At 72.4% G+C, this 93167-nt stretch carries 89 protein-coding genes and 8 pseudogenes (1 of these 97 cut by a window edge); 54 read left to right on the top strand and 43 right to left on the bottom strand.

Translation table 11 applies throughout. The annotated features are described in order from the left end of the window. The 4 genes and pseudogenes from ACWCQS_RS13915 to ACWCQS_RS13930 all read left to right on the top strand — a co-directional run. A protein-coding gene (locus ACWCQS_RS13915) for a hypothetical protein (protein WP_451004644.1) crosses the window boundary here: on the top strand, positions 1-102 show its end. Its footprint begins 1449 nt before the window's first position; 102 of the gene's 1551 nt are visible here — the last part of the coding sequence; the start codon falls outside the window, past its left edge; it ends in the stop codon at positions 100-102. Between the two features lie 20 nt (positions 103-122). Next, positions 123-1091: pseudogene (locus ACWCQS_RS13920) on the top strand (LacI family DNA-binding transcriptional regulator); the annotation flags it as partial. A 96-nt stretch (positions 1092-1187) separates the two neighbouring features. Continuing rightward, positions 1188-1757 carry a TetR/AcrR family transcriptional regulator gene (locus tag ACWCQS_RS13925; RefSeq protein ID WP_451004733.1) on the top strand — a complete coding sequence of 190 codons (570 nt, stop codon included), beginning with the start codon at positions 1188-1190 and terminating at the stop codon, positions 1755-1757. A 24-nt stretch (positions 1758-1781) separates the two neighbouring features. Continuing rightward, positions 1782-2948, top strand: a complete 1167-nt coding sequence (locus ACWCQS_RS13930) for a GDSL-type esterase/lipase family protein (RefSeq protein WP_451004645.1) — start codon at positions 1782-1784, stop codon at positions 2946-2948. Between the two features lie 15 nt (positions 2949-2963). Here the strand turns inward: ACWCQS_RS13930 and ACWCQS_RS13935 are convergent, their stop codons facing one another. After that, on the bottom strand, positions 2964-3743 hold the full coding sequence (locus ACWCQS_RS13935) for a class F sortase (protein WP_451004646.1): 780 nt from the start codon (positions 3741-3743) through the stop codon (positions 2964-2966). Positions 3744-3946: 203 nt separating this feature from the next. Then, entirely contained in the window at positions 3947-4240 is a 294-nt protein-coding gene (locus tag ACWCQS_RS13940; RefSeq protein WP_451004647.1) for a hypothetical protein, read from the bottom strand. On the opposite strand from ACWCQS_RS13940, the gene ACWCQS_RS13945 reads away from it, so the two are divergent. Both ACWCQS_RS13945 and ACWCQS_RS13950 read left to right on the top strand, forming a co-directional pair. After that, a complete protein-coding gene (locus ACWCQS_RS13945) occupies positions 4235-4600 on the top strand; it encodes a hypothetical protein (RefSeq protein WP_451004648.1) in 366 nt (121 codons plus the stop codon). The genes ACWCQS_RS13940 and ACWCQS_RS13945 overlap by 6 nt on opposite strands. Before the next feature lie 882 nt (positions 4601-5482). Further along, positions 5483-6361, top strand: coding sequence for an SCO6745 family protein (locus tag ACWCQS_RS13950; protein WP_451004649.1), 879 nt, complete (start codon positions 5483-5485; stop codon positions 6359-6361). 538 nt (positions 6362-6899) lie between these two features. Here the strand turns inward: ACWCQS_RS13950 and ACWCQS_RS13955 are convergent. Continuing rightward, entirely contained in the window at positions 6900-8111 is a 1212-nt protein-coding gene (locus ACWCQS_RS13955; protein WP_451004650.1) for a cytochrome P450, read from the bottom strand. Then, positions 8108-8802: pseudogene (locus ACWCQS_RS13960) on the bottom strand (tRNA-dependent cyclodipeptide synthase). The gene ACWCQS_RS13955 and the pseudogene ACWCQS_RS13960 overlap by 4 nt, the downstream one beginning before the upstream one ends. Before the next feature lie 208 nt (positions 8803-9010). Here ACWCQS_RS13960 and ACWCQS_RS13965 point away from each other — a divergent pair. From ACWCQS_RS13965 to ACWCQS_RS13980, 4 genes are all read left to right on the top strand, one after another. Continuing rightward, positions 9011-9892, top strand: a complete 882-nt coding sequence (locus tag ACWCQS_RS13965) for a fructosamine kinase family protein (protein ID WP_451004651.1) — start codon at positions 9011-9013, stop codon at positions 9890-9892. Between the two features lie 179 nt (positions 9893-10071). Further along, a complete protein-coding gene (gene tgmA / locus ACWCQS_RS13970) occupies positions 10072-10263 on the top strand; it encodes a putative ATP-grasp-modified RiPP (RefSeq protein ID WP_020938095.1) in 192 nt (63 codons plus the stop codon). A 16-nt stretch (positions 10264-10279) separates the two neighbouring features. After that, the gene (gene tgmB, locus ACWCQS_RS13975) at positions 10280-11263 is read left to right on the top strand and encodes an ATP-grasp ribosomal peptide maturase (RefSeq protein WP_451004652.1); all 984 of its coding nucleotides are present in this window, start codon (positions 10280-10282) and stop codon (positions 11261-11263) included. Positions 11264-11298: 35 nt separating this feature from the next. Next, positions 11299-12201, top strand: a complete 903-nt coding sequence (locus ACWCQS_RS13980) for a Gfo/Idh/MocA family protein (protein ID WP_451004653.1) — start codon at positions 11299-11301, stop codon at positions 12199-12201. A 126-nt stretch (positions 12202-12327) separates the two neighbouring features. Here the strand turns inward: ACWCQS_RS13980 and ACWCQS_RS13985 are convergent, their stop codons facing one another. Beyond that, positions 12328-13236, bottom strand: coding sequence for a GNAT family N-acetyltransferase (locus ACWCQS_RS13985; RefSeq protein WP_451004654.1), 909 nt, complete (start codon positions 13234-13236; stop codon positions 12328-12330). A gap of 254 nt (positions 13237-13490) precedes the next feature. Between ACWCQS_RS13985 and ACWCQS_RS13990 the strand changes: the two genes are divergently transcribed. Continuing rightward, positions 13491-14597: a PP2C family protein-serine/threonine phosphatase gene (locus ACWCQS_RS13990; protein ID WP_451004655.1), complete on the top strand. Its 1107-nt coding sequence runs from the start codon at positions 13491-13493 to the stop codon at positions 14595-14597. 27 nt (positions 14598-14624) lie between these two features. Here the strand turns inward: ACWCQS_RS13990 and ACWCQS_RS13995 are convergent, their stop codons facing one another. Together ACWCQS_RS13995 and ACWCQS_RS14000 are read right to left on the bottom strand one after the other, a co-directional pair. Next, complete coding sequence (locus ACWCQS_RS13995) at positions 14625-15065, bottom strand: Lrp/AsnC family transcriptional regulator (protein ID WP_388629410.1); 441 nt, start codon at positions 15063-15065, stop codon at positions 14625-14627. A 38-nt stretch (positions 15066-15103) separates the two neighbouring features. Further along, complete coding sequence (locus ACWCQS_RS14000) at positions 15104-16453, bottom strand: transaminase (RefSeq protein WP_451004656.1); 1350 nt, start codon at positions 16451-16453, stop codon at positions 15104-15106. Positions 16454-16742: 289 nt separating this feature from the next. On the opposite strand from ACWCQS_RS14000, the gene ACWCQS_RS14005 reads away from it, so the two are divergent. After that, positions 16743-17210 carry a hypothetical protein gene (locus ACWCQS_RS14005; protein ID WP_451004657.1) on the top strand — a complete coding sequence of 156 codons (468 nt, stop codon included), beginning with the start codon at positions 16743-16745 and terminating at the stop codon, positions 17208-17210. 4 nt (positions 17211-17214) lie between these two features. Here ACWCQS_RS14005 and ACWCQS_RS14010 read toward each other — a convergent pair whose 3' ends face one another. Beyond that, positions 17215-17406 (bottom strand): hypothetical protein, encoded by a 192-nt coding sequence (locus ACWCQS_RS14010; RefSeq protein ID WP_451004658.1) that lies wholly within the window; start codon positions 17404-17406, stop codon positions 17215-17217. A gap of 280 nt (positions 17407-17686) precedes the next feature. Between ACWCQS_RS14010 and ACWCQS_RS14015 the strand changes: the two genes are divergently transcribed. Next, on the top strand, positions 17687-19021 hold the full coding sequence (locus ACWCQS_RS14015; protein WP_451004659.1) for a serine hydrolase domain-containing protein: 1335 nt from the start codon (positions 17687-17689) through the stop codon (positions 19019-19021). A gap of 32 nt (positions 19022-19053) precedes the next feature. Here ACWCQS_RS14015 and ACWCQS_RS14020 read toward each other — a convergent pair. Next, positions 19054-20613 (bottom strand): annotated as a pseudogene (locus tag ACWCQS_RS14020) (helix-turn-helix domain-containing protein). Between the two features lie 472 nt (positions 20614-21085). Between ACWCQS_RS14020 and ACWCQS_RS14025 the strand changes: the two are divergent. The 3 genes from ACWCQS_RS14025 (at position 21086) to ACWCQS_RS14035 (ending at position 23931) form a co-directional block, all read left to right on the top strand. Beyond that, the gene (locus tag ACWCQS_RS14025) at positions 21086-21706 is read left to right on the top strand and encodes an L-threonylcarbamoyladenylate synthase (protein ID WP_451004660.1); all 621 of its coding nucleotides are present in this window, start codon (positions 21086-21088) and stop codon (positions 21704-21706) included. A gap of 117 nt (positions 21707-21823) precedes the next feature. Beyond that, positions 21824-22579 (top strand): dienelactone hydrolase family protein, encoded by a 756-nt coding sequence (locus ACWCQS_RS14030; RefSeq protein ID WP_451004661.1) that lies wholly within the window; start codon positions 21824-21826, stop codon positions 22577-22579. Positions 22580-22731: 152 nt separating this feature from the next. Beyond that, on the top strand, positions 22732-23931 hold the full coding sequence (locus ACWCQS_RS14035; RefSeq protein ID WP_451004662.1) for a glycoside hydrolase family 64 protein: 1200 nt from the start codon (positions 22732-22734) through the stop codon (positions 23929-23931). A gap of 68 nt (positions 23932-23999) precedes the next feature. Here the strand turns inward: ACWCQS_RS14035 and ACWCQS_RS14040 are convergent. The 3 genes and pseudogenes from ACWCQS_RS14040 to ACWCQS_RS14050 all read right to left on the bottom strand — a co-directional run. Further along, positions 24000-24785: pseudogene (locus ACWCQS_RS14040) on the bottom strand (putative Ig domain-containing protein); the annotation flags it as partial. A gap of 81 nt (positions 24786-24866) precedes the next feature. Further along, entirely contained in the window at positions 24867-26954 is a 2088-nt protein-coding gene (locus tag ACWCQS_RS14045) for a prolyl oligopeptidase family serine peptidase (protein ID WP_451004663.1), read from the bottom strand. An 84-nt stretch (positions 26955-27038) separates the two neighbouring features. Continuing rightward, a complete protein-coding gene (locus ACWCQS_RS14050; RefSeq protein WP_451004664.1) occupies positions 27039-27326 on the bottom strand; it encodes a DUF1905 domain-containing protein in 288 nt (95 codons plus the stop codon). 200 nt (positions 27327-27526) lie between these two features. Here ACWCQS_RS14050 and ACWCQS_RS14055 point away from each other — a divergent pair, with 200 nt between their 5' ends. Continuing rightward, positions 27527-28555 carry an LLM class flavin-dependent oxidoreductase gene (locus ACWCQS_RS14055; RefSeq protein WP_451004734.1) on the top strand — a complete coding sequence of 343 codons (1029 nt, stop codon included), beginning with the start codon at positions 27527-27529 and terminating at the stop codon, positions 28553-28555. Between the two features lie 109 nt (positions 28556-28664). On the opposite strand, the gene ACWCQS_RS14060 is transcribed toward ACWCQS_RS14055, so the two are convergent. Then, positions 28665-29639, bottom strand: a complete 975-nt coding sequence (locus tag ACWCQS_RS14060) for a TauD/TfdA dioxygenase family protein (RefSeq protein WP_451004665.1) — start codon at positions 29637-29639, stop codon at positions 28665-28667. A gap of 136 nt (positions 29640-29775) precedes the next feature. On the opposite strand from ACWCQS_RS14060, the pseudogene ACWCQS_RS14065 reads away from it, so the two are divergent. Further along, a pseudogene (locus ACWCQS_RS14065) lies at positions 29776-29994 on the top strand (glycoside hydrolase family 32 protein); the annotation flags it as partial. A 10-nt stretch (positions 29995-30004) separates the two neighbouring features. On the opposite strand, the pseudogene ACWCQS_RS14070 reads toward ACWCQS_RS14065, so the two are convergent. After that, positions 30005-30204, bottom strand: a pseudogene (locus tag ACWCQS_RS14070) (transcriptional regulator); the annotation flags it as partial. Between the two features lie 55 nt (positions 30205-30259). Here ACWCQS_RS14070 and ACWCQS_RS14075 point away from each other — a divergent pair. Continuing rightward, positions 30260-31090, top strand: a complete 831-nt coding sequence (locus ACWCQS_RS14075) for an aldo/keto reductase (RefSeq protein WP_451004666.1) — start codon at positions 30260-30262, stop codon at positions 31088-31090. A gap of 13 nt (positions 31091-31103) precedes the next feature. Here the strand turns inward: ACWCQS_RS14075 and ACWCQS_RS14080 are convergent, their stop codons facing one another. Continuing rightward, positions 31104-31979 carry a helix-turn-helix domain-containing protein gene (locus tag ACWCQS_RS14080; RefSeq protein WP_451004667.1) on the bottom strand — a complete coding sequence of 292 codons (876 nt, stop codon included), beginning with the start codon at positions 31977-31979 and terminating at the stop codon, positions 31104-31106. Between the two features lie 161 nt (positions 31980-32140). On the opposite strand from ACWCQS_RS14080, the gene ACWCQS_RS14085 reads away from it, so the two are divergent. From ACWCQS_RS14085 to ACWCQS_RS14100, 4 genes are all read left to right on the top strand, one after another. Then, positions 32141-33004 carry an oxidoreductase gene (locus tag ACWCQS_RS14085; protein ID WP_451004668.1) on the top strand — a complete coding sequence of 288 codons (864 nt, stop codon included), beginning with the start codon at positions 32141-32143 and terminating at the stop codon, positions 33002-33004. Positions 33005-33062: 58 nt separating this feature from the next. Beyond that, positions 33063-33671, top strand: a complete 609-nt coding sequence (locus ACWCQS_RS14090; RefSeq protein ID WP_388629365.1) for a DNA polymerase ligase N-terminal domain-containing protein — start codon at positions 33063-33065, stop codon at positions 33669-33671. A gap of 6 nt (positions 33672-33677) precedes the next feature. Continuing rightward, the gene (ligD, locus tag ACWCQS_RS14095) at positions 33678-34688 is read left to right on the top strand and encodes a non-homologous end-joining DNA ligase (protein ID WP_451004669.1); all 1011 of its coding nucleotides are present in this window, start codon (positions 33678-33680) and stop codon (positions 34686-34688) included. A 107-nt stretch (positions 34689-34795) separates the two neighbouring features. Next, entirely contained in the window at positions 34796-35230 is a 435-nt protein-coding gene (locus ACWCQS_RS14100; protein WP_451004670.1) for a cupin domain-containing protein, read from the top strand. A gap of 96 nt (positions 35231-35326) precedes the next feature. On the opposite strand, the pseudogene ACWCQS_RS14105 reads toward ACWCQS_RS14100, so the two are convergent. From ACWCQS_RS14105 to ACWCQS_RS14120, 4 genes and pseudogenes are all read right to left on the bottom strand, one after another. Further along, a pseudogene (locus ACWCQS_RS14105) lies at positions 35327-35461 on the bottom strand (PAS domain-containing protein); the annotation flags it as partial. Positions 35462-35538: 77 nt separating this feature from the next. Continuing rightward, positions 35539-36006, bottom strand: coding sequence for a peroxiredoxin (locus ACWCQS_RS14110; protein WP_451004671.1), 468 nt, complete (start codon positions 36004-36006; stop codon positions 35539-35541). Beyond that, positions 36003-36383, bottom strand: a complete 381-nt coding sequence (locus ACWCQS_RS14115; RefSeq protein ID WP_451004672.1) for a DoxX family protein — start codon at positions 36381-36383, stop codon at positions 36003-36005. The genes ACWCQS_RS14110 and ACWCQS_RS14115 overlap by 4 nt, the downstream gene beginning before the upstream one ends. An 81-nt stretch (positions 36384-36464) precedes the next feature. Further along, positions 36465-36989: a MarR family winged helix-turn-helix transcriptional regulator gene (locus tag ACWCQS_RS14120; protein WP_451004735.1), complete on the bottom strand. Its 525-nt coding sequence runs from the start codon at positions 36987-36989 to the stop codon at positions 36465-36467. Between the two features lie 173 nt (positions 36990-37162). Here ACWCQS_RS14120 and ACWCQS_RS14125 point away from each other — a divergent pair, with 173 nt between their 5' ends. The 3 genes from ACWCQS_RS14125 (at position 37163) to ACWCQS_RS14135 (ending at position 39311) form a co-directional block, all read left to right on the top strand. Further along, positions 37163-37450, top strand: coding sequence for a putative quinol monooxygenase (locus ACWCQS_RS14125; protein WP_451004673.1), 288 nt, complete (start codon positions 37163-37165; stop codon positions 37448-37450). 231 nt (positions 37451-37681) lie between these two features. Continuing rightward, the gene (locus ACWCQS_RS14130) at positions 37682-38320 is read left to right on the top strand and encodes a hypothetical protein (protein ID WP_451004674.1); all 639 of its coding nucleotides are present in this window, start codon (positions 37682-37684) and stop codon (positions 38318-38320) included. Between the two features lie 187 nt (positions 38321-38507). After that, positions 38508-39311: an XRE family transcriptional regulator gene (locus tag ACWCQS_RS14135; RefSeq protein WP_451004675.1), complete on the top strand. Its 804-nt coding sequence runs from the start codon at positions 38508-38510 to the stop codon at positions 39309-39311. Between the two features lie 215 nt (positions 39312-39526). Here ACWCQS_RS14135 and ACWCQS_RS14140 read toward each other — a convergent pair. The 3 genes and pseudogenes from ACWCQS_RS14140 to ACWCQS_RS14150 all read right to left on the bottom strand — a co-directional run. Beyond that, positions 39527-39781, bottom strand: a pseudogene (locus ACWCQS_RS14140) (PIG-L family deacetylase); the annotation flags it as partial. A gap of 127 nt (positions 39782-39908) precedes the next feature. Then, entirely contained in the window at positions 39909-40085 is a 177-nt protein-coding gene (locus tag ACWCQS_RS14145; protein WP_451004676.1) for a hypothetical protein, read from the bottom strand. Between the two features lie 53 nt (positions 40086-40138). After that, positions 40139-40996 (bottom strand): LysR family transcriptional regulator, encoded by an 858-nt coding sequence (locus tag ACWCQS_RS14150; protein ID WP_451004677.1) that lies wholly within the window; start codon positions 40994-40996, stop codon positions 40139-40141. A gap of 163 nt (positions 40997-41159) precedes the next feature. Between ACWCQS_RS14150 and ACWCQS_RS14155 the strand changes: the two genes are divergently transcribed. The 3 genes from ACWCQS_RS14155 to ACWCQS_RS14165 all read left to right on the top strand — a co-directional run bounded on the left by ACWCQS_RS14155 (position 41160) and on the right by ACWCQS_RS14165 (position 44150). Next, positions 41160-41972 carry an EamA family transporter gene (locus ACWCQS_RS14155; protein ID WP_451004736.1) on the top strand — a complete coding sequence of 271 codons (813 nt, stop codon included), beginning with the start codon at positions 41160-41162 and terminating at the stop codon, positions 41970-41972. Positions 41973-42176: 204 nt separating this feature from the next. Next, positions 42177-42935, top strand: a complete 759-nt coding sequence (locus ACWCQS_RS14160; protein ID WP_451004678.1) for an IclR family transcriptional regulator — start codon at positions 42177-42179, stop codon at positions 42933-42935. Between the two features lie 96 nt (positions 42936-43031). After that, positions 43032-44150 (top strand): PP2C family protein-serine/threonine phosphatase, encoded by a 1119-nt coding sequence (locus ACWCQS_RS14165; RefSeq protein ID WP_451004679.1) that lies wholly within the window; start codon positions 43032-43034, stop codon positions 44148-44150. 31 nt (positions 44151-44181) lie between these two features. On the opposite strand, the gene ACWCQS_RS14170 is transcribed toward ACWCQS_RS14165, so the two are convergent. Then, complete coding sequence (locus tag ACWCQS_RS14170) at positions 44182-44607, bottom strand: ATP-binding protein (protein WP_451004680.1); 426 nt, start codon at positions 44605-44607, stop codon at positions 44182-44184. 176 nt (positions 44608-44783) lie between these two features. Here ACWCQS_RS14170 and ACWCQS_RS14175 point away from each other — a divergent pair, with 176 nt between their 5' ends. From ACWCQS_RS14175 to ACWCQS_RS14185, 3 genes are all read left to right on the top strand, one after another. Beyond that, positions 44784-45551, top strand: a complete 768-nt coding sequence (locus ACWCQS_RS14175; RefSeq protein ID WP_451004681.1) for an IclR family transcriptional regulator — start codon at positions 44784-44786, stop codon at positions 45549-45551. 44 nt (positions 45552-45595) lie between these two features. Then, positions 45596-47110, top strand: a complete 1515-nt coding sequence (gene glpK, locus ACWCQS_RS14180) for a glycerol kinase GlpK (RefSeq protein ID WP_451004682.1) — start codon at positions 45596-45598, stop codon at positions 47108-47110. A 116-nt stretch (positions 47111-47226) separates the two neighbouring features. Beyond that, positions 47227-47712, top strand: coding sequence for a zinc-binding dehydrogenase (locus tag ACWCQS_RS14185; RefSeq protein WP_451004683.1), 486 nt, complete (start codon positions 47227-47229; stop codon positions 47710-47712). Between the two features lie 10 nt (positions 47713-47722). Here the strand turns inward: ACWCQS_RS14185 and ACWCQS_RS14190 are convergent, their stop codons facing one another. Next, positions 47723-48373 (bottom strand): TetR/AcrR family transcriptional regulator, encoded by a 651-nt coding sequence (locus ACWCQS_RS14190; RefSeq protein WP_451004684.1) that lies wholly within the window; start codon positions 48371-48373, stop codon positions 47723-47725. Between the two features lie 544 nt (positions 48374-48917). On the opposite strand from ACWCQS_RS14190, the gene ACWCQS_RS14195 reads away from it, so the two are divergent. From ACWCQS_RS14195 to hemC, 3 genes are all read left to right on the top strand, one after another. Beyond that, on the top strand, positions 48918-49898 hold the full coding sequence (locus ACWCQS_RS14195) for an ATP-dependent DNA ligase (RefSeq protein WP_451004737.1): 981 nt from the start codon (positions 48918-48920) through the stop codon (positions 49896-49898). A 119-nt stretch (positions 49899-50017) separates the two neighbouring features. Further along, on the top strand, positions 50018-50692 hold the full coding sequence (locus ACWCQS_RS14200) for an N-acetyltransferase family protein (protein ID WP_451004685.1): 675 nt from the start codon (positions 50018-50020) through the stop codon (positions 50690-50692). A 140-nt stretch (positions 50693-50832) separates the two neighbouring features. Further along, a complete protein-coding gene (hemC, locus tag ACWCQS_RS14205; protein ID WP_451004686.1) occupies positions 50833-51768 on the top strand; it encodes a hydroxymethylbilane synthase in 936 nt (311 codons plus the stop codon). A 31-nt stretch (positions 51769-51799) separates the two neighbouring features. Here the strand turns inward: hemC and ACWCQS_RS14210 are convergent, their stop codons facing one another. The 4 genes from ACWCQS_RS14210 to ACWCQS_RS14225 form a co-directional block, all read right to left on the bottom strand. Then, a complete protein-coding gene (locus tag ACWCQS_RS14210) occupies positions 51800-52327 on the bottom strand; it encodes a hypothetical protein (protein ID WP_451004687.1) in 528 nt (175 codons plus the stop codon). Positions 52328-52517: 190 nt separating this feature from the next. After that, positions 52518-53378 (bottom strand): ABC transporter permease, encoded by an 861-nt coding sequence (locus ACWCQS_RS14215; RefSeq protein ID WP_451004688.1) that lies wholly within the window; start codon positions 53376-53378, stop codon positions 52518-52520. Beyond that, positions 53338-54258 carry an ATP-binding cassette domain-containing protein gene (locus ACWCQS_RS14220; RefSeq protein ID WP_451004738.1) on the bottom strand — a complete coding sequence of 307 codons (921 nt, stop codon included), beginning with the start codon at positions 54256-54258 and terminating at the stop codon, positions 53338-53340. Before ACWCQS_RS14220 ends, ACWCQS_RS14215 begins: the two co-directional genes overlap by 41 nt. A gap of 614 nt (positions 54259-54872) precedes the next feature. Further along, positions 54873-55358, bottom strand: coding sequence for a MarR family winged helix-turn-helix transcriptional regulator (locus ACWCQS_RS14225; RefSeq protein WP_451004689.1), 486 nt, complete (start codon positions 55356-55358; stop codon positions 54873-54875). A 249-nt stretch (positions 55359-55607) separates the two neighbouring features. On the opposite strand from ACWCQS_RS14225, the gene ACWCQS_RS14230 reads away from it, so the two are divergent. Further along, the gene (locus ACWCQS_RS14230) at positions 55608-56399 is read left to right on the top strand and encodes an RNA polymerase sigma factor SigF (protein WP_451004690.1); all 792 of its coding nucleotides are present in this window, start codon (positions 55608-55610) and stop codon (positions 56397-56399) included. Positions 56400-56441: 42 nt separating this feature from the next. Here the strand turns inward: ACWCQS_RS14230 and ACWCQS_RS14235 are convergent, their stop codons facing one another. After that, a complete protein-coding gene (locus ACWCQS_RS14235) occupies positions 56442-56756 on the bottom strand; it encodes an ANTAR domain-containing protein (protein WP_450987539.1) in 315 nt (104 codons plus the stop codon). 128 nt (positions 56757-56884) lie between these two features. Here ACWCQS_RS14235 and ACWCQS_RS14240 point away from each other — a divergent pair, with 128 nt between their 5' ends. After that, on the top strand, positions 56885-57694 hold the full coding sequence (locus tag ACWCQS_RS14240) for a VOC family protein (RefSeq protein ID WP_451004691.1): 810 nt from the start codon (positions 56885-56887) through the stop codon (positions 57692-57694). Between the two features lie 13 nt (positions 57695-57707). On the opposite strand, the gene glgX is transcribed toward ACWCQS_RS14240, so the two are convergent. Beyond that, positions 57708-59852: a glycogen debranching protein GlgX gene (gene glgX / locus ACWCQS_RS14245; RefSeq protein WP_451004692.1), complete on the bottom strand. Its 2145-nt coding sequence runs from the start codon at positions 59850-59852 to the stop codon at positions 57708-57710. Continuing rightward, complete coding sequence (locus ACWCQS_RS14250) at positions 59849-60403, bottom strand: pep a2 (protein ID WP_451004693.1); 555 nt, start codon at positions 60401-60403, stop codon at positions 59849-59851. The genes glgX and ACWCQS_RS14250 overlap by 4 nt, the downstream gene beginning before the upstream one ends. Before the next feature lie 324 nt (positions 60404-60727). On the opposite strand from ACWCQS_RS14250, the gene ACWCQS_RS14255 reads away from it, so the two are divergent. The 6 genes from ACWCQS_RS14255 (at position 60728) to ACWCQS_RS14280 (ending at position 69625) form a co-directional block, all read left to right on the top strand. Beyond that, positions 60728-61027, top strand: coding sequence for a DUF5133 domain-containing protein (locus ACWCQS_RS14255; protein WP_153541355.1), 300 nt, complete (start codon positions 60728-60730; stop codon positions 61025-61027). A gap of 107 nt (positions 61028-61134) precedes the next feature. Then, complete coding sequence (locus tag ACWCQS_RS14260; protein WP_451004694.1) at positions 61135-63126, top strand: alpha-1,4-glucan--maltose-1-phosphate maltosyltransferase; 1992 nt, start codon at positions 61135-61137, stop codon at positions 63124-63126. After that, positions 63123-64841, top strand: coding sequence for a maltose alpha-D-glucosyltransferase (gene treS / locus ACWCQS_RS14265; RefSeq protein WP_451004695.1), 1719 nt, complete (start codon positions 63123-63125; stop codon positions 64839-64841). The genes ACWCQS_RS14260 and treS overlap by 4 nt, the downstream gene beginning before the upstream one ends. A 31-nt stretch (positions 64842-64872) precedes the next feature. Beyond that, positions 64873-66237: a maltokinase N-terminal cap-like domain-containing protein gene (locus ACWCQS_RS14270; RefSeq protein ID WP_451004696.1), complete on the top strand. Its 1365-nt coding sequence runs from the start codon at positions 64873-64875 to the stop codon at positions 66235-66237. 4 nt (positions 66238-66241) lie between these two features. Beyond that, the gene (gene glgB, locus ACWCQS_RS14275; protein ID WP_451004697.1) at positions 66242-68443 is read left to right on the top strand and encodes a 1,4-alpha-glucan branching enzyme; all 2202 of its coding nucleotides are present in this window, start codon (positions 66242-66244) and stop codon (positions 68441-68443) included. 93 nt (positions 68444-68536) lie between these two features. Continuing rightward, a complete protein-coding gene (locus tag ACWCQS_RS14280; RefSeq protein ID WP_451004698.1) occupies positions 68537-69625 on the top strand; it encodes a glutamate--cysteine ligase 2 in 1089 nt (362 codons plus the stop codon). 10 nt (positions 69626-69635) lie between these two features. Here the strand turns inward: ACWCQS_RS14280 and ACWCQS_RS14285 are convergent, their stop codons facing one another. Beyond that, positions 69636-69869, bottom strand: coding sequence for a DUF6480 family protein (locus ACWCQS_RS14285; protein ID WP_388634417.1), 234 nt, complete (start codon positions 69867-69869; stop codon positions 69636-69638). Positions 69870-70017: 148 nt separating this feature from the next. Here ACWCQS_RS14285 and ACWCQS_RS14290 point away from each other — a divergent pair, with 148 nt between their 5' ends. The 4 genes from ACWCQS_RS14290 (at position 70018) to ACWCQS_RS14305 (ending at position 76434) form a co-directional block, all read left to right on the top strand. Beyond that, positions 70018-71916 (top strand): AMP-dependent synthetase/ligase, encoded by a 1899-nt coding sequence (locus tag ACWCQS_RS14290; protein ID WP_451004699.1) that lies wholly within the window; start codon positions 70018-70020, stop codon positions 71914-71916. 163 nt (positions 71917-72079) lie between these two features. After that, positions 72080-72514, top strand: a complete 435-nt coding sequence (locus ACWCQS_RS14295; RefSeq protein ID WP_451004700.1) for an ATP-binding protein — start codon at positions 72080-72082, stop codon at positions 72512-72514. 201 nt (positions 72515-72715) lie between these two features. After that, on the top strand, positions 72716-74092 hold the full coding sequence (locus tag ACWCQS_RS14300; protein WP_451004701.1) for an NAD(P)/FAD-dependent oxidoreductase: 1377 nt from the start codon (positions 72716-72718) through the stop codon (positions 74090-74092). Positions 74093-74211: 119 nt separating this feature from the next. Continuing rightward, on the top strand, positions 74212-76434 hold the full coding sequence (locus ACWCQS_RS14305; protein WP_451004739.1) for an FUSC family protein: 2223 nt from the start codon (positions 74212-74214) through the stop codon (positions 76432-76434). 18 nt (positions 76435-76452) lie between these two features. On the opposite strand, the gene ACWCQS_RS14310 is transcribed toward ACWCQS_RS14305, so the two are convergent. Together ACWCQS_RS14310 and ACWCQS_RS14315 are read right to left on the bottom strand one after the other, a co-directional pair. Beyond that, positions 76453-77307 carry a SigB/SigF/SigG family RNA polymerase sigma factor gene (locus ACWCQS_RS14310; RefSeq protein WP_451004702.1) on the bottom strand — a complete coding sequence of 285 codons (855 nt, stop codon included), beginning with the start codon at positions 77305-77307 and terminating at the stop codon, positions 76453-76455. 233 nt (positions 77308-77540) lie between these two features. Then, a complete protein-coding gene (locus ACWCQS_RS14315; protein WP_451004703.1) occupies positions 77541-77975 on the bottom strand; it encodes an ATP-binding protein in 435 nt (144 codons plus the stop codon). 135 nt (positions 77976-78110) lie between these two features. Here ACWCQS_RS14315 and ACWCQS_RS14320 point away from each other — a divergent pair, with 135 nt between their 5' ends. Both ACWCQS_RS14320 and ACWCQS_RS14325 read left to right on the top strand, forming a co-directional pair. Then, a complete protein-coding gene (locus ACWCQS_RS14320; protein WP_451004704.1) occupies positions 78111-78353 on the top strand; it encodes a hypothetical protein in 243 nt (80 codons plus the stop codon). 281 nt (positions 78354-78634) lie between these two features. Beyond that, on the top strand, positions 78635-79093 hold the full coding sequence (locus tag ACWCQS_RS14325) for a cyclic nucleotide-binding domain-containing protein (RefSeq protein WP_451004705.1): 459 nt from the start codon (positions 78635-78637) through the stop codon (positions 79091-79093). 1 nt (position 79094) lies between these two features. On the opposite strand, the gene ACWCQS_RS14330 is transcribed toward ACWCQS_RS14325, so the two are convergent. Then, positions 79095-80396: an MFS transporter gene (locus ACWCQS_RS14330; protein ID WP_451004706.1), complete on the bottom strand. Its 1302-nt coding sequence runs from the start codon at positions 80394-80396 to the stop codon at positions 79095-79097. Between the two features lie 109 nt (positions 80397-80505). Beyond that, the gene (locus ACWCQS_RS14335) at positions 80506-81123 is read right to left on the bottom strand and encodes a LysE/ArgO family amino acid transporter (protein WP_451004707.1); all 618 of its coding nucleotides are present in this window, start codon (positions 81121-81123) and stop codon (positions 80506-80508) included. Positions 81124-81189: 66 nt separating this feature from the next. Between ACWCQS_RS14335 and ACWCQS_RS14340 the strand changes: the two genes are divergently transcribed. Together ACWCQS_RS14340 and ACWCQS_RS14345 are read left to right on the top strand one after the other, a co-directional pair. Next, positions 81190-82077 carry a LysR family transcriptional regulator ArgP gene (locus ACWCQS_RS14340; RefSeq protein ID WP_451004708.1) on the top strand — a complete coding sequence of 296 codons (888 nt, stop codon included), beginning with the start codon at positions 81190-81192 and terminating at the stop codon, positions 82075-82077. 364 nt (positions 82078-82441) lie between these two features. Next, on the top strand, positions 82442-82693 hold the full coding sequence (locus ACWCQS_RS14345) for a WhiB family transcriptional regulator (RefSeq protein WP_451004709.1): 252 nt from the start codon (positions 82442-82444) through the stop codon (positions 82691-82693). Between the two features lie 23 nt (positions 82694-82716). Here the strand turns inward: ACWCQS_RS14345 and ACWCQS_RS14350 are convergent, their stop codons facing one another. From ACWCQS_RS14350 to ACWCQS_RS14370, 5 genes are all read right to left on the bottom strand, one after another. Then, positions 82717-83166, bottom strand: coding sequence for a DUF6098 family protein (locus ACWCQS_RS14350; RefSeq protein ID WP_451004710.1), 450 nt, complete (start codon positions 83164-83166; stop codon positions 82717-82719). 68 nt (positions 83167-83234) lie between these two features. Then, a complete protein-coding gene (locus ACWCQS_RS14355) occupies positions 83235-85070 on the bottom strand; it encodes a sensor histidine kinase (protein WP_451004740.1) in 1836 nt (611 codons plus the stop codon). 613 nt (positions 85071-85683) lie between these two features. Further along, on the bottom strand, positions 85684-86388 hold the full coding sequence (locus ACWCQS_RS14360) for a response regulator transcription factor (protein ID WP_451004711.1): 705 nt from the start codon (positions 86386-86388) through the stop codon (positions 85684-85686). Between the two features lie 11 nt (positions 86389-86399). Continuing rightward, positions 86400-87149, bottom strand: a complete 750-nt coding sequence (locus ACWCQS_RS14365; protein ID WP_451004712.1) for a L,D-transpeptidase family protein — start codon at positions 87147-87149, stop codon at positions 86400-86402. A 42-nt stretch (positions 87150-87191) separates the two neighbouring features. After that, positions 87192-88601, bottom strand: coding sequence for a M1 family metallopeptidase (locus tag ACWCQS_RS14370; protein ID WP_451004713.1), 1410 nt, complete (start codon positions 88599-88601; stop codon positions 87192-87194). A gap of 159 nt (positions 88602-88760) precedes the next feature. On the opposite strand from ACWCQS_RS14370, the gene ACWCQS_RS14375 reads away from it, so the two are divergent. Further along, positions 88761-89108, top strand: coding sequence for a DUF488 domain-containing protein (locus ACWCQS_RS14375; RefSeq protein WP_451004714.1), 348 nt, complete (start codon positions 88761-88763; stop codon positions 89106-89108). Positions 89109-89110: 2 nt separating this feature from the next. On the opposite strand, the gene ACWCQS_RS14380 is transcribed toward ACWCQS_RS14375, so the two are convergent. Together ACWCQS_RS14380 and ACWCQS_RS14385 are read right to left on the bottom strand one after the other, a co-directional pair. Continuing rightward, on the bottom strand, positions 89111-90784 hold the full coding sequence (locus tag ACWCQS_RS14380) for an FAD-binding dehydrogenase (protein WP_451004715.1): 1674 nt from the start codon (positions 90782-90784) through the stop codon (positions 89111-89113). 58 nt (positions 90785-90842) lie between these two features. Continuing rightward, positions 90843-91487 carry a TetR/AcrR family transcriptional regulator gene (locus ACWCQS_RS14385; RefSeq protein ID WP_451004716.1) on the bottom strand — a complete coding sequence of 215 codons (645 nt, stop codon included), beginning with the start codon at positions 91485-91487 and terminating at the stop codon, positions 90843-90845. 135 nt (positions 91488-91622) lie between these two features. On the opposite strand from ACWCQS_RS14385, the gene ACWCQS_RS14390 reads away from it, so the two are divergent. Both ACWCQS_RS14390 and ACWCQS_RS14395 read left to right on the top strand, forming a co-directional pair. Beyond that, positions 91623-92252 (top strand): alpha-ketoglutarate-dependent dioxygenase AlkB, encoded by a 630-nt coding sequence (locus ACWCQS_RS14390; RefSeq protein WP_451004717.1) that lies wholly within the window; start codon positions 91623-91625, stop codon positions 92250-92252. Positions 92253-92330: 78 nt separating this feature from the next. Then, a complete protein-coding gene (locus tag ACWCQS_RS14395) occupies positions 92331-93077 on the top strand; it encodes an MBL fold metallo-hydrolase (RefSeq protein WP_451004718.1) in 747 nt (248 codons plus the stop codon). The last annotated feature ends 90 nt before the right edge of the window (positions 93078-93167 follow it).

The following is a 93167-nucleotide window of genomic DNA, read 5'->3' on the forward strand; positions in this document are numbered from 1 at the left end:
GGCCGGCACCTGGCGGTCGAGGTGCCCGCCCATGGCGCCGCGCTCTATCGTCTCGCGGTGGACGGCGTACGTCCCCCTTCGGAGGACACCGGGCAGGAGTGAACGTGGCGACGATCCAGGACGTGGCGAAGGCGGCGGGCGTGTCGGCGATGACCGTCTCCAACGTCATCAACGACCACCCCCACGTCCGCCCCGCCACCCGCGAGCGCGTCCTCGCTGCGATGGCCCGGCTCGACTACCGGGTCAACGTGGCGGCCCGCAACCTCCGCAAGGGCCGCACCGGCACCATCGGCCTCGCGGTCCCCGAGGTGAACCGCCCGTACTACGGCCGGCTGGCCGAGGCCGTCATCGGCGTGGCGGGCCGGCACGGGCTGCACGTGAGCATCGAGCAGACCGGGGCCCGCCGGGAGAACGAGCTGGCGGCGCTGTCCCAGTCCCGCAACCGGCTCTACGACGGACTGATCCTCAGCACCGTCGGCATGGGCCCGGCCGACATCGAGGCGCTCAGGGTGGACCACCCGGTGGTGATCCTCGGCGAGCGGATCTTCCGCGGGCCCGTGGACCATGTAGCCATGCCCAACGTCGAGGCGTCGGCGGCCGCAACCGGACATCTGATCGAGCGGGGCTGCCGGCGCGTGGCCGTCGTATGCGGGGAACTGCGCGACGAGGTCGACGTGTCGAGCCTGCGGCACACCGGCTACCGGCAGGCGCTGGCCGCCGCCGGTCTGCCCGAGGACCCGGAGCTGGTGCGGAGCGTGCCCGCGCTCACCATGGAGGCGGGGGCCCGCCAGGCGCGGGCGATGGTGGCGGGCGGGCTGGACTTCGACGGCGTGTTCTGTGTGACGGACACCGTGGCGATGGGCGTGCTGCGCGGTCTCGCGGACGCGGGGGTACGCGTGCCGCAGCAGGTCAAGGTGATCGGGTTCGACAACGTCGACGAGAGCGCGTTCCTCGTCCCGTCGCTGTCCACGGTGGATCCGGATCACGACCTGATGGCGGAGCGGGCCGTCGCCCTGCTCGTCGCGCGGCTGGGCAGTGCGGGTCCGCCGATGGACCCGGAGGAGTTCGTCGGCCCCTTCTCCCTGGTGATCCGCGAGTCGACGGGCGACCGATCCCTTAATTGCCCCTCCATTTGCCTAAAGCTTTTAGGAAACTCCATAATCGCTTATGGCAGAGGAGGGAAGATTATGGTGCGCGCAGGCTTGACCACCGAGCGCCTGGTCCGTGCGGGCGCGGAACTCGCCGACGAGGTCGGCTTCGACCAGGTGACCGTGTCGGCGCTGGCCCGGCGGTTCGACGTCAAGGTCGCGAGTCTGTACTCGCACCTGAAGAACTCCCAGGACCTGAAGACGCGGATCACGCTGCTCGCCCTGGAGGAGCTGGCCGACCGCGCCGCCGACGCGCTCGCCGGCCGGTCCGGCAAGGACGCCCTCGCCGCCTTCGCCGATGTCTACCGCGACTACGCCCGCCGGCACCCCGGCCGCTACGCGGCGGCCCGGCACCCGCTGGACCCCGAGACGGCTGCCGCGAGCGCCGGCCCCCGGCACGCGCAGCTGACCCGGGCGATCCTGCGCGGCTACGACCTCGCCGAGCCGGACCAGACCCACGCGGTCCGCCTGCTCGGCAGTGTCTTCCACGGCTACGTCAGCCTGGAGACGGCCGGCGGATTCAGCCACAGCGCTCCCGACTCCCAGGAGTCCTGGACCCGGATCCTGGACGCCCTCGATTCCCTGCTGCGCAACTGGCCCACCCCCTGACCCCTGGAAACGCAGGCCGACACCATGCACACCACCCCGCTCACCCCCGACCTCGTGCGCGGCGCCCTCGAACTGGAACACACCGCCCAGGGACTGCTGCCGCACCGGCTGCCGGCCCGCGCCCGGGCCCAGTGCGCCGACCCCCAGCTGGCCATGACGGAGTCCCAGCCCTCCGGTGTACGGCTGGTATTCCGCACCCGCGCGACCACCGTCGAGCTGGACACCCTGCCGACCAAGCGGGTCTACGTCGGCGCACCGCCGCGCCCGGACGGCGTGTACGACCTGCTCGTCGACGGACGTCCGGCCGGCAGCGGCCGAGTCGCCGGCGGCCACACGCTCACCATCGACATGACCACTGGTACGGCCGAGCACCGGCGGGGCCCGGTCGGCACCGTCCGCTTCTCCGGGCTGCCGGAAACCCTCAAGGTCGTGGAGATCTGGCTGCCGCACAACGAGAGGACCGAACTCGTCGCCCTGCGCACCGACGCGCCCGTGGAAGCCGTACCGCACCAGGGCCGCAAGGTGTGGCTGCACCACGGCAGTTCCATCAGCCACGGCTCGGAAGCCGCGAGCCCGACGACCACCTGGCCGGCGCTCGCCGCGTCCCTCGGCGGGGCGGAGCTGATCAATCTGGGGCTGGGCGGCAGCGCCCTGCTCGACCCGTTCACCGCTCGGGCACTGCGCGACACCCCGGCCGACCTGATCAGCGTCAAAGTCGGCATCAACGTGGTCAACACCGATCTGATGCGGCTGCGCGCGTTCGGGCCCGCCGTCCACGGTTTCCTCGACACCGTCCGCGACGGGCACCCCGACACACCGCTGCTCGTCGTCTCACCGATCCTGTGCCCCATTCATGAGGACACGCCGGGCCCCAGCCTCCCGGACTTCTCCGCGCTGAGCGAGGGCCGGCTGCGGTTCCGGGCCGCCGGGGACCCGGCGGAGAAGGCGGGCGGAAAACTCACCCTGGAAGTCATCCGGGAGGAGCTGGCCCGGATCGTGCGCGAGCGCTCGGCCGAGGACCCGCGGCTGCACTACCTCGACGGCCGTGAGCTGTACGGCGAGGCCGACTTCGGCGAACTGCCGCTGCCCGACGGCCTGCACCCGGACGCCGCCGCGCATCGCCGGATGGGCGAGCGGTTCGCGGCGCTGGCGTTCGGGCCGGGCGGACCCTTCGCGGACGGCGTCTCCTGACCCGTACGGGCCGGCTCACACCAGGTGGGCGAAGACCACGAGGTTGTCGGTGTAGTCCTTGGCCTTGTGGTCGTACGCCCCCGCGCAGGTGATCAGCCGCACCTCGGGACGCCGGGCGTCGGCGTAGACCCGCTTGCTGGGGAAGTCGTCCTTGGCGAACGTCTCCTGGTCGTCCACGACGAATTCGGCGTCGCGTCCGTCGGCGCGCTCCACGGTGAAGTGGTCGCCGCGCCTCAGCTGGTCCAGGCGGGCGAAGACGGCCGCGGAGGTCTTCGTGTCGACGTGCCCGGCGATGATCGCGGTGCCCCTCTCACCGGGCGAGGCGCCCTTGGCGTACCAGCCGACGAGGTTGGTGTCGGCTGCCGGTGGCGGATTGAGCTGCCCCGAGGCGCCGAGGGTCAGGGTGGTGAAGGGGGCGTTGACAGAGATCTTCGGGATGAGCAGACGGGTCGGTGCGGACCTGGGCAGCTCCGGGCCGGCGTGCGGCGGGTCGCCCTGCTGCGGGTCGGCCTGTTGCGGGTCGGTCTGTTGCGGGTCGGTCTGTTGCGGGTCGGTCTGTTGCGGGTCGGTCTGTTGCGGGTCGGTCTGTTGCGGGTCGGCCGGGGCGGCGGCGCTCGCGCCCGCGCCATGGGACGCCTGCGGTGAGCCGTCGGAGGTGTGGTGACCGCCGAACACGCTGACGGCGAGGAAGACGATCGCCACGCCCATCAGCGTCAGCCGCCGCCCGCCATGGCCGGAACTCCGCCCGCCCGCCTGCGGTCCCGCGGGGGTCGGGGAGGAGGGATCTGCTGCCATCGGACACCACCTCACTCGGGCACGGCAGCACGGGGATCTGGACAAGGGCGCCAAAGCGTTTCCCGGCGCGGAGGAGGGACGTACAGGGGGGCCTGCACCGGGGGACGGTGTGCGCACAGACTTGGGGGAAGCCCTGCGGGTGCGGGCCGCCGACGCGGTGGGCTCGCCGGCGGCGGCCGCAGCCTTTGCGTGGAGTCGTTCCGTCAGGACGCCTGCTGGCCGCCCTTCTTGCGGCGCAGCAGGTACATACCGCCTGCGCCGGCGGCCAGTACGGCCAGGCCGCCCGCGGTGACGCCGGGAGTGGCGAGCGCGCCGCCGCCGGTGTGCATGCCACCGCGCGGCCCGCCGCCGTCACGACCGCCGTAGCCGCCGCCGTCACCACCGCCGCCCCAGCCGCCGTCACCGCCACCGCCGTCACGACCGCCGCCGTCCCCGCCGCCGTAGCCGCCGCCGTCCCCGCCGCCGTCGCGACCCGAACCCCAGTCGTCGCCGTGCACCGCGGCGAGCGCACCGCCACCGGTGTGGACACCGCCGTGCGGCTCGTGGTGTCCGCGGCCGTCGTCGTGGCCGCCCCGGCCGTGGTCGTCGTCGGAACCGCGGCCGTGGTCGTCGCCGCGCCCATGGTCGTCATCGCTCCCATGGTCGTCGCCGCGGCCGTGGTCCTCGCCCCGACCATGGTCGTCATCGTCGCCGTGGTCGTCGCCGTGGTCGTCACCCCGCACAGCGGCCAGCGCTCCGCCACCTGTGTGGATCCCGCCGCGCGGCTCGTCGTGTCCGCGTCCCTTGTCGTCGTTGTCGCCGTGATCATTGTCGCGGCCGTGGTCGTCGTCGGAACCGCGGCCGTGGTCGTCCTCTGATCCGCGGCCTTGGTCGTCGTCGGAACCGCGGCCGTGGTCCTGGCTGTAGGAGGAGTCGTCGCGGCCTCCGTCGTCACCCGCGGGAACGGCGAAGGCGGCACTGGGCGCGCCGAAGGTCAGTGCGGCGGTAGTTGCCGCCGTGGCCAGAAGCATGCGGGCAGAACGCATATCGATGTCCTTCCGTCGTGACCGGGCAGCGGATCCCTCATCAGCTGGATGGACCCGGCCTCGACATGAACCACCGTCAGCGAACGCGCAACCTCCCACCATCCGGGCGACCCAGCCGGGTCACCGCGCCACCCGTCTGTCCCAGTGCTCCCGCGCCCGCGCCCCTCCGTCCGGGCGAATCACCCGGCGTGTCGCGCGGCACTCACCGGCGCCCGCAGCACGCCCCGGACCCCGGGCACCGAAGGTCGTTCCGTCGACCGTGCCGTACGACCGGAAGAACCGGGGAGCCGCCCCCGAGGGCAACATCAGCCACACGGCCGAGAGATCGGTCGCCGGATCACCCGTACGGACGTCCCCGAAGCCGGCCGCGTGGGCACGAGCCGGCCGCCGGGAAGGTCGGCCGGATCACCGCATCGGGCCGGGTCACCGAACACCCGGGCAGCGGGCCGAGCGGCATCGCGCGCGGACCCGACGGCCTGATCTGGTACGCCGACAGCTCCGGCCGGATCGGGAGGATCATCGCGCAGGGCACGATCACCACCTTCCGGGTGCCGGACGGCGCCGCCAAGGTGCCCCACTGGCCGTGTCCGGCCTCTGCCCGGGGTGAGATCCGGCCGGACCGAACGCGGGAGGCCCCGCCCCTCTTGTTATGACCGGCGTCATAACACAGTCTGGTGCCGACAGCACAACAGGTCGACGCGGTGGGAGGAAGCGGTGGCGGACGCGATGGCGCGGGCCCTGTGGGAGCGGTACGAACCGGTGCACGATCTCGTGTACTTCGCACCGGAGGCGCACCGCGCGGCGGAGGCGCTCGGGATGCGCGGATTCTGGATGGGGTACTTCGCGCTGCGGGCCGCGCCGCTGGGTGCGGTCCCGCCGTCCGTCGTGACGAGTTGTTTCTACGTCTTCCATCCCGCCCGGGTGGCCCGGGCCCTGCCGGACGCCTGGACGTACGCGACTCCCGCCGATGTGCTGGCCGCCCGTCAGGACGCCCTGCACGCGGCGATGACCGGTCTGTTCGGAGCGGACACCGTCGGCTCCGCCGAGTTCACCGAGGCTGCCGACCTCGCCTGGGAGGCCGCCGCGGCGGCGGACACCACGGGGCGGGTGCTGGCCGCGGCCAACCAGGCCCTGGACCGCCCGGAGCGCCCCACCGCGCGGCTGTGGCAGGGCCTGACCACCCTGCGGGAGCACCGGGGTGACGGGCATGTCGCGGTGCTGGTGAGCCAGGGACTCGGGCCGGTCGAGGCCATGGTGCTCAAGGCGGCCGCCGGCGAATCCGACGGGGCCTTTCTGCGGGAGACGCGCAAGTGGGCGCAGGCGGACTGGGATGCGGCCGGGGCACGCCTGCGGGAGCAGGGCCTGCTCGAAGCCGACGGGTCGCTCACTCCGGCCGGCGCGGCCGTGCGGGCGGAGGTGGAGGCGCTGACGGACGCGGCGGCCGAAGGCCCCTGGACCGCCCTCGGCACCGACCGCACCACACGCCTGGCCGACCTGCTGGATCCGCTGGCCCATGTCGTCGAGACCTCGGGCCTGCTGCCGCCGACCAACCCGGTGGGCCTGACCCGGGGCACCCCACAGGCCGCCCACTGACCAAGCCCCGGGCCGCCCCCCGGGAACGCCCAAGAAGCGCGCACCCGCTCACCCTCCGGTCGAGCCTGTCCGCGATGCCCCAGGGCGGAACCCCATCAAGTCGTCGACCGCGCCCTGGCCGGTCCGAGGTTGCGCCTTGGGCTGTCGCCTGCGGGGCCGGCCCGAGGTCGGGCGGTGATCGCTGGGGTGGCCCCAGGCGCAATTCCCGGAGACCACCGCCCACCCTCCCCAACCGGACCCGCCCCGTGACACCCGGGCCCCAGCCCCACACGGCCGACGCCCACACTCCACCCAACCGCCAGGCGTCACACCCGGAGCCCGCCCCCAACAACCACCGCCCGCCCTCCAGCCCAGCCCGCCGGATACCAGGTCCGGGGCCGGCCTCGCAGACCGCCGCCCGCCCTCCGGCCGGTCGAGGCCGCCGGAAACCAGTCCCAGGGCCAACCCCCACAGACCGCCATCCGCTCTCCGGTGGACCCCCGGCGCCCCCGCCCGGCCGCCGGGTCGGGGGCGTCGTACGGACGGCCGGGGGCGTGGGTTACCAGGTCACCGGTAGTCGCTCGGGGATGCGCTTCATGAAGCCCGTGCGCCAGACCAGTTGGGCGGGTGGTACGGCGAGCGCGAGCTCCGGCAGGCGGTCGAGGAGGACCTCCAGGGCGATCCGGGCGTGGGCGCGGCCGAGTACGGTAGCGGGACAGTAGTGGGCGCCGCCGCCGAAGGAGAGGTGGTCGGCGATGTTGTCGCGGTGGACGTCGAAGCGGTGCGGGTCGGGGAACTTCTCCGGATCGAGGTTGGCGCCCTCCACCAGCACCAGGACGAGTTCGCCCTCGCGTATGCAGACGTCGCCCAGCCGGACGTCCTCCAGGGCGAGGCGGGGCAGGGCGTCCCCGATGGAGAGGTTGATCCGCAGCAACTCCTCCACGCCGGGGCCGATCAGGTCCGGGCGGTCCCTGAGGAGGTCGCGGGCGATGGGGTGGGTGAGCAGGTGGACCAGGGCCATCGCGAGGAAGCCGGAGGTGGAGATGACGCCTGCGCCGAACATGGTGACGCCCACGGTGGCCAGCATCTCGTCGGTGAGGTGGGCGTAGTCGGGGTCGTCGCGCAGAGCCGCGAGTTCGCCCATCAGACCGTTGGTCGCCGGGTCGTCGAGCAGGGCCGTCATCCGGGCGATGTCCCGGTCCCAGTTGATCTCCGCGCCGGTGATCGGGCACGGCGAGTTCATGAAGGCGATGTCGAGGCTGCGCAGAAAAGCCGGCGCCTCGCTCTGCGGGATGCCGAGGACGCGGCAGTGCATGCCCGCCGAGTACGGCTCGCAGAACCCCCCGCGCAGGTCGGCCGTCGGGCCGTCGGCCAGCAGCCGGTCCACCAGCCGGTGCGCCTCCCCGCGCAGCCACTCCATCAGGCCCGGTGACTTCGGGTTGAGTGCCTTCAGCACGGCCCGGCGCAGCCCGGCGCCGGTGATGTTGCCCATGTTGTTCACGACCTCGGGCGGGATCGTGAGCGCGTACTGCCGGGGTACCCCGGGGGCGGAGGTGTCCTTGAGGGAGAACCGGTCGTCCTTCAGGACCTGGGCGCACAGGTCGTACGACGACACCAGCCAGGCCTCGTCGCCGGCGATGGTCCGCACGCGCCGTACGGGGGTGGTGGCGCGCAGGTGCTCCACCTCGGCGGGCACCTGGGTGCCGTCCCAGGAGAACGGGAAGTCGAGCAGGGGCGGCTGGTCGGCGCGGGCGCCGGGGGCGGTGGTCATGCGGCGGTTCCTTCGAGGGCGGCGGCGGGGGTGACGATGGCGTGGCCCTGGTTGCGGGAGGCGCGCAGACCGGCGCCACGGGAGTACAACAGCTCGGCCATCGGCAGCAGTTGGTGGTAGCAGTTGAGCGAGGAGGGCACCTTGAGGATCGCGGGCGTGTCCAGGAACAGCGGCGCCTCGGCGCACACGTACTCCAGACACACGGCCCGCTGCCGCTCGGTCGGCGTCTCGCCACGCGCACTGAGGAAACGCGATTCACCAGGGCATCGCAGACGGCCCGGAAGGCCCCGTCGGAGGCCAGGCGCGCCTGGAGCTGCCGATGGATGTCCCGGTAGGCGGGGTTGGTACGGAACTCGGACATCGGGTGCCAGTCCATCCGCAGACCCTCCGGATCGGCCGCCGACACCGCGTCACGGACCTTGGCGCGCACCCCGCGCAGGTTCTTCACCGCCTTGCGCCGGGCCTCGTCCGGTGGATAGCCGGACGCCTCGTACATCTCGGCCACGTACAGGTCGGTGTAGACGAAGTCGACCCTGTCGAAGTGGTCCAGTCCCCAGCGGGCGAGGTCGCGCAGGCGGCGGGCGGAGAAATAGCTGTTGCCCGGCGACACGCCGATCACGGCGTGTGCGCCCTCGCCCAGGATGACCTCGCAGTGAGAGGTGTACGGCTGGACTTCGAAGACGTCGGCCATCAGCACGGATGCTGTGGTCAAGGGGAAAGCCTCCGCCGCGCGCTAGTCCCGGCGGGGCCCAGTGCCCCTGGTGTGGCGACGCGGCGCCCTCACGCTAGCGGTACGGAATCAGCACGGGTAGTTACCGCCCGGGTTTGGCCGAAAACAGTCGTAGCAATGGTCGAAGTCACCTGCGGCAAGCCTCTCTTGCGGGCCCTACGCTGGGACTGTGGGCAACCGAGACGAGGATCCTGAGGATCCGGGACAGGTGGCGTCCCGGCTCACCGGACGGCCGGTCACCGGCGCACGGGCGGTCTCCGGGTCGCCGGCCCAGGTGACGCTGGACGGCGGCACGACGGTGATGGTCAAGCGCGGTGAGGCGCCCGGGGCCGTGCGCGCGGAGGTGGCGGGGCTGCGCTGGCTGGCCGAGGCGCACGCCGTCCGGGTGCCGGCCGTGCTCGGTCACGACCGACGCTGGATGGTGACGGAGCGGGTGCCGACCGGGCGGCCCGACCCCGAGGCGGCGCATCGTTTCGGCCAGGCCCTGGCCGCCCTGCACGCCGCGGGCGCTGCGGATTTCGGAGCTCCGCCGCCCGGCGGCCCCGAGGACGCGTTCATCGGCCTCGCCCCCATGCGCAACGCGCCGGGCGACGACTGGCCCGGCTGGTACGCCGAGCACCGTGTACTGCCGTATGTGCGCGGCGCGGTCGACCGCGGCACGCTCCGCCCGGGCGAGGCGGCCGTGTTCGAGCGGGTCTGCACGCGCCTGCCGGATCTGGCCGGGCCGGCCGAGCCGCCCGCGCGCCTGCACGGCGACCTGTGGAACGGGAACGTGCTGTGGGGCGCCGACGGCGAGGTCCGGCTCATCGACCCGGCCGCGCACGGCGGACACCGGGAGACGGACCTCGCGATGCTCCAGCTCTTCGGCTGCCCCCATCTGGACCGGGTGCTCGCGGGGTACGAGGAAGCGGCACCGCTCGCGCCCGGTCGGCGCGACCGAGTGGGCGTACATCAGCTGTTCCCGCTGCTCGTCCACGCCGTGCTGTTCGGACGCGGATATGCGGAACGGGCTTTGACGGTGGCACAGCACGCACTGTCGCTCGCGGAGTGAGCGCTGCCTTTCCCTGCGGAAGCGCAACGTCCTGGGCTCCACCGGCGTCATCGGCCATGCAGGCATGCCGTTCTGCGGTGCCCGTCGGCACCCCCTCCGACCCATGGTTACTCAGCGTGAGGAAACCAATCACCCGTTCGATTCGTATAAGGACGTGAAAGCCGAAACAGGGAGAGACCATGCAACCGTTCACGCTCAACTACGCGCGCCCCGCTGTGCAGTTGGACGTCACCACTCCGTATGCGTATGACTCCGGACTGCAGTTGAACGTCCTCCCGGACGGGCGGATCGCCGCCACCGACCACGCGACCCTGAGAGCACTGGGGACCACGACCTCGACGGCCGGTTCCAAGACGCACTTCGACGACTGAACGCGGGCCTTGGAAGATGACCGTGCTCATCCTGACCAGTGAAGAGGACGTGACGGCGGACATGGTGGTCCTCCGGCTGGGCGAGGCCGGTGTGCCCGTCGTCCGGCTCGACCCCGCCGATCTGACCAACGGGGTGGCGCTGTCGGGCGAGTACGTGCGGGGCGCCTGCCGTGGACATCTGTCCGTCGGCGGGCGACTGGTGAGCATGGGCGGCCTGCGCTCCGTCTGGGTGCGCAGGCCCGGCGACGCCGCCGCCCGCGCCGCCCAGCCGTCCGCCTGGCTGACGGAGGAGTCGTCGCAGGCGCTGTACGGCATGCTGCGCACGACCGACGCGCGCTGGATGAACCATCCGGACGCGGCCCGCCGCGCCCGCCACAAGCCCTGGCAGCTGCATCTCGCCCAGGGCAGCGGCCTCGCGGTGCCGGCCACGCTGATCACCACGTTCCCGCAGGCCGCCCGGGAGTTCGCGGAGCGCTTCCCGGATCTGGTGGTCAAACCGGTGTCCGGCGCGCATCCACAGGAGCCGCCGCGTGCGGTGCCGACCAGCCGCGTCGCACCGGACACCGACTTCTCGGCGGTGGCCTTCGGTCCGACGCTGCTGCAGCGCCGGATCCCCAAACGGGCCGACATCCGGCTCACCGTCGTCGGCGACACGCTGCTGGCCGCGCGCAAACCCGCCGACCCGGACGCCCACCCGGACGACGTGGACGTCCGTTTCGCCCAGTCGGTCTCTCCCTGGCTGCCTGCGGACGTGCCCCCGCGGGTCGCCGAGGGCGTACGGCGGTACATGAGGGGCGCGGAACTGGCTTACGGCGCATTCGACTTCGCCGAGGACGCCGACGGGATCTGGTGGTTCCTGGAGTGCAACCAGTCGGGTCAGTTCGGTTTCGTCGAGATGGACACAGGTCAGCCCATCGCCGCCACGATCGCCAAGTGGCTTGCCGCGGAGGGGGATCCGGGCGGCAGGTGTGCGGAGGTCAACCGGAGCGCAGGCTCTTGAGGGTGCGGGGATCGGCTCGGAGAAGGGAACGACACATGCGTATCGGACTGCTGGGGACGGGCCCGTGGGCCCAGGCGGCGTACGCCCCCGCCCTCGCCGGTCACCCCGGCGTGGAGTTCGCCGGGGTGTGGGGCCGCCGTCCGGAGGCCGCCACGTCGCTGGCCGAGCAGTACGACGTCCCCGCGTACGACGACGTGGACGCGCTGCTGGCCGGCGTGGACGCCGTCGCCGTGGCCCTGCCGCCGTCCGTGCAGGCCGAGTTGGCGGTGCGCGCGGCGCGGGCGGGCCGTCATCTGCTGCTGGACAAGCCGCTCGCGGTGTCGGTGGCCGAGGGGCGGGCCGTCGTGGCCGCGGTGGAGCGGGCCGGGGTGGCCTCGGTGGTGTTCTTCACCGCGCGCTTCCAGAAGGAGCCGGACGCCTGGATCGAGGAACAGGCGGCCGTGGCGGGCTGGTTCACGGCCCGCGCGCAGTGGCTGGGGGCCGTCTTCACCTCCGACAGCCCGTTCGCGGCCTCGCCGTGGCGGCGGGAGAAGGGCGCGCTGTGGGACGTCGGCCCGCACGCCCTGTCGGTGCTGCTGCCGGTCCTCGGCGACGTACGGCAGGTCGTGGCGGCGGCGCACGGTCCGGCGGACACCGTGCATCTGGTCCTCGACCATGCCACCGGCGCGTCGAGCACGCTCACGCTGAGCCTGACCGCGCCGCCGGCGGCGGCCGGGGCCGATGTGGAACTGCGGGGCGAGGCGGGCGTGACGCTGATGCCGGGGAGTTCCGAAGGAGCGGTCCCGGCGCTCTCCCGCGCCACCGACGCCCTGCTCACGGCCGCCCGCACGGGCCGCCCCCATGCGTGCGACGCCGCCTTCGGCCTCCGCGTCACCGAGATCCTGGCGACAGCGCAGGCCCACCTGACGGACGGCAGCGACCCGGGCCCGACCGACTGACCGGTGACCGGGGCCGGCGGACGCGCGCCGCCGGCCGCCGATGCCGGTGCTCGGGGTTTGAGCCGAACCGCTCCGGCTCACCCCGAGCCCGGAACCTGCAGCAGATCACCGCTGACGGCCCGCTTGTCACCCGGCGCCGACGACGCCGTCGGCCCAGAAGTTCATGCGCTCCCGTACGACGGGATAGCCGGCCCTGGTGAAGTGTGCGGCCATGGGGAAGTTGGTCCGGTCGGTGGCGGCGGCGATGAAGTCGGCGCCCTGGGCTGCCAGGAAGTGGGTGCATTCGGTGAGCAGGTCGTAGGCGTAGCCGTGGCCCCGTTGTTCCGGCACGACGCCGATGAAGCCGACGCAGGGTCCGGACGGATTGCGCGCGGGGATGTGGATGCCGGCGGGCTCGCCCTCGGGGGTGCGGGCGATCTGCCACCAGGCACGCGGGGACGGAAACCAGTGGAAGAGGTCCAGTTCCTGCCGTGCGGCCAGGTCCGGCCCGCCCTGTGCGACGGCCCGGCGGGCGTGGGCGTCCAGGGTGACCGAGTGGATGCGGCGCAGCAGGTCGTGGAACACGGCGTCGTCCGGTTCGGCGGCGAAGACGAGGCGGCCGGGCCGCTCGGGCAGGCCCCGGTCCGGGGTCCAGCGGTACAGGAAGCGCTCCACCAGTGGTGTATAGCCGGCCGCGCGTGCGGCGGCGGCCCGGATGTCGACGGCTGCCCGCAGTCCCGGGTCGTCACGCCAGCCGGAGGGCAGGTCGAGTTCGAGTTCGTCGGTCTGCCAGGGCGCCGTCCGCAGGAGTTCGGCTCCGGCCTCCTCCTCGCCCTCGGCCACGTCGAACCAGTTGATCAGGAGCGGCTCGGGATCCTCGGGGCGGCCCCACCAGGCGGCCCGGGCCACGGTGCGGCCGTCGCGCACGGCGATGCGCTGCCAGTCGGGGCGGTAGCGGGTGCTGCGGTGCTTGTCGCGGAACGCCAGCGGGTCGGGCATGGTGTCGAAAAGGTGCGCGGTGCTCTCGTCGAGCGCGCGGATGACCAGGGTGGTCATGGATTCCTCCGGGATGCTTGCCACGGTGCGGCGGCGGGAACGCGCTCCCGGTCAGGCGTGGCACACCCGGGTGACGGGGAGGTGGGAGCGCAGAATGACAGTGGCCATGACGCTCGCCTCCTTCCGTCCGTCTCGGGCGTGCCCGCACAGGCTATGCGGGCCGCGCACGGGGCGTCCATCCCTTATCGCCGACCGCACGGGGGGCGAGGGGTCAGCGGGAGGCCCGGGTGCGGAGGGCGGCGTAGCTTGGGGATGTGAAGTCGGTGCGCGGCGGGTCGTCGCATCGGGACCGGGAGGATCGCGGCTGGTTGCGGGGCGCGCCGCCGCCGTGGTGGGTACGGGTGCTGCCCGTGCTGCTGCTCGCGGCCGTCACGGCGGCCACGCTGATCACTCCGGCGGCGCGGGACGCCGGTTTCCTGCTCGGGGCGATTCCGCCGCTGGCGGTCCTGTCGTACGGCCCGCTGGCCACCGCGGTCCTCGGTCTCGGGGTGGTCGCGGTGCTGAACGTGCCGGCCACGCATCTGAACCGCCCCGGCAACACCGATCTGCTCAGCATCGTGTTCGTGGCCGCGCTGAGTGTGTTCGTGTCCTATGTGCGCAGTCGGCGGGACGCCCAGCTGGACACGGAGCGGGCGATCGGCGAGGCCGTGCAGCGGGCCGTGATGCCGCTGCTGCCGGAGCGGGTCGGGAACGTGGGCTGCGCGGGCTTCTACCGGGCCGCGCAGGACGGGACGCTGGTGGGCGGGGACTTCTTCGACGTACGGGACGGGCCGTACGGTGTGCGCGCGGTGATGGGGGATGTGCAGGGGCACGGGCTGGCGGCGGTCGCGACGGTGGTGTCGCTGCTGGGCGCGTTCCGGGAGGCGGTGCTGGACGAGCCGGGCCTGGAGTCGGTCGCCGCGCGGATGGACCGCAGGCTGGCGGTGGACTCGGCGGGCGTGCGGCACGCGGAGCTGTTCGCCACCGGGGTGCTGCTGGAGTTCTCCCCCGACGGGGGTGCGGTGCGGGTGGTGACCTGCGGTCATCCGGTGCCCGTGCTGCTGCACGGGGAGGAGGCACTGGAGGTGACGGTCGTGCCGGGGCCGCCGCTGGGGATCGGGCTGGTCGGCGCCGACCCGCCGAAGGAGTGCACCATGGCGCTCGGGCCGGGCGACCGGCTCTTCCTGGCCTCCGACGGAGTGTGGGAGGCGCGGGACGCCGACGGCGGCTTCTATCCGCTGCCCGCGCGGCTGACCGCCCTGAGCGGCACGGCGTCCGCCGAGCTGCCGGGGGCGCTGTGGACGGAACTCCTGCGACACGGTTACGAGGTCCGGGACGACGTCACCATGCTGGTGCTGGCGCCCGTACCACCGCCCGGCTGACCGCCGTGCCGGTCGACCCGCGTCCCATCAGCCCACGTCCCACAGGAAGCGGTGGGTGTGGATGCCGAAGTACGGGAAGGACTGGATCTCCCGGACGCCTTCCAGGAGCCGTACCACGTCGTTGACGAAGTCCAGCAGGGCCTTCGGGCCGGGCGCGACCACCTCGGCGAACAGATCGAATCCGCCCGAGGTCAGCACCGAGTAGACGACCTCCGGGCGTTCGGCGAGGGCGTCGGCGACGGCGCGGGGGTCGCCGTCGACGCCGATGCCGAGCAGGGCCATGGCCTGGCCGCCCATGGCCATCGGGTCGGTGACCCCGACCACCTGGACGGCCTTGGAGTCCAGCAGGCGCTGCAGCCGCTGCCGCGCCGCCGAGGCGGACAGGCCGACCTTCGGGCCGAGGTCGGCGTAGGCGATACGGCCGTCGGTCTGCAGCTCGCGCAGGATGGCCCGGTCGATCTCGTCCACGCGTGTCCTTTCGTGTCTGATGCCGTCGCCCCGGTGTGTCAGCCGACCAGCTCGGCGAGGGCGGCGGCGAAGACCTCGGTGTGGGTGTCGACGTCCTGCTCGGTGGTGTCCGGGCACATGAGCGCCATGTTGTGGAACGGGGTCAGCAGGATGCCCCGGTTGGCGAGGTAGAGGTGCAGGAAGTCCTCCAGCTCGGGGTCGGAGACGGCCGCGGACTCGGTGCCGGTGCGCGGCGCCGGGCTGGTGAAACGGTACTCGGTGCGGGCGCCGAGCCGGCTCACGGACCACGGCAGCCGGTGCGCCTCGATGCCCGCCCGGACGCCCGCCTCGAAGCGCTCGGAGAGCTTGCCCATCCGGGCGAACGCCTCGTCGGTGAGGACGTGTTCGAGGGTGGCCCGCATCGCGGCGACCGACAGCGCGTTGCCGGCGAGGGTGCCGCCGACGCCGCCCATGTCGACCAGGTCCAGGTCGGTGCGGGCCAGCAGCCGCTCGGCGAGTTCGGCGGACAGCCCGTAGGCACCGGCCGGGATGCCGCCGCCGATGGCCTTGCCGATGGTCAGCAGGTCGGGCTCCAGGTCCCAGGCAGCCGTGCAACCGCCGGGTCCTGCGGAGAAGGTGTGGGTCTCGTCGTTGATGAGCAGGCTGCCGTACCGCCTGGTCAGCTCGCGGACGCCGGCGAGATAGGCGGGCTCCGGCAGGACGATGCCGATGTTGGTGAGGGCGGGCTCCATCAGGACGGCGGCGACGTCACCGTGGGCCAGTTCGCGCTCCAGGCCGGCGAGGTCGTTGAACTCGGCCACCCGGCTGGTCAGGGTCACATCGCACGGCGCACCGACGTTGCCGGGGCGGGCGGTGCCCGTTCCGTCCGGGCCGACGACGATCAGCGACTCGTCGACGCTGCCGTGGTAGCAGTAGCTGTTCACGAGGATCTTCGGGCGCCCGGTGACGGCCCGGGCGAGCCGGATCGCCCAGCGGTTGGCGTCGGTCGCGGTGAGCGAGAAGCTCCAGCGCGCCAGGCCGAACCGGCGGGTCAGCTCGGCGCCGACCCACTCCGCGTCCTGCGTCGGCAGCATCGCCGTGGCCCCGCCCAGCTCGGCGAACCGGCGCTGCACGGCCTCCGTGACCGGTGCGGGCGAGTGGCCGGCCATCGCACCGGTGTCGCCGAGGCAGAAGTCGATGTACTCGTGCCCGTCCACATCGGTGACCCGGGCCCCGCGCGCACCGGCCAGATAGCGGGGAAAGGCACCGGCCGTCTTGTTCATCCAGGTCATCGGCACCCGGCCGAAGAGGTGGTCGGCCCCCGCATAGGCCGCGCGGGAGCGGGGGCCCAGGCGCTCGGCCTCGGCGCACTCGCGGGCCAGGAGGGTGTGCAGACGCGTGCGGTCCATGGAGTACCTCGCTGGAGACGGTGACGGATACCGTGACTCTACGACTGAAACAGCCACAGTCTCAACAGTTGACGACCGAATCGATCGCCAGCACGCTCGAATCGAGTGCAGATTCCGCGGTGAGACCCCCGCCCGGGTGACGCACCCCCTCTCCCGGCTGACGAACCCGCAGCCGGACTTCGAACGTCCCGGCTCAAACGCCAGGGTTCGCCACCCCTTCCGTCACGTAGAAATATCTACGAGCATGCATATGCCGAGGGCAGGCGGACGAGGACACCCGGAGCGATGCATGACGAACACGATGTGGATGCGAGGCGTGGAGTGGCTGGCCGCGGCGTCGGTGGACCCGCGCTCGTGCAAATGGGAGTGGGATCACGGCGAGGGCATCGCGCTTCTGGAAGCCGGACGCTTCTGGGACGTGCTGAGCGTCCCCGAGCGGCTGGGCCTGCTCACCCTCGACCTGCTGTGGCGGCCGGGGCTGCCCGCGCCGGGGCCGACACTGGTCGACACGGCGGCGGGCCGGGTCGGGTTCTTCCTGCCGCCGGACCCCTCCGGGGGCTGGGTGGGAGCCGGTCTGCGGTACGCGACCAAGGGGGCCTGGGTCGCCGTGCCGCCGCCGTACCGGCCCGCGCGTTTCCTGGAGTGGCTCGTGCCGCCGGACGGCTCCGGCGCGCTCCATTTCCCGGGTGCCCTGGAGGGGGCGCTGCGGCAGGCCAACGGCACCCTGGCCGTCCTCGCGCCGCTGTGCGGCCGGTGACGGTTCAGGCGCGCTCGGGCGCGGGCCGGGCACCCGAGCCGGCCCGAGGGAGGGCGGCCGCCAGCGCGTCCGGTTCCGCGGGCACGGTGCGGCCCTGCGCCCGCCACTCGGCGACGAGACCGGCGTAGATCGGCTCCCGGGCCCGGTCCGTCTGCGCCGGCCGGCCCGCCCTGCGCATCCGGTCGATCCGGTCCATCCAATCCAAACGGTGCGCCGGGTCCAAGCGGTTCATGCCGGGGCAACGCCCGTGGCCCGTCACCGGTACGGCCCACCCGGCAGGCTCACCGGGTCGGGTGAGGCCATCGCCCGAACGAGGCCTTCCGCCCGTCGGACAAGCATCCCGCCGACAGGCGACGGGCGGGGTGGCCGCCCGCTCGCCCGACGGGCGCGGCTGGGGGTGCCCTCCTATGCTGGGCGTCAGGGCTCCGGCGTCCCGCTCATCGCACGCTCGCCTCTCATGTGCTTGGAGTCAGTCCATGTCGCATACGTCCGCACGCCTGCTGAGGAAGGCCGCGGTCGCCGTCGCGGTGGGGACTCTGATGGCACCGGTATCCGCCGGGCCCGCCTGGGCGTCCCCGGCCGCCGTGCCGGCCGCCCTCGGCGCCGACACGCCCGGCCCGAGTTCCTCGGGAGCGCCCGTACGTGACCTCACCCCGGGCGTGGTACGCCAACTGGACGCCGCCGTGCGCAAGGTGATGCACGAGGCGAGCGTTCCCGGCGTGACCGTCGGCATCTGGACGCCGGGACGGCCGAGTTACGTCCGCTCCTTCGGGGTCGCCGACAAGAGCAACGGCCGGAAGATGACTCCGGACCTGTACATGCGCATCGGCAGCGAGACCAAGACGTTCACGGTGACCGCGCTGCTGCAGCTGGTGGACCAGAAGAAGGTGGGCCTGGACGACCCGATCGGCAAGTACATCGGCGGCGTACCCAATGAGAACAGGATCACGCTGCGTCAGCTCGCCGACATGCGCAGCGGACTGTTCAACTACTCCAAGGACCCGGGCTTCGACAAGGCGCTCACCTCGGACCCGCAACGGCCCTTCACCCCCGAGCAGTTGCTCGCCTACTCCTTCAAGCATCCGGTGATGTTCCAGCCGGGGGAGAAGTTCTCCTACAGCAACACCAACCTCATCCTGCTGGGGCTGGTGGTGGAGAAGGAGAGCGGGCAGCACCTCGGCGACTACATCAAGCAGCACGTCCTCGATCCGGCCGGCATGAAGCACACGCTCTTCCCCACCGGCAACGAGTTCCCCGCCCCGCATCCGCAGGGGTACACCGTGCAGACGCCGAACGGCAAGGAAGCGGACGCGACCGACTGGAATCCGTCCTGGGGCTGGGCGGCCGGCGCGATGATCTCCGATCTGCGGGATCTGCACACCTGGGCGCGCACGGTCGCCACGGGCCGGTTCCCGGACGGTGGGCGGATGGTGAGCGCCGCCGTCCAGAAGCAGCGGCTGATCACCCCGGGAACCGGCATGATCAAGGGTGCCGGATACGGTCTGGGCATCTTCGACGTCCAGGGCTGGATCGGCCACAACGGCTCCCTGCCGGGTTACCAGACGCTGACCGTCTACCTGCCCGAGACGAGGACGACGCTCGTCGTGCTGCTCAACACGGACACCGACTACCGCTCACGGGAACCCAGTACCGCGCTGGGCGAGGCGATCACGAAGATCATCTCGCCGGCCCACGTGTACAACCTCCCCGTCACGCGGACCGGACGAGGCACGCGGGGCCGCGACCGGTCCCCCGTTCCGGTCGTGCCCCGCGGACTGCCGAAGGTACGTGCACTGCCGGACGCGGGGTAGTGCACGCGTGCCCGGCAGGGTCCGCACGGGACTCACCACTGCACAGCCGCGTCCGGTTGGTCCGGGTTCGCCGCGCCGGGGCCGGCGGTCACGCCGAGGTCGGGCACGGGCAGTTCGCCGGTGACGAGGTGGGCGAGGACGACCTCGTACAGGTCGGTGCCGCCGGCCGTCAGCCGCCGCTCCAGGACGGCTTCGGCGGCCCGGACGTGTTCGCGCACGGTCTGGGCGTGTACGCCGAGGGCCTGGGCGGCGCGTTCGGCGTGCGCGTCGGCGCCGGTCCAGGCGCACAGGGTGCCACGCAGATCCCGGCCGTCCTAGTCGAGGCGGCCGAGCAGCCCCTCCGCCCAGGAGCGCAGCGCGCTGGTCCCGAGCAGCTCGGTGAGCCGGGTCCGGACCGGCGGTCCGGCCGCACCGCCGGACAGGTCGTACGGGCCGTGTGCGGCCTCGGTGTTGAGGGCGGCGTGGGCGACGGCGCGGACGGGCAGCCGGGACAGGTCGGCGCCGAGCAGCGCGGCGACCCGGTCCATCCGGGCGCGGACCGTGTTGCGGCTGACGCCGAGCACCTTGGCCGCGCTCACGGCGGTGAACTCAAGACCGAGCCGGGTGGTGGCGAGCAGTTCGGCACGCACATGGTGCGGCAGCGTGTCGAGCGGGCGCAGCACAGCGGCGGCCCAGGCCCGCAGCGCCGCGGGGTCCATCAGCTGTGCGGGGCGGGTGCGGGCGGCGTAGACGGCGTACCGGTCGGGCCGGAAGCGGGCCACGGCGAGGGCGGTGACGGCCTGTCCGTAGGCGGTGGCGGTCAGGGCGAGCCGCTGCCGGGGGCTGCCGCCGAGGAAGGTGCCGGACCGGTCGGCGATCAGGACGCGCAGCCGCTCCCCCACCTCGGCGGACGGGCCCACGACGATGACGTGCTCGTCCACGGCGGGGCAGCGCACGACGAGCGCCCGGCCGTCGGTGGCGTCCACGCACGCGTCGGCGAGCCGGTCGCGTTCCACGGCGGTGCCCTCGAGGACGTAGACGCGGGCGGAGTCCTGTTCCAGCAGTCCCGGCCAGAGCCCGGCGGCGACCCGGCGGGCGGAGACGGTGTCCTCCACCATGAGCAGTTGCAGGATGGCCAGCCGCAGATCGGCCGTGGCCCGCCGCAGCCGCCGCTCGGACTCGGCCGACTCCCGTTGCCCGAGCAGGAGTTCCAGTACGCCGACGGTGTGGCCGAGGATCTCGGTGCCGCGCCGGTCGAAGGGCTCCGGGCGGGCCACGGCGAGGACGGCGCCCGCCGCCGGGCCGGACCCCGGATGCCGTATCCCGACCAGGCGTACGTGCCGTACCCCGTCGTCGAGGGACGCGGCGGAGACCCGGCCCGCAAGGACATCGGCGACGACGGCGGAGTCGAGCTGCAGCCGCTCACCGGCGAGCAGGCCACCGTGGCCGTCCTGGAGGCACACCGCCGCGCTCACGGTCCGGGCGAGCCAGTCGACGAGCCGGCGAAGATCGCGTCCGGCGGGCCGCAGCTGGTCCAGCAACTCCTGCGCCCAGGCGCTGTCCCCGCCGTACGGCTGCTGGAACGCCGGGCCCTCGTCCGGTCGGCCGGCCACGTTCCCCTCTCCTCGCCTCCATGTTGACCTGGGCATACGCATCCGCACGTTACCCGAAGCGACGCGCTCCCGCCGCCGGACATGGCTCCGCCGGCGGGCCCGGGGGGGGTGGGCCGCCGGCGGAGACGTCGCGTCCGGGGCGGGGGGATGCCCACGAGCGCTCATGGGTCGCATGCCCCGTAATCCGGGAAGTACACGCCATGAATCGACGGGGCGGTCGGCCGGTAGCGGCTCACTGCGCTGGGACGGAGAGGGGAACGGGAAATCGTGAAGGGCGGCGGGCACGCACGACCGCGCGTCCCGTACGGCGACCCCCGGCGGTCCGGGGCCCGGTGCGGCACGGGCAGGGCGTCGGCGGGCGCCGAGGCGACGCGGCCGACGTCCCGCCGGGGAGCGCTGGATCCGGCTTGCCGGCGGTGCCGGTGGCACGTGGGGTGCGCATCCGGCGTCCGGTACGGCATAAGCTCGGTGAATGGCGAAGTACTTCGACGTGCACCCCGAGAACCCTCAGCCGCGCAGCATCGCCCAGATCGCCGACGCGGTGCGCTCGGAAGCACTCATCGCATACCCGACCGACTCCTGCTACGCCCTGGGCTGCCGGCTGGGCAGCCGGGACGGCATGGACCGGATTCGCTCCATCCGCCAGCTGGACGACCGGCACCACTTCACCCTGATGTGCCGGGACTTCGCGCAGCTCGGCCAGTTCGTGCGGGTGGACAACGACGTCTTCCGGGCCGTGAAGGCGTCCACGCCCGGCAGCTACACCTTCATCCTCCCGGCCACCCGCGAGGTGCCGCGCAAGCTGCTGCATCCGAAGAAGAAGACCGTGGGCGTGCGCATCCCCGACCATGTGGTCACCCAGGCGCTGCTGGCGGAGCTGGGCGAGCCGCTGCTGTCCAGCACGCTGCTGCTGCCCGACGAGGAGGAGCCGCTGACGCAGGGCTGGGAGATCAAGGACCGGCTCGACCACGCGGTGGACGCGGTGGTCGACTCCGGCGACTGCGGCACCGAGCCGACGACGGTCGTGGACTTCTCCAGCGGCGAGGCGGAGATCGTACGACGGGGGGCCGGGGACACCAGCCGTTTCGAGTGAGTGCGCGGCACTCCAGGTGCGGGGTTACGGATCTTGCGTGACAGCATGGGCCGTAGCCGTGGCGTCGTGGGGCCATCGCCGCCCGACGCCCATGTCCCCCAGGGAGGCCTGCCCACCATGACCGATGTCCAGGCGACCGATCTCGACATCACGACCGAGGACGGCGTCGCCGACGCCTACCTCGCCCATCCCGCCGACGGCCGCCCCCGCCCGGGCGTGCTGCTCTACCAGGACGCCTACGGCCTGCGGCCGCACCTGAGGTCGATGGCCGACCGGCTGGCCACCGCCGGCTACACCGTGCTGGTACCGAACGTCTTCTACCGCCTCGCCCGCACCCCGGTCGTCGAGCTGCCCGAGTTCATCGACCCGGCCGCCGATCCGGCCATCTGGGAGCGGCTCGGCCCGGTCGTGTCCTCGCTGAGCCCCGACCTGATCAAGCGGGACGCGGGCGCCTATCTGCAGTGGCTGGCCGACAGCCCGCTGGTCACCGACGGGCCGGTCGCGGTGACCGGGTACTGCATGGGCGCCCGTCTGACCCTGTGGACGGCGGCCGCGCACCCGGACCGGGTCGCGGCCGCGGCCGGGTTCCACGGCGGCGGCCTCGCCACCGACGAGCCGACGAGCCCGCACCTGGGCGCCCCGGACATCACCGCGGAGCTCTACTTCGGGCACGCCGACCACGACCGGTCACTGCCCCCGGAGCAGATCGAGCGCTTCGAGGAGGCCCTGACCGCGGCCGGGGTCCGGCACACCTGCGAGGTCTACCAGGGCGCCCGGCACGGCTACACCCAGGCGGACACCACGGCGTACGACCGTGAGGCCGACGAACGGCACTGGGCCGCCCTGCTCGACCTGCTCAAGCGCACGTTCTGACACCCGCCCACGGCGCCTGCCGCACGGCGGGCGCCGTAAGCCGGTCTGCTCGGGCATTGACATGCACGCGGCGCAGCACCAGTCTGAGAGCGCTCTCAAACAGGTACGGACCAATATCCGTACGACCCCGACCCCACACGGAGGTAAGGAGAGTGCCTCACACACGCACGCACCCGGCGCTGCCCCTGGCGGCCGCCGCGGCCCTGGTCGGCGGAGTGCTCGCCCTCGGTGCCCCGGACCGTGCCGGTGCCGCGGTACCGGACACCATCCCGCTGAAGATCACCAACAATTCGGGCCGCTCCGAGCCGGTCTACGTCTACGACCTCGGCACTCAGCTGTCCTCCGGGCAGCAGGGCTGGGCCGACGCGAACGGAAGCTTCCATGCCTGGCCGGCGGGCGGCAATCCGCCGACGCCCGCCCCGGACGCGGCGATCGCCGGCCCGGCCCCCGGACAGTCGACGACCATCCGGATACCGAAGTTCTCCGGCCGGATCTACTTCTCCTACGGCCAGAAGCTCGACTTCCGGCTCACCACCGGCGGCCTGGTGCAGCCGGCCGTGCAGAACCCCTCCGACCCCAACCGGACCATCCTGTTCAACTGGTCCGAGTACACCCTCAACGACTCGGGGCTATGGCTGAACAGCACCCAGGTGGACATGTTCTCGGCGCCGTACGCGGTCGGCGTGCGGCGCTCCGACGGCAGCGTGAGCACCACCGGGCACCTGAAGTCCGGTGGCTACAACGGCTTCTTCAACGCCCTGCGCAGCCAGTCGGGCGGCTGGTCCGGCCTGATCCAGACCCGCTCCGACGGCACGGTGCTGCGCGCCCTGTCACCGCTGTACGGCGTGGAGACCGGCGCCCTGCCGGCGAACGTGATGGACGACTACGTCAACCGGGTCTGGCAGAAGTACTCGACCTCGACGCTGACCGTCACGCCGTTCGCCGACCAGCCGGGCACCAAGTACTACGGCCGCGTCTCGGGCGACGTCATGAACTTCACCAACTCCGCGGGCGCGGTCGTCACCAGCTTCCGGAAGCCGGACGCCGACAGCGTCTTCGGCTGCCACAAGCTGCTCGACGCGCCGAACGACAATGTGCGGGGCCCCATCTCCCGTACGCTGTGCGCCGGTTTCAACCGCTCGACCCTGCTGGTGAACCCGAACCAGCCGGACACCTCGACGGCCGCCTTCTACCAGGACGCGCTGACGAACCAGTACGCGCGTGCGGTGCATGCGCAGATGGCCGACGGCAAGGCCTACGCGTTCGCCTTCGACGACGTCGGCAACCAGGAGTCGCTGGTGCACGACGGCAGCCCGCAGCAGGCGTATCTGACGTTGGATCCGCTGAGCTGACACCGAGGTGACATGCGAGGGTCCCGCACCCCGGCCGGCTGCCGGGGTGCGGGACCGCCAGGTGTGGGTCAGCCGGTCGTCAGGGCGGTGTCGTCCACGAGAAGCTGGTCTGCAGCGAGGAGTCCTCCACGCCGTTGAACTTCAGGGTGACCGTCTGGCCCGCCAGCGAGGACAGGTCGAAGGTCTTCTGGCTGTAGCCGGAGGCCGCGTTGAGGTTCGAGTAGGTCGCGAGGGTCTTCGAACCCGCGGTCACCGTCAGCTTGTCGTACTGGGTGCTGCTGGTGGTCTCCGAGGTGTCGATGTGCAGGTAGAAGGTCAGGGTCGCCTTGCAGCCCGCGGGGATGGTCACCGACTGGGACAGCGTGTCGGTGTGCGTGGTGCCGTACCCGTCCAGCCAGGCCTTGTACGAGCCGCCGTGGGCCGCCTCGCCGGTGTCGTTGGTGATGACGCCGCTGGTGGCGCTCCAGCCGGTGCTTCCGGACTCGAAGCCGGGGTTGCTCAGCAGCTGGGTCGAGGTGCAGCCGCCACCGCCACCCGCGCTGACCGTCCAGGTGAAGGTCGCGGTGCCCGTGGCACCGGTGGAGTCGGTCACCGTCACCGTGGTGTTGTAGGTGCCCGCCGTGGTGGGCGTACCGGTGATCAGGCCGGTGGAGCTGTTGATCGACAGGACCGCGGGCAGGCCGGAGGTGCTGTAGGACAGGGCTCCGCTGTTGGTGCTGCTCGCCTGGACCTGCAGGGGCGGTGCCGACGGTCGAGGACTGGCTGCCCGGCTTGGTGACCGTCACTCCGCTGCTCGGCGGGGTGATGTGGCTGCCGACGTTGATACCGGCGAAGGCGTTGCCGACTCCCGCGTACGGCATTCGCGGGTTTTCCCTATGCCGGTGAGCGCGGGTGCGCCGGCCGCGGCCGCTTCCGCAGGGACGTACGGCGTGCGTCTACCGGTCGTCCCGTGAGCCGGGAGGACCGGGATCCGGCGGCGCGGCCCCCAAGTGGCCCTGCAGAAACCGCGCCTGATGCCGCAGCAGGTCGCGTGTGACGTCGGTGCCGATGGGCTGGTGTCCCGTGCCGGGCAGGAGCAGTACCTCGTGCGGCCGGCCCGAGGCGAGCAGCACATCGGACAGCCGGAGGGTGTGGGCGGGCGCGACCTTGGGGTCCGCGAGGCCGTGGACGAGCAGCAGGGGACGGGTGAGTCGGGGCGCCTCGCGGAGCAGGGAGTTGGCCTCGTACCGCTCGGGGTACACCTCCGGATGGCCGAGGAACCGCTCACGCCAGTGGGCGTCGTAGAGCCGCTGGTCGGTGACGCCCGCCCCGGCCACGGCGGCACGGAAGACATCCGGGTGGCGCAGCACGGCGAGCACGGCGAGCGAGCCGCTGAACGACCAGCCACGGATGCCGACTCGCCGCAGGTCGAGCACGGGGTGCGCGCGGGCGGCGGCCCGCAGCGCGCTCACCTGGTCGTCGAGCGCGGGCCCGAACAGATCGCCGTACACCGTGCGTTCCCAGTCCGGCCCGCGCCCCGGGGTGCCCCGGCCGTCGGTCACCAGCACCGCGAAGCCCTGCTCGGCGAACCACTGCGACACCAGCGTCCTCCAGTCGTGGGCCGCGGTTACCCGCAGACCGCCGGCGCCGCCGTAGGGGTCGAGCAGCACCGGAAGCGGGCCGTCTGCCGCCGGCCGGTGCCAGGAGGGCAGGTAGAGGGCGGCCCGCAACTGCCGCGGGCCGAGCCGCAGCATGCTCCGGCGCACGCCGAGCACGGGCGGTTCCGGGTACGACGGGACGGGCACGGCCCGCCGCCCGGCGCGCAGCACCTCGGCGCGCGGGGTCGGCCCGGTGATGTCCGCGGTGGTCCGGACGAGGGTACCGCCGCGCAGCACTCCCCCGTGCAGCCCCCGGCCGGCGCTTCGCCGGCATGGCGCGGTCCCCGCCCGCCAGGACCACAGACCGACCTCGGTGGGCTCGTCGGACGCCGTGAACAGCACCTCGTCCCCGTCGACGCCGAGGACGGCCCGCACCTGGCGGCCCGGCGGTGTGACCGGTTCGCCGTCGGCCGTGAGATGCCGGGTGCCCTGTAGATCCGCGTGGGCGAGGACGACGCCGGAGGCGGTGCGGGCCGGCAGCCCCGGCACCAACTCCACCCAGTGGGTGTCCCGTTGCTCCTGCAGGACCGTCGTACGGCCGTCCGCCGGGTCGATGCCGAGCAGCCGGACGGTGCGCTGGTCACGGGACTGCACGACGGCGAAGGGACCATGCGCGTCCCAGCCGGCGCCGACGACGTACTCGAAGGCGTCACGGTCCCAACGGACGGCTGTGCGCGGGCCGTTGGGCTCGACCGGGGCCAGCCAGAGGGTGACGTCGGGGTTCGGCGTGCCGGCGAAGGCGTGGCGCTGAAGCGTGGGCGGACTGTCCGGTGCGGCCGGGTCGGTGCGGTACCAGCGCCGCACACGCCGGCGATCGGTGCGGGCGCACAGCAGGGCGGCGCCGTCCGGTGCCCACCAGTGACCGCGCGGACCGTCGGGAAGCGTGGCGGCCGTGTGCGCCGCGACCCCGAACTCCACTTCGGAGTCCTCCGCCTGGGCGATCGGCCGGTCCCCGCTGCCGTCCCCGCCGATCACACGGAGCGCACCGCGACAGACGTAGGCGATGCGGCGGCCGGCGGGATCGGGGCGCGGATCGACGGCGGGGCGTGCGGCCGGCAGCCGCCGGGGTTCGCCGCCGCGCACCGGCACGGTCCACAGCACACCGCCCAGTGCGAAGACGACGATCCCGCCGGCCTCGTCGGCGGCATACCCCTCGATCCCGCGCGGCCTGCGCCCGGCACCGAGCAGCCGCACCGGATCGGCCAGCAACCGCTCCACACCCGAGTCGAGTTCGAGCCGCCACAGACAGGCAGCGGGGTCGTCCCCCGTACGACCCCGCAGATACAGCACGGCTCCGCCGTCCGCGCTCACGGTGAACCGACCGGGGACGCCGCGGGTGAAGCGGGCGGTGCGGACGAGTTGGGCGGGGAGGAGGTCGGGGCGCACGTTCCGGTGTCTTCCCGCCCACCCGAACTCGTACACATATTCGATTCAGGGAGAGTGAGCGGCTTGGCGGCCTTGCGGCAGGTCTCACAGACGCACGGTCAGCGCGACGGTCACCTCGTCACCCGGTGCGAGTCCCTCCGGCCGGCGCACGGCGCTCTTGAGCGGCAGCAGATATCCGCCGTCCTTGGGGAAGAGGGACGTGGTGAAGTCCGTGCCGCCGATTCTGGCCTCGACCGGGATCACGCCCCAGCCGTAACTGGCCAGCGCGGCCACATCACGGATGTCGGCGCACTCCGCGTCCGGCACGGCCACGAAGTAGTACGGCGCCGGGCCCCGCCATTCCACGACCCGTCCGGCGAAGGCGAGTTCCACGATCTGCCCCCTTCTGCAGCGGCTGCCCAGCGTACCGGCGCACCTCCGGAGCCCCGGCTGTGCCGGGCTGGTGGTGAATGACCCGGGCAACATCCCGCCGGTCGAGGGCGAGATCGTCGTCCCGCCGAAGTCATCACACGGTTGTCACACCCGCCTGCCAGAATCGGAAAGGAACCGACGTGCGACCGCTGGAGGAGCCCGTGCCGCCCACCGCCCGCCCGCTGCGCAAGCTGGGCTTCCTCACCATCGGCCTGTTCGACCCGGCGGATCCGGCCCGGGGACACGAGTCCACCCTGGAGATCATCGAGCTGGGCGAGCGGCTCGGCTTCGACAGCGCCTGGCTGCGCCACCGCCATCTGCAGTACGGCATCTCCTCCCCGGTCGCCGTCCTCGCCGCCGCCTCCCAGCGCACCCGCCGTATCGAGCTGGGCACCGCGGTGACTCCGCTCGGCTGGGAGAACCCGCTGCGTCTCGCCGAGGATCTGGCGACGGTGGACGTCCTGTCCGGGGGCCGGCTGAACCCGGGCGTCAGCGTGGGCCCGCCGATGCACTTCGAGCAGGTCAAGGACGCCCTGTACCCGGACACGGCCGACGCCGAGGACTTTGGCTACGAGCGGGTCCGACGGCTGCTGGACCTGGTGCGGGGCAAGCCCGCGAGCGACTTCAGCGGGGTCGAGGGATTCGAGGTGTTCAGCGATGCGGTCCAGCCGCACTCCCCCGGGCTCGGCCGCCGGATGTGGTACGGCGGCGGGAGCCTCCGCTCGGCGCGCTGGGCGGGAGAGCACGGCATGAACTTCCTGACCAGCAGCGTGGTCAAGGCGGAACAGCCGGACGGGCCGTGGGACTTCGCCGAGATCCAGCTCTCCCTCGTCCGGGAGTTCCGCGCCCATCACCCCGACGGCGAGGCGGCCCGGGTCTCGCACGGCCTCGTCGTGATACCCACCGACTCCGCAAGCCCGGGGCAGCTCGCCAAGTATGAGGCGTACGCGGCGAAACGCCTGCCGCGTACGGCCTCCCCGCAGGGTCCGGGCCGGCTGCTGTTCGCCCCGGACCTGGTCGGCACCTCGGAGGACATCGCCGAACGGCTGCGCGCACACGCCGCGTTCCGGGAGGTGGACGAGGTGGCGTTCGCGCTGCCGTTCACCTTCGAGCACGAGGACTACGTACAGATCCTGACGGACATGGCGACGAAGCTGGGACCGGCGCTGGGGTGGAAGCCGGCGAGCTGAGCGCCGATCCTCGGCACCGACGCCATCCGGCGCCGGCCGCCCACAGCTGGTCGCGGGCGCCCCGGGGCCGCTCATCAGCGTCCTGGTCGACCCTCGCCCCGGGCCCGATTCACCAGCGGCCGGGCTCCGTGCCCACCACTGCCTCCGACCGCCTCCCGTCCGCCCCCACCGGTACCTCCCCCGCGAGCATCACCCGGTGCATGATCCGGGGAAAGTCCAGGTGGGCGTTGTCGCTGGGGGCGAGGTGGATGGTGGCCCGGTTGTCCCAGAAGGCGACGCTGCCCGGCTCCCAGCGGAAGCGGACGGTGTACTCGGGGCGCACGGCCTGCTCCAGCAGCATCTCCAGCAGTGCCGCGCTCTCCCGGCGGGAGACATCGGTGATCTGTTCGAGGTAGTAGCCGTTGACGAACAGCACCCGCTCCCCCGTCTCCGGATGCACCCGGACCAGCGGATGCACCGAGGCCACCTGATGGTCGAGCAGATGCCGCAGGTACGCGTCGTCGCCGGGCCGGGGCTGGTAGCCCACGCCGAGCCGGTGCTCGGCGCGCAGTCCGTCCACGAAGGCGCGGACCGGTGCGGACAGACCGGCGTAGGCGGCGGCCAGGTTGGCCCAGGTGGTGTCGCCGCCGTAGGGCGGGACGGTCTCGGCGCGCAGGATGGTCGCGGCGGGCGGGTCGACACGGCTCCCGTAGTCGCAGTGCCAGCCCCGCAGCAGGGTGTGCCGACGGCGGTGCAGCCACTCGTCGTGCTCCATGCCGTAGCGTCCGGCCACCTCCAGCCGGTCGGCCGTCGTCTCGACCTCCGGGAAGTCCGGCGGCGAGTGCGGACCACGGCGCGGCAGCACGACCGGCTCACCGAAGCGGCGGGCGAAGGCGACATGCCCGGCGTGGTCCAGGTCCTGCCCGCGGAAGAAGACCACCTTCCAGCGCAGCACGGTCTGCCGGATCAGGGCCACCACGGCGTCGTCCAGTGGCCCGGTGAGGTCGACACCGGTGATCTCGGCGCCGATGTGCCCGGCGGCCGGCTTCACCTCCACGCCCTCGACCCGCTCGGTGTGATCCGCGGTGGCCCTGTGCGTCGTCATACGCGCTCCGATGCTCGTCCGAACCGGCTCCGCACCGATCCTGACACCCGGGCCCTCACTGGGCGAACGCCAGGACGACCGGGTTCCGGAACACCGCCTGCCGCCGGCCGTGAAGAGGGCTGTTCCGACGGCACCCCCGTCGGTGCTGCTGGACGACTGCGGGGAGCTGACCGCGTGGCGGTTCGCGGGTGTCCTGCTGGACGGCCACGACCCGGTCGCCGCCGGTGCGTTCGGCGACAAGGCGGTCGGCTGGGAGTGCCCGCAGCTGCTCGGGACGAGCGGCGGTGAGCATGTCCTGGTGGTGCCCCTGTGGGACGGGACTCCCTGCTCGACCGGTTACCTGACGGGGCGTCTGGAGACCGACAGGCCCCGCGCAGCAGCCGCCCGGCGAACGACGAGGAGGCATTCTCGTCGGTGACCAGCCCGATCACGGCCGCACGGCGGCGGCGCAGGCCGCGGGCGTGTGCGAGACGCCGGCGAGCCGCGCGACATCCCGCGAGGTGGGCCGTCCGCCGCCGCCCGCGCTGTCCGCTGTCCTCTTCTTCCCACCCCTCCGGTTGATCACCGCTCACCGTGTCCGTGAGGCTGGAGGGACGACACTGTCGAGGGAAGGTCCCATCGTGAACGGCATTCCGGCGCACACGCTCAACGACGGTACGACGATCCCCGCCATCGGCCTCGGCACCTGGCCACTGGACGACACGGCCGCCGAGCAGGCCGTACGCTCCGCGCTCGACCTGGGCTACCGGCTGGTGGACACCGCGACGAACTATCGCAACGAGACGGGGGTCGGGCGGGCCGTGGCGGGCAGCGGCGTGCCCCGCGACGAGGTGGTCGTCACGACCAAGCTGCCCGGCCGGCACCACGGCTACGAGGAGACGCTCGCCTCCTTCGAGGAGTCCCGGCGGCGGCTCGGCCTGGAGTACGTGGACCTGTATCTGATCCACTGGCCGAATCCCCGGGTCGGCAGGTACGCCGACTCCTGGAAGGCGATGATCAAGCTGCGCGAGGAGGGGCTGGTCCGTTCGATCGGTGTCTCGAACTTCACCCCGGAGCACATCACGCGGCTGGAGAAGGAGACCGGGGTGCTGCCCTCGGTAAACCAGATCGAGCTGCACCCGCTGTTCCCGCAGGAGGAGCTGCGCGCCTTCCACGCGGACAAGGGCATCGTCACCGAGAGCTGGAGCCCGCTGGGCCGGGGCGGCGATCTGCTGGACGATCCCGCGGTGGCGGAGATCGCCGCGGCGCACGGGGTGACGCCGGGGCAGGTGCTGCTGCGCTGGCATCTCCAGGTCGGCGCGCTGCCCATCCCGAAGTCGGCCGATCCGGGCCGGCAGCGCACCAACCTCGACGTCTTCGGCTTCGAGCTGGACTCCGGCCAGCTCGCGGCGATCGCCCGGCACGCTCCGCACCGGCTCGGCGGCGACCCCGAAAGGCACGAGGAGTTCTGAACCGACCGGGCCCCTACTGCTCCTCGATCCGTTCCTGCGCGCTGCCCGGCCGGACACCGGCACCGGCCGGCGCGGCGAGGCTGCCGAGGATGTCGAGCAGTTCGGCGCTGCGGCTGCCGGGCTCGGCGTGGAAGACGACCAGGGTGAGGCCGTCGGTACCGTCCACGGACAGCTTGTGCGACTGCAGGTCGAGGTCGCCGACCTGCGGATGGGTCAGATGGCTCACCCGGCCGCGGCGGGGCCGTACCTCGTGCCGGGCCCACAGGGTGCGGAAGCGTTCGCTGCGCAGGGACAGCTCGCCGACCAGGTCGCGCAGCCGCGGGTCGTCCGCGTCCGCCCCCGCCTCGGAGCGCAGTACGGCCACGCCCTCCTCGGTGAGGTCCTCCCAGTCCCGGCGCAGCTCGCGCTCGGCCGGGTCGAGGAAGACGGCCCGAAGGAGGTTGGCGCCGGGCCGGTAGTTCGGGGTGAGCGCGGTGGCGAGGGCGTTGGCGGCGAGGCAGTCGGTGTAGCGGTTCTGGACGTAGGCGGGGTTGCGCGGCCAGCCGTCGATGAGCTGGAGCAGGCTCGCCGGGACCTGCTGGGTGCGACGCCCGGAGCGTGCGCCTGGGCCGGGCCGGTCCTGGGCGAGGCCGACGAGGTGGGCGGTGGCGTCGGCGTCGAGCCGCAGCACACCGGCGATGGCCTGGAGGACCTGCACGGACGGGTTGCGGTCGCGGCCCTGCTCCAGCCGCAGGTAGTAGTCGGCGCTGATGCCGGCCAGCATCGCGACCTCCTCGCGGCGCAGCCCCGGCACCCGGCGCAGACCGCCGCCGGGCAGCCCCACCTCCTCGGGCCGCACCAGCGCCCGGCGGGCGCGCAGGAACTCGCCGAGCGCGTTCGTTCGGTCCATGGCCCCACCGTACGGCGGCCCGGCCGGCGGTGACTGGCCCTGTCACTCCCAGGATCGACGGGGTACTGCAACGGCGGGCCCGACGGGCGCAGGGTGGAGAGCGAGGCCGCCGGCAGGTCCGGTGGCCAGGGCATCCTGAGCATCATCTGGAGAGGTACGACATGACTGCACAGCTCGGCGGCACCCTCACCCCGGCCGACGGACTGACCCTGACCCGCGTCGGCTACGGCGCCATGCAGCTGGCCGGCCCGCACGTCTTCGGTCCGCCGAAGGACCGTGACCGGGCGGTGGCGGTGCTCCGCGCGGTGGTGGAGGCGGGGATCACGCACATCGACACCGCCGACTTCTACGGGCCCGTGGTCGTCAACGAGCTCATCCGGGAGGCGCTGCATCCCTACCCCGAGGAGCTGCACATCGTCACCAAGGTCGGCGCCCGCCGGGGTGCCGACGGCAGCTGGATCCTGTCCCGGCACCCGGAGGACCTGAAGGCGCAGGTCTACGACAACCTGCGGAACCTCGGCGTGGAGTCGCTGGACGTCGTCAATCTGCGGGTCGGTGACGTGGACACCCCGAATAAGGACTCCCTGGCGGAGCAGTTCGGCGCGCTCGCCGAGCTGCGGGAGCGGGGGCTGATCCGGCATCTGGGGCTGAGCACGGTGACCGCGGCGCAGTTGGACGAGGCGCTGGCGATCGCGCCCGTGGTCACCGTGCAGAACCTGTACAACCTGGCCAACCGGCAGGACGACGCGCTGGTGGAGCGCACGGCGGCCGAGAACATCGCCTTCGTGCCCTACTTCCCGCTCGGCGGCTTCACCCCGCTGCAGTCCGACGCGCTGGCCAAGGTCGCCGCCCGGCTCGGGGCCTCGCCGCAGCAGGTGGCGCTGGCCTGGCTGCTGCGCCGGTCGCCGAACATCGCGCTGATCCCCGGCACCTCCTCGCCGGAGCACCTGCGGGAGAACATCGCCGCCGCGTCCCTGGTGCTGCCGGACGACGCGGTCGCCGAGCTGGACGGCATCGGGGGCTGAACGGCCCGGTCCGGGGTACCCGGGGGCCCGTGAGGCGGTCGTACGGAAGGAGCCTCAGGTGGCAGCGGAGGACCGGCTGCGGACGTACCGCGGCAAGCGCGACTTCGAGCGGACCCGCGAGCCGTCGGGGCAGGAGCCGCGGGCCGGGAGTGACGAGCCGCATTTCGTGGTGCAGATCCATGACGCCAGCCGGATGCACTTCGACTTCCGGCTCCAGGTCGACGACGTCCTGAAGTCCTGGTCGATCCCGAAGGGTCCGTCCACGGATCCCGGGGACAAGCGGATGGCCGTGCCCACCGAGGACCATCCGCTGGAGTACGAGGAGTTCGAGGGCGTGATCCCGAAGGGCGAGTACGGTGGCGGGACCGTGATCGTCTGGGACAACGGCACGTACGAGCCGCTCAGCCACGACCGCAAGGGACGCCCGGTGGACTTCGCTCAGTCGCTGGAGCGCGGGCACGCCACCTTCCGGCTGCACGGCAGCAAACTGCGCGGCGAGTACGCCCTGACCCGCTTCCGGGGAGACCAGGGTGAACAGGAGGCCTGGCTGCTGGTGCGCAAGGGGCCGGCGCGGTCGGCCGGGCACGGCACCCCGGATCCCCGGCGGGCCCGCTCGGTGCGCACCGGACGCACCCTCGCACAGGTCGCGGCCGACGGCGAGGAGTGAGAGGCGGTGCCGGGGCTGCTGGAGGGGCTGCCGGCCGATCGCCGGGAGCTGTTGCGCCCGGCCGGGCCGGGCACTGAACTCGCCGCGGCCCCGATGCTGGCCACGCTCAGCGACCGGCGGGACTTCGGCGAGGGCTGGCTGTTCGAGCGGAAGCTGGACGGCGTCCGGCTGCTGGCGGTGCGGGAGGGCGATTCGTTGCGGCTGCTCTCGCGCACGGGCCAGTGGCTGAACGACACCTACCCGGAGATCGTGGAGGCGCTCGCGGCGCAGGAGTGCACCGACTTCACGGTGGACGGCGAGGTCGTCGCGTTCAGCGGCGGCCGTACCGACTTCGCGCGGCTGCAGCGACGGTTGGGACTGACCCGGCGCCGGGACATCGAGGCGTCCGGGGTCGCGGTGACGTACTACCTCTTCGACCTGCTGCGCCTGGAGGGCGCCGACACCCGTCAACTCCCCTTGCGGGTCCGCAAGTCGCTGCTGCGGCGGGCGCTGTCCTTTCGCGCCCCGCTGCGGCTGACCCCGCATCGCAACGCGGGCGGCGCCGAGTTGCTGGCCGAGGCCTGCGGCCGGGGCTGGGAGGGGCTGATCGCCAAGCGGGCCGACGGGCCGTACCGGACGCGCCGGTCCCCGGACTGGCTGAAGCTCAAGTGCTCCCAGGGGCAGGAGTTCGTGATCGGCGGCTTCACCGAACCGGCGGGCAGCCGCGTCGGGTTGGGAGCGCTGCTGCTCGGCTTCTACGACGGTGACCGGCTGCGGTACGCCGGGAAGGTCGGCACCGGTTTCGGCCGGCGCACCCTGCTGGATCTGCGCGAGCGGCTGGACGGGCTGCGCCGGGGCTCCTCGCCCTTCACCGGTGCCGTGCGCGAGGGCCGTGCCCGCTGGGTGCGGCCGGAGCTGGTCGCGCAGATCGTCTTCACCGAGTGGACCCGGGACGGGATGCTGCGGCATCCCCGCTACCTGGGACTGCGCGAGGACAAGCGGCCACGGGACGTGGTCCGGGAGCGCGCGGGGACCTGACACCCGCGATCACGTACGCATACGGATCTTCGAGTTCCGCCCCCAACTCCCCTGTGGGTTGCTTATGTTCACGGCGACACCCCGCTCGCCTCCCGAAAGGGTCCCGCATGCGTACCGCTCTCCGTGCCGCCGTCACCGGCGCGCTGACCGTCGCCACCGTTCTGACCTGCGGCACCGCGCAGGCGACCCCGCCGGGGCCGGGGGTGACGGCCCGGATCATCAGCCAGACCACCATCGGCGGGACCGACTACACCCTGCGGGAGATCACCATCCCGCCCGGCCAGAGCACCGGCTGGCACTACCACGACGGCCCGCTGTACGGCGTGGTCAGGCAGGGCACCCTCAGCCACTTCGACTCCGGGTGCGCCTCGGACGGCGTGTACCGCACGGGGGCGACGATCCAGGAGCCGGCCGGTGCGGACCATGTCCACATCGGACGGAACCTCGGGGACACCCCGCTCGTGCTCGATGTGCTGTACGTTCTGCCGCACGGCGCCCCGTTCTCGGAGGACGCGCCGAACCCGGGCTGCCCGTTCCAGTGATCGGTGCCGGGCGGACGGTCAGGTGCAGGGTAGCGCCCGCTCGGCCCAGATCGTCTTGCCCCGGCCCGTCTGCCCGCTGCCCCAGCGCTGCGTGAGCTGGGCGAGCAGCCCGGCCGCGGGCCGGCCCACGACGTCTTCGGCCGGGTGGCCCGTGAGCCGCCGCGCGCCCTCGCTCCACCCGGTCACCGTACGCAGGGCGTCGATGACCGCCACGGCGGCGCCATGTTTCATATGCCCGAGGTTGTTCCGGTCGGTCCGGCTCAGCAAGCGCGCGGGTGTCCCCGTCCGCCCCGCGGGGCGGGGGCCGTTCAGCCCTGGTGGGCGCGCAGGGCGGCGAGAGCCCGGTCGGCGTGGGTGTTCATGCGCAGTTCGCTGCGGACGACCTCCAGCACCGTGCGGTCCTGGGCGATCACGAAGGTGACGCGCTTGGTGGGGGCGAGGGAGAAGCCGCGCTTGACGCCGAACCGCTCGCGGACCGTGCCGTCGGCGTCGGAGAGCAGCGGCATGCCGAGGCCGTGCCGTCCGGCGAACTCCTGCTGCTTGTCGACGCTGTCGCCGCTGATGCCGACGGGCCGGGCGCCGACGGCGGCGAACTCGGCGGCGAGGTCGCGGAAGTGGCAGGCCTCGGCGGTGCAGCCGGGGGTGAGGGCGGCCGGGTAGAAGAAGAGGACCACCGGCCCCTCGGTCAGCAGCTCGGTGAGTCTGCGAGTGGTGCCGGTCTCGTCGGGCAGGGCGAAGTCCTCGGCCTTGTCCCCGACCTCGATGCGTTCCGTCATGAGCGTCCTTCCTCGTTCCGGGCGACTCCCCGGGCCCACAGCATCAACGGCACCTGCAGCGGCAGCCGTGCGAGGGCGGCCGTCCGCAGCGGTGCGGGCCGGTGCCGCCAGTCCACGGCCATCTGCAGGTTCGCCGGGAACACCCCGACGAAGAAGGCCGCGGCCGCCTTCGCGGCGACCGCGCGTGTCCGGGGGGCGGCGATCCCGGCCGCCAGGGCCAGCTCCACGGCGCCGCTGCCGTACGTCCATGCCCTGGGTGAGCCCGGCAGCGCACGCGGTACGAGCCCGTCGAAGGGCCGCGGTGCCGCGAAACGGGCGACCCCCGCCGCTGCCAGCAGGCCGGCGAGCAGCAGGGGCGAGCGTTCGGACCGGGGCACGGTTCCTCCTCTGGTGGCCCGCCGCTGGATATTACTGGACGGTAGGCGCGGGGGTGGCCCGTTGCGGCAGGACGCCGGCCGTCACGCCGTGGTGACGGCGTCGTCCGCCTCCCGGCCGGAGTCCTCCTCGGTCGTGTACGCGAGGAAGTCGTCGACCATGCGGTGGAACAGGGTCGCCATCTGCCGCAGATCCTCCGGCCGCCAGTCGGCGAGGGCGAGCTGCATGCCCCGGGCCCCGGCCTCGCGGACCCGGTCGACTGCGTCCCGGCCCGCGTCGGTCAGCTGGATGCGCTGGGCGCGCCGGTCGACGGGGTCCGGGACACGCGTGACGTATCCGGCCTTCTGCAGTTGCTGTACGGTGCGCGTGACATGGGAGGCCTCCACGCCGAGGCGCTGCGCCAGCTCCCCCGGGCGCAGCGGTTCGGAGTCGGCGATCTGCCGCAGCAGGGCCACCGCGGCCCGGTCCAGCGGCACCCCGGCCAGCGCCATCAGCCGCTCGTGCTGCCGGGCTCGGGTGCCGAGGTAGGTGATGCGCGTCAGGGCGCGCTCTATCTCGGTGACCTCCGGGGACGCGACGGGCAGGTCGGACAGCGATTCCGTGGGAATGTCCGCAAGTCCACCAGCTCGTTGCGTAAGTCAAGTAAATTCCCTCCCGGCTGTGGGTCTCCCCTCGACGGCCGGCCACCCGCGGACATGGCCGCGTGTCGTACGGCCCTCCCCCGGACGGGAGCGTGCTGGAATCGGCGAGTCCACCCGCCGAGGAACACCGGAGGAATGCCATGGCCTTCGCCGTCGTCGCCCAGTACGAGTGCGCTCCCGCCGACGCCGACACCGTCCGCGACGCGCTGCGCAGGATGCGCGAACTGGTCCCGTCGGAACCCGCGAACCTCGCCTACGAGGCGCACGAGGTCGTCGACCGGCCAGGAGCGTTCGTGTTGTACGAGCGCTACACGGACCGCGCCGGCTTCGAGGCGCACAAGGAGACGGACCACTTCGCGAAGCTGATCCGGGGAACGGTGTTCCCGCTGCTGAAGGAGCGGAGCATCACGTTCACCGAGACCCTCTGACCGCCACGGATGCCGCGGGTGCCCCCGGAGACGTCACCCGGACGCACACGAGACGGCGGGACGCCTCCCCGCGGGGGACCGGGCGGAGCCGCCGGTGCCGTGGGCGTCCGTCCCGCGGGACGTCCCGGCCGTCCCTGGGGACGCCGGAACGGCATTCCGGCGGCTTGACACGGAAACCCTGGCTGTCGTGATCACTGCTCGTGGTCACGAGAACGACAGCCGGAGGTTTCCATGATCCGACGGAGTCTCAAGAGCGGATTGCTGGCCACGGTGGCGGTGCTCGCGTTCCTGCCCACGGCGGCCGGTGCCGGCACGGCGGACGCGGCCGCACCGCGCCCGGTTCCCAGCGCCACCGCCGACCACACCCACCATGCCCAGCACCGCACCCACCGCACCGGCCGACGCGTCCACCATCGCAGGTACGTCACCCACCGCCGGCACCACCGCGTCCACCTCCGCACACACCACAGCCGCCGGGTGCACCGGATCCACCGCCCCACCGTCCGGCGGGCGGCGTACCGCTTCATGCCGCAGAGCGCGGCCTACCGCCTCGCCATGCACGCGGCGCCGTACCGACTCGCCGCAAACCGGATGCAGTACCGGTTCGCCGCACAGTGGATGGCGCACCGTCACCTTCAGCCCCTCACCGGCCGCGTCGCCACCCGCCACGCCCCGCTCAACGTCCGCTCCGGTCCCGGCACCGGGTACCGGGTGATCGGCCACCGGCAGACGGGCCGGGTCCTGGTCCTCAGCTGCAGGACGCGCGGCTCCTGGGTGTACGGGAACCGCACCTGGTACCGGCTGCCGCACCACGCGGGCTACGTCTCCGCACACTACGTCCGCGCGGCCCGCCCCCTCCCCTGGTGCTGACGGTCCTTCAGCACAGCACCACCCAGCCGCCGAAGGCCCGTTCGACGACCCCCGAACGGGCCTTCGGTACGCCCACGCCTCACCTTGCTCATACCTCACCGCGTGTTCCAGTCGCCGTCCTCATGGGAAGCCATTCCGGCATCAGGGGCGAAACCGCCCATAGCGGAACGGGAGTCGAGGACGCACGATGCGGCACCCCCAAGCATCGACCACGCCGGACGAGGCACTGGTGGTGGGACTGCGCGAGCTGAAGGACCGTACGGGGCTGAGCCTGGCGGCGCTGGCCGCGCGGACCCCGTACAGCAAGTCCGCGTGGCACCGCTATCTGTCCGGCGGCACACCGCCGCCGAGGCCCGCCGTGGAGGCGCTCTGCCGACTCGCCGGCGCCGATCCCGAGGCCGTACGGGCGTTGTGGGACGCGGCCGGAACGCCCGCACCGGAGGCCGTGCCCGAGGAGCCCGGTCCCGGGCAGCGGCTCGCTCGCCGGCTCGCACCCCGGCTTCCCCGGCGGCTCCCGTCGCGACTTCCGCTGTCCGTGTTGGCGCTGTTCGGCACGGCTGCCGCGGTGGCCGCCGCCGCTGTCGCCCTGTCCATGTGGCCGGGGACCGCACCCGCCGCGCGGACCCTGCCCGGGGTGCCCCGCTGTCACGGCCGGTCCTGTCAGGGCGAGTTGCCCGACGCCTCGATGTGTGCCCGGGACGCACGGACCACGACCACGGTCACCGGTCGCTCCTACACCGTCCGGCTGCGCTGGTCGCCGGCCTGCAAGACCGCCTGGTCCGAGGTGTGGCTGCGCTCGCCCAGGGCCCGTGAGGTGTCGGTGCGCGCGGGCCATGACGTGATGTCGGCCGGTTATCCGGCGGACGACTCCGCCGGGGACAGCAGCCCGATGCTCTCGGTGTCGTCGCCGCGAGGCGTGGAGGCGTGCGCCGAGGTGGCCGGGGAGCTGGCTTGCACGGGCCTGGACGTGGAGCCCGACGCGCTGGGGTGACGCCGTGCGCGGGGGCGGGTCAGCCGGCGGTGACGAGTGGCCGCCGGGTGCCGCTGCGCTCGGGCGCCGTGCGGAGCGCAGGGCGGCGATGCCGCGTCGCCCGCGGCGAGCAACTGGGCGCCCGGCCGCGGGCCGAAGACGGCGCCGAAGCGGCCCGTGCCCGAGGCCCAGCCGACGGCGGTGGCGCGAATGTCGGGGGTGGAGCGGATGGACGAGTAGAAGACCGGCGGGGCGCCGATGGTCTCGCCGGGTCCGGGGCAGCCGACCGCCTGGGCGAGGACACGGGCCTCCAGGGACGGCGGCTGGGTCTCCCGGTGGACGGCGACGAGTCGGTCGGTGAGTTCGGCGATGACGACGAGGGGGTAGTCGCCGGCGTCGAAGAAGCGGAGACCTTTTCGCCGCGCGCCGCGGCCAGGGCGACGGCTCCGCGCGCGCCACACGAAGTCCCCGGCGTGAGCGGTGGCGACCAGGGGCGAGCGGGGTGGTGATGGGGGTCCCCCTCGAGGGAAGCCGAGAGGGGGGAGGGCGCGTAGGGATGCGTCAACGAATAGTTCTCCGGGAGCGCCAACTGGAAGCGGTGGCGGGCCAGTTGGGTGTTCATCCGCTCCAGCAGCTCGACCGCGGTCTGCTGCCCGGAGATGACCCGGATCCGGTCGTGGAGCCGGTGGTTGAGGTCGGAGCGACGGCGGCCTTGGCCGCGCACAGTCCCTCCAGGACCATGCGGCACTCCATGATGGCGACCGCTTCCTGCACGCGCTCGCGCAGCTGCGCCATCGTGCCCTGCCCTCCCTGAGTGAGTACCGGTCGAAACCGAATCCAGTGGTCCCTCAGCTCGTGCGGTACAGCTCGCTGAGCAGTTCGAGGACCGCCTGGAGTGCCGGGTGTGGGTCGTCGCGCCACCAGGCGAGCCGTACGGCGACGGGTTCGGCGTCCCGGACCGGCCGGTAGACGACGCCCGGTCGCGGGTACTGGTTCGCGGTCGACTCCGCGGTGACACCGATGCCGCGTCCGGCGGCGATGACGGTGAGCCAGTCGTCGACGTCGTGCGTCTCCTCGACTGCGGGACGGGAGTCCGGAGGCCACAGCTCGGGGGTGGTGGTACCGGTGCGCCGGTCCACCCAGAGGGTCCGGCCGGTGAGTTCGGCGAGCCGTACGGACCGGCGGCGGGCGAGCGGATCGTCCGCCGCCATCGCGCACAGGCGCCGCTCCAGGCCCACGATGGCGGTGTCGAACCGCCGGTCCTCCAGCGGCCGGCGCACCACCGCGAGGTCGCAGACGCCTTCCGCGAGACCGGCGGACGCCGTGTTGACCCGGACGAGATGCAGATCGGTCCCGGGGTGGGCGGCCGCCCAGCGCCGCTGGAAGGCCACGGTGTGACGGCCGACGGCCGACCATGCGTAGCCGATCCGCAGCCGGGTGTGCCCCGAGGTGGCCTCCTGGACCAGGACGGCGACGTCCGCCAGCACCCGCCGGGCCTGCGCCACCACCCGCAGCCCGGTCGCCGTCGGGCTCACCTCCCGCGAGGTGCGCCGCAACAGCCGTACACCCAGGGTTCGTTCGAGCCCCGCCAGGGTGCGGGAGACGGCCGCCTGGGACACCCCGAGGGCGATCGCCGCGTCGGTGAAGGTGCCCTCGTCCACGATGGCGACGAGACAGCGCAGCTGCCGGAGTTCGACCTCATCCATGCGTTCAGCGTATTCATGCGTACAGCGTATAGATGAGGTCGCGCATGCATTTTGCGCAAGCACGGGACGGGCGGACGCTCCTCCCATGCGACGAGTTCTCGGACACCAGACCGCGACGGTGTCCCCCATGGTCCACGACCCCGCGCCGGGGCGGCCGGCCGGCGTGGCGACGATGTTCGGCAGCGGCCTGTCCAACCAGACCGGCGCGGCGATCGGCGCACTGGCCTTCCCGGTCCTCGGTCCGCTCGGCGTGGTGGCCGTACGCCAGTACGTCGCCGCACTCGTCCTGGTGGCCGTCGGCCGGCCGCGCCTGCGGGACTTCACCCGGCGCCAGTGGTGGCCGGTGCTGCTGCTCGCCGGCGTCTTCGGCACCATGAACCTGAGCCTGTACAGCGCGATCGACCGGATCGGCCTGGGGCTGGCGGTGACGTTGGAGTTCCTGGGCCCGCTCGCCATCGCGCTCGCCGCCTCGCGCCGCCGGCTGGACGCGGGATGCGCGGCGCTGGCGGGGGCCGGAGTCGTGGTGCTGATGCGCCCTCAGCCGTCCACCGACTACGTGGGCATGGGTCTGGGCCTGGTGGCGGCCTGTTGCTGGGCCTCGTACATCCTGCTCAACCGGATCGTCGGGCGGCGCATCCCGGGCGCCCAGGGGTCGGCCGCGGCCGCGTGCCTGTCGGCGCTCACCTTCCTGCCGATCGGGATCGTCGTCGCCGTACGCCATCCGCCGACGGCCGGGGCCCTGCTGTGCGCGGTGGCGGCGGGTGTGCTGTCGTCGGCCGTGCCGTATCTCGCCGATCTGCTCACCCTGCGCAAGGTGCCGGCCCAGACCTTCGGCCTGTTCATGAGCGTCAATCCTGTGCTGGCGGCGGCGGTCGGCTGGGTGGTGCTGGGGCAGGGCCTCGGAGCGCCGGAGTGGGCTGGGATCGGGGCGGTGGTGGCCGCGAACACGGTGAGCATCGCGAGCACGCACCGCTGAGGACCAGCGGCACGGCCGCTCCGTCGCTCGCCCCGGCAGCCGTGCGCGCCCAGCGGCACAGCGGACGGAACGAGTGGCAGGGGGCCGCGTCCCGGCGGTCGAGGACGGCGGCCGGCGGTCCGCTCGGCCTGTGGCGGCGGGCTCGCCGCCCTGCAGGATGCCTCGGACCTTGCCCGGGTCGGTCGTGCGGCGCAGGCTGGATCCATGGGTGCTCAGGACGGCCCCACGCTCATCACTTCCGTGCAGCGGGCCTTCCGTCTGCTGGAGGCGGTGAGCGCGCACGAGAACGGCGCACCGGCGAAGCAGCTGGCACGCGAGACGGGGCTGCCGCTGGCCACCGCCTATCACCTGCTGCGCACCCTCGTGCACGACGGATACGTGCGAAAGCTCGCCGACGGCGGCTTCGTCCTGGGCGACAGGCTGGACTCCCTGCACACAGCGGGCCGCACGCAGACGCTGCTCAGCCGCGTGCGCCCGACGCTGGCCGCCCTGCGGGACGAGCTGTCCGGCGCCGCCTATCTCACGTTCTACGAGGACGGCGAGATCAGGGTGGCCGAGATCGTGGACAGCCCCCGCATGCCCCGGGTGGATCTCTGGGTGGGTTTCGAGGACGCCGGACATGCCACCGCGCTGGGCAAGTCCGTGCTGCGTGAGCTGGACGAGGACGCCCGCAGGGACTATCTGTCCAGGCACCAGCTCGCCGAACTCACGCCACGGACGATCACCAGTCTTCCGGAGCTGCTCCGCAGGATCGAGGCGCCCCCCTTGGCGCCGGCCGTCACGGACCTGGAGGAGTACGCGCTCGGCACCGTGTGCGTCGCCGTGCCGGTCTACCGCGGGAACACGCCCGGTTCGCTCGGCGTCTCCCTGCCGGCGGAGCGGCGGGCCCGGCTCCAGGAGATCCGGGCACGACTGCTTCCGGTCGCGAGCCGGGTGACCAGGAGCCTCTCGCTCACTATCTGAAAATCCGCTCCTTGTGGCTGCCTCGCCCAGCCCGTTTGCTTAATGAAACGGACATTTCGGGTGTCATCCCGTAGAGACGAGGACTGCTGACGAGCCATGAGCCAGACCGGACACCACGGCGCCGACGACGCACAGACGCGGCTGTTCAGGAAGCCCGCCGGACCGCCCGTACTGCCGGTGCTCCCGGTGCTGGTCGTCGCCCTCGTCACTCTCGTCGTCGCCGCCATGGGCGGGGGGCTGATCTGGCTGCCGCTGCTGGCGGCCGGACCCGCTCTGGCGGCCGCCACCAATGAGCCGCGCGGCGTGCTGTGTGTCGGTCTCTTCGCCGCGGCGACGGGCGCGACGCTGGGCATCGGGCACGAGGTACCGGTCCGCGAGCTGGTGGCGGTGCTCGCCGCCCTGCTGGCCGTCACCGCGGCGAGCGGCCTGGCCAGCGGGCTGCGTGGCCGTCGTGAACAGGTACTCGCGGCCGTACGCTCGGTCGCCGAGGCCGCCCAGCACGCCCTGCTCCAGCCGGTCCCGGACTCCGTCGGCCCGTTCCAGGTGGCCGTCCGCTACAGCGCCGCGGCGGCGGAGGCGCGGATCGGCGGGGACCTCTACGCCCTGGTGCCGACGCCCTACGGAATCAGGCTGATCGTCGGTGACGTGCGCGGCAAGGGACTGCCCGCCGTGGGGACCGCGGCACTCGTGCTCGGGGTGTTCCGTGAGGCCGCGCATGACGAGCCCGACCTGCTCGCCGTCGTCGCGAGGATCGAGCGGAGCCTGGCGCGCAACCTCGGTCCCGACGACTTCGTCACCGCCGTGGTCGCCGGACACTCCCGGTCGGGACACCTGGAGATCGTCAACTGCGGACATGCGCCGCCGCTGCTGGTGTCCGGCTCCGGAGAGGTCGGGGCGGTGGAGCCCGCGCATCCCGCTCCGCCCCTCGGGCTGCGCGCCCTGTCGGGCGAGGTTCCCCGGCTGCAGCGGCTGCCCTTCGCGGTGGGAGATCAGCTGCTGCTGTACACCGACGGGGTCACGGAGGCCCGCGATCACGCGCGTGCGTTCTATCCGCTGGCCGAAGGGGTGGCCCGCCATGTGTGCGACGAGCCGGCGCGCACTCTCACTGCGCTCCATGACGAACTGCTGGCGCATGTGGGCGGCCGGCTGCACGACGACGCCGCTCTGCTCCTGCTCCGCAAGACGACCGCGGACGAGCCGGCGTATGTGCCGTGATGCGGCGAGGCCGCGCTCCGGGTCGATGAATCTAGGGCGCGACGAGTTCGGCCCACCGGGTGACACCGCCGAGGTGGGTGTCCATCCCATGGCGAGTCGCCAGGGCGTGGACGATCGCCTCGCCCCTGCCGTGCTCGTCGGGGTCGACCCCGACGAGGGACCGGCACGCCGGAAGGACAGGGCCCGCGTCGCTGACCTCGACGCGCAGGGTGCAGCCACCGTCGCCCTGCACCCACGACAGCCGAAGCACGGCCGGGGGCCGGGCGTGCAGGATGGCGTTGGTGACAAGCTCCGACACCACGAGCAGCGCGTCCTCGACGAGGTAGGGACACACCCTCCAGTCGGCGAGGACCGCCGCCGCACGACGGCGTACGGCCGAGACTGCGCCGGCGACAGGCGGAACCGGACACACGTGTTCGCATGCCGCCTGAAGCAGCGTCCTGAGCTGTGCCGCCATGTTCTCTCCCGATGGTGTGACCGACCGGTCCGGCGCCGACACAACCGCGCCTTTCCGGCTCGCAAGCACGTTATGGAGACAAATCGGGCCGGTCAATGAACGTGGGTCGGCATTACCGAACGGCCGCCCGCCCTCACCCACGGGCACGGGGTCCGTGCGGGTAATAGGCTCGCTTCATGGCCGGCCCAGTCCAGTCGATCGAACGGGCGGCGGCGATTCTGCGTCTGCTCGCCGGCGGACCTCGTCGACTCGGGCTCGGCGAGGTGGCGGCCTCGCTCGGGCTGGCGAAGGGCACCGCCCACGGCATTCTGCGCACGCTCCAGCACGTGGACTTCGTGGAGCAGGACGCGGCGACCGGGAAGTACCAGCTCGGCGCCGCCCTGTTGCATCTCGGTACCAGCTATCTCGACGTGAACGAGCTGCGCTCGCGCTCGCTCAACTGGGCCGACGCCCTGGCCGCCCGCAGCGGGGAGGCGGTACGCCTGGGCACGCCCCTGGAGGGCAGCGTCCTCGTCGTCCACCACGTCTTCCGGCCGGACGACACCTTCCAGACCCTGGACGTGGGCTCGCTGCTGCCGCTGCACGCCTCCTCGCTCGGCAAGGTGCTGCTGGCGTACGGGACCGCGAGCGTCGAGCCGGCCCAGGCAGGGGGGCTGGAGGCGTACACCCGGCACACCCTGGTCGATCCCGAGCGGCTCGCCCGGGCGCTCGCGGAGGTCAGGGAACTCGGATGGGCCGCCGAGATCCAGGAAATGAGCATGGGCGAGGCCGGCATCTCCGCACCGATCCGCGGGCACGGCGGCCTCGTCGTCGGCGCCATCGGGCTGTCCGGGCCGGTCGAGCGGATCTGCGACAGCCAGGGCCGCCCCCGCCCGAGTCTGATCACGCTGATCCGTGAAGCGGCCCGGGCGATCTCCAGAGACCTGGGAGCCGCCCGCTGGTAGAGCAGCACAGCCGCCCCTAGATCCGTCGGAAGGCAGACCCGATCATGGCTGAACGGTACGTAATGTCCATCGATCAGGGCACCAACTCGACCCGATGCATCCTGTTCGACCACCGTGGGCGGCTGGTCTCGGTAGCGCAGAAGGAACACCGGCAGCACTTCCCGAGGCCCGGCTGGGTCGAGCACGACGCCATGGAGATATGGCACAACCTGCGGCAGATCGTGCCCGAGGCGCTCTCCGACACCGGTGCCGGCAGGGAGCAGGTCATCGCCGTCGGCCTGGCCAACCAGCGTGAGACGACGGTGCTCTGGGACCGGCGGACCGGTGCTCCGGTGGGCCGGGCGATCGTCTGGCAGGACACCCGCACGGCGCCGCTCGTCGACGACCTCATGCAGCGCCCCGGGGAGGCGTTCTTCCTGGAGCGGTGCGCCCTGCCGCCCTCGACCTACTTCTCCGCGCTGCGGATCCGCTGGCTGTTCGACCACGTCAAGGGGGTCGAGCAGCGCGCCAAGGACGGCGAGGTGCTGTTCGGCACGATGGAGAGCTGGTTGATCTGGAACCTCACCGGCGGCGCCGACCGCGGCCTGCACATCACCGACGCCACCAACGCCAGCCGCACCATGCTGATGAACATCCGCACGCTCACCTGGGACGAGGAGCTGCTGGCCTTCTTCGGGGTGCCCCGTGCGATGCTCCCGGAGATCCGGTCGTCCGCGGAGGCCTACGGCGAGGCCAGTGCGGTGCTGCCCGGGGTCTCGATCACGGCCGCCCTCGGCGACCAGCAGGCCGCCCTCTTCGGCCAGACCTGCTTCTCCCCCGGCGAGGCCAAGTGCACCTACGGAACGGGCAGCTTCCTGCTGCTCAACACTGGCGGTGAGCTGGTGCGGTCCCGGCACGGGCTGCTCACGACCGTCGCGTACAAGATCGGGGACCAGCAGCCGGCCTACGCCCTGGAAGGGTCGATCGCCGTCACCGGCGCACTCGTCCAGTGGTTCCGGGACCGCCTGGGGCTGATCAGCAGCGCGCCGGAGATCGAGACCCTCGCGCGGACGGTCGAGGACAACGGCGGCTGCTACATCGTTCCCGCGTTCTCGGGCCTGTTCGCGCCCCGCTGGCGCAGCGACGCACGCGGGGTCATCGTCGGCCTCACCTCGTACATCACCAAGGGCCACCTGGCGCGTGCCGTCCTGGAAGCCACCGGATGGCAGACCCGGGAGGTCGTCGACGCCATGAACGCCGACTCCTCGGTCTCCCTTCGGCAGCTCAAGGTGGACGGGGGCATGACCGCGGACAACCTGCTGATGCAGTTCGTGGCCGACGTGCTGGACGTGCCCGTCGTACGGCCCATGGTCGCCGAGACGGTCTCCCTGGGCGCCGCCTACGCGGCCGGGCTCGCCGCCGGCTACTGGCCCGATCTGGAAGTGCTGCGCCGCAACTGGCACCGGGCCGCCCAGTGGCTGCCCGACATGGACCCCGAGCTGCGGGAGTCGGAGTACGACAACTGGCAGCGGGCCGTCGAACGGTCGCTCGGCTGGGTCAGACCACCACGATCCTCCTGACGCCGGTTCGCCTGGAGACAGCCGGTACTGCACCTCAGTTGCTTGCTTGACTCAAGTAAGTCGGGCCGATCGGGCTCGGTGCCACGATCTGGCTGAAGCTGCGGGGAGTGCGGCGCGTGGTCGTGGTGGATGTGCTGCCGGACCGGCTGGAGAAGGCCCTCGCCGTCGGCGCGGACGCGGTGCTCGACTCGCGCGCGGAGGACGTGGCCGCCCGGCTGACCGAGTTGCACGAGCAGAGCGCCAACGCGCTCGGCCAGCCCCGGCCGGACACCGACGTCTACATCGACGCCGCCGGCGCGGCGGCGGTCTTCAACACCGTGGTCGGCGCGGCCAAATGGGGTGCGCGGCTGGTCATTTTGGCCGTACAGAAGAAGTGTTCGGAGATCGGCCTCGGCGGGATGCTGCGCAGCGAGCTGCCCCTCATCGCGTCGCAGGGGTATCCCACGGAGATCTTCGAGGTGACGCCTCAACTGGTCGAGCACCACGAGCGCTTCGCGCAGTTGATCAGCCACCGGGTGCCGTTCGCCGAGGCGGACCGGGCCTTCCGGCTGGCACTGACACCGGGGGCGGCGGAGAAGGTCGTGGTGACCTTCGACGAGTGAAGCCCAGGGGTCAGCGAGCAGGCCCGACCGGAGCCAGCCAGAGGCCCAGGATGGCGTCCGTGAGGCCCGTCGCCGCCTTAGACCAGGTGGCTCTCGGGGTCGGGGTGCCCTCGGCGAGGGAGCGTTCCCGCTCGGCGCAGGTGTGCAGGATCAGCAGGCGGACCATCTGGCCGCGTTCGGCGCGGACCTCGGGCGGCAGTTCCGGAAGCGTGTGGTTCAGCCCCTCGATCGCCTGCCGCAGCGCCGGCGAGGCCATGGACTCCTCGACCATGATCTCGTGCAGCGCCGGGTCGGTCATGACCTGCGCGCAGAACCGGGCGTACCAGGTGGGGCTGCCGAGCCCGGCCAGATGCTCGGTCACCGGGCGTACCAGGCAGTCCACCCAGTCGCGTACGTCGGTGGAGTCGGCGGCCGCGGCGAGGGCCCGCTCCCTGAGCGCCTCGATGCGCTCGGCGTGCCGGCGGGCCACCGCGCGGACCAGGTCGGACTTGGTGCCGAAGTGGTAGCCGACGGCCGCGTTGTTGCCCTGGCCGGCGGCCTCGCTGACCTGGCGGTTGGAGACGGCGTACACGCCGTGTTCCGCGAACAGCCGTTCCGCCGCGGTCAGGATCGCCTTCCGCGTCGCGCTCACCTGCTCGGCCCGCGCCGTCCTGCGCGCCATGCTCACCACCGCTCCGGGACCGTGCACCGCCCCGTGGCGACCGGTCCCGCGCGCCGCCCCGGGTGCCTCGACCGGGGCGGCGAGGTCCAGCCGGAAAGCCTACGGTGCGCGCCCGCACCGCCGGGGACGGCCCCGCGTACGGCACCGTTTCGGCTCGCCAAAGTAAGTCAAGCACTTGACTTTAAATCGGCCAGGCTCCCCCGGGCCGCTGTCCGTGCGTCCGTCAACCACCCCGCCCGGACGCACGGCGCATCCCGGGCCGGTCGCCGCTCGCCGTTCCGCCGCTCGCCGTTCCGCCGCTCGCCGCGTCGCCGCGTCGCCGCTGCCGCCAGCGGCGTCGGCCGTGCCACTGCCGGGCTTGCTGGACGGTGGCCGTCCCGGCGGCTCGAAGCCCGCTGGGCGACAACGCACAGGACATCGCCGGGGCCCGGGGCGTCCCCCCTGTGCGCAGCAGGTGCAGGCGGCCCGGGCCCGTTCAGGGGAACCGGCGGCCGAAGGCGCGTGAGGCCGGCGGAAGCGGTCGAGACCTTCAGCCGTGACCGCCGTGCCCCTGCCGCTCATCGCGCCGATGCTCGCCACTCCCGGCACCCTGCCGCCCGCCGCCCAGGACCAGCGGTGGGCGTACGAGACCAAGCAGGACGGCCAGCGGGTCATGGTCTATTTGCCCGGCGACGGCAGCCTGCTGCTGCGCGCCCGCTCGGGCGAGAACATCACCGCGGCCTATCCCGAACTGCGGCCGCTCGGTGGCGCGCTGGGCACCACCCCCGCCGTACTGGACGGCGAGGTGCTGGCCCTCGACGAACAGGGCCGGGCCGACTTCCAGTTGCTGCAGAGCCGGATGGGCCTGGCGCACGCCCCCGCGCGGGCGGCACGCCGGGCCGCCCAGGTGCCGGTGCATCTGGTGCTGTTCGACGTGCCCTACTGCGAGGACTCCCTGCTTCGGCAGCCGTACGTACGGCGGCGGGCCCGGCTGACGGAGCTGGGCCTGGCCGGGCCGTACTGGTCGACTCCGGGCGCGGTGACCGGACACGGCGCCGAGGCGCTCGCGGCGACCCGGGAACACGGCCTGGAGGGTCTGGTGTGCAAGCGGCTGGACTCCGTGTACGAGCCCGGGGTCCGCTCCCGTGCCTGGATCAAGATCCGCAACATGCGCGCTGAAGATGTGATCGTCGGCGGCTGGCTGCCCGGCAAAGGGCGGCTGAGCGGACTGCCCGGCGCGGTGTTGGTCGGTCAGCGCGACCAGGACGGCCGACTGCGGTACGTCGGCGGGGTGGGCACCGGCTGGAGCGAGGCCGAGCGGACGGAGCTCGCCGCGCTGCTGCGGGACACCGCGACCGAGCGGTGTCCCTTCGATCCGGTACCGCGCGTCCCGGACGCCCGCTGGGTGCTGCCCCGGCTGGTCGGCGAGGTCAGCTACAGCACCCGTACCCGGGCCGGGTTCCTGCGCCAGCCGTCCTGGCTGCGGCTCCGCCCGGACCTCACGCCGGAGGAGTCCGCGGCAGACCTGCCGGAGGGCTTCGGCTGAGGAGGCACGCCGGTACGCCGCCAAGCCCTACGGTGCGCCGCGTACGGTGCGCCCCCTTCCGCCTGCTGCGCCGCAACCTCGCCATGGACGCCCGCGCGCCGCGCCCGCATCATGGCCGGATGGATCTTCACGTGGAACTGCCCCCGGCGATCGACGCATCCGGACTGCTGGCCCTCGCCGAGGGCCATCACGGCCGTACGGCCCGGGCGCTGGGCGTCCGGGAAGCCGCCGGTCAGCTCGTCAAGGTGTACGCGCTGGAGGCGCCGGGGCGTACGGTCGGGCCGCAGGCCGTGGACACGGCGCTGGACCTGGCCGAGGGCCATCTGAGCCTGGGAGGGGTACGCGGATCGCTGGGCCTCGCGGTGCTGATCGTGCACGCGGGCGGCGACGGCGACTACATCCTGGTGCACAGCTGGATCGAGGGACACATGTCCGACCTGGCCGTGTTCACCGGCCCGGCCGGGCGGCCGGCGGAGCTGCGGCCGGGCCGGGCCGGACTCGCGCCCTGCGTCTGGGAACTTGTACGCACGGATCATCCGGCCCACCCCCTCTCCAAGACCAAAGCCGACGAGACCACGCTACCGGCCACCACTGACAACGAAGCGAACTCCGGCACTGCGCGCCTCCGCGACAAGGATGCGGTGGTCGCCGAGGCCCGGCGGCTCGGCCTCGCGCAGGTGCAGTGGCAGACGCCCGCCTGGAACGAGGAGGCGGTCCGGTTCTACGACCGGCTCGGCGCCCGCGCGACGGAGAAGCTGCGCTACACCCTCCCGGTCCGCGAAGCCGGCGCCTGAGCCGGGAACCGGCCGCCGCCCGGAAGCTGCGTCTGCGGCTCCTCAGGCCCTCGGGTCTCGGGACGGCGCCCTTGGCAGAGACTGCGGTGTTCGACCCGGTCCCTGACCGGGCGTCGGGTCCAAGGGTCTATCGTGTCCCCATGTCCGTCCCGGAATTGGTCCGTATCGTCTCCCGCGACTCCCCGATGGCCCTGGCCCAAGTGGAGCGGGTCCGCGCCGAGTTGGCCGTGCTGCACCCCGGTGTGCGCACCGAGGTGGTGCCGGTGAAGACCACCGGCGACAAGTGGCTCGGCGATCTGTCCCAGGTCGAGGGCAAGGGGGCGTTCACCAAGGAGGTCGACGCGGCCCTGCTGGCCGGGGAGGCCGATCTCGCGGTGCACTGCGTCAAGGACGTGCCCGCCGACCGGCCACTGCCCGCCGGGACGGTGTTCGCCGCCTTCCTGAAGCGGGACGACATCCGGGACGCGCTGGTCCACCCGGGCGGACTCACCCTGGACGAGCTGCCGGCCGGCACCCGGATCGGCACCTCCTCGGTGCGCCGGGTGGCCCAACTGGCCGCCACGCACCCGCATCTGGAGTGCGTGCCGTTCCGCGGCAACGCCAACCGCCGGCTGGAGAAGCTGGCCGCCGGGGACGCGGACGCTCTGCTGCTGGCGGTGTCCGGTCTGGAGCGGATCGGCCGCACGGACGTGATCAGCGAGGTGCTGCCGGCGGAGACGATGATGCCGCCGATCGGCGCGGGCATCCTCGCCCTGCAGTGCCGGGAGGACGACACCGCGCTGATCGACGCCGTCAGCGGGCTCGGCGACCCGGACACCCATCGGGAGGCGACGGCCGAGCGGATGTTCCTGCATGTGCTGCAGGGCCACTGCAACAGCCCGATCGCCGGCTACGCGCGCGTGGACCGCGGCGGGGAACTGTCCCTGCGGGCCTGTGTGTTCACCCCGGACGGCAAGACCCGGCTGAACGCCCATGAGTGGGCGGGACGGCTCGATCCGGCCACGCTCGGCACCTCGGTCGCGGTGGCGCTGCTGCGGCAGGGCGCGCGGGAGATCATCGACGGCATCCCGCACTGACCGTACGGCGGCGCCGTCGGCGCCGCCCGTATCAGGCGGTGGTGCCGGGCTCCGTCTGGTCCTTCAGGAATACGCTCACCTGGTGAGCCAGGCTGCCCTGCCCGGCTGCCGCGGGGGCGGCGGCCGGGGTCGCGTCCAGGACGCCGATGCCGCCGGTCCACAGCCGGCGGTCGGCCCACTCGTCCTCCACCCGCAGCTGCACCTGCACGTCCACGTGGGTCAGGGCGGCCTCGGGGGCGGCGGCGTAGATCACGGCGGTGGCCCGGCGCAGCGGGTAGACGTCGAAGCCCTCGATGAACTGCGAGTTGCGCCAGTCGATGAACGCACCCTCGCCGTCGGGGCCGACCCGGACGTCGATCTGGCCGTCCTCCAGGTGGATGCCGTAGTGCCGGGCGCCACGGTTTTCGACCGTCACCCGGACACTGAAGTACGTCAGCCCGGCGGCGGCGTCGTCGCGTCCGCGCGGCGGCTCGGCCGCCTCCAGACGGTGGACGCGGACCCGCAGACCGGCATGCTCGTCGTACTCGTGCCAGTCCCCGACCACGTTCGGCTCGTACACAGTGCCCCTCTCGACCTTCGAGAGCTGCTGTCTATCTGTGCGCCGAGCGCACTGTCAAATGAGCAGAATGCGCTGTGGCCAGCGGGTTCGCCCGCTTTGATCGGTGATCAAGCGCTGCCCAGGAAAGATGCGTTCGCGGCGCATCCGGCGGGGGTACGGGTGCGTGCCGCACATCACGTCCGCGGCAAGATCACCGGGCCAGCCGGCCGAGCAACGAGGAGGCCGCGGTGATGCCGAGGGCGGCGGCCACCGCGAGGACGGCGAAGTCGGTGCCGAGATGCGCGGGCGTGCCGAGCAGCAGGCCTCGCAGGGCGTCGACCTGATAGCTCAGCGGGTTGACCTTGCTGACGGCCTGGAGCCAGCCCGGCATCACCGAGACGGGGTACAGGGCGTTGGAGCCGAAGAACAGCGGCATGGTGATCGCCTGCCCGAAGCCCATCAGGCGGTCGCGGCTGAGCACGATGCCGGCGATGGTCATCGACAGGCAGGAGAAGAACGCGGAGGCGAGTACGACGGCGAGGCCGACACCGAGCAGCTTCAGCGGGTTCCAGGTGAGGGCCACGCCGAGCAGAGCCGCGATGACGATCACGACGATCGCCTGGATCAGCGACTTCACCCCGGCGGCGAACGCCTTGCCGGTGATCAGGGCCGAGCGCGGGGTCGGGGTGACGAGGAGCTTGTTCAGGATGCCCGCGTCGCGTTCCCAGATGATCTGGATGCCGTAGAAGATCGCGATGAACATCGCCGACTGGGCGATGATGCCGGGCGCCATGAAGTCGATGTACGGCACGCCGCCGGTGGGTATGGCCCGGATCCTGGTGAAGGTCTGACCGAAGATCAGCAGCCACAGGGCAGGCTGGACCGCGCGGGTGTACAGCTCGGTGCGGTCGTGGCGCAGCTTCTGCAGCTCCACGGCGCACATGGCGACGACCCGCGCGGGCAGCAGCCGCCAGCCGGCGCGCGGCACGGGTGGGCTGAGCAGCAGGGCGGTGTCGCTGCGGGGGGTGCGGTCAGCCGACTCGGCGCGCGGTGCGGCGGGTGCTGCGGACATCGCGGAAACCTCCTCCGGAGTGGTCGTCGAGGCCGCTGCCGGCGACGTCGCGGAAGACGTCCTCCAGCGTGGGCAGGGTGTCGGTGCCCAGGCGTTCGGCGAGGCCTCGGCGCAGCTCGGCCGGGGTGCCGAGGGCGCGGATGCGGCCCCGGTGCATCAGGCCGACCCGGTCGCAGTACTGGTCGGCCTCGTCCATGTAGTGGGTGGTGACGAGGACGGTCATCCCGGTCGCCGCGCGGACGGCGTTGATGTGCTCCCAGACGCCGGTGCGGGCGATCGGGTCGAGGCCGATGGTCGGCTCGTCGAGGATCAGCAGCCGGGGAGCACTGACCAGCGCCTGGGCCAGTTCCAGGCGGCGGACCATGCCACCGGAGTAGGTCCCGGCGAGCCGGTCGGCGGCATCCGCGAGGCCGACGGCGGCCAGTGCCTGACTGACCCGTTCGGCACGCTCGCGGCGGGGCACGTCGAAGACACGGGCGAACAGGGCGACGTTCTCCCGGCCGGTCAGCCCACTGTCGGCGGACAGCTGCTGCGGGACGTAGCCGAGCAGCCGGCGCACCGCCATCCGCTCCTTGGCGGCGTCGTGCCCGAAGACGCCGACCATGCCGGCGGGGACGGGCAGCAGGGTGGTGATGCAGCGGATGGCGGTGGTCTTCCCGGCGCCATTGGGCCCGAGCAACCCGAACACCTCCCCCTCCCGGACACCCAGATCGAGCCCGTCGACGGCATTGGTGTCACCGAAGGCGTAGACGAGCCGGTCACAGCTGACGGCGTCGACGACCGGGGCGGGACCGGGCGCGCTGCGCGCGGCTTCGGCAGCCGTACCGACGGTGTCGGTGTCCGAGGCGGGGCGTGGCGCGCGTCGCGCGGCTTCGGCCATCGAACCAAGGGCGTCCGTGTCCGGGGCGGGGGCAACCCCGCGACCTACGGCCTCGGCACCTGAACCGACGACGCCGGCGTCCGCGCCGGGGGCGACCCCAGGGCCCACGGGTTCGGCGGCTGCACCCACGGCATCGGCGGGTTCACGGGCAGCGCTGACGCTTCCAGTGGTGCCGCCGGCTGTGGTGGGTGCGCCGGGTTTCGCGTCGGCCTCGACGGCTGCGACGGGTGCGTCGGCGCCCGCGGCGGCAGCGGAGTCGCCGGGGCTGCCGGCGGTGTCCACGCAGCCGCCGGGGCTGCCGGCAGTGTCCACGCAGCCGCCGGCAGTGTCGGTGGCGGCCCCTGCGCCGCCGAGACGGTCAGCGGTGTCCACGCAGTCGCCAGGCCTGCCGGCGGTATTCACGGCCCCGCCCCTGGCGGGGCCGGTGGCCGCTGTGTCGCCGAGACCGTCGGCGCTGTCCACGCCGTCTCCTGGCCGGTCAGCGGTGCCGACGGCCTCGCCAGGGATGTCCGCGGAATCGCCGGAGCCGGCGGCCGTGCCGACTGCGCTTCCCGGGTGCTCGGTGCTGTCCCTCGTCATGGCCTCCGGGCCTCCGTCATGGTCGCCGGTCTCCGTCATGGCTCCTCGGCCTCCTCGTGCAGGCCGGCCGCCAGCCTGCGCAGCGCCGGCAGGGCCGCGCGCAGGGCCTCCCGGTCGGTGTCGTCGAGCCGGGACACATGCCGGCCGACCAGTTCGGCCCGGCGCCGCTTCCAGTCGTCCAGCCGTTTGCCGGCGGCAGCGGTCAACTGCAGCCGGGCCGCGCGCCGGTCGGCGGGGTCGGTCTCGCGGAGCAGGTATCCGTCCCGGACGAGCTGGTTGACCAGGGTCGACACGGAGTTGCCCGCCAGGTGCAGGGCCCTCGCCGCGTCCGAGATGCCGATGCCGGGCCGGGACTCGACCAGCCGGAGCAGTTCCACCTCGGCGCCGCGCAGCCGGGGCACGCTCAGCCCACCGCGCAACCGCCGCCGGATCAGCCGCTGGATGCGCACCAACGCGTCAGCCAACTCCTCCGGGAAGGTCTCCGAGTCCCTTGCCGCTCGCTGCGCCGTCTCGGTTTCCACACCAGAAGATTACCTCTGTCACAGAGGTAATGGGCGCCAAGTAGAGGTCAAGGATCGACCTGAGCGCATCCCATTTGTACTTAATTGTTTTGCGATGTCCGGGAGCGGGAAAGGGGTGGACAGTGCTTCGGACCGGAGGCACGTCCGTGGGAGTCGGCTCTTTGCCGCCGCCCCGCTTCCCCTTCCCCGGTCCGAGCGCGCCTCCCACGGTGTCTGTACTTCCAGCACCTGCTGAGAGAGGTGCGCACCATGCCCGTCACCGGCAGTACGACCTCCCATCCCCACGACGACGCCCCCGACACGGTGGAGTCCTTCGAACGGCTCGCGAAGCTGTCCGACGGCCCCGAGCGGCGGGCGCTGCGTGATGAACTGGTCCGCTTGTGGCTGCCCATGGCCGAGCGGATCGCCGTGCGGTTCCGTGGCCGCGGGGAGACCCTGGAGGACCTGTACCAGGTGGCCGCGCTGGGTCTGGTGAAGGCCGTCGACCACTACGACCCCGAGCGTGGCCGCGCCTTCGAGGCGTATGCCGTGCCCACCATCACCGGTGAGATCAAGCGCCACTTCCGCGACCACATGTGGACCCTGCACGTGCCGCGCCGGGTGCAGGACCTGCGCAACCGGGTCCGCTCCGCCGGCAAGGAACTGGCCCAGAGCACCTCGGGACGCCCGCCCACCGTGGCGGAGATCGCCGCCTACACGCGGCTCAGCGAGGACGAGGTGCGCACCGGCATGGAGGCGCTGGAGTGCTTCTCCGCGCTGTCCCTGGACGCCGAGGTGGCCGGAACCGACGGCTACGCCCTCGGGGACTCCCTCGGCGGCCCCGACCCCGGCTACGACCTCGTGGTCGACCGGGCCGCCGTCAAGCCCTGTCTCGCGGCACTGCCGGAACGCGAGCGCGTCATCCTTTATCTGCGGTTCTTCCGCGGGATGACGCAGAGCCGGATCGCCCAGCAGCTCGGCATCTCGCAGATGCATGTCTCCCGGCTGCTCAGCAGCTGCTTCGAGCGGCTGCGCGAGGAACTGCTCGCCGAAGCCCGCTGATTCCGCCGGTCCCTGGCGCGGTGGGCGAAGCCCCGCCGGCGCTCACTCCTCCGAGGACCCGGGCACCTGCGTCGGGCCGTACCGGTCCAGGGCGTCCTCCAGTTCGGCGCGGACATCGGGCGGGATGTCGCCCCGGCGCCCCCAGATGAGGATCAGCTCCGCGATGTTGCGCAGCTTGATGTTGGTGTGCTGGGAGACATCCCGCAGCACCTCCCAGCCTTCGTCCGGGGTCACCCTGCCCAGGGCCACCACCATCCCGATCGCCTGGTCGACGACCGCGTGGGAGACCACGGCCTCCTTCATCTGGTCGACCTCGGCCTGCAGCGCGGAGAGCCTGTCGGGCTCGTTCGCTCCCATGTCCCCATCGTGCTCGCCGGCCTGCACCGATGCCACCGGGGGTACTCGACAGGCAGCCGACCCCCTTCCGGTTGGACACTGGTGCGAGAGCGGTGGCCGCCCGGCCCCGAGAGCAGGACGCGACGGACATGAACCACAACACCCCCGTCAGTGGTGGACCGCGCAGGCGAGACGTCGTCTCCACCCACTCCGTCTTCGGCGCCCCGTGCTGGGTGAGCCTGACCAGCCGTGACCTGGAGGCCACCCAGGACTTCTACGCGGCTGTCCTCGGTTGGCGCTGGCGCGGCGCGAAACTCGGCGAGCACTTCCGGATCGCGCTGGCGGACGGAGTGCCGGTGGCGGGGATCGCAGCGGTCGCCGCCATGTGGCAGATGGCCGTGGCCTGGACGCCGTACTTCGCCGTGCCGGACGCCGACGTGGCGGTGTCCCGGGTCCGCGAGCGCGGCGGTACGGCGGCCGTCGGGCCGCTGTCCTTCCCGCCGGGCCGTGCCGCGCTGCTCGCCGACCGGGACGGGGCCACCTTCGGCATCTGGCAGGGGGAGCTGGTCGCCAACTGGGAGGCGTGGCGGCGGGCGGCACCGACGTTCATCCGGCTGCACACCCGCGACGCCTTCGACGCCGCGATGTTCTACGGCGAGATCCTCGACTGGGCGTCCGGGCTGCCGGGCTGCTGCGAGGTGGAGTACGCGGGCGGCGAGGTGGTGCTGCGCAGCCAGGGCGACATCGTGGCGCGCATCGACTCGGGTGCGGTGGAGTCGGCACCGGATCCTTCCGTCCGGCCGCACTGGCAGATCCACTTCGCCGTCGCGGACGTCACGGACTGCGCCCGGGCGGCGGAGAAGCACGGCGGCAGCGTGCTCAGCGAGGACGAGAACGAGGCGATCCTGCGGGACGCGGACGGCGCCCAGTTCACGGTGACGTCACGCCGAATGCGCTGAGCCGGACAGCCGCTCAACTCACCACGCGCGACGGACGCGACAGCAGGATCAGACTGCGGGCCTCCACGCGAAGCCGCGTGCCGGCCTTGCGTTCGCGCTCGTCGGGGATGCCGTCCGGGTCGGCGGTGTCGATCAGGGTTGTCCAACGCTCGCCGAAGGCGTCGTCGGGCAGCCGGAAGTCGACCGGTTCCCAGTAGCCGTTGACGAGCAGCAGAAAGGAGTCGTCGACCATCCGGCGACCGTGGGCGTCACGTTCGGCGATGGCGTCGCCGTTGAGGAACACCCCCACTGAGTGCGCATCGTCGCGCTGCCAGTCCCGGCCGGTCATCTCGCGGGCGTCGGGCCTGAGCCACATCAGGTCGGGCAGCGGTTGCCTGGCATGGGTCGGGGTCTCACCGCGGAAGAAGCGGCGGCGCCGCAGCACTGGATGCGCGGCGCGCAGGGCGATCAGATGCCGGGTGAACTCCGCGAGGCTGCGCTGCTCCCCCGTCAGCTCCCAGTCGACCCAGGAGATCTCGTTGTCCTGGCAGTAGGCGTTGTTGTTGCCCTGCTGGGTGCGTCCGAACTCGTCGCCGTGGCAGAGCATCGGGATGCCCTGCGACAGCAGCAGCGTGGCCAGCAGATTGCGCTGCTGCCGGGCGCGCAGTTCGAGGACGGCCGGGTCCCTGGTGGCGCCCTCGACGCCGCAGTTCCAGGACCGGTTGTGGCTCTCGCCGTCCCGGTTGTCCTCGCCGTTGGCCTCGTTGTGCTTGTCGTTGTACGACACCAGGTCGCGCAGGGTGAAACCGTCGTGCGCGGTGACGAAGTTGACGCTGGCGCGGGGCCGGCGTCTGCTGTGCTGGTACAGGTCGGAGGAGCCGGTCAGCCGGGAGGCGAACTCGCCGAGCGAACCCGGCTCGCCCCGCCAGAAGTCCCGTACGGCGTCCCGGTACTTGCCGTTCCACTCCGACCACAGCGGCGGGAAGTTGCCGACCTGGTAGCCGCCCTCCCCCACGTCCCAGGGCTCGGCGATGAGCTTGACGCGGCTGATCACCGGGTCCTGCTGGATGAGGTCGAAGAACGCCGAGAGCCGGTCCACCTCGTGGAACTGCCGGGCCAGCGTGGCCGCGAGGTCGAAGCGGAAGCCGTCGACGCGCATCTCGGTGACCCAGTACCGCAGCGAATCCATGATCAGCTGGAGCACGTAAGGGTGCCGCATCAGCAGGCTGTTGCCGGTGCCGGTGGTGTCGTAGTAGTGCGCCCAGTCGCCGTCGACCAGGCGGTAGTAGGACGCGTTGTCGATGCCCCGGAAGGACAGCGTGGGGCCCATCTCGTTGCCCTCGGCGGTGTGGTTGTACACCACGTCGAGGATGACTTCGAGGCCGGCCGCGTGCAGCGCCTTCACCATGGCCTTGAACTCGTTGACCTGCTGACCGAGGGTGCCGAAGGCGGCGTAGGCGTTGTGCGGCGCGAAGAAGCCGATGGTGTTGTAGCCCCAGTAGTTGGACAGACCCCGGTCCTGCAGCACGCCGTCCTGCACGAACTGGTGCACCGGCATCAGTTCCACCGCGGTCACGCCGAGCGAGGTCAGGTGCTCGATGACGGCGGGATGGGCGAGGCCTGCGTAGGTGCCGCGCAGCCGCTCGGGGACGTCGGGGTGGGTGCGGGTCATGCCGCGCACATGGGTCTCGTAGATCACCGAGTCCGAGTACGGCGTCCGGGGCGGGCGGTCGTCGCCCCAGTCGAAGTACGGGTCGGTGACCACGCCCAGCATGGAGTGCCCGGCGCTGTCGGCGGGGGCGGGGCCGTCCGGGGCGCGCTCGTACAGCGAGGCGTGATTGTCGATCTGGCCGTCCACGGCGCGGGCGTACGGGTCGAGCAGCAGCTTCGCGGGATTGCACCGGTGGCCGAGCGAGGGCTGCCAGGGGCCGTGCACCCGGTAACCGTAGCGCTGGCCCGGCGCGATGCCGGGCAGATAGGCGTGCCAGACGAATCCGTCGACCTCGTGCAGCCGGACCGGGGTCCCGGTGCCGGCGTCGTCGACGAGGATCAGCTCGACCCGCTCGGCCACCTCGCTGAACAGCGCGAAGTTGGTGCCCTGTCCGTCGAACGCGGCACCCAACGGGTAGGGCTGCCCGCTCCATACGGGCAGCCCTTTCCTGGTTCTGCGGGCGGTCACCGGCTGCCCTCCAGGGCGCCGTCCGAAGCAGCCGCCACGGTGGCCGGCGCCGCGAGCGTGTCGTCCACGGGTCCGGCTGGCGCGGCCAGCACCACCACCGGCGTCTCGCGCGGCACCTGCAGCCCCTGCCGCAGGGTCGGCGCGGGGGCGGTCGGCACCAGCGGGACGCGCTGACCGGCACGGGCCCGCTGCGAGAACCAGATGATCTTACTGCCGGTGTCCGAGGCGCAGCAGCCCCAGCCGTCGCTCATGGCGGCGATGTCCGCCAGGCAGGACCGCAGGTCCAGGTCGGGGCGCAGGTCCGGGTCGTCGTCGCCGAAGGCGGTGATGAGGTGCTGGCCGTTCCACCACATCTCGATGGAGGTGTGCTTGTCCTTCGCATGCTCGTCGATCGCCCGCAGCAGCAGTTCGGCGCCGCGGCAGACGGGGACCGCGAGGTTCTCGAGGTCCCAGTAGCGGAGGTGGGCGGCCAGGATGCGGCTGACCTGTCCCACCCGTTCCGGGCTGACTTCCACGTCGAGGTGGTAGTAGCAGGGCACTGCGGTCTTCATCGTCGCTTGCTCCTCACCGGCGAAGCTCTCGCTCCCCTCGCCCGTCCGGGAGAGGTCCCGGATGCCCGTCCGGGAGGGATCCCGGACACATAGCGTGAGCGCTGATCGCTTCTGAGTCACCTCCACGGTGACCGCACTACGCCATTCGTGCAACACGAGGACCGACACCCATCGTCGTTGAAGATCCAACAAGACGCTGCGTCGTCATCCGTGCACCATAAGTGAAAGCCTCGATCGCCGTAACGGTGCCGTGCCCTTCCGTGCGCGGACACCACCCGACCGTCGGGAACGCGCCCAGTCGAGAGCGTGGAAGGTGAGAGGGCAATGCTGCTACCCGCCAAGGCCGAAGTGGCCCGGGCGTTGCGGCGTTACCGGGCGTGGGAGCGCGTCATGCTCGCCTCGCCCCACGACCGCACGGTCCGGGCCACCTTCGAGGACTCGGGCTACACGCTGTGCGTACTGATGGGCAAACGCTGCGCCCGCGAGGCCGCGGACGCCGCCGAACGCTATCTGCGCACGAATCTGGTCACCTACCTGCGCGAGCAGGACGGACGGCCGCGGCCGCGCCGATCGGCCAGAAGAGCGCCGCCATCGGAGCGGCGTTCCACGGCGCCAAGCCCCTGAGCTGGCACCGTACAAGGCGTTCCCATCGGGGCCGGCGTGAGTCGGCCCCTCTCGGATCGCGAAGCCGGGCCGGGTGCCCGGCTTCGCGCACGGCGGAGGTGAGATACATGCGCAGGACCCCGGCCATCGGCCGTGTACCGGTACGCGACGTCCGGCCGGCCGTGGAGTGCGGCAGGCGCCCGGCGAAAGCGGTGGCCGGGGAGACCTTCCAGGTCACGGCCACCGTGTTCCGTGAAGGGCACGATGCCGTGGGTGCCAATGTGGTCCTGCGCGATCCGAAGGGCCGCCGTGGCCCGTGGACGCCGATGCGGGAACTGTCCCCCGGCAGTGACCTGTGGGGTGCGGACGTCACCCCGGACGCGACGGGCCTCTGGACGTTCCGGGTGGAGGCCTGGAGTCATCCGCTGGCGACCTGGCGGCACACCGCCTCCGTCAAGGTGCCGGCCGGGATCGACATGGGGCTGGTGCTGGAGGAGGGCGCCGAGCTGTACGAACGTGCGGCCGCCGGAGTGCCGAAGGGGCCGGAGCGAAACGTTGTCCTCGCCGCCGCGCAGGCCCTCGGCGACGACTCCCTGTCCGTGCACGAGCGCCTGAAGCCCGCCCTGTCGCCCGAGGTGGACGCGCTGCTGACCCGCTATCCGCTGCGGGAGCTGGTCACCGCCTCCGACCCGATGCCGCTGCTGGTGGAGCGGGAGCGGGCCCTGTACGGCTCCTGGTACGAGTTCTTCCCGCGCTCGGAGGGTACGGCCGAACAGCCGCACGGCACGTTCCGTACGGCCGTGCGCCGGCTGGAGTCGATCGCGGAGATGGGCTTCGACGTCGTCTATCTGCCGCCGATCCATCCCATCGGCACGACCTTCCGCAAGGGGCCCAACAACACGCTCACCGCCGGTCCGCAGGACGTGGGCGTGCCCTGGGCGATCGGTTCGCCCGAGGGCGGGCACGACGCGGTCCACCCGGGCCTCGGCACCCTCGAGGACTTCGACTTCTTCGTCGAAAAGGCCCGCGGACTCGGTCTTGAGGTCGCTCTCGACTTCGCGCTCCAGTGCTCGCCCGACCATCCCTGGGTGCACAAGCATCCGGAGTGGTTCCATCACCGGCCGGACGGCACGATCGCCTACGCGGAGAACCCGCCGAAGAAGTACCAGGACATCTACCCGATCGCCTTCGACGCGGACATGGACGGGCTCGTCGCCGAGACCGTCCGGGTCCTGCGGCACTGGATGGGCCACGGCGTGCGCATCTTCCGCGTCGACAACCCGCACACCAAGCCGGTCGTCTTCTGGGAGCGGGTCATCGCGGAGGTCAACGCGTCGGACCCGGACGTGATCTTCCTGGCCGAGGCCTTCACCCGCCCGGCGATGATGCACACCCTCGCCCAGATCGGCTTCCAGCAGTCGTACACCTACTTCACCTGGCGCAACAGCAAGCAGGAACTCACCGAATATGCCAGCGAGTTGGCGGGTGAGGCCGCGGCCTACATGCGGCCGAACTTCTTCGCCAACACTCCGGACATCCTGCACGCCTACCTTCAGCACGGCGGCCGGCCGGCCTTCGAGGTGCGGGCCGTGCTCGCCGCGACCCTCTCCCCCGCCTGGGGCATCTACAGCGGCTACGAGCTGTGCGAGAACACCCCGCTCAGGCAGGGCAGCGAGGAGTACCTGGACTCGGAGAAGTACCAGCTCAGGCAGCGGGACTGGGAGGCTGCGGCGCGTGAGGGCCGGACCATCGCGCCGCTCATCACCAGGCTCAACACCATCCGGCGGCAGCACCCCGCGCTACAGCGCCTGCGGAACCTCCGCTTCCACCAGACTGACAACGATGCCGTGCTCGCCTACAGCAAGAGCACGGGTACCGACACGGTCATCGTGGTCGTCAATCTCGACCCGCACCACACCCAGGAGGCGTCGGTCTCGTTGGACATGCCGCAACTCGGCCTGGACTGGAACTCCGCCTTGTCCGTGCACGACGAACTGACGGGTGAGACGTACCACTGGGGCAGGACCAACTACGTGCGCCTGACGCCCGGCTGCGCGCCGGCGCATGTTCTCCACGTAGGGCGGTCGACGCCCCGGAACGGAGGGCCCGCGGCCTCATGACCGTCAACGAGCCCGTACCCGACACCTTCGAGGACACGCCCGTCAAGGACCGGGACCCGGAGTGGTTCAAACGCGCCGTCTTCTACGAGGTCCTGGTCCGCTCCTTCCAGGACAGCAACGGCGACGGCATCGGTGACCTGAAGGGTCTGACCGCCAAGCTGGACTATCTGCAGTGGCTCGGCGTGGACTGCCTGTGGCTGCCGCCGTTCTTCAAGTCACCGCTTCGGGACGGCGGTTACGACGTCTCCGACTACACCGCCGTACTGCCCGAGTTCGGTGACCTCGCCGACTTCGTGGAGTTCGTGGACGCCGCCCACCAGCGCGGCATGCGCGTGATCATCGACTTCGTCATGAACCACACCAGCGACCAGCACCCGTGGTTCCAGGAGTCCCGCAAGAACCCCGACGGCCCGTACGGGGACTACTACATGTGGGCCGACGACGACAAGCAGTACGAGGACGCCCGGATCATCTTCGTCGACACCGAGGCCTCCAACTGGACCTTCGACCCGGTGCGCGGCCAGTACTACTTTCACCGCTTCTTCTCGCACCAGCCCGACCTCAACTACGAGAACCCGGCCGTGCAGGAGGAGATCCTGGCGGCCCTCAGGTTCTGGCTGGACCTCGGGATCGACGGCTACCGGCTCGACGCGGTGCCCTACCTCTACGCCGAGGAGGGCACCAACTGCGAGAACCTGCCGGCGACCCACGAGTTCCTGAAGCGGGTCCGCCGCGAGATCGACGCGATGTACCCCGACACCGTGCTGCTCGCGGAGGCCAACCAGTGGCCGGAGGACGTCGTCGACTACTTCGGGGACTACTCCTCCGGCGGCGACGAGTGCCACATGGCGTTCCACTTCCCGGTGATGCCGCGCATCTTCATGGCCGTACGGCGGGAATCCCGCTACCCCGTCTCCGAGATCCTCGCCAAGACACCGGCCATCCCCTCGAAGTGCCAGTGGGGCATCTTCCTGCGCAACCACGACGAGCTGACCCTCGAAATGGTCACCGACGAAGAGCGCGACTACATGTGGGCCGAGTACGCCAAGGACCCGCGGATGCGCGCCAACATCGGGATCAGGCGGCGGCTCGCTCCCCTCCTCGACAACGACCGCAACCAGATCGAGCTGTTCACCGCCCTGCTGCTGTCCCTGCCCGGCTCGCCGATCCTCTACTACGGCGACGAGATCGGCATGGGTGACAACATCTGGCTCGGCGACCGCGACGCCGTGCGCACCCCGATGCAGTGGACCCCGGACCGCAACGCCGGCTTCTCGACCAGCGATCCGGGACGCCTGTACCTGCCGACGATCATGGACCCGGTCTACGGCTACCAGGTCACCAACGTCGAGGCGTCGATGTCGTCGCCGTCGTCGCTGCTGCACTGGACCCGGCGCATGATCGAGATCCGCAAGCAGAATCCCGCCTTCGGACTCGGCTCGTTCACCGAACTGCAGTCCTCCAACCCGGCGGTCCTGGCGTTCCTGCGCGAGTACGGCGACGACCTGGTGCTGTGCGTCAACAACTTCTCCCGCTTCGCCCAGCCCACCGAGCTCGACCTGCGGACCTACGACGGCCGGCACCCGGTCGAGCTGATCGGCGGGGTGCGCTTCCCCGCCATCGGTGAACTTCCCTACCTGCTGACCCTGCAAGGCCATGGCTTCTACTGGTTCCGGCTCACCCGAGTCGCATCCCGCATCGGCCGCCGCCGCTGAACGAGCGGCGCCGAGGAAAGGACGCGTCACCATGCCGAAGACCATCACTGACCGACCGAGAACCGCGGTCGGCCTCGACGGGCCGCAGGTCTCGCTGGGCGAGCTGCTGCGCCAGTGGCTGCCGAGGCAACGGTGGTTCGCGGGCAAGGACCGGCCCGTCACCGATCTGACAGTGCTCTCCTTGACCGAGCTGTTCCCGGGATGTCTGCATCTGCTGGTGCACGCCTCGCACGCGCCCGTGCCCACACCGGGCGGCACTCCCCCGCCCGGTGACTGCTACCAACTGCTGCTCGGCCTGCGCGAACACCTCAACCCGCGACTGGAGCGGGCCTACATCGGGCGGGCCGAACGGGGCCCGTTCGCCGGGCTCGCGGTGTACGACGCGCTGCACGACCCGCGCTCGGCCAACCTGCTGCTGGAGCGGCTGCGGCAGCCCGGAGCGGTCGGGCCGCTGCGGTTCGAGGTCGACCCGGCCGCCCATCTGCCCGGCGGTCTGCCGCCGCGCCTGCTGGACGCCGAGCAGTCCAACTCGTCGATCGTGTACGGCGACGCCTACATCCTGAAGGTCTTCCGCCGGATCCAGCCGGGCGTCAACCCGGACCTGGAGGTGACGGCCGCGCTGGCCGCGCAGGGGTGCACCCGGGTGCCGGCGCCGGTGGCCTGGTTCCGTACGTCCGCGCCGCAGCCGGCCACGCTCGGCGTGCTGCAACCGTTCTTGCCGGACGCGACCGACGGCTGGACGCTGGCGCTGCACGCGCTCGCCGCCGGCGACGACTTCACCGCCGAGGCCCGGGCACTGGGCCGGGCCATGGCCGAGGTACACCTCGCGCTGGCCGAGGCGTTCCCGCCGGCCGGGCCGAGCGAGAACGGCCGTACGGCCGAGGCGATGTGCGCACGGCTGGACGCGGCCGCGCACGCCGTGCCGGGGCTGCTGCCCTTCGTGCCGGGGCTGCGGGCCGCGTTCGGTGCGCTCGCCACCTGCGACTCCGGGCCGCCCGCACAGCGCATCCACGGCGATCTGCACCTCGGGCAGGTGCTGCAGGCCGGCCGCGACTGGTTCGTCATCGACTTCGAGGGCGAGCCGTCCCGGCCGCTCGCCGAGCGGCAGATCCCGCAGTCCCCGGTGCGGGACGTGGCGGGGATGCTGCGCTCCTTCGACTACGCGGCCCGGCAGCGCCGCCCCTGGCGACCCGAATGGGCGCGCCGCTGCCGGGAGGCGTTCTGCGCGGGCTACGCGGCCCGCGCCGGCTGGGATCCACGCAAGAAGCACGCGCTGCTGCGCGCGCACGAGACGGACAGGGCGGTCTACGAGGTGCTGTACGAGGCGAGACACCGGCCGGACTGGCTGCCGGTACCGATGGCGGCGATCAAGCGGCTCGCCGTGTGGGGAGGATGACGTCATGGCTCTGCGCGACACCTCGCTCCCGGAGACCGCCGGCCCCGTGCCGGCCGTGGCCCTGCCTCTCGACGCGGCCGATCGCGGCCGGCTGCTGGGCGGCGCCCACCACGATCCGCACGCCCTGCTCGGCGCCCATCCGGTGCCGGGCGGCACGCTGTTCCGGGCCCTGCGCCCGAACGCGCGCGCGGTGAGCGTCGTGGTCGACGGGATGCGCAACCCGCTGCGCTCGGAGGGCGACGGTCTCTTCGCGGCCGTCCTGGCCTACCCGGAGATCCCGTCGTACACGCTGCTGGTGACCTACGACGACGCCGAGCAGGAGGTGCACGATCCGTACCGCTTCCTGCCCGCCCTGGGCGAGCTGGACCTGCATCTGATCCGGGAGGGCCGGCACGAGCAGCTGTGGCAGGCGCTCGGTGCGGAGCCGATGACGCACCAGGGCGTGACCGGCACCCGCTTCACCGTGTGGGCGCCCAACGCCCAGGGGGTGCGGGTGGCCGGGGACTTCACCTACTGGGACGGCACGCAGTACCCGATGCGGTCGCTGGGCGCGTCCGGTGTGTGGGAGCTGTTCCTGCCCGGGATCGGCGAGGGCGCCCGCTACAAGTTCGAGATCACCTCGCGTTACGGCCATCGGTTCCTCAAGGCCGACCCGATGGCCCGGTGCACGGAGGTGCCGCCGGACACGGCATCGGTCGTCGCGGTCTCGCGGTACGAGTGGGGCGACGCGGAGTGGATGGCCCACCGGGGCGACACGCCCGTGCACCAGGCGCCGTTCTCGGTGTACGAGGTTCATCTGCCGTCCTGGCGACCTGGACTGACGTATCGTCAATTGGCCGAGGAACTCCCGGACTACGTCAAGGAGATGGGCTTCACACATGTCGAGCTGATGCCGGTCGCCGGGTATCCGTTCAGCGGCTCCTGGGGCTACCAGGTCACCTCCTACTACGCGCCGACGCCCCGCCTCGGTTCCCCGGACGACTTCAGGTACCTGGTGGACGCGCTGCACCGGGCCGGCCTCGGCGTGATCATGGACTGGGTGCCGGCACACTTTCCCAAGGACGACTGGGCGCTGGCCAGGTTCGACGGGGATCCGCTGTACGAGCCCGGGAACGCGACGCGCGCCGAGCACCCGGACTGGGGGACGTACGAGTTCGACTACGGCCGCACCGAGGTGCGCAACTTCCTGGTCGCCAACGCGGTGTACTGGTGCCAGGAGTTCCACATCGACGGGCTGCGGGTGGACGCCGTCGCCTCGATGCTCTACCTCGACTACTCGCGGGACTCCGGCCAGTGGGAGCCGAACGTGTTCGGCGGGCGGGAGGACCTGGACGCGGTCGCCTTCCTGCAGGAGATGAACGCCACCGTCTACCGGCGCTGCCCGGGCGTGGTGACCATCGCGGAGGAGTCCACCGCCTGGGACGGGGTGACCCGGCCGACGGACAGCGGTGGGCTCGGCTTCGGGCTGAAGTGGAACATGGGCTGGATGCACGACTCGCTGCAGTACATCCAGAAGGAGCCGGTGCACCGCAAGTACCACCACAACGAGATGACCTTCTCGATGGTGTACGCCTACAGCGAGAACTATGTGCTGCCGATCTCCCACGACGAGGTGGTGCACGGCAAGCAGGCGCTGGTGTCGAAGATGCCCGGCGACTGGTGGCAGCGGCGGGCCACCCACCGCGCCTATCTGGGCTTCATGTGGGCCCATCCCGGCAAGCAGCTGTTGTTCATGGGGCAGGAGTTCGCCCAGGGGGCGGAGTGGTCCGAGGCGCACGGCCCCGAGTGGTGGCTGCTCGACGACGACTACCACTCGGCCGGGGACCACCGGGGCGTGCAGGATCTGGTGCGGGACCTGAACGCCGCGTACCGGGCGACGCCGGCGCTGTGGCAGCGGGACTCCGACCCGGGCGGGTTCCGGTGGGTGCTGTGCGACGCGGCGGACGACAACGTCTTCGCCTTCCTGCGCTTCGCCGCCGACGGTTCCCCCCTGCTCGCGGTGTCGAACTTCTCCCCGGTGGTACGGCACGACTACCGGCTGTGGGTACCCGACGAGATCACCGCCTGGCAGGAGGAGCTGAACACCGACGACGTCCGCTACGGCGGCAGCGGGGTCGGCGACCGGGGGCTGCTGAAGCCCGAGGACGGGTTCCTGAAGCTCACGCTGCCGCCGCTCGCCACGGTCTGGCTGGCGCCCGAGCACTGAAAACCACAGGTGTCGGCGGCCCGCCCAGGGGCAGTCGGGGGGCGTAGAACCTGGCCTGCCCGTCGTGGCATGGACACGGAAGGGTGGCACCACGTGCGCACCGTGGGAGTGGAGGAGGAACTCCTTCTGGTCGACCCGGAAACCGGCGAACCGAAGGCGCTGGCGGCGGCCGTCCTCGCCCGGGTCGCCCATGACGATCCGGGGCAGCACGTCTTCGAGAAGGAGCTGTTCCGGCAGATGCTGGAGTTCGCCACGCATCCACAGGCGAACATGGCGGACCTCGGCGAGGAGATCGTGCGCTGTCGCAAGGAGGCGGCGCGGCACGCCGGGGAGCTCGGCTGCACGGTCGCGGCGCTGGCCACCTCTCCCCTGCCGGTCAGCCCCGCCCTCAGCGTGAACGAGCGGTACGAGTGGCTGGCCGAGCACTACGGGATACCGACCTGGGAGCAGCTGGTGTGCGGCTGCCATGTGCATGTGTGCGTGGAGTCCGACGACGAGGGCATCGCCGTCCTCGACCGGATCCGCCCATGGCTCCCGGTACTGCGCGCGATCAGTGCGAACTCGCCGTTCTGGCAGGGCCGGGACACGAGCTACGCCAGCTATCGCAGCCGGGTGTGGAACCGCTGGCCGTCGGCCGGGCCGACCGAGCCGTTCGGGTCCCCCGAGCGGTATCACCGGCGGGTGGCGGAGATGGTGGCAACCGGTGCCCTGCTGGACAAGAGGATGGTCTACTTCGACGCGCGGCTGTCCGCCCGCTATCCGACCGTGGAGGTCCGGGTGGCGGACGTGTGTCTCGGTGCGGACACCGCCGTGCTGATCGCAACGCTGACCCGGGCGCTCGTGGAGACGGCCGCGCGGGACTGGCGGGCCGGCCGCCCGGCGCCCGGCCACAGCGTGAGCCTGCTGCGGCTCGCCGACTGGCAGGCCGCCCGGTTCGGCCTGGAGGAGAATCTGCTCGACCCGGCGGCCATGCGGCCCGAACCCGCCCCGCAGGTGCTGCGGTCGCTGCTGACGTACACCCAGGACGCGCTCTCCGCCGCCGGCGACGCGGACCGCGCGGAGCAGGGCATCACGGAACTCCTGCGCCGCGGCAACGGGGCGCGCGAGCAGCGCCGACTCCTGGAGCACGGCGGCGGCCTGCGGGGGGTCGTCACCGAGTGCGTCCGGCGTACCCAGGGCTGACCGCCCGCGGTCAGACGATCAGCACCAGGGCGTAGGCCAGGAAGAACAGCGCGACGAGTACGACGAGCACGAGGATCAGCGTCAGCGGCGCCTTGGCCCAGCCCCGGGGTGGATTGTGCGTCTCACGGGGCCCGGCCCCGGGCAGGCTGCTCTCGGCGGGCGGCGTCTCGCCGGGCGGAACCGAGCCGCCGGGCTCCAGCCCGGTGGTCCGCTCGGGTTCGGGATCGGGGTTCACATGACTCATGTCTGCCGAGTCCCCGGGACACGTCCACATCATCAGTCGATCACGACTTCCCCGTTCCCGGCACCGAACGCGGTCCGCTGGGCTACATTCGAGCACCGCCGACACTGAGCCGATCGGCGGTGACCCTCTGTACATCCAGGAGCAGCGCATGCGCGACGTCGCCCTCGCTCCCGCCGTTGCCGCGCCACTCACCGGCGGCCTCGCCGACAGCGTCTTCGACACCGCGGAGCGCAGTCCCGCCCTGCCGGTGCTCGCCCATCGCGTGGATCCCGCCGCCACCGTGTGGCAGGAGGTGACGGCCGTCGAGCTGCGCGACCAGGTGGTCGACCTGGCCAAGGGCCTGATCGCCGTCGGGATCTCCCCCGGCCACCGGGTGGCCCTGATGTCCCGCACCCGCTACGAGTGGACCGTGTTCAGCCATGCGCTGTGGGCCGTGGGCGCCGAGGTCGTGCCGATCCATCCGGCCTCCTCACGGGACCAGGTCGAGTGGATCCTGCGGGACGCCGGCTGTGTGGCCGTGGTCCTGGAGGACGAGCAGGGCGTCATGACCGTCGGCACGGTGTGCACCGGGCTGCCGCGGCTGCGCCACGTCTGGCAGCTGGACGCGGGCGCGCTGTCCGAACTCGTCGAGCGGGGCACGGTCGTACCGGACACCACGGTGGAGTCGCTGCGCCGGATCGTGCTGCCGGACGCCACCGCCGCGGTCGTCTACACCTCCGGCACCTCGGGCCGTCCCCAGGGCTGCGCGCTGAGCCACCGCAACCTCGCCTACCCCTGCGACACGCTGCTGGCCGGCTGGTTGCACACCGCGGCCCCGCCCGGCGTACAGCCCTCCGTGCTGGCCTTTCTGCCGTTCTCCCATGTGTACGGCCTCATGATCATGCTGATGTGCGTGCGCGGCGGCGCCCTGATGGCGCACGAGCCGGAGCTGACCGGGGCGTCGCTGGCGTCGGCGCTGACCACGTTCCGGCCGACGTATCTGTACGGCGTGCCGTCGGTGTTCGAGAAGCTCTACAAGAAGTTCCTGCAGGCGGCCGAAGAGGCGGGCCGGGGTGCCCTCTTCGAGCGGGCCGCGCAGACCGCGCGGGACTTCGCCCAGGCACTGGAGCGCCAGCGGCTGGGCACCGGGCCGGGGCCCGGCTTCGAGCTGAGGCTGCAGCACGCCCTGTACGAGCGGACGGTGTACCGCAGGCTGCGCGCGGCGCTCGGCGGGCGGGTGGTGCGCGGCACCTCCGGCGGTTCCTCGCTCAGCCGTGAACTGAGCCTGTTCTACGAGGGCATCGGGGTGTTCGTCCACGACGGGTACGGCCTCACCGAGTCCTCCGGCGGGATCACCATGCAGCCGCTCGGCCGGGAGAAGTCCGGTACGGTCGGCCGGCCGCTGCCGGGCACCGAGGTCCAGGTGGCCGACGACGGGGAGATCCTGGTGCGCGGCCCGTCGGTGTTCCAGGGCTACGTCGGGGACGAGCCGGCGACGCGGGCCGCGCTGCGCGGCGGCTGGCTGGCCACCGGGGACATCGGACGGCTGGACTCCGAGGGCTATCTGACGATCACCGGGCGCAAGAAGGACGTCATCGTCACCAGCGGCGGCAAGAGCGTCGCCCCGGCCCCGCTGGAGCAGCGGCTGCGCATGCATCCACTGGTCCACCAGGCGGTCGTGCTCGGCGACGACCGGCCCTGTGTCGGCGCCCTGATCACCCTGGACCCGGACTTCCTCGCGCACTGGCGGGGCTCCCTGGCGCTCCAGGGCGACAGCCCGGGCCGGGAGAGCCGTGAGGAGAACGCGCTGCGGGAGGAGATAGCGCGGGCCGTCGCCTCCGCCAACAGCGCCGTCTCCCGCGCGGAGTCCATCCGGGTCTACCGGGTGCTCCCGGAGCCGTTCGCCCCGGACAACGGACTGCTCACCCCGTCGATGAAGCTGCGCCGGGACGTGATCGTGCGGCACTACGCCGCCGAGATCGACGCGATGTACCAGGCGCGGTCCCGGACGGCGCGGGTCGCGCAGGAGCCGGCGGACTGGGACGAGCCGGACGACGTCTTCCGCTGACGCCGTCCACCGGGTCGGGGCATCCGCAGGGGCATGAACCGGGACGGACGGATATCCCGCCCGGCTGCGGGAACTCGCAGCACAGAATGAGATCGGCACCGACAGCCGTCCTGGCCGGGGGGTTCCGCCGCGCCCCCGACCGCCCAGGACCGGGGATTGTGAGATGGCGACGCAGCCACGTGGGGACGACACACCGCCCGCGGAGGACGGGTACGAGCGCACCTTCTCCTTCGCCGGTGAGCTGCGCAACGTCACGGAGGCCCGGCTCGCCGCGGAGGACTTCCTCTGCGCGCTCGCCACGCAGGCGCCGCCCGCCGCGCCCGAGTACTGGGACGACATACTGCTGGTGGTGACGGAGCTGGCCGCGAACGTGATCCAGTACGCGCCCGGGCCGTTCGGTCTGCGGATGCGCCGCACCTTCGACGGCGTGCATGTGACGATGCGCGACACGAGCACCACCAAGCCGGAACCGCGGCCCTTCCATCCGCGCACGAGCGGCGGCGGCATCGGCTGGCATCTGGTGCACACGCTGTGCACGCAGGTCAGCGTCGTCGTCGACGACGAGGGCAAGGACATCCATGTGTTCCTGCCGTGGTGACCGCGACGTGTGTACGACGTGTATCTGTGCGGCAACCGGTTACTCCAGCCGCAGCGGGGGCATGCTGGTGCCCACGCGTTCGTCTGCCGGCCGCGCCCGGCTGGCGGAACGGCTCGGGGCACGGTGGGATCAAAGGTGGTGCGCACCGGTCCAGGGCCGGCGAACGGCGTGGAGTCGGACCGCCTGGAGCCGCAGAAAGGGATGAACACCGTGACACGACCCAGGATCCTGGTGGTTGGCGCAGGCTTCGCCGGAGTCGCGTGCGTCCGCCGCCTGGAGCGGAAACTCGCTCCCGCCGAGGCCGACGTCACCCTGGTGACGCCGTACTCCTACCAGCTGTATCTGCCCCTGCTGCCCCAGGTCGCCTCCGGCGTGCTCACGCCGCAGTCGATCGCCCTGAGCCTGCGCCGCAGCAAGAAGTACCGCACCCGGATCATCCCGGGTGGCGCGATCGGCGTGGACCTGAAGGCGAAGGTGTGCGTCGTCCGAACCATCACCGACAAGATCGTCAACGAGTCCTACGACTACATCGTGCTGGCCCCCGGCAGCGTGACCCGGACCTTCGACATCCCGGGGCTGACCGAGCACGCCTTCGGGATGAAGACCCTGGCCGAGGCCGCCTACATCCGCGACCACGTCATCTCGCAGCTCGACCTCGCGGACGCCAGCGACGACCCGGCGGAGCGAGCCGCCCGGCTGCAGTTCGTGGTGGTGGGCGGCGGATACGCCGGCACGGAGACCGCCGCCTGTCTGCAACGGCTGACGCACGCCGCCGTACAGCGTTATCCGCGTCTGGATCCCGGCCTGATCAGGTGGCATCTGATCGACATCGCGCCCAAGCTGATGCCGGAGCTGGGCGAGAAGCTCGGCCGCAGCGCGCAGGAGATCCTGGGGCGGCGCGGCATCGAGGTGTCGCTGGGCGTGTCGATCGACAAGGCCGGCGCGGAGGAGGTCACCTTCACCGACGGCCGGGTGGTGCCGACGCACACCCTGATCTGGACGGCCGGTGTGGTCGCCAGCCCGCTGATCGCCACGCTCGGCGCGGAGACGGTCCGCGGCCGGCTGGCGGTCACCGCCGAGATGTGCCTCCCGGGTCACGACGGCGTGTTCGCGCTCGGGGACGCGGCCGCCGTGCCCGACGAGGCCAAGGGCGAGCCGGGGGCGGTCTGTCCACCCACCGCACAGCACGCCATGCGCCAGGGCAAGAAGGTCGCCGACAACGTCATCGCGACCCTGCGGGGGCAGCCGCTGACGCCGTATGTGCACCACGATCTGGGTCTGGTCGTCGACCTCGGCGGCAAGGACGCGGTGTCCAAGCCGCTCGGCGTCGAGCTGCGCGGGCTCCCGGCCCAGGCGGTGGCCCGCGGTTACCACTGGTCGGCGCTGCGCACCAACGTCGCCAAGACCCGGGTGATGACCAACTGGCTGCTGAACGCCATCGCCGGCGACGATTTCGTGCGCACCGGCTTCCAGGCCCGCAAGCCGGCCCGGCTGAAGGACTTCGAGTTCACCGACTCGTATCTGTCACCGGAACAGGTGCGGGCCCGGGTGGAGGGCACGAGCGCCGGGAGCGCGTGATGTGAGGAGGGGACACAAGTAGCCCAGGCCGTCGTGCGATGCTGGTTTCGGAGATCGATTTCCGGCACGGGAGAGAGCGCGGCGGCGTGAGCACAGCGGGGCGACCTGGGCGGGTACGGATGTGGGACCGGCTCGCGGCGTCCGATCCGGGGCTGCTCCGGCTCACCGCGGGGCTGCGCACGGTCACCGCGATCGCGCTCACCCTCGCCGTGCTGGCCGCCCTGCGGGTGCCGGTGCCCCAACTGGTCGCCGGTGCCATGGCGGCGATGGTGTCGACCTTCGCCATCCGGGAGAAGCAGCGCTCGGCGCAGGCCGTGACGCTCGCGCTCGGCCTGCCGGTGGCACTGGCGTCGGTGTCGCTGGGCGCACTGCTGAACCAACGGGTCGTCGTCGGGGACCTCTTCTTCGTCGTCCTCATCTTCTGTGCCGTCTACAGCCGCCGGTTCGGCGACCGCGGCACGGCGCTCGGCCTGATCGGCTTTCAGATCTACTTCCTCTCGCTGTTCGTGCACGCCACCACCGCGGCACTGCCCGCGCTGTATGCGGACATCTGCGTGGCCTTCGCGTGCAGCGCCACCGCGCGCTTCGTGCTGCTGCCGCAGACCCCGGCGGGCACCCTGGACCGGCTGCGGCGGGCGTTCCGCGCCCGGCTCGCGCAGCTGATCGCCGTACAGACCGAGTTGCTGGACGCCGGACCGGACGACGTGGACAAGGTCCTGGACGCTCTGCGCACCGCAACCGCTCGGCTGCACGAGACGGCGCTGCTGATCCAGGGGCGGCTGGAGGACGGCACCTCCGACGCGGCGGTGGCCCGGCTGCTGCAGCGCCGGATCGCGGACGCCGAGATCGCCTCCGAGCGGCTCGGACTGCTGCTGCTCACCGCGCGCAGCGCCGAGCGGACCGACACCCTCACCCTGCATCTGCCGGGCGCCGTGCTGCCCTCCGGCGGGGAGCTGCCGGTGCGGGACGAGGCTTCGGCGGCGCTGCGCCGTGATCTGGAGGCGCTGCGGCTGCTGATGCTGCGGCCGGTCGGCGAGGCGCGGGGCACCGCGCTCGCCCAGGTCCGCAACCGGCTGCTCGGCTACCGCGAGGAGGAGAACCTCCCCAAGGCCTCGCCGGCCGTGCAGGACGTCTTCCGTGGGCTCGGCGAGGCCGCCCGGGCCTCGCTGGGGCTGCGGGTCGCGCTGGACGGGCCGCAGGACGAGTCCGACGACACCCCGGCGACGGCCCGCTCGCGCGAGGAGCTGGACGCGGAGGACGCCGCGATCGAGGCGGGCGAGGAGGCCGAGGCGGAGGAGCCGGGGCCGAGCGGTCTGCAGCGGCCCACGACACGGGCCGCGATCCAGGTGGGCGTCGGCTCCACGCTGGCCATCGCGGGCGGCGAGCTGCTGTCCGGTCAACGCTGGTACTGGGCGGTGCTGACCTGCTGGATCGTGTTCATCAACACCGCCTCGACCGGCGAGATCCTGGTGAAGGGCTACCGGCGGCTGGTGGGCACGGTCCTCGGTGTGGTGGCCGGTATCGTGCTCGCCGGTCTGGTCGGGCACCACACCTGGACGGCGTTCGGCCTGGTGCTGGTGTTCATCTTCGCGATGTTCTACACCGCGCCCCTGTCGTACACGCTGATGTCGTTCTTCGTGACGGCGATGCTGGGCCTGCTGTACACGCTGCTGAACACCTACAGCATGTCGGTGCTGGTGCTGCGGGTGGAGGAGACGGCGCTCGGCGCGGCCTGCGGGGTGGTCGCGGCGGCGGTGGTGCTGCCGATCCGCACCGACCGCCGTACCAACGAACTGCTCGTGACGGTCCTGGACCGGCTCGCCGATGTCACCCGTGCCGCCGTGGACCAGCTGAGCGGCGGGGCGGGCGCCGATCTGGTGGAGCAGGCGCGCGATCTGGACCAGGCGCTGGCCGACCTGCGCGCGGCCACCCAGCCGCTGACCCATCCGATCACCCCGCTGCGCTCCCGCCGGGACACCGCCCGGTACGTGGTGGCGCTGCTGGAGACCTGTGCCTACCACGGGCGTTCGCTCGCGGCCACGGCCGAGCTGCTGCCGACGCATCCGTCGATCGCCGCGGATCCCCGGCTGCGCGGGGCGGGCGCGCGGATCGTCCACAACATCGAGGCGATCGCCGCGCATGTCGCCGACCCGCGTGCCGCGGCGGAGATCGAGACCGGCCCCAGCATCGCCTCGATGCTGGAGCCGGGAACCCTGCGCACCCCGCGCTACGGCCGGGTCACCGACCGGGTGCTGCGCCATCTGCAGCGGCTGGACGAGGCGGTCTCGGGCCTGGCCCGCCCGCTGGGCCTCACCAGCGGCGCGGACCGGCCGAAGAAGTGACGGCCGCCGGCCGTGCGCTCAGGCCGGGTCCGTGCCGCATGCGCGCCGGCCCATGGCCTCGTCGCGGACGCGGGCGCAGCTGCGGCTGATCAGCCGGGAGACGTGCATCTGGGAGATGCCCAGCCGGTCGGCGATGCGGCTCTGCGTCATGTCCTCGAAGAACCGCATGTAGAGGATGGCCCGTTCCCGCTCGGGCAGCCGGCGCAGTCCCTCCTTGGCGGCCTCGCGGTCGACCACGACGTCGTACGAGGTGTCCGTCGCGCCGAGGGTGTCGGCGAGGCTGTAGCCGTCGTCCCCGGTGGACAGTTCGGCGTCCAGGGACAGGGTGCTGAAGCTCTCCAGGGCCTCCAGGCCCGCGCCGACCTCCTCCTCGGTGAGTCCGGTGTGGGCGGCCATGTCGGCGAGGGTGGGTTCGGGGCTGCCGGGGTGCTGGGTGAGCTCGCGCCGGGCCACGCGCACCCGGTTGCGTAGTTCCTGCACCCGGCGCGGCACCCTCAGGGCCCACATCCGGTCCCGGAAGTGCCGCTTGACCTCGCCGGTGATGGTCGGCACGGCGTAGCTCTCGAAGGCCCCGCGGGACGGGTCGAACCGGTCGACGGCCTTGACCAGCCCGAGCGCGGCCACCTGTCGCAGGTCCTCGACGGACTCGCCCCGGTCCCGGAAGCGGCCGGCGATCCGGTGGGCCATGGGGAGCCAGGCGGCGACGAGTTCGTCGCGTACGCCGTCGCGCTCGGGGCCGTCGTCCAGTGCCGCCAGCCGGGCGAACAGCGCCGCGGTGTCGGGGGCGTCGTCATGGGGCCGCCGCGCGGGAGCGGCAGCGGCGGAGTCCGTGGTGGTGGTGCGGGGACGGCGTGTCGGCGTGTCGGTCAGCATGCGGAATCGCTCCTGAACGTGGTTTCAGGGCACGCGGCCGGAAAGGGTTCTGGGGCCGGGCCCGAACGGTGGTGTCAGGGTTCGCCGCGGGTCGCTCGCCCGGTCCGACGAGAGGGGGACCCAGGCAGTCGTACGGTTCCCACTGGGCGCGCGCCTCCGGTCCGAAGCACGAGACTCCGCCTGCCCCTTGCTCCGGGGAGCAAACACGCCGGACGCGAACCTTCCGCACGGCTTCAGTGCAGCGGTACGACGGCCGTGATGCGCTTGCCGCCACAGGGCAGCTGGGCGACCCGGACGTCCCGAGCCAGGCGGCAGACGATGGGCCAGCCCCGGCCGCCGAGCCGGGCGGGGCCCCGCTCGTCGACGGGCAGGGCGGCCACCGGCACCTCGTCACTGCGATCGCTCACCGACACCCGTACGCCGCCGGAGTCCACGTCGACGTCGAAGCCGGTGATGCCACCGCCGTGCAGGATGGCGTTGGTGGTGAGTTCGGAAGTGACCAGCAGGGCATCCGCCATGGCCGCCGCACCGCAGGCGATGGCGCGGGCCCGGCACCGCTCGGCCACCACGCTCTCCACGGTTCTGCGGGCTTCGGCCGGTCGGCACGGCAGGTGGCGGCGCGGTTCCCGCAGCGTCGCGCGGCAGCTGGTCCGGTGCTTGTCGCGCATCCCTTCCTCCCTGAGGTGATGCCCGGATGATGCCCGGTTTGTCGGGCATCCTGCTTTCCGCCTCACCCCTTCCGGAGCTGTCAAACACCGTCGGTGCCCGTGTCATCACCGCGGCCACGCGGGTACCAGACCGGTATGACCGATGTCGTGGACGCGGATGAATTGCTACGGCGCATCCAGCGCGGCCGGGAGCACGCGGCCGCGGAGGAGCGGGCCTGGCGGGAACGAGCACAGAACCTGACGGCGACGGATCCGGACAGCGCTCGGGAGGCGACGGCCCGGGCGTGGGCGTTCGAGGCGGTGGCGCGGGTGCTGGAGGAGATCGTCTGCCCGGGTGGACCGCGGGATCCCGCGGAAGGCGTGAAACAGGTCACGTGACCTGCTACCGATTGGTAGAACACCCGCCGGATGGTTTATCGTTCACACATACGTGATGCCGGGGGTGACCGGAACCGTCCTTCCTCCCCCCATGGCGTCACCGCAGACGGCCCTGGCTGGCCTCCCCCGTCCAGCCAGGGCTTCTTGCTGCCCGCAACCGGCGCGACGCCGGGCACGCGCCGAGGAAATCCAGGCCCTTCGAGGTGCCCGCGGGGGCGGCAGCGGCTGAAATGGGCTTAGGGAAAGCACCCCCGAACCCCCTCGGCGAGGAGCCCCGCGCCATGACCAAAGCGATAAAACTGCTGACCGCCCTGCCGTATGCGCAGCGCGAGCGCCTGATGGAACTGGCCAAGGAGGTCTCGTTCCCGGAGGACACCCGCATCTTCGAGGCGGGCGGCACCGCCGACCGGTTCTGGGTGATCCGTTCCGGGGCGGTCCACCTGGACCAGCAGGTCACCTCGCGGCAGCGGGTCACCGTCGCCACGCTCGGCGCGGGCGACATGCTCGGCTGGTCCTGGCTGTTCCCGCCGTACCAGTGGGACTTCGGCGCGGTGGCCTTCAGCAACGTACGGGCCTACGAGTTCGACGGGCCCTCGGTGCTCGCCCTGTGCGTGGAGGACCCGCTGCTCGGGCTCTCGCTCGTGCGGACGGTGGCCGAGATCCTCGCCCACCGCCTGGAGACGACCCGGGGGAAGCTGATGGACCAGTACACGACGAAGGGGCGCGGCGGTCTGGTGTGACTCAGATCCGGTAGCGACGCAGCGCCGGTACGGCGGCGGCCAGGGCCAGCATCACCACGACCACCAGCGCGCCACCGCCCGCCACAGCGGCGCGCGGGCCGAAGGCCGAGCCGGCCGTGCCGTGCAGTACGTCGGCCAGGCGCGGCCCGCCCGCGACGACCACCGTGAACACGCCCTGCATCCGGCCGCGCATCTCGTCCGTCGCGGCCGACAGGAGGATCGCGCCGCGGAAGACCATCGAGACCATGTCGGCGACACCGGCCGCGGCGAGGAAGGCCAGGGCCACCCAGAGATTGCGGCTCAGCCCGAACCCTGCGACGGCCAGGCCCCAGCCGACGACCGCCCCGACGACCATCCAGCCGTGCCGGCGGGCCCGGGAGAACACCCCGGAGAACAGGCCGCCGAGCACCGCGCCGACGGGGATGCCTGCGAACAGCACACCGAGCGCGAGCCCCTCGCCGTAGGAGTGGTACGTCTGGGCCGCGAGCTGCGGGAACAGGGCGCGGGGCATGCCGAGGACCATGGCGACGATGTCGGCGAGGAAGGACAGCAGCAGGACCTTGTGCCGGGAGATGTACCGGAACCCGGCGGCGATTTCACGGACCCCGGCCCGGCGGGCGGCGGCCGCGCCGAGCGGGGGCAGCGCGGGCAGCCGGAAGACGGCCCACACGGTCACGCACAGCGCCACGGCGTCGATGAGGTACAGCTCGGGCAGCCCGATGACCGGGATCAGCGCACCGGCGAGCAGCGGCCCCGCGACCATGCCGGTCTGCATCACGGTGGAGCCGAGCGCGCCCGCGGCGGGCAACTGCTCGGCGGGGACCAGCCGGGCGATGGAGGCGTTGCGGGCCGGGGAGTTGAGGCCGAACAGCGCCTGCTGGCACGCGAGGAGCACCATGAGGACGGCGACGGAGTCCGTCCCGGTGACGGCCTGTGCCCAGAACAGCAGCGAGGTGACCGCGATACCGGTGTTGGTGACCAGCAGCAGCTTGCGGCGGTCCACGGTGTCGGCGACCGCGCCGCCCCACAGCGCGAACGCCACCATCGGCACCAGACCGGCCAGGCTCGCGTAGCCGACCCACGCCGAGGAGTGCGTGACGTCGTAGACCTGCTTGGGCACCGCCACGGCGGTGAGCTGGCTGCCGACGGCGGTGACGATGGTCGACGTCCACAGGCGCCGGTAGGCCGGGATGCTCAGCGGACGGGTGTCCATCGCCCAGCGGCGCCAGCCGCGCCGGGGTGCCGCCGCGGTGTCCGGCGCGGGGTCGGATTCGGTGGTGCTGCTGCTCTCGCTGGTGTCCACGGGTGTCCTGTTGCCGATAGAGGTTGCTCGCTACATCTTTTCGATTCGAGAGCCTAACTATCTCGACTGTCCCTGTGCACACCGAACGGGTTCTGCCCGGCATCCGGCCTCAGGATCCGGCCATGAGCGTGGCCCCCAGCGCCAGCATGGTGACGGCTACCAGGCCGTCCAGGACCCGCCACGCCGCCGGCCGGGCCAGGAAGCGGCCGAGCAGCCGGGCGCCGAAGCCGAGGGCGGCGAACCAGCACAGGCTGGCGAGCGCGGCACCGAGCCCGAAGGTCCAGCGCAACGCGCCCCGGTCGGCGGCGAGGGAGCCGAGCAGGAACACGGTGTCCAGGTAGACGTGCGGGTTCAGCCAGGTCATCGCCAGACAGGTGAGCACCGCCCGGCGCCGGGAGCCCGCGGCCTCCCCCTCGGCGCTCAGGCCGGCCGGCCCCGGCCTGAGCACCCGGCGGGCGGCGAGGACGCCGTAGCAGAGCAGGAAGAGACCGCCCGTGATCCCGACGGCCCGGACCGCGCCCGGCCACGCCACCACGACCGCCCCGACCCCGCCGACGCCGAGCGCGATGAGCACCGCGTCGGAGAGGGCGCAGATGCCCACCACGGCGAGGACCGCGTCCCGGCGCACCCCCTGCCGCAGGACGAAGGCGTTCTGGGCGCCGATGGCGACGATCAAAGAGAGGCCGGTGCCGAATCCGGCGGCCGCGGCGGTCAGGGCGTGGTTCATGCCTCGAACCTAAGAAGCCGGAGCCCCTCAAGTACAGCTAAAGATTCTTACGTACCCTTAGCACTCGTGATGACCGAGCTTCCCCTGGAGCAGGTGCGGACCCTGCTCGCCGTGGTGGACGAGGGCACCTTCGACGCCGCCGCGGCCGCCCTGCATGTGACCCCGTCGGCGGTCAGCCAGCGGGTCAAGGCGCTCGAACAGCGCACCGGCCGGGTGCTTCTCCAGCGCACCAAGCCGGTGCGGGCGACGGAGTCGGGCGCGGTGCTGGTGCGGTACGCCCGGCAGCTCGCCCGACTGGAACGGGACGCCTGGGGCGAACTCGGGCTGAGCGGTGCCGGGGAGCCGACGCGGGTGTCGGTGGCGGTGAACGCGGACTCGCTGGCGACCTGGTTCCTGCCGGCGCTGACCCGGGTGGCGGGACTCTGCTTCGAACTGCACCGGGAGGACGAGGACCACACCGCGGCCCTGCTGCGCGAGGGTCTGGTGATGGCGGCGGTGACCACCGCCGCCGATCCGGTGCCGGGCTGCACGGTCCGGCCGCTCGGCCGGATGCGGTATCTGCCGGTCGCCGCACCGGAGTTCACCGCGGCCCACCTGGGCGTGCGGCCGCTGCCGGAGGCACTGCCCGAGGCCCCCGTCGTGGTCTTCGACCGCAAGGACGACTTCCAGGACGCCTTCGTACGCCGGCTGGGCCGCGGCTCCGCCGGCCCGCTCAGGCACCTCGTGCCCACCTCGGAGGGCTTCCTGGACGCGGTCGCCGCCGGACTCGGCTGGGGCATGGTGCCGGAAGTGCAGGCGGGTCCGCTCCTGGCGGAGGACCGGCTGGTGCTCCTCGCGCCCGAGGAGTGGATGGACGTCACGCTGTACTGGCAGCAGTGGAGGCTGGACTCCCCCGCGCTGGCCGCGCTCGCCGAGGCGGTGACGGCGACGGCGGCCGAGGCACTGCGCCGCTGACGGCCGGGCCCGTTCATCCGGTGACGTTCTATCCGTTTCGCCCCGACGGAAGGGCCCTGCGGAGTACGGTGGTCGGGCGGTGGCGCGGCGGACGACGGACCCGGCCGGTTCTCGCCCCCAACTCCGCGCCCCCGGTGCCCGGTCGGGCACGGGTGCCCACGGCCCGGTGGCCCGTCCGCCCCGTTCCCGGCCCGTTGAGCGCGCACGGCTCGCCGCGGACCGTACGCGCGCCCGTGGCCGGATCGCGGTCGTCGCACGATCCCCCTGTCGCACACGCCGTTTCACACCGCCCCGACCGGTCACCCGAAGCCGCAGTACGCATTCGACAGGCACGGACGACTTCGATCGGATCCAGGAGACTTCCATGGACAACTGGCGCGACCATGCCGCGTGCCGTCGCGAGGATCCCGACCTGTTCTTCCCCATCGGCACCACCGGTCCGGCGCAGGTGCAGACCCAGCACGCCAAGGCGGTCTGCGGCCGGTGCCCCGTCCGGGAGGAGTGCCTGGACTGGGCGCTGGGGACCGGCCAGGGCATCGGCATCTGGGGTGGGACGACCGAGTCGGAGCGCCGGGCCCTGCACCGCCAGGTCCGCTCCCGGCCGCGCTCCGGCTGACCCCGGCGTCCACGGCCCGGGCCTCAGCGGCCACCGCGGCGCAGCGTGCCCCACTCCCGATCCTGCCGGGCCACCTGCTCCTTCGCCGCGTCGATCACCTCGTCCGCGATCCAGCACAGCGATTCGGCATCGGTGACGAGCGGCTCGTTGTCGGGGCCCCGGCCGGTCTCCCGGCCCCGCAGGACCCAGGGACGTACACCGGGCCCCTTGTCGTGCGGCAGGTGCGCGTAGTCGTAGAGACGGCGGGCCACCCACAGCTCCACCGACCGGTCCGCCCACCAGCTTTCCACGTCGAGCGGACTGGCGGACAGCCCGGGCATGGGTACGCCGGTGAGGTCGTCGGTGCTCGAGAACTCGGCGAGGTCGGTGCCGGGCCCCAGGGACCAGCGGACGTACAGGCCCTGCCGCTCGTCCACCAGGCGGGCCGGCTCGGCAGGCGTGGACACGACCGGCAGGTCCTCCGGTGCGCTCATGGCCTGATCTCCCTCGACTGCGCCGCGCGACCGGAGTACCCCTGGTGCGGGCGGGGAATCGGAGACGGTCAGGTGGGGTCCGCGGGTGGGCCGGCCGCGGGCAGCCGCAGCGTGAAGACCGCGCCCTCGCCGGGCTCGCTCGCGGCCTCGGCCGTGCCTTGGTGGGCGGCGAGCAGGTGACGCACGATCGGCAGGCCCAGGCCGCTGCCACCGGTGCGGCGGCTGCGGGACTTCTCGGCGCGCCAGAACCGGTCGAAGACGTGCGGCAGGTCCTCGGGCGCGATGCCCGTGCCGGTGTCGGTCACGGTCAGCACGACGTCCGCGCCGTCCCGGCGGGCGGCCAGCGTGACCGTGCCGTCGGCGGGGGTGTGCCGCAACGCGTTGGAGACCAGGTTCCCGAGGGCCTGCCGCATCCGCACCGGGTCGGCGTCGAGCCAGGCGCCGGCGTCGGCCTCGGTGCGCAGGGCGACCCCGGCGGCTCCGGCTGCGACCCGGTGGGCGGCGGCCACCTGGTCCAGCAGCTCGCCGGCCCGCAGCGGCTCGCGGTGCAGTCGCAGGGTGCCGGCGTCGGCGGCGGCGAGATCCTGGAGGTCGTCGATGATCCGCTGGAGGACGAGCGCCTCCTCGTGCAGCGAGTCCAGAAGTGGCGGGTCGGGCTCGACGACTCCGTCGCGGACAACCTCCAGCCAGCCGCGGATGTTGGTGAGCGGGCTGCGCAGCTCGTGCGCGATGTCGCTGACCATCGCCTTGCGCTGGGCCTCCAGGCGGGCGCGGCGCTCGGTCAGGTCGTTGAAGGCCTCGGCGAGGATGCCGGTCTCGTCCCGGGTCGTCACCGGCACCCGCACGTGCAGGTCGGGCGGCTGCTGGGCGGCCTCGGTCAGCGCGCGCAGCGGCCGTACCAGCCGGACGGCGACGAGGGCGGTGACGGCGACGGTGACGGCCAGGACCAGTCCGGCGGCGCCGATCACCTTGGCCTTGTTGGCCGGGGACATGTCGAAGCGGGAGGGGTTCTGGTCGCCGATGCCGAGGAACAGGTCGGCCACCGGGGCGACATAGGGCTCCAGTTGGGTGCGCCGGGCGGTCAGGACGCAGTGCTGGGCGGCCCGCGCCGTCGCCGCCTTGCCCGCCCTGGCGTACTTGGCGACCAGGTAGCCGCCGCCGAAGGGGTCCTTGCCGCTGGGGTCGTAGGTGAGGAAGAGCTGCCCGCCGAGGTCCAGGCCGGCCTGTTTCAGACACGGCCGGGCGAGGTCGGTGAGGTCGGCCAGGGCCTTGCGTTCCGTCGGTGTGGGCGTGTTGAGCAGCCCGTCCTCGCACACCGCCGCGCCGTAGCCGGCCGGGTCGGTGCCGTCCGGGAGGGTGACGACGGGCCGCCCGCCGGCCGTGCGGACCATGCCGGGCTGGAGGCCGAAACGCTCGTAGCACTGCCTGCGCTTGGCGGCCAGCGCGTCCAGTTTCGCGCGTTCCTTCGCCGGGAGCAGGTAGGGGCCGACCACGCGCGGGTCGATGCCGCTGAGCTGGGCGCCGGTCTCGCTGTAGGTGTCGGTGCGCAGCGGGTCGACGGTGGCGGCGGGCCGGGGTGGCAGCGGGGTACCGCGGGGCGCGGAGTCGGCGACGAGGGTGCGGTCGGCGGTGGTGAGCGCGATCCGGCGTCCGGTCTCGGCGGCCAGTTGCCGGACGGTGCGGCGGACGTCCGTCCAGTCGGAGTGGGTGGCGGCGTACCCGCTGAGCCGGGCCAGGATGCGGTTGTCGGCCGCGAGGTCCTGGCCCTGCTCCTCCTTCAGGGCGCTGGTGGTGGTGGTCACCGCGAGCCAGGCGGTGGCGGCCACCGAGCAGACGGCGATCAGGGCGGAGACGGACAGCAGCCGGACGAGAAGCCGCTTGCGCAGCGGGATCCGCCGCCTCACCGGCGCCTGCGGGCCGGCGTCGCCCTGCCCTGGCTGTACGGGCGCGCCGGGCCGGTCCCGCAGCGGTCGGCGCCTCACGGATGCCTCCGCCCGTCTCGAACCTGCCGGCATCTCACGGGCACCCCCACCCCTCCCGGGCCCGCCGACATCTCACGGCACCGCCACCCATCCCCTACCTGCCGGCATCCCACCAGCCTCCACCCAACTCGGGCCCGCCGACATCTCACGGCACCGCCACCCCTCCCCTACCTGCCGGCATCCCATCAGCCTCCGCCCAACTCGGGCCCGCCGACATCTCACGGCACCGCCACCCATCCCCTACCTGCCGGCATCCCACGAACCTCCGCCCAACTCGGGCCCGCCGACATCTCACGGCACCGCCACCCATCCCCTACCTGCCGGCATCCCACCAGCCTCCGCCCAACTCGGGCCCGCCGACATCTCACGGCGCCGCCCGAGCCCGGACCTGCCGGCGCCTCACGCGCCTCCGCCCTTCTCGAAGCCTCCGTAGTCTCAGGGACACCGCCCACCCGGCGCGCACGTGCGCACGCCGTACGCACGCCTCTCACCCCACTCCGGCCGACCCACGCCGCACCGACGCCGCCCCCACGCCTCACGGCCGGGTGCCGCTCAGCTTGTAGCCGACGCCGAACACGGTCAGCAGACGTACCGGGCGGCGCGGGTCGGTCTCGATCTTGCGGCGCAGATTCATGATGTGCACGTCGACGGCCCGCTCGGTCGAGGCCCGGTCGAAGCCGCGGGTGCACTGCAGCAACTGCCGCCGGGTGAACACCCGTTCCGGCTCCGCGGCCATGGCCAGCAGGATCTGGAACTCGGCGGGCGTGCAGTCCACCGTCGCGCCGTCGCAGCACACCTCGTGCCGTACGGGATCGACGCTGATCGCGCCCGCCCGGACCACGGGGTCGTCGTCCCGGGTGCCGACGCCGCGCCCGCTGCGCCTGAGCACCGTACGGATCCGGGCCATCAGCTCGCGCGGGCTGTACGGCTTGGTCATGTAGTCGTCGGCGCCCAGTTCGAGGCCGAGCAGCAGATCGTCCTCGGCGGCGCGGGCGGTGAGCATGACCACCGGTATCTCCGGGTCCGCGCCGCCGCGCAGCGCCCGGCATACGCCGAAGCCGTCGAGGACCGGGAGCATCAGGTCCAGGACGACGAGGTCGGGCCGGAGACTGCGGGCCGCCTCCAGCGCGGCGGCGCCGTCGTGCACCACCGTGGCGGAGTGTCCCTCGGCCAGCAGGGAGCGGCGGATCAGTTCGGCCTGCTTCTCGTCGTCCTCGGCGACCAGTACATGTGCGCACACGAGTTCGGATCCTAGGCGGCCGAGGCGGCGAGCCAGTCGGCGTACCCCATGACGACGACCGGATGCCGTTCCGGGGCGAGGGTGCGCAGCAGTTCCCTCATGTGCGCCTTGGCGAGACTGACACAGCCGTGGGTGGGTCCGCCGTGGTCGACGTGCAGCCATACTCCGCCGCCGCGCTTCGGGCCGAGCGGCCGGGTCCAGTCGAGCGGGGAGGTGCCGGGCTCGCGGTTGTAGTCGATCGCGATGACGTAGTCGAAGCAGCCTTCGAGCGGTTCGCCCTCGAAGCCGGTGCCGGGCGAGTGGAAACCGCCGGACCGGTGGTACGGAAGCTTGCTGCCGGGGTCCGCGAGCAGGCCGCCGGCGTCGGAAAGGGTGTAGACGCCGAGCGGGGAGCGCAGGTCGCCCAGCACGTGGTGGGCGCTCCAGCCGCGCAGGGCGTTGTGGCCGGGCCAGGCGGGGCCGGACTGCCAGCCGGCGGCGGTGCGCTGGTGCAGGACGACCGTGCAGAGCGGGGAGTCCTTGCCGCGCCCGGTGACGACGACGGCCTGCTCACAGCGGTCGGGTATCGCCGCCGACCTGGCGGGGCCGAGACCTGGTATGCCCTGGCGCGCCTGCTCCGCCTGGACCGCGGGGGTGGGCGTGGCGCTTGGTGCCGGGCCGGTGGGGGGTGTCCGGCGCTCGGTCGCCTCGGCCCCGCCGCCACAGCCGGTGAGCAGCAGCGGGGAGGCGAGGACGGCAACGGCGGTTCTGCGATGGATCATGGTGTCGACTCTGGCCGACACATGTTTGGAACCGGTGAGGGTTCAGGCGCCGTTCGGCTTGCCCTTCGTGAACAGCCAGGTGTGGAACAGCCCGTCCAGACGCTTCCCCGAGATCCGCTCCGCCAGCTGTGTGAACTGGGCCGTCGTGCCGTGGCCGTCGCGGTGCGCGGCCGACCAGGCGCGCAGGATGCGGAAGAAGTCCCGGTCGCCGACGGCCTTGCGCAGCTGGTGCAGGGTCATGGCGCCGCGGGCGTAGACGGGCGTGTCGAAGATGTTCTTGCCGCTGCCCGGGTCGCCGGGCGGAAAGGCCCACAGGTGGTCGCTCGCCGGGCGGGCGTACAGGGTGTCGAAGGTCTTCTGGGCGCTGTCGCCGCCGTGCTGCTCGGTGTACAGCCACTCGGCGTAGGTGGCGAAGCCCTCGTTGAGCCAGATGTCCTTCCAGGCCGTCAGCGAGACGGAGTCGCCGAACCACTGGTGGGCGCTCTCGTGGACGAGGGTGCCGATGTCGGGCGCGGAGTCGTACAGCGGCCGGGTCTGGGTCTCCAGGGCGTAGCCGACGGCCGGGGCGTGGTCGACGATCGCACCGGCGGAGCGGTACGGGTACGGCCCGAACAGCTTGCTCTCCCAGGCGAGCACGGACGGCAGCTTCTTCAGCACCGGTGCGGCCGCGCTCGCCTCGCGCGGGTCGACGGCGTTGTACACGTGGATGCCGTCGTGGGTGGTGTACTGCTCGGCCTTGAAGGTTCCGACGGTGACGGTGGCCAGGTAGGCGGCCATCGGCCGGGTCTCGCGCCAGTGGAAGGTCGTCCGGTCGTGCTCGGTGCGCTGTCCGAGCAGCATGCCGTTGGACACGGCCGTGCGCCCCTCGGGGACGGTGACGGTGATGTCGTACGACGACTTGTCCTTGGGGTGGCCGTTCGCGGGGAACCAGGTCATCGCGCCCTGGGGCTCGCCGGCGACGAAGGCGCCGTCGTCGGTGGGTATCCAGCCGTCCGCGCTGCCGTCGGGGTCGGTGACCGGTTTCGGGGTGCCGTCGTAGGTGACGGTGACCCGGAACCCCCGGCCCGCGGGCAGGGTGTGGCGCGGTGTGACGACGAGTTCCTGGCCGTCGCGCCGGAACGCCGCGGGCGTGCCGCCGACGGTGACGCCGGTGACCTTCAGGCCCTTCAGGTCGAGGTCGAAGCGGCTGAGGTGCTGGGTGGCGCGGGCGTCGAGGACGGCCCTGCCGTCGAGATGCCGGGAGGAGGTGTCGTAGCGGAGCGTGAGGTCGTAGTGCCGGACGTGGAAGCCGCCGTTGCCGCTGAGCGGGAAGTAGGGGTCGCCCGCGCCGGGGGCGCCGGCCGTTCCGGGCGCCGTGGGTCCGGCGGCGCCGACGAGTGCCGCGAGGGCGACGGGGACGGTGGCGAGGGCGGCGGTACGGCGTCGGAGGTGCTGTCTGCCGGGTGGCGTCACATGCGGCTCCTGGAGGAAGTGCCGGGTGATACAGAGTAGGGGTGGCGAGCGCCCGGTTACTGTCTTGTTCAGGTCATCTCGCCCCGCGTCGTGACCGGGGGGCCGGGGGCAGCCGCAGTACGCTCGCTGGACCGTCCGCGACCCGAGAGGGGCCCGACCGTGAGCGTGCGTGTGCGCCGCATCTATGACCCGCCCGAGGCCGACGACGGTCTGCGCGTCCTGGTCGACCGGCTGTGGCCGCGCGGCCTCGCCAAGGACGCGGCCCGGGTGGACGAGTGGCCGAAGGCGCTCACGCCGTCCAACGAACTGCGCAAGTGGTTCCACGGGGGCGGCTCCTACGAGGAGTTCAGGGGCCGCTACGAGGCGGAGCTCGACGCTCCGGAGGCCGCCGAGCTCCTCGACGGCCTGCGCAAGGCGGCCCGCAGCAAGCGCGTGACCCTGCTGACCGCGTCCAAGACGCCGGAGCAGAGCCACGCGCAGGTCCTGCTGGAGCTGCTGAAGGGCTGAGCTCAGCCGGTGTGGTCGGCCGCGTGCCGGCCCGCGGCCCGGCCGGAGAACAGGCAGCCGCCGAGGAAGGTGCCCTCCAGCGCGTTGTAGCCGTGCACCCCGCCACCGCCGAAGCCCGCCACCTCGCCCGCCGCGTACAGCCCCTCGATCGGCGTGCCGTCGGTGGTCAGGGCGCGGGAGTCGAGGTCGGTCTGGATGCCGCCGAGGGTCTTGCGGGTCAGCACATGCAGCCGGACTCCGACGAGGGGGCCCGCGGCGGGGTCGAGGATGCGGTGCGGGGCTGCGACCCGGCCCAGCCGGTCCCCGATGTAGCGGCGGGCGTTGCGGATGCCCTGGATCTGGGAGTCCTTGCTGTAGGGGTTGGCCATCTGCAGGTCCCGGGCCTCGATCTGGCGGCGCACCTCCGCCGCGTCCAGCAGCGGCTTGTCGGTCAGCGCGTTCATCTTCCCGACCAGCTGCTCCAGGTTGCCCGCGGTCACGAAGTCCGCGCCCTTGTCGAGGAAGGCCTTGACCGGTGCGGGCGCGCCCTTGCCGACCAGCCGGTCGCGCAGGACGCCCCTGCGGTCCTTGGCGGTGATGTCGGGGTTCTGTTCGGAGCCGGAGAGCGCGAACTCCTTCTCGATGATCTTCCGGGTGAGGATGAACCACGAGTGGTCGTACCCGGCGATGTCCTCGGTGGTGCGCAGGTACTTGAGGGTGTTGAGGGTGTCGTAGCCCGGCAGGCAGGGGTCGGGCAGCCGGCGGCCGAGGGCGTCCAGCCAGATGGAGGACGGGCCGGGCAGGATGCGGATGCCGTGGCCGGGCCAGATCGGGTCCCAGTTCTGCAGGCCCTCGGTGTAGTGCCACATGCGGTCCCGGTTGACCAGCCGGACGCCGGCCTCGGCGCTGATGTCGAGCATCCGGCCGTCGACGTAGGCCGGGACGCCGGTGACCATCTCGGCCGGCGGGGTGCCGAGCCGGGCGGGCCAGTAGCGGCGGACGATGTCGTGGTCGGCGCCGATGCCGCCGGTGGTGACGACGACCGCCTGGGCGGTGAGTTCGAAGTCTCCGGCGCGGTCGCGGTTGGAGGCGACTCCGCGTGGCGAGCGGTCCTCGGCCAGGACGGTGCCGCGCACTCCGCGCGCGGAGCCGTCCGCGATGACCAGCTCGTCGACCCGGTGGCGGTGGTGGAAGGTGAGCAGTCCGTCCCGGGCGGCCTGACGGGCGTACTTCACGAACGGCTCGACCACGCCGGTGCCGGTGCCCCAGGCTATGTGGAAGCGGGGTACCGAGTTGCCGTGCCCTGCCGCCCTGAGGTCGCCGCGCTCGGCCCAGCCGACGGTGGGCAGCAGCTCGATGCCGTGTCCCTTGAGCCAGGACCGCTTCTCGCCGGCCGCGAACTCGACATAGGCGCGGGCCCAGCGCACCGCCCAGGAGTCCTCGTCGTCGAGCCGGTCGAACTGGGCGCTGCCCTGCCAGTCGTTCCAGGCGAGGTCGAAGGAGTCATTGATGCCGAGGCGGCGCTGCTCCGGCGAGCCGACGAGGAAGAGCCCGCCCAAGGACCAGAACGCCTGTCCGCCGAGGTTGTTCGCGTTCTCCTGGTCGACCAGGGCCACCCGGCGGCCCCGGCTGGTGAGTTCATGCGCCGCGACCAGGCCGGCGAGGCCCGCTCCGACGACGATGACGTCCGCGTCCATCGTGACTGTGTCCTTCCCTAGAGGTCCTCGTGCGGGGGTCGTGCGAGCTGGTGCGGGGTCATGCGGGGGTGGTCGCGCCGGGGTCGTGCGGGGTGCTGCTGCCGTCCGTGAGCAGGGCGGTGACCAGCTGTTTGAGCCAGGCCCGGGCGGCCTCGACGTCCTTGTCCAGCAGCAGCTGGACGGTGACGCCGTCGTACGCGGCGACCACCGCGTGCGCGGCGCCGTCCACGTCGCCGAGCACGGCGGGCAGTTCGGTGTTGCCGCGGGCCCGGAAGAGCCGGTCGGCGACCGCCTCGCGGAGCCGGGCGCGGTGGTCGAGGAGGGCGCGGGCGATCTCGGGGTCGCGGGCGGCGTGCACCAGGAAGTCGGTCTTGACCAGCAGCCAGTCCACGTCGAGCAGCAGTACCTCGGTGACCCGGTCGACGGCCGTCGGCACGTCGAGTCCGGGCCCGTCCTGGGAGAGCGCCTCGGTCACCTGGGAGGCGATGAGCTCGGCGCGCTCCTGGTAGAGCGCGAAGAACAGCTCGTCCAGCGTGGCGAAGTTCGAGTAGAAGGCGCCACGGCTGAAGCCCGCCGCCTCGCAGACCTCCTCGATGGAGACCCGCCCGAAGCCCTTGGCCGCGAACACCTCGAACGCGGCCTGCAGCAGCCTGGCCCGGGTGCGGACCCGGCGCCGGGTGACGCGCTTGGCCGTCTCCTCCATGGCAGCAGCCACCTCCCAAGTTCGATACACAAACGTATCGGATACACCGATGTATCGAAAGAGGCTTGCGCAGCCAGAAACGTCCTCAGGCAAGACAAGGGAACATGTTTTCGATTAAGGAGTACGCTGGGGCCCATGTCCACGCACCTCCAGGGCTCCCTGTTCGACCAGACCGACGAGCTGCGGCTCGGACCGCTCGACGGGCTGCGCCGGACCGAGCTGGGCGCCGGCGCCTGGATCGACGTCCTGCCGGGCTGGCTGAGCGGGGCCGACGCCCTGTTCGAGAAGCTGGCGGCGGACGTGCCATGGCGCGCGGAGCGCCGCAAGATGTACGACAACGTGGTGGCCGTGCCGCGCCTGCTGGCCTTCTACGCGGCGCACGACCCGCTCCCCCATCCGGTGCTGGACGAGGCCCGTGACGCGTTGTCCCAGCACTACGCCGAGGAGCTGGGCGAGCCGTTCACGACCGCCGGGCTGTGCTTCTACCGGGACGGCCGGGACAGCGTGGCCTGGCACGGGGACCGGATCGGGCGGGGTGCCCGCGAGGACACCATGGTCGCGATTCTCTCGGTGGGCGCGCCCCGTGACCTGCTGCTGCGTCCGGCGGGCGGCGGCGGTACGACGCTGCGGCGGCCGCTCGGCCACGGCGACCTGATCGTGATGGGCGGCTCCTGCCAGCGGACCTGGGAGCACTGCGTGCCAAAGACCGCCCGGGCCGCGGGGCCGCGCATCAGCATCCAGTTCCGGCCGCACGGCGTGCAGTGACGCGCCCCGCCGGTGCGGGGCACCGGCACATCTGGTTGGCTGTCCCGGACGGTCAGCCGCACAGGGTTCGGGGAGATCATGCGGGCAGAGGTACACCAAGTCGCCGACGGCATCCATCTGGTGCACGGCAACCACGTCAACTGGGTGATCCTGAAGGACGGGGACGCCGTCACCCTGGTGGACACCGGCTATCCGGGAGACCGCCAGGGAGTCCTCGAATCCCTCGCCGCGGTGGGCAGTTCACCGGAGGCGGTCGCCGCCGTGCTGATCACCCACGCGCACAACGACCATCTGGGCTCGGCCGAGTACCTGCGCGCCACCCATGGCACCCCCGTGTATCTGCACCCGGCCGAAGTCCCGCACGCGCGACGGGACTTCCTGCAGCAGGCCTCCATCGGCGACGTGGTGCGCAACGCCTGGCGGCCGGGCGTCCTGCCCTGGGCGGCCCATGTGATCCGCGTCGGCGGCACCGACCACAACCCCGTCGCCGCTCCCGAGCCGTTCCCCGGCGAGGGGCCGCTGGACCTGCCCGGCCGCCCCGTGCCCGTGCACACCCCGGGCCACACCGGCGGCCACTGCGTCTACCACCTCCCCGATGCGGGCATCGTCATCTCGGGCGACGCCCTGGTCAGCGGCCATGCGACCTCGCGGGTCAAGGGACCGCAGATCCTGCTCGACTTCTTCCACCACGAGCGGGCCGGGGTCGTGGCCTCCCTGGAGACGATCGGCGCACTGGACGGCGACACCCTGCTGCCGGGCCACGGGCCGGTCCACCGGGGTTCGGTGCGCGCGGCGGCCGAGCAGGCCCGGGACCGGGCCTCCTAGAAGGCTCATGAAGATCTTGGGGTTCTGGCCCCGCCGCGTGAGCGGCGGGGCCAGACTCGTTTCGTGGTGATGGGGGAATGGGCCGGGGAG

Source organism: Streptomyces sp. NPDC002076 (genome assembly GCF_053593835.1).

What these genes read in the sequence shown, in the direction of transcription:
- ACWCQS_RS13925 (WP_451004733.1), top strand. Translation starts at nt 1,188, where the DNA reads ATGGTGCGCGCAGGCTTGACCACCGAGCGCCTGGTCCGTGCGGGCGCG.
- ACWCQS_RS13930 (WP_451004645.1), top strand. Translation starts at nt 1,782, where the DNA reads ATGCACACCACCCCGCTCACCCCCGACCTCGTGCGCGGCGCCCTCGAA.
- ACWCQS_RS13935 (WP_451004646.1), bottom strand. Translation starts at nt 3,743, where the DNA reads ATGGCAGCAGATCCCTCCTCCCCGACCCCCGCGGGACCGCAGGCGGGC.
- ACWCQS_RS13955 (WP_451004650.1), bottom strand. Translation starts at nt 8,111, where the DNA reads ATGACCACCGCCCCCGGCGCCCGCGCCGACCAGCCGCCCCTGCTCGAC.
- tgmA (WP_020938095.1), top strand. Translation starts at nt 10,072, where the DNA reads ATGCAACCGTTCACGCTCAACTACGCGCGCCCCGCTGTGCAGTTGGAC.
- tgmB (WP_451004652.1), top strand. Translation starts at nt 10,280, where the DNA reads ATGACCGTGCTCATCCTGACCAGTGAAGAGGACGTGACGGCGGACATG.
- ACWCQS_RS13980 (WP_451004653.1), top strand. Translation starts at nt 11,299, where the DNA reads ATGCGTATCGGACTGCTGGGGACGGGCCCGTGGGCCCAGGCGGCGTAC.
- ACWCQS_RS13985 (WP_451004654.1), bottom strand. Translation starts at nt 13,236, where the DNA reads ATGACCACCCTGGTCATCCGCGCGCTCGACGAGAGCACCGCGCACCTT.
- ACWCQS_RS14000 (WP_451004656.1), bottom strand. Translation starts at nt 16,453, where the DNA reads ATGGACCGCACGCGTCTGCACACCCTCCTGGCCCGCGAGTGCGCCGAG.
- ACWCQS_RS14005 (WP_451004657.1), top strand. Translation starts at nt 16,743, where the DNA reads ATGACGAACACGATGTGGATGCGAGGCGTGGAGTGGCTGGCCGCGGCG.
- ACWCQS_RS14010 (WP_451004658.1), bottom strand. Translation starts at nt 17,406, where the DNA reads ATGGACCGGATCGACCGGATGCGCAGGGCGGGCCGGCCGGCGCAGACG.
- ACWCQS_RS14015 (WP_451004659.1), top strand. Translation starts at nt 17,687, where the DNA reads ATGTCGCATACGTCCGCACGCCTGCTGAGGAAGGCCGCGGTCGCCGTC.
- ACWCQS_RS14025 (WP_451004660.1), top strand. Translation starts at nt 21,086, where the DNA reads ATGGCGAAGTACTTCGACGTGCACCCCGAGAACCCTCAGCCGCGCAGC.
- ACWCQS_RS14030 (WP_451004661.1), top strand. Translation starts at nt 21,824, where the DNA reads ATGACCGATGTCCAGGCGACCGATCTCGACATCACGACCGAGGACGGC.
- ACWCQS_RS14060 (WP_451004665.1), bottom strand. Translation starts at nt 29,639, where the DNA reads ATGACGACGCACAGGGCCACCGCGGATCACACCGAGCGGGTCGAGGGC.
- ACWCQS_RS14080 (WP_451004667.1), bottom strand. Translation starts at nt 31,979, where the DNA reads ATGGACCGAACGAACGCGCTCGGCGAGTTCCTGCGCGCCCGCCGGGCG.
- ACWCQS_RS14085 (WP_451004668.1), top strand. Translation starts at nt 32,141, where the DNA reads ATGACTGCACAGCTCGGCGGCACCCTCACCCCGGCCGACGGACTGACC.
- ACWCQS_RS14100 (WP_451004670.1), top strand. Translation starts at nt 34,796, where the DNA reads ATGCGTACCGCTCTCCGTGCCGCCGTCACCGGCGCGCTGACCGTCGCC.
- ACWCQS_RS14110 (WP_451004671.1), bottom strand. Translation starts at nt 36,006, where the DNA reads ATGACGGAACGCATCGAGGTCGGGGACAAGGCCGAGGACTTCGCCCTG.
- ACWCQS_RS14125 (WP_451004673.1), top strand. Translation starts at nt 37,163, where the DNA reads ATGGCCTTCGCCGTCGTCGCCCAGTACGAGTGCGCTCCCGCCGACGCC.
- ACWCQS_RS14130 (WP_451004674.1), top strand. Translation starts at nt 37,682, where the DNA reads ATGATCCGACGGAGTCTCAAGAGCGGATTGCTGGCCACGGTGGCGGTG.
- ACWCQS_RS14135 (WP_451004675.1), top strand. Translation starts at nt 38,508, where the DNA reads ATGCGGCACCCCCAAGCATCGACCACGCCGGACGAGGCACTGGTGGTG.
- ACWCQS_RS14145 (WP_451004676.1), bottom strand. Translation starts at nt 40,085, where the DNA reads ATGGCGCAGCTGCGCGAGCGCGTGCAGGAAGCGGTCGCCATCATGGAG.
- ACWCQS_RS14150 (WP_451004677.1), bottom strand. Translation starts at nt 40,996, where the DNA reads ATGGATGAGGTCGAACTCCGGCAGCTGCGCTGTCTCGTCGCCATCGTG.
- ACWCQS_RS14160 (WP_451004678.1), top strand. Translation starts at nt 42,177, where the DNA reads ATGGGTGCTCAGGACGGCCCCACGCTCATCACTTCCGTGCAGCGGGCC.
- ACWCQS_RS14165 (WP_451004679.1), top strand. Translation starts at nt 43,032, where the DNA reads ATGAGCCAGACCGGACACCACGGCGCCGACGACGCACAGACGCGGCTG.
- ACWCQS_RS14170 (WP_451004680.1), bottom strand. Translation starts at nt 44,607, where the DNA reads ATGGCGGCACAGCTCAGGACGCTGCTTCAGGCGGCATGCGAACACGTG.
- ACWCQS_RS14175 (WP_451004681.1), top strand. Translation starts at nt 44,784, where the DNA reads ATGGCCGGCCCAGTCCAGTCGATCGAACGGGCGGCGGCGATTCTGCGT.
- glpK (WP_451004682.1), top strand. Translation starts at nt 45,596, where the DNA reads ATGGCTGAACGGTACGTAATGTCCATCGATCAGGGCACCAACTCGACC.
- ACWCQS_RS14190 (WP_451004684.1), bottom strand. Translation starts at nt 48,373, where the DNA reads ATGGCGCGCAGGACGGCGCGGGCCGAGCAGGTGAGCGCGACGCGGAAG.
- ACWCQS_RS14200 (WP_451004685.1), top strand. Translation starts at nt 50,018, where the DNA reads ATGGATCTTCACGTGGAACTGCCCCCGGCGATCGACGCATCCGGACTG.
- hemC (WP_451004686.1), top strand. Translation starts at nt 50,833, where the DNA reads ATGTCCGTCCCGGAATTGGTCCGTATCGTCTCCCGCGACTCCCCGATG.
- ACWCQS_RS14215 (WP_451004688.1), bottom strand. Translation starts at nt 53,378, where the DNA reads ATGTCCGCAGCACCCGCCGCACCGCGCGCCGAGTCGGCTGACCGCACC.
- ACWCQS_RS14220 (WP_451004738.1), bottom strand. Translation starts at nt 54,258, where the DNA reads ATGGCCGAAGCCGCGCGACGCGCGCCACGCCCCGCCTCGGACACCGAC.
- ACWCQS_RS14230 (WP_451004690.1), top strand. Translation starts at nt 55,608, where the DNA reads ATGCCCGTCACCGGCAGTACGACCTCCCATCCCCACGACGACGCCCCC.
- ACWCQS_RS14235 (WP_450987539.1), bottom strand. Translation starts at nt 56,756, where the DNA reads ATGGGAGCGAACGAGCCCGACAGGCTCTCCGCGCTGCAGGCCGAGGTC.
- ACWCQS_RS14240 (WP_451004691.1), top strand. Translation starts at nt 56,885, where the DNA reads ATGAACCACAACACCCCCGTCAGTGGTGGACCGCGCAGGCGAGACGTC.
- ACWCQS_RS14250 (WP_451004693.1), bottom strand. Translation starts at nt 60,403, where the DNA reads ATGAAGACCGCAGTGCCCTGCTACTACCACCTCGACGTGGAAGTCAGC.
- ACWCQS_RS14255 (WP_153541355.1), top strand. Translation starts at nt 60,728, where the DNA reads ATGCTGCTACCCGCCAAGGCCGAAGTGGCCCGGGCGTTGCGGCGTTAC.
- ACWCQS_RS14260 (WP_451004694.1), top strand. Translation starts at nt 61,135, where the DNA reads ATGCGCAGGACCCCGGCCATCGGCCGTGTACCGGTACGCGACGTCCGG.
- treS (WP_451004695.1), top strand. Translation starts at nt 63,123, where the DNA reads ATGACCGTCAACGAGCCCGTACCCGACACCTTCGAGGACACGCCCGTC.
- ACWCQS_RS14270 (WP_451004696.1), top strand. Translation starts at nt 64,873, where the DNA reads ATGCCGAAGACCATCACTGACCGACCGAGAACCGCGGTCGGCCTCGAC.
- glgB (WP_451004697.1), top strand. Translation starts at nt 66,242, where the DNA reads ATGGCTCTGCGCGACACCTCGCTCCCGGAGACCGCCGGCCCCGTGCCG.
- ACWCQS_RS14285 (WP_388634417.1), bottom strand. Translation starts at nt 69,869, where the DNA reads ATGAGTCATGTGAACCCCGATCCCGAACCCGAGCGGACCACCGGGCTG.
- ACWCQS_RS14290 (WP_451004699.1), top strand. Translation starts at nt 70,018, where the DNA reads ATGCGCGACGTCGCCCTCGCTCCCGCCGTTGCCGCGCCACTCACCGGC.
- ACWCQS_RS14295 (WP_451004700.1), top strand. Translation starts at nt 72,080, where the DNA reads ATGGCGACGCAGCCACGTGGGGACGACACACCGCCCGCGGAGGACGGG.
- ACWCQS_RS14300 (WP_451004701.1), top strand. Translation starts at nt 72,716, where the DNA reads ATGAACACCGTGACACGACCCAGGATCCTGGTGGTTGGCGCAGGCTTC.
- ACWCQS_RS14305 (WP_451004739.1), top strand. Translation starts at nt 74,212, where the DNA reads ATGTGGGACCGGCTCGCGGCGTCCGATCCGGGGCTGCTCCGGCTCACC.
- ACWCQS_RS14310 (WP_451004702.1), bottom strand. Translation starts at nt 77,307, where the DNA reads ATGCTGACCGACACGCCGACACGCCGTCCCCGCACCACCACCACGGAC.
- ACWCQS_RS14315 (WP_451004703.1), bottom strand. Translation starts at nt 77,975, where the DNA reads ATGCGCGACAAGCACCGGACCAGCTGCCGCGCGACGCTGCGGGAACCG.
- ACWCQS_RS14320 (WP_451004704.1), top strand. Translation starts at nt 78,111, where the DNA reads ATGACCGATGTCGTGGACGCGGATGAATTGCTACGGCGCATCCAGCGC.
- ACWCQS_RS14325 (WP_451004705.1), top strand. Translation starts at nt 78,635, where the DNA reads ATGACCAAAGCGATAAAACTGCTGACCGCCCTGCCGTATGCGCAGCGC.
- ACWCQS_RS14335 (WP_451004707.1), bottom strand. Translation starts at nt 81,123, where the DNA reads ATGAACCACGCCCTGACCGCCGCGGCCGCCGGATTCGGCACCGGCCTC.
- ACWCQS_RS14345 (WP_451004709.1), top strand. Translation starts at nt 82,442, where the DNA reads ATGGACAACTGGCGCGACCATGCCGCGTGCCGTCGCGAGGATCCCGAC.
- ACWCQS_RS14350 (WP_451004710.1), bottom strand. Translation starts at nt 83,166, where the DNA reads ATGAGCGCACCGGAGGACCTGCCGGTCGTGTCCACGCCTGCCGAGCCG.
- ACWCQS_RS14365 (WP_451004712.1), bottom strand. Translation starts at nt 87,149, where the DNA reads ATGATCCATCGCAGAACCGCCGTTGCCGTCCTCGCCTCCCCGCTGCTG.
- ACWCQS_RS14380 (WP_451004715.1), bottom strand. Translation starts at nt 90,784, where the DNA reads ATGGACGCGGACGTCATCGTCGTCGGAGCGGGCCTCGCCGGCCTGGTC.
- ACWCQS_RS14385 (WP_451004716.1), bottom strand. Translation starts at nt 91,487, where the DNA reads ATGGAGGAGACGGCCAAGCGCGTCACCCGGCGCCGGGTCCGCACCCGG.
- ACWCQS_RS14390 (WP_451004717.1), top strand. Translation starts at nt 91,623, where the DNA reads ATGTCCACGCACCTCCAGGGCTCCCTGTTCGACCAGACCGACGAGCTG.
- ACWCQS_RS14395 (WP_451004718.1), top strand. Translation starts at nt 92,331, where the DNA reads ATGCGGGCAGAGGTACACCAAGTCGCCGACGGCATCCATCTGGTGCAC.